Source organism: Lysobacter sp. Hz25, assembly GCF_046097045.1.
In the GTDB taxonomy this organism is placed as follows: domain Bacteria; phylum Pseudomonadota; class Gammaproteobacteria; order Xanthomonadales; family Xanthomonadaceae; genus Lysobacter; species Lysobacter antibioticus_B.
The window spans coordinates 1,099,414-1,192,385 of the sequence record NZ_CP175666.1; the positions used below are offsets into that span (position 1 = coordinate 1,099,414).

Annotated in this window: 74 protein-coding genes and 1 tRNA gene (1 of these 75 running past the window's edge); 46 read left to right on the top strand and 29 right to left on the bottom strand. The window is 67.2% G+C overall.

What is annotated here, in order from left to right:
• The 11 genes from ACKN61_RS04580 to ACKN61_RS04630 all read left to right on the top strand — a co-directional run.
• A protein-coding gene (locus tag ACKN61_RS04580) for an isopeptide-forming domain-containing fimbrial protein (protein WP_408952504.1) crosses the window boundary here: on the top strand, positions 1 to 2,592 show its final stretch. Its footprint begins 9,903 nt before the window's first position; 2,592 of the gene's 12,495 nt are visible here — the last part of the coding sequence; the start codon falls outside the window, past its left edge; it ends in the stop codon at positions 2,590 to 2,592.
• Between the two features lie 17 nt (positions 2,593 to 2,609).
• Complete coding sequence (locus ACKN61_RS04585; protein WP_408952505.1) at positions 2,610 to 6,299, top strand: hypothetical protein; 3,690 nt, start codon at positions 2,610 to 2,612, stop codon at positions 6,297 to 6,299.
• 249 nt (positions 6,300 to 6,548) lie between these two features.
• Positions 6,549 to 8,921 carry a hypothetical protein gene (locus tag ACKN61_RS04590; RefSeq protein WP_408952506.1) on the top strand — a complete coding sequence of 791 codons (2,373 nt, stop codon included), beginning with the start codon at positions 6,549 to 6,551 and terminating at the stop codon, positions 8,919 to 8,921.
• A gap of 191 nt (positions 8,922 to 9,112) precedes the next feature.
• The gene (locus ACKN61_RS04595; protein WP_408952507.1) at positions 9,113 to 12,739 is read left to right on the top strand and encodes a beta strand repeat-containing protein; all 3,627 of its coding nucleotides are present in this window, start codon (positions 9,113 to 9,115) and stop codon (positions 12,737 to 12,739) included.
• A 641-nt stretch (positions 12,740 to 13,380) separates the two neighbouring features.
• Positions 13,381 to 13,743 (top strand): hypothetical protein, encoded by a 363-nt coding sequence (locus ACKN61_RS04600; RefSeq protein WP_408952508.1) that lies wholly within the window; start codon positions 13,381 to 13,383, stop codon positions 13,741 to 13,743.
• Between the two features lie 307 nt (positions 13,744 to 14,050).
• On the top strand, positions 14,051 to 14,467 hold the full coding sequence (locus tag ACKN61_RS04605; protein ID WP_408952509.1) for a transposase: 417 nt from the start codon (positions 14,051 to 14,053) through the stop codon (positions 14,465 to 14,467).
• 442 nt (positions 14,468 to 14,909) lie between these two features.
• Entirely contained in the window at positions 14,910 to 15,620 is a 711-nt protein-coding gene (locus tag ACKN61_RS04610) for an HAD family hydrolase (RefSeq protein ID WP_408952510.1), read from the top strand.
• Positions 15,621 to 16,026: 406 nt separating this feature from the next.
• Positions 16,027 to 16,476 carry a hypothetical protein gene (locus ACKN61_RS04615; protein ID WP_057916784.1) on the top strand — a complete coding sequence of 150 codons (450 nt, stop codon included), beginning with the start codon at positions 16,027 to 16,029 and terminating at the stop codon, positions 16,474 to 16,476.
• Positions 16,477 to 16,640: 164 nt separating this feature from the next.
• Positions 16,641 to 17,144, top strand: coding sequence for a hypothetical protein (locus tag ACKN61_RS04620; RefSeq protein WP_408952511.1), 504 nt, complete (start codon positions 16,641 to 16,643; stop codon positions 17,142 to 17,144).
• A gap of 88 nt (positions 17,145 to 17,232) precedes the next feature.
• Positions 17,233 to 17,886, top strand: coding sequence for a hypothetical protein (locus ACKN61_RS04625; RefSeq protein WP_408952512.1), 654 nt, complete (start codon positions 17,233 to 17,235; stop codon positions 17,884 to 17,886).
• Between the two features lie 89 nt (positions 17,887 to 17,975).
• The gene (locus ACKN61_RS04630) at positions 17,976 to 18,506 is read left to right on the top strand and encodes a GNAT family N-acetyltransferase (RefSeq protein WP_408952513.1); all 531 of its coding nucleotides are present in this window, start codon (positions 17,976 to 17,978) and stop codon (positions 18,504 to 18,506) included.
• A gap of 31 nt (positions 18,507 to 18,537) precedes the next feature.
• On the opposite strand, the gene ACKN61_RS04635 is transcribed toward ACKN61_RS04630, so the two are convergent.
• Entirely contained in the window at positions 18,538 to 20,370 is a 1,833-nt protein-coding gene (locus ACKN61_RS04635) for an ABCB family ABC transporter ATP-binding protein/permease (RefSeq protein WP_408952514.1), read from the bottom strand.
• 224 nt (positions 20,371 to 20,594) lie between these two features.
• On the opposite strand from ACKN61_RS04635, the gene ACKN61_RS04640 reads away from it, so the two are divergent.
• From ACKN61_RS04640 to ACKN61_RS04650, 3 genes are all read left to right on the top strand, one after another.
• Positions 20,595 to 21,416: a penicillin-binding transpeptidase domain-containing protein gene (locus tag ACKN61_RS04640; RefSeq protein ID WP_408952515.1), complete on the top strand. Its 822-nt coding sequence runs from the start codon at positions 20,595 to 20,597 to the stop codon at positions 21,414 to 21,416.
• A 323-nt stretch (positions 21,417 to 21,739) separates the two neighbouring features.
• The gene (locus ACKN61_RS04645; protein ID WP_408952516.1) at positions 21,740 to 21,919 is read left to right on the top strand and encodes a hypothetical protein; all 180 of its coding nucleotides are present in this window, start codon (positions 21,740 to 21,742) and stop codon (positions 21,917 to 21,919) included.
• 84 nt (positions 21,920 to 22,003) lie between these two features.
• Entirely contained in the window at positions 22,004 to 23,305 is a 1,302-nt protein-coding gene (locus ACKN61_RS04650; RefSeq protein WP_408952517.1) for a YcaO-like family protein, read from the top strand.
• Positions 23,306 to 23,335: 30 nt separating this feature from the next.
• Here the strand turns inward: ACKN61_RS04650 and rtcR are convergent, their stop codons facing one another.
• Complete coding sequence (gene rtcR / locus ACKN61_RS04655) at positions 23,336 to 24,928, bottom strand: RNA repair transcriptional activator RtcR (RefSeq protein WP_408952518.1); 1,593 nt, start codon at positions 24,926 to 24,928, stop codon at positions 23,336 to 23,338.
• A gap of 709 nt (positions 24,929 to 25,637) precedes the next feature.
• Here rtcR and ACKN61_RS04660 point away from each other — a divergent pair.
• Positions 25,638 to 26,864 carry an RtcB family protein gene (locus ACKN61_RS04660; RefSeq protein ID WP_031372671.1) on the top strand — a complete coding sequence of 409 codons (1,227 nt, stop codon included), beginning with the start codon at positions 25,638 to 25,640 and terminating at the stop codon, positions 26,862 to 26,864.
• Positions 26,865 to 26,985: 121 nt separating this feature from the next.
• The gene (gene rtcA, locus ACKN61_RS04665) at positions 26,986 to 28,005 is read left to right on the top strand and encodes an RNA 3'-terminal phosphate cyclase (RefSeq protein WP_408952519.1); all 1,020 of its coding nucleotides are present in this window, start codon (positions 26,986 to 26,988) and stop codon (positions 28,003 to 28,005) included.
• A 151-nt stretch (positions 28,006 to 28,156) separates the two neighbouring features.
• Here rtcA and ACKN61_RS04670 read toward each other — a convergent pair whose 3' ends face one another.
• The 11 genes from ACKN61_RS04670 to ACKN61_RS04720 all read right to left on the bottom strand — a co-directional run bounded on the left by ACKN61_RS04670 (position 28,157) and on the right by ACKN61_RS04720 (position 40,646).
• Complete coding sequence (locus ACKN61_RS04670) at positions 28,157 to 28,612, bottom strand: hypothetical protein (protein ID WP_408952520.1); 456 nt, start codon at positions 28,610 to 28,612, stop codon at positions 28,157 to 28,159.
• 134 nt (positions 28,613 to 28,746) lie between these two features.
• Positions 28,747 to 29,952 carry a polymorphic toxin type 44 domain-containing protein gene (locus ACKN61_RS04675; RefSeq protein ID WP_408952521.1) on the bottom strand — a complete coding sequence of 402 codons (1,206 nt, stop codon included), beginning with the start codon at positions 29,950 to 29,952 and terminating at the stop codon, positions 28,747 to 28,749.
• Between the two features lie 302 nt (positions 29,953 to 30,254).
• Positions 30,255 to 31,139: a DUF6999 family protein gene (locus ACKN61_RS04680; protein ID WP_408952522.1), complete on the bottom strand. Its 885-nt coding sequence runs from the start codon at positions 31,137 to 31,139 to the stop codon at positions 30,255 to 30,257.
• On the bottom strand, positions 31,136 to 33,034 hold the full coding sequence (locus ACKN61_RS04685) for an iron-containing redox enzyme family protein (protein WP_408952523.1): 1,899 nt from the start codon (positions 33,032 to 33,034) through the stop codon (positions 31,136 to 31,138). Before ACKN61_RS04685 ends, ACKN61_RS04680 begins: the two co-directional genes overlap by 4 nt.
• The gene (locus tag ACKN61_RS04690) at positions 33,034 to 34,059 is read right to left on the bottom strand and encodes a fatty acid desaturase (protein WP_408952524.1); all 1,026 of its coding nucleotides are present in this window, start codon (positions 34,057 to 34,059) and stop codon (positions 33,034 to 33,036) included. Before ACKN61_RS04690 ends, ACKN61_RS04685 begins: the two co-directional genes overlap by 1 nt.
• Complete coding sequence (locus ACKN61_RS04695) at positions 34,056 to 34,823, bottom strand: sterol desaturase family protein (RefSeq protein WP_408952525.1); 768 nt, start codon at positions 34,821 to 34,823, stop codon at positions 34,056 to 34,058. Before ACKN61_RS04695 ends, ACKN61_RS04690 begins: the two co-directional genes overlap by 4 nt.
• Positions 34,824 to 35,039: 216 nt before the next feature.
• Positions 35,040 to 38,996: a zeta toxin family protein gene (locus ACKN61_RS04700; RefSeq protein WP_408952526.1), complete on the bottom strand. Its 3,957-nt coding sequence runs from the start codon at positions 38,994 to 38,996 to the stop codon at positions 35,040 to 35,042.
• On the bottom strand, positions 38,996 to 39,301 hold the full coding sequence (locus ACKN61_RS04705; protein ID WP_408952527.1) for a hypothetical protein: 306 nt from the start codon (positions 39,299 to 39,301) through the stop codon (positions 38,996 to 38,998). The genes ACKN61_RS04700 and ACKN61_RS04705 overlap by 1 nt, the downstream gene beginning before the upstream one ends.
• Before the next feature lie 90 nt (positions 39,302 to 39,391).
• Positions 39,392 to 39,760 carry a hypothetical protein gene (locus ACKN61_RS04710; protein WP_408952528.1) on the bottom strand — a complete coding sequence of 123 codons (369 nt, stop codon included), beginning with the start codon at positions 39,758 to 39,760 and terminating at the stop codon, positions 39,392 to 39,394.
• Between the two features lie 74 nt (positions 39,761 to 39,834).
• A complete protein-coding gene (locus ACKN61_RS04715; RefSeq protein ID WP_408952529.1) occupies positions 39,835 to 40,215 on the bottom strand; it encodes a hypothetical protein in 381 nt (126 codons plus the stop codon).
• Positions 40,216 to 40,295: 80 nt separating this feature from the next.
• On the bottom strand, positions 40,296 to 40,646 hold the full coding sequence (locus tag ACKN61_RS04720) for a hypothetical protein (protein ID WP_408952530.1): 351 nt from the start codon (positions 40,644 to 40,646) through the stop codon (positions 40,296 to 40,298).
• Positions 40,647 to 40,978: 332 nt separating this feature from the next.
• Here ACKN61_RS04720 and dusA point away from each other — a divergent pair, with 332 nt between their 5' ends.
• From dusA to ACKN61_RS04745, 5 genes are all read left to right on the top strand, one after another.
• Entirely contained in the window at positions 40,979 to 41,929 is a 951-nt protein-coding gene (gene dusA, locus ACKN61_RS04725; protein ID WP_408953758.1) for a tRNA dihydrouridine(20/20a) synthase DusA, read from the top strand.
• Positions 41,930 to 42,009: 80 nt separating this feature from the next.
• Entirely contained in the window at positions 42,010 to 42,951 is a 942-nt protein-coding gene (locus tag ACKN61_RS04730) for an arginine deiminase-related protein (RefSeq protein ID WP_408952531.1), read from the top strand.
• 179 nt (positions 42,952 to 43,130) lie between these two features.
• Complete coding sequence (locus tag ACKN61_RS04735; RefSeq protein ID WP_408952532.1) at positions 43,131 to 43,475, top strand: hypothetical protein; 345 nt, start codon at positions 43,131 to 43,133, stop codon at positions 43,473 to 43,475.
• Between the two features lie 59 nt (positions 43,476 to 43,534).
• Positions 43,535 to 44,218, top strand: coding sequence for a response regulator transcription factor (locus ACKN61_RS04740; RefSeq protein WP_031372686.1), 684 nt, complete (start codon positions 43,535 to 43,537; stop codon positions 44,216 to 44,218).
• 73 nt (positions 44,219 to 44,291) lie between these two features.
• A complete protein-coding gene (locus ACKN61_RS04745) occupies positions 44,292 to 45,704 on the top strand; it encodes an ATP-binding protein (RefSeq protein ID WP_408952533.1) in 1,413 nt (470 codons plus the stop codon).
• 1,059 nt (positions 45,705 to 46,763) lie between these two features.
• Here the strand turns inward: ACKN61_RS04745 and ACKN61_RS04750 are convergent.
• Complete coding sequence (locus ACKN61_RS04750) at positions 46,764 to 47,510, bottom strand: zinc-dependent peptidase (RefSeq protein WP_408952534.1); 747 nt, start codon at positions 47,508 to 47,510, stop codon at positions 46,764 to 46,766.
• Between the two features lie 19 nt (positions 47,511 to 47,529).
• On the bottom strand, positions 47,530 to 47,811 hold the full coding sequence (locus ACKN61_RS04755) for a hypothetical protein (protein ID WP_031372689.1): 282 nt from the start codon (positions 47,809 to 47,811) through the stop codon (positions 47,530 to 47,532).
• Positions 47,812 to 47,961: 150 nt separating this feature from the next.
• Here ACKN61_RS04755 and ACKN61_RS04760 point away from each other — a divergent pair, with 150 nt between their 5' ends.
• The 9 genes from ACKN61_RS04760 (at position 47,962) to ACKN61_RS04800 (ending at position 55,802) form a co-directional block, all read left to right on the top strand.
• The gene (locus tag ACKN61_RS04760; RefSeq protein WP_408952535.1) at positions 47,962 to 49,785 is read left to right on the top strand and encodes a DegV family protein; all 1,824 of its coding nucleotides are present in this window, start codon (positions 47,962 to 47,964) and stop codon (positions 49,783 to 49,785) included.
• A gap of 232 nt (positions 49,786 to 50,017) precedes the next feature.
• Positions 50,018 to 50,698, top strand: coding sequence for a glycerol-3-phosphate 1-O-acyltransferase PlsY (gene plsY, locus ACKN61_RS04765; RefSeq protein ID WP_408952536.1), 681 nt, complete (start codon positions 50,018 to 50,020; stop codon positions 50,696 to 50,698).
• Entirely contained in the window at positions 50,698 to 51,696 is a 999-nt protein-coding gene (gene birA, locus ACKN61_RS04770) for a bifunctional biotin--[acetyl-CoA-carboxylase] ligase/biotin operon repressor BirA (RefSeq protein WP_408952537.1), read from the top strand. Before plsY ends, birA begins: the two co-directional genes overlap by 1 nt.
• Positions 51,693 to 52,469, top strand: a complete 777-nt coding sequence (locus tag ACKN61_RS04775; protein ID WP_408952538.1) for a type III pantothenate kinase — start codon at positions 51,693 to 51,695, stop codon at positions 52,467 to 52,469. The genes birA and ACKN61_RS04775 overlap by 4 nt, the downstream gene beginning before the upstream one ends.
• Positions 52,470 to 52,491: 22 nt before the next feature.
• Positions 52,492 to 53,352 (top strand): SPOR domain-containing protein, encoded by an 861-nt coding sequence (locus ACKN61_RS04780; protein WP_408952539.1) that lies wholly within the window; start codon positions 52,492 to 52,494, stop codon positions 53,350 to 53,352.
• 98 nt (positions 53,353 to 53,450) lie between these two features.
• Positions 53,451 to 53,526: transfer RNA gene (locus tag ACKN61_RS04785), tRNA-Thr, on the top strand.
• Positions 53,527 to 53,997: 471 nt separating this feature from the next.
• Positions 53,998 to 54,921, top strand: a complete 924-nt coding sequence (rocF, locus tag ACKN61_RS04790) for an arginase (protein ID WP_031372695.1) — start codon at positions 53,998 to 54,000, stop codon at positions 54,919 to 54,921.
• Positions 54,922 to 55,110: 189 nt separating this feature from the next.
• Positions 55,111 to 55,260 carry an entericidin A/B family lipoprotein gene (locus ACKN61_RS04795; RefSeq protein WP_031372696.1) on the top strand — a complete coding sequence of 50 codons (150 nt, stop codon included), beginning with the start codon at positions 55,111 to 55,113 and terminating at the stop codon, positions 55,258 to 55,260.
• A gap of 341 nt (positions 55,261 to 55,601) precedes the next feature.
• Complete coding sequence (locus ACKN61_RS04800) at positions 55,602 to 55,802, top strand: CsbD family protein (RefSeq protein WP_408952540.1); 201 nt, start codon at positions 55,602 to 55,604, stop codon at positions 55,800 to 55,802.
• A gap of 132 nt (positions 55,803 to 55,934) precedes the next feature.
• Here the strand turns inward: ACKN61_RS04800 and ACKN61_RS04805 are convergent, their stop codons facing one another.
• Positions 55,935 to 56,795, bottom strand: a complete 861-nt coding sequence (locus tag ACKN61_RS04805; protein WP_408952541.1) for a hypothetical protein — start codon at positions 56,793 to 56,795, stop codon at positions 55,935 to 55,937.
• A 200-nt stretch (positions 56,796 to 56,995) separates the two neighbouring features.
• On the opposite strand from ACKN61_RS04805, the gene ACKN61_RS04810 reads away from it, so the two are divergent.
• The 3 genes from ACKN61_RS04810 (at position 56,996) to ACKN61_RS04820 (ending at position 59,750) form a co-directional block, all read left to right on the top strand.
• Complete coding sequence (locus ACKN61_RS04810) at positions 56,996 to 58,327, top strand: tryptophan--tRNA ligase (protein WP_408952542.1); 1,332 nt, start codon at positions 56,996 to 56,998, stop codon at positions 58,325 to 58,327.
• Entirely contained in the window at positions 58,324 to 58,647 is a 324-nt protein-coding gene (locus tag ACKN61_RS04815) for a hypothetical protein (RefSeq protein ID WP_031372700.1), read from the top strand. The genes ACKN61_RS04810 and ACKN61_RS04815 overlap by 4 nt, the downstream gene beginning before the upstream one ends.
• Positions 58,648 to 58,787: 140 nt before the next feature.
• Positions 58,788 to 59,750 carry an MBL fold metallo-hydrolase gene (locus ACKN61_RS04820; RefSeq protein WP_408952543.1) on the top strand — a complete coding sequence of 321 codons (963 nt, stop codon included), beginning with the start codon at positions 58,788 to 58,790 and terminating at the stop codon, positions 59,748 to 59,750.
• Between the two features lie 146 nt (positions 59,751 to 59,896).
• Here the strand turns inward: ACKN61_RS04820 and ACKN61_RS04825 are convergent, their stop codons facing one another.
• The 8 genes from ACKN61_RS04825 to ACKN61_RS04860 form a co-directional block, all read right to left on the bottom strand.
• On the bottom strand, positions 59,897 to 60,280 hold the full coding sequence (locus ACKN61_RS04825; protein ID WP_408952544.1) for a VOC family protein: 384 nt from the start codon (positions 60,278 to 60,280) through the stop codon (positions 59,897 to 59,899).
• A 108-nt stretch (positions 60,281 to 60,388) separates the two neighbouring features.
• The gene (locus ACKN61_RS04830) at positions 60,389 to 61,309 is read right to left on the bottom strand and encodes a hypothetical protein (protein ID WP_408952545.1); all 921 of its coding nucleotides are present in this window, start codon (positions 61,307 to 61,309) and stop codon (positions 60,389 to 60,391) included.
• A 124-nt stretch (positions 61,310 to 61,433) separates the two neighbouring features.
• Positions 61,434 to 62,240, bottom strand: a complete 807-nt coding sequence (locus tag ACKN61_RS04835) for a peptidoglycan DD-metalloendopeptidase family protein (RefSeq protein WP_408952546.1) — start codon at positions 62,238 to 62,240, stop codon at positions 61,434 to 61,436.
• A gap of 432 nt (positions 62,241 to 62,672) precedes the next feature.
• A complete protein-coding gene (locus tag ACKN61_RS04840; protein WP_408952547.1) occupies positions 62,673 to 64,031 on the bottom strand; it encodes a dihydrolipoamide acetyltransferase family protein in 1,359 nt (452 codons plus the stop codon).
• Positions 64,032 to 64,155: 124 nt separating this feature from the next.
• Entirely contained in the window at positions 64,156 to 65,187 is a 1,032-nt protein-coding gene (locus ACKN61_RS04845) for an alpha-ketoacid dehydrogenase subunit beta (protein ID WP_051885130.1), read from the bottom strand.
• Entirely contained in the window at positions 65,184 to 66,257 is a 1,074-nt protein-coding gene (gene pdhA / locus ACKN61_RS04850) for a pyruvate dehydrogenase (acetyl-transferring) E1 component subunit alpha (protein ID WP_031372707.1), read from the bottom strand. Before pdhA ends, ACKN61_RS04845 begins: the two co-directional genes overlap by 4 nt.
• A gap of 711 nt (positions 66,258 to 66,968) precedes the next feature.
• The gene (locus ACKN61_RS04855; RefSeq protein WP_408952548.1) at positions 66,969 to 70,532 is read right to left on the bottom strand and encodes a lamin tail domain-containing protein; all 3,564 of its coding nucleotides are present in this window, start codon (positions 70,530 to 70,532) and stop codon (positions 66,969 to 66,971) included.
• A 210-nt stretch (positions 70,533 to 70,742) separates the two neighbouring features.
• Positions 70,743 to 74,315, bottom strand: a complete 3,573-nt coding sequence (locus tag ACKN61_RS04860; protein WP_408952549.1) for a lamin tail domain-containing protein — start codon at positions 74,313 to 74,315, stop codon at positions 70,743 to 70,745.
• A 172-nt stretch (positions 74,316 to 74,487) separates the two neighbouring features.
• On the opposite strand from ACKN61_RS04860, the gene ACKN61_RS04865 reads away from it, so the two are divergent.
• Both ACKN61_RS04865 and ACKN61_RS04870 read left to right on the top strand, forming a co-directional pair.
• Positions 74,488 to 75,366 carry a tryptophan 2,3-dioxygenase gene (locus ACKN61_RS04865; protein ID WP_408952550.1) on the top strand — a complete coding sequence of 293 codons (879 nt, stop codon included), beginning with the start codon at positions 74,488 to 74,490 and terminating at the stop codon, positions 75,364 to 75,366.
• Between the two features lie 542 nt (positions 75,367 to 75,908).
• A complete protein-coding gene (locus ACKN61_RS04870; protein ID WP_031372712.1) occupies positions 75,909 to 77,411 on the top strand; it encodes a peptide MFS transporter in 1,503 nt (500 codons plus the stop codon).
• Between the two features lie 1,014 nt (positions 77,412 to 78,425).
• Here ACKN61_RS04870 and ACKN61_RS04875 read toward each other — a convergent pair.
• Positions 78,426 to 78,983, bottom strand: a complete 558-nt coding sequence (locus ACKN61_RS04875) for a MarR family winged helix-turn-helix transcriptional regulator (protein ID WP_408952551.1) — start codon at positions 78,981 to 78,983, stop codon at positions 78,426 to 78,428.
• A gap of 98 nt (positions 78,984 to 79,081) precedes the next feature.
• On the opposite strand from ACKN61_RS04875, the gene hppD reads away from it, so the two are divergent.
• From hppD to ACKN61_RS04910, 7 genes are all read left to right on the top strand, one after another.
• A complete protein-coding gene (gene hppD, locus ACKN61_RS04880; protein WP_408952552.1) occupies positions 79,082 to 80,173 on the top strand; it encodes a 4-hydroxyphenylpyruvate dioxygenase in 1,092 nt (363 codons plus the stop codon).
• 38 nt (positions 80,174 to 80,211) lie between these two features.
• Positions 80,212 to 80,712: a hypothetical protein gene (locus tag ACKN61_RS04885; protein WP_408952553.1), complete on the top strand. Its 501-nt coding sequence runs from the start codon at positions 80,212 to 80,214 to the stop codon at positions 80,710 to 80,712.
• A 143-nt stretch (positions 80,713 to 80,855) separates the two neighbouring features.
• Positions 80,856 to 82,181: a homogentisate 1,2-dioxygenase gene (hmgA, locus tag ACKN61_RS04890; protein ID WP_408953759.1), complete on the top strand. Its 1,326-nt coding sequence runs from the start codon at positions 80,856 to 80,858 to the stop codon at positions 82,179 to 82,181.
• A gap of 152 nt (positions 82,182 to 82,333) precedes the next feature.
• A complete protein-coding gene (locus ACKN61_RS04895; protein WP_408952554.1) occupies positions 82,334 to 82,966 on the top strand; it encodes a lectin in 633 nt (210 codons plus the stop codon).
• Between the two features lie 99 nt (positions 82,967 to 83,065).
• Positions 83,066 to 84,079 (top strand): sodium:calcium antiporter, encoded by a 1,014-nt coding sequence (locus ACKN61_RS04900; protein WP_408952555.1) that lies wholly within the window; start codon positions 83,066 to 83,068, stop codon positions 84,077 to 84,079.
• A gap of 47 nt (positions 84,080 to 84,126) precedes the next feature.
• Entirely contained in the window at positions 84,127 to 85,353 is a 1,227-nt protein-coding gene (gene nhaA, locus ACKN61_RS04905) for a Na+/H+ antiporter NhaA (protein WP_408952556.1), read from the top strand.
• A gap of 4 nt (positions 85,354 to 85,357) precedes the next feature.
• Positions 85,358 to 86,224 carry an SDR family oxidoreductase gene (locus ACKN61_RS04910; RefSeq protein ID WP_408952557.1) on the top strand — a complete coding sequence of 289 codons (867 nt, stop codon included), beginning with the start codon at positions 85,358 to 85,360 and terminating at the stop codon, positions 86,222 to 86,224.
• 1,131 nt (positions 86,225 to 87,355) lie between these two features.
• On the opposite strand, the gene ACKN61_RS04915 is transcribed toward ACKN61_RS04910, so the two are convergent.
• Positions 87,356 to 88,243: a DMT family transporter gene (locus ACKN61_RS04915; protein WP_408952558.1), complete on the bottom strand. Its 888-nt coding sequence runs from the start codon at positions 88,241 to 88,243 to the stop codon at positions 87,356 to 87,358.
• A 70-nt stretch (positions 88,244 to 88,313) separates the two neighbouring features.
• Between ACKN61_RS04915 and ACKN61_RS04920 the strand changes: the two genes are divergently transcribed.
• The gene (locus ACKN61_RS04920; protein ID WP_408952559.1) at positions 88,314 to 88,751 is read left to right on the top strand and encodes a hypothetical protein; all 438 of its coding nucleotides are present in this window, start codon (positions 88,314 to 88,316) and stop codon (positions 88,749 to 88,751) included.
• A gap of 152 nt (positions 88,752 to 88,903) precedes the next feature.
• On the opposite strand, the gene ACKN61_RS04925 is transcribed toward ACKN61_RS04920, so the two are convergent.
• From ACKN61_RS04925 to ACKN61_RS04935, 3 genes are all read right to left on the bottom strand, one after another.
• Positions 88,904 to 89,395, bottom strand: a complete 492-nt coding sequence (locus ACKN61_RS04925) for a DUF962 domain-containing protein (protein WP_408952560.1) — start codon at positions 89,393 to 89,395, stop codon at positions 88,904 to 88,906.
• Between the two features lie 55 nt (positions 89,396 to 89,450).
• Positions 89,451 to 89,786: a DMT family transporter gene (locus tag ACKN61_RS04930; protein ID WP_408952561.1), complete on the bottom strand. Its 336-nt coding sequence runs from the start codon at positions 89,784 to 89,786 to the stop codon at positions 89,451 to 89,453.
• Positions 89,787 to 89,996: 210 nt separating this feature from the next.
• Positions 89,997 to 90,926, bottom strand: a complete 930-nt coding sequence (locus ACKN61_RS04935) for a phosphoribosylaminoimidazolesuccinocarboxamide synthase (protein WP_057916832.1) — start codon at positions 90,924 to 90,926, stop codon at positions 89,997 to 89,999.
• A gap of 195 nt (positions 90,927 to 91,121) precedes the next feature.
• Here ACKN61_RS04935 and ACKN61_RS04940 point away from each other — a divergent pair, with 195 nt between their 5' ends.
• The 3 genes from ACKN61_RS04940 to rraA all read left to right on the top strand — a co-directional run bounded on the left by ACKN61_RS04940 (position 91,122) and on the right by rraA (position 92,676).
• Positions 91,122 to 91,457 (top strand): DnaJ family molecular chaperone, encoded by a 336-nt coding sequence (locus ACKN61_RS04940; protein WP_408952562.1) that lies wholly within the window; start codon positions 91,122 to 91,124, stop codon positions 91,455 to 91,457.
• 68 nt (positions 91,458 to 91,525) lie between these two features.
• Positions 91,526 to 92,206: a ribulose-phosphate 3-epimerase gene (gene rpe, locus ACKN61_RS04945; RefSeq protein ID WP_036149824.1), complete on the top strand. Its 681-nt coding sequence runs from the start codon at positions 91,526 to 91,528 to the stop codon at positions 92,204 to 92,206.
• A 44-nt stretch (positions 92,207 to 92,250) separates the two neighbouring features.
• A complete protein-coding gene (gene rraA, locus ACKN61_RS04950) occupies positions 92,251 to 92,676 on the top strand; it encodes a ribonuclease E activity regulator RraA (RefSeq protein WP_408952563.1) in 426 nt (141 codons plus the stop codon).
• Positions 92,677 to 92,972 lie beyond the last annotated feature (296 nt).

Consider the following 92,972-nt stretch of genomic DNA (forward strand, 5'->3'; position numbering starts at 1 on the left):
ACCGTGACCTACACGGCACGGGTCAACGCTCAGGCGACGGGTGGCGTGACCAACGCGGTGGTCGGCACGGGCACGGACAATCCGACCTGCACCGGCACCTGCACCACCAATACGCCGGTGACGGCGTCGGCGGTGAGCTACGAGAAGACGGCGAGCACCGCCGGTCCGGTCGTGGTCGGCGACGTGATCACCTACACCTTGACGGCGACGGTGACCAACGCGCAGACCACGGGCGTGACCACGCTGACCGACACGATGGGGTCCGGCCTGGACTTCGTCGCGGTGACCAGCGCCGGTGCCTTCACCTGTAATGCGGCCAATCCGCTGGTGTGCACGTTGCCGGCCGGTACGGTGCCGGGCAGCTACGCGGTGACCTACACCGCGCGGGTCAACGGCCAGGCCGGTGGCAGCGTCAACAATGCGGTGGTCGGCACGGGTACGGACGCTCCGAGCTGCAGCAATGCGGGCTGCTCGGTCACGACCGAAGTCGCGCCGCCGGTGGTCAGCTACGCGAAGTCGGCCAGTACGGCCGGCCCGGTGGCGCAAGGCGACACGATCACCTACACGCTGACGACGACGGTGGCCAACGCGCCGACGCGCAACGCCCTGACCCTGACCGATACCCTGGGCACGGGTCTGGACTTCACCGCGGTGACCAACGCCGCCGGCTACAGCTGCAACGCGGCCAACCCGCTGGTGTGCACGCTGCCGGCCGGTACGGTGCCGGGTATCTACACGGTGAGCTACACCGCGAAGGTCAACGCACAGGCGTCGGAGACGGTGAACAACACCGTGGTCGGCACCGGTACGGACAACCCGTCCTGCGTGGGCGTGTGCACCACCAGCACCACGGTGGCGCCGCCGCCGACCCTGCGGGTGATCAAGCAGGCGTCGCCGCGCGATGTGAAGATCGGCGACCTGGTCCGCTACACGGTTACGGTCGAGAACACCGGCACCGTCGACGCGATCGACGCGACCCTGGTCGACACGCCGCCTGCGGGCTTCACCTTCGTCGACGGTTCGCTGTCGGTCGCAGATCGCGACGGCGTCGGTCGCCTAGTCGGTACCTATCCGATCCAGGTCGACCAGGTCGACATCGCCGCCGGCGAGCGCGCGACGTTCACCTATCTGCTGCGGGTCGGCGCCGGCGTGCGCGCGGGCATCCACTCCAACAGTGCGTTGATGCGCGACAACGGCAAGATCGTCTCGAACGTGGCCACCGCCGAAGTGCAGCTGATCGCCGATCCGTTGCTCGACCATGCCCTGATCCTGGGCACGGTGTTCGACGACCGCGACGGCGACGGTTGGCAGGACAGCGCGGCGATTGACGACGCGCGCGTCCAGGGCGGTTTCGCTGCGGACGCCTACGTGCCGAACTCGACCACGGTCGATCGCGGCAACGGTCCGAAGGCGGAACCGGATGCGAGCTCGCCGATGCTGCATGGCATCGTCCTGGGCAGCATCTCGGCCCGTCAGTCCGACGCCGATCCGGCCGACGCGCACCGCGTGGTGATCAGCCAGCGCCTGAAGGAGTTGAGCTTCACCGACGACTTCGCGCTGACCACCAAGCAGGGCGTGACGGTGCGGATGGATGCGGCCGGTACGACCCGGATCGAGCGCAGCGGCGACGCGGCCAAGAACCTGAGCGGCGCAGCCCCGACGGTGGAACGTCGGGTCAGCCCGACCGAGGGCGGCTACCTGGTCGACTACATCGTTCGCAACACCGGTGTCGACGAACGCGGTATCCCGGGCGTGCGCATCGCCTCGATCGAGGGCTTGTTGATGGAGACCGACCAGTACGGCCGCTATCACCTCGAAGGCGTGGACGTGGGCACCCTGGAACGCGGCCGCAACTTCATCCTCAAGGTCGATCCGTCGACCCTGCCGCCGGGCAGCGTGTTCACCACCGACAACCCGCTGACGCGTCGCGTCACCCCGGGCCTGCCGGTCCGCTTCGACTGGGGCGTCAAGCTGCCGGCCGGGCTGATCGAAGGCGGTGAGGAGCAGGTCGAGATGGAGCTGGGCGAAGTCTTCTTCGCCCCGGGCAGCGCCGAGGTGCGTGCGCAGTATCTGCCGGCGATCGAGAAGATGGCCGAAAAGATCAAGCAACACCGCGGCGGCGAAGTGGTGATCAGCGCCAATGGCGATAGCGAGTCGCTGGCGTTCGATCGGGCTTCCGCGGTCAAGGCCGAGTTGGTCAAGCAATTGCCGGCCGACGTGCTGCAGGCGCTGAAGGTCAGCGTCCGCGGCAACGCCGACGACCCGGGTTCGCTGATCGTCGGCCTGGGCGAGGGCGGTGCGCTGCTGGGCACGGTGCTGTTCGATACCGACAAGGAGACCATCAAGCCTGAGTTCGAGCCGCTGCTCGACAAGGTCGCTGCTGCGCTGGAACGCATGCACGGCGGCGTCATCGCGATCGTCGGCCACACCGACGTGCGCGCTTCGTACCAATACAACACTGCGCTCGGCATGCGACGCGCCAAGGCCGTCTACGACGCGTTGGCCCAACGACTGAGCCCCGAAGTGCGCGCCAAGGTGCGAGTCGAGTCGAGTAACGATCCGACAGCCCCTGTCGACGTGAAGCGGAATTGAGGGGGCGGATCATGAAGATGAAGATGAAATTGCTGGACTACACCCTGATCAGCCTGCTGGCGGGCGCAACCCCGTTGGCGACTGCGCAGGAGTCCACCAAACCGACCCCCGCCCAGTCCGAGGCGCCTGCCGAAGCCGTGAAGTGCACGGAAGACGCATGCAGCGGCGAAGACGGCTTGCTGTTCAAGCTGCGTACGCGCAGCTACAGCAAGCCGGTCACCGAGGGCACGACGGCGAAATCCTCGTCGGAAGCCCTGCAGCCGGACCGCCGCGTGTCGGTGGCGCTGGAGCAGCCGGGCAAGGCCGTGGCGATCGGCAAGTGGTCGGTCAGCCTGCCCAACGGCGGCGTGATCTGGGCGACCGAGGATCCCACCCTCGGCCGTCCGGAGATGAACATCAGCAGCACCAGCCTGGTCTCGTTCGACGGCACCAAGGTGCTCAAGCCGGTGCGCTTCTACGCGTACAACAACTACTCCTCGTTCATCCAGCGAGCCGAAGTGCTGATCTACCGCGCCAGCGACACCGACCTGGTCGATCCGCTGGCCAAGGTCGAGCTGCCGGTGGGCGCGATCAGCGAGGCCGAATGGGACGGCACGATGCCGGCCGGTTACGAAGCGCGTGCCGGCGACGAACTGCTGTACCTGGTGCGGGCCTACGGCGCCGACGGCAGCGTCGACGAGACCTATCCGCAACGCATGCAACTGGTGCGGCCGGAAGAGGCCGAGCGCGGCCTGCAGACCATGCGCAACGCCATGGAGCGCAAGCAGGGCACCTCGCTCGGCGTGGAAGAAGCGCAGCGCGACAGCCTGACCGAAGCCGTGTTCGGCAGCAGCACCCTGCGCCAGCAGAACATCGGCATCTACGGCTCGCGCATCCGCATCCAGGGCCGCAACATTCCCGAGAATTACTCGGTCACCATCAACGGGCGCAATTTCCCGGTCGATCTGGAACGCAAGCTGGTCGCCGAATACCTCGAGCCGATCGGCCGTCACGAATACGACCTGCGCCTGAAGGGCGAGGGCGGCGAGATCAACCACAAGCTCGACATCGACGTCAGCGGCCGCTACATGTTCGCGGTCGCGATCGCCGATGTGACAGCCTCCAAGGGCAGCACTTCCGGTTCGATCGAGCCGTTGGCCGGCGACGAGCATTTCGACAAGAGCTTCCTGCTCGAAGGCCGCCTGGGCTTTTATCTGAAGGGCAAGATCAAGGGCAAGTACCTGGTCACCGCCCAGGCCGACACGCGCGAGCGCGAGGTCAGCCAGTTGTTCAACGGCTTCTGGAAGGCCGACCCGCAGGACATCTTCCGTCGCCTCGATCCGGACCTGTACTACCCGGTCTACGGCGACGACTCGACCACCTACCGCGACGTCGACACCATGGGCCGGTTGTACGTCCGCGTCGACTGGGACAAGAGCCAGGCGCTGTGGGGCAACTTCGAGACCGGCATCACCGGCACCGAATACGGTCAGTACAGCCGTTCGCTGTACGGCGGCGCGCTCAACTGGCGCAGCCGCCGCAGCACCGTGCTCGGCGAGCCGGGCAGCGAACTGCGGGTGTTCGGTTCCGAGGCGCAGACCGCGCCCGGTCATAACGAGTTCATCGGCACCGGCGGCAGCCTGTACTACCTCAAGCACACCGACGTGCTGCCGGGCTCGGACAAGATCGTGCTGGAAGTCCGCGACGCCACCACCGGCCGGGTCGAGAACCGGGTCGACTTGGTGCGCGGCGCCGACTACGAGATCGACGAGATGCAGGGCCGCATCCTGCTGACGCGTCCGCTGGCGCAGGTGACCCGGGAGAACATCCCGACCCTGACCCGCGACACGCCCCTGGACGGCTTCACCCAGGTGCTGCTGGTCGATTACGAGTTCATCCCGAACGGCTTCGATGCCGACTCGGTCACCGCCGGTTTCCGCGGCAAGCACTGGTTCGGCGATCACGTCGCGCTCGGCGCGACCTATGTCGACGAGAACCGCGCCGGCGACGACTACACCCTGAAGGGCGCGGATCTGACCCTGCAGGCCGGTCGCGGCACTTACCTCAAGCTGGAGCAGAGCCAGACCGAGTCGACCAGTTCGCCGATCTTCTTCTCCGACAACGGCGGCCTGAGCTTCAACGAAATCAACTCCGGCCTCGACAACCGCAAGGGCACGGCGCGCTCGGTCGAAGCACGCGCCAACTTCAAGGAACTGGGCTGGACCAAGCTGGACTGGTCGGCCGGCGCCTGGTGGCGCCGCGTCGATCCGGGCTTCTCGATCTCGCGTTACGACCTGGGCCAGGAGGTTCAGGAGCACGGGTTCGAGGTGCTGGGCCAGTTCAATCCGGCTTTCAACATCTACGGCCGCTACAGCCGCGCCGAACGCGGCAGCGAATCGCTGACCCAGGCGCAGTTGACCGGCGAATGGCGGATCAGCGACTCCACCACCTGGGCCGCGGAAATCCGTCGCGTCGAAGAAAACCGCGCCACCCTCGACGCCGCCGGCGTGTTGGGCGCCCTGCAGTACAAGCGCCGCTTCGGCAGTAGCTTCGATCTGTACGGCACCGCCCAGGTCACCCTGGACGACGACAACGGCCGTTACGCCGACAACGACGCCTTCACCCTGGGCGGCAAGTACGTGTTCGGCAATCTGTCGAGCGTCGGCGCCGAGCTGACCACCGGCGACCGCGGCGACGCGGCGCAGATCAACGCCGAGTACCGCATCCAGCCCGACCACACGGTCTACGGCAGCTACACCTACTCGACCGATCGCACCGACTTCGATCCGCTGTTCAACAACCGCCTCAACTCGGGTTGGACCCTCGGCCAGCGCTGGCGCTTGTCGAACCAGGTCAGCATGTACAACGAGAGCCAGTTCCTGAAGGCGCCGAACGAATCCGGCCTGGCCCATACCTACGGCATGGATTTCTATCCGAGCCAGGGCTGGAACCTCGGCTTCACCTTGCAGAGCGCCCGCCTGGACAAGGAGATCGGCGAAGTCGATCGCCGTGCGGTCAGCCTCAGCGGCGGCCACACCTCGGCGGCGACGCAATGGCAGAGCAAGCTGGAATGGCGCGAGGACACCGGTGCGGAGCGCCGCGAGCAGTGGGTCACCACCAACAACCTGACCCACAAGATCAACGAAAGCTTCCGCATCGCCGCTCGCTTCAACTACTCCAAGACCACCGACCAGATCAACGCCGAGGCCGGCGCCAAGTTCATCGAAGGCAACGTCGGTTTCGCCTGGCGGCCGTGGAACAGCACCAAGTACGCGCTGCTCGGCAAGTACACGTATCTGTACGACGTGTCGGCGCTGCCGCAGATCGGCGACAACGTGGCGTTCTACGATCAGCGTAGCCAGATCCTGTCGCTGGAAGGCATCTATAACCCGAACCACCACTGGGAGTTCGCCGGCAAGTTGGCGCGTCGCGAAGGCGAAGTGCGCTACGGCCGTCTCGAAGGACAGTGGGCCGATTCGGCGACGACCTTCGCCGCGGCGCAGGCACGTTACGAGTTCGCCGAAACCTGGCATGCCCTGGCCGAATATCGCTGGCTGGGCGTGAGGGACGGCGGCGATCGCCAAGGCTTCCTGATCGGCGTCGACCGCGACATCGGCCGCAACTTCCGCGTCGGCGTGGGCTACAACTTCACCGAGTTCAGCGACGACCTGACCAACTTCGATTACGACCACAAGGGTTGGTTCTTGAATCTGGTCGGCACGTACTGAGAACGAGGCGCGGCAGGCGAGGACTGCCCTGACGCACTATCGGCGAACCCTTCCTAAAGGGCAGGCGATTGAGGCGACGGTGGCACGAGCCGGGTTGGCGTAGCGCCTGACCTTGCAACGTCGTGCGCGCCGATGGCTTATCGATTCGGAGTGTCGCATGGACGACGACACGGGAGACGGCCGCCGCGCCGCCGCCCCGCATGTAGGGGCGCAGCTGCGCACGCCAAGCTTTGGATAACCGTTTACGGCATGCAGATCCAGCGGATCGCTCGCCGAATAGGAGTAGACAACTTGAGGGCCGTTTTTCGTTCCATGCGTACTGCGTTCTTTTTGATCGGCTTGAGCGCCGCGGCTATGCCGGCTTTCGCTCAGTTCGCCGATCAAAACTGCAACGTCATCTGGGCAGAGAACAACACTAATCCCGCCAGCGTGGGTTTGTTCCGCGTCGACCCGGTCACGCTGGTCGCTCAAGCCGTATCGGTCACCAACAGTTCGACCGGTTCGGCCGGTCTGGCGATCGACGCGCGTACCGGTTATCTCTATATCGTCGGCAACGACGACAACATCTACCGCACCAGCGGCGTGGCCGGGAACATGACCCAGGTCGCAACCGACATCGACGGGCCCGGCACCGGGCCCACGACCAATAAGTGGGCCCGGGCGACCATCCGCAATGGCGTGCTGTACGCCAATACCAGCAACGCGACCACGGGCGGCGGCACGACGACGCACACCTGGACGACCAAACGTTTCACCGTCAACGCAGACGGCAGTCTGACGCCGATCAGCGATTTCACCATTACCTTGAACAAGGCGAATACGCTGGACTACGGCGGCGGCGATCTGGCCCAGGACGACAACACCGGCCGGCTCTTCATGATGCTCAATCGTACGGGCAACGATTTCCTGTACTTCTATGAGGTCAACACCACGACGGGATTGTTGACGCCGCTGATCACTTCTTTGGCCAACGGTGGAATCAACAATCCCGTCGCTGGGATGCAATGGGGCTCGTTCGCCGCTTATGCCGGCAATTTCTACATCGGCAGCGGCTCGGGGAACTACGCCTTATTGCCGACCGACATCCAGAGCAACCCCGCGATCGTCACCATCACCGGCGCCCCGGTGCCCAACAACGGTCAACCTGGCGCTGCCGACATGGCTGCCTGCGGCGCGCCGAAGTTCCAGATCGCCAAGGCCGGCCAGGCGCGCGACGCGCAAGGCAATGCCGCCAACGTGGTCATCGTCGGCAGCACCATCGACTACACGGTGACGATCACCAACGTCGGCAGCACGCCGGCTACCGGGGCGAGCTGGTCGGATGCCTTGCCGGCTGGAACGAGTTACGTCGCGAACACCGCGACCTTGAACGGAACCAACCTCAATCAGGCGGCGTACCCGTTTGCGTCCAACTACCCGATCAATTCGGTCGGCCGCCCCGCGGGCACGATGGGCTTCCTGGCGCCGAACAACGTCGCCACGCTGACTTTTCGCGTGCTGGTGAATTCCGTGCCCGCCGCAACGGTGACGAATAGCGCGACGACAGCGTTCATCGGCCCGATCGCCAGCCCGACGCCGAATTGCGCGGTCGCACTGACGGGCTACTGTGCCGTGCACACGACCCCGGTCGGCACGACCTTCGCCCTGGCCAAGATCAGCAACGGCGGCGTGGGGGCGTTCTCCTTCACTGGCACAAACGGAGTGACGGCCCAAACCCTGACCACGACCGTGGCCGGCACCGTGGTCAACGGCGCCGTGCAATTGTTGACCGCGACCGGGGCCGCTACAACGGTGACAGAAACCGCGGTGACCGGTTATGCGGTGAGCGACATCGCCTGCACCGGCCTGGGGGCGGGCGGCACTGCCACCCCCAATCTCGCTGGCCGTACCGTGACCCTGGACGCCGCCGCGACCGCTCCGGGCGCAACCATCGTCTGCACCTTCACCAACGCGGGGCAGGCGGCCTTGAGATTGCAGAAGGCGCTGCCCCTAGGGCGTTTCGTCACCAGCGATCAGTTTGCGTTGACGATCGCGGGTCCGGGCGCACCCGTCAGCGTGACCACTACCGGTAGTACGAATCTTCCGGCGGAAATGGCTGTGTTGAACCCAGCCCCTACCGGCAATACCTACGCGCTAAGCGAGGCCGGTGCCGGAGGGGCCAATTTCGCCGATTACGTGGCGACCTACGCTTGCACCAACGCATTGCCGGGTGGGCAAGCTCCGAGCGGGGCCGGCACCAGTTTCAACGTCGTTGCGGTGCCGGGCGACGACCTGACCTGCACGCTGAGCAACACGCGTAACCCGCTTGCCGACTTGATCATCACCAAGACCAATACGCCTGGCATCGGTCCCAGCGACCAGGCCGGCGACACGGTGACGCGAGGCGCGACCACGAGCTACACCATCGCGGTGACCAACAACGGGCCGGATACGGTTACGGGCGCCGTGCTGAGCGATCCCGCAGCAGGTCGCAGCGGTCTGACCTGCACCGCGCCGCCGGGCTGCATGGGAGCAGCCTGCCCGGCAGGCCTGACCTTGGCTCAGCTGGAGAGCGGCGTCGCCTTGGGAGCGCTCGCCAACGGCGCGTCGGTCACGGTGACGCTGTCGTGCGTGGTGAACTGAATGTCGCGCCACAGGCAGCACGATGGGTTTCTGGCGTGCTTGCTATCGGCATGGGCAAGCGGCGATGAATTCCGTCCGGGATGGGTTTCCACGTAGACGAGAGATAACGCCGGGGGCATGTCGAGGAGCGCGTGGTTGTACTGCAGGGGGCGACAAAGATGAGTATCTCGATGATTGGCCGGTGTGCGGCAGTGCTAGCTCTGTTGTGCGCAACTTCCGCACATGCGCAGACCACCATCCTGCGCGAAGATTTCCAGAACCGCGCTGGAACTGCGCCGGTTCGACTCAACACCTACACCGGCACCACCCCGGCCGGCGTCACCTACACCGCCTCGCCCGTTTATCTGGCCAACTGCAACGGCTGGGTCGCCAAATGGAACGACCCCAATACCGCGCCAGCAGCCAATACTCAGATCGCCGACTGCTTCAACGTCCAAGTAGCCTGGTCCGGCGCGCTGCAGATACCGCAAGCGCTCGGCGTACTTAACGGCCAAGCCCTGACGGCGGCCAAAGAGAACCTTGCGCTGACCGCCTATAGCCAAGGCGGCACCTATGACGCGACCGACATCGAAATCCAAAGCTCGCAGGTGCCGCTGACGCCGATTCCTGTCGGCGGTAGCGGTCGTTTCGTAACCTTCGGCGTCGACGCCGCGGCGCAGAACTGTGCTTTTGCTCCCTCTCCCCTGTTCCAGTTCTATCTGTTGAGCCCGAGCAACGTCGAAACCGCCTTAGGGGCCGTGCTCAACGTCTGCACCGATCCGCGCGGCGTCGATCTGATCGTGAACAATCGCGATACCAATGTGCAAAGCGTCCCCGTACGCGCGGTACGCCTGCTCGCCACGGCCAGCACGCTCTACACCGGCGGCGCCACGATCGGCGTGCGCATGCGCAATACCGCCGCAACCGCAGCCGGCAACGACGGCGGCATCGATAACCTGCTCATCCTCGACGTCACCCCGACCCTGAGTAAATCCGCGCCGCTGCTGACCTACGTCGGCCAGCCCAAGCCGCTGACCTTCACCATTACCAATACCTCCGGCGACAACCTGGCCAAGATCGGCTGGGCCTTCACCGACACCCTGCCGGCCGGCGTCGTCGTCGCCAGTCCCAACGGTGTGACCAACACCTGCGGCGGCACCGTCACCGCGACCGCCGGCTCCGGCTCGATCCAGATCGCCAACGGCAATCTGCCCGCCGGTACCGCCGGCGGCACGCCCAGCACCTGCACCCTGACCGTCAACGTGGTCAGCAATACCGCCGGCAGCTTCAGCAACGGCGCGAGCAACATCGGCACCTCCACCGGCCTCAACCTGCCGCCGGCGCCGGCGGTCATGGAGTGGGTGCAGAACCGGCTCACCCTGACCAAAATCAGCAATGCTGGCACCGGCACCTTCCAGTTCACCGGCAACAACGGCATCGCCAACCACAGCATCACCACCATTGCGACCGGCGCGCCCGGCACCGTCGGTGCGCAACAGACTCTGACCGTCGGCAGCACCGCGGCCAATACCGTCATCACCGAAACCGTGCCGGCCGGCTGGTCGATGACCGGCGCAACCTGCACCGGCCTGGCCGCGGGTCAAAGCGCGAGTTTCACAGGCAACACCGTGACGCTGCCGTTCGCCGGTCTCGCCTTGCAAAGCGGCGGACGCAACGTGGCTTGCACGATCACCAATACCCAGCAGCCCAATTTCGGCACCTGCGACTCGCGCCTGTGGCTGGAGCAGTCGCCGGGGGCGCCGACGCCGACCACGTTGTACCAGATCGGCACCAACGCCAATCCGTTGACGTTCAATGCGGTCGGTACTTCGGCTTCGATCTATAACGCGGTCGGCTACAACCCCACGGACAACTACCAGTACGGCCTGATTACCAATCCGGCCGGCAACACGCTGGTACGCATCGGGGCCGACGGGTCCGCGCAAGCTGTTGGGGCCGTGGCGGGGTTGCCGTCGGCGGTCTACATCAGCGGGGCTTTCGGTACGACCGGCAACATCTTGTACGTCAAGGACAACACTGCCGCCGGCACGACCATATATGCGATCAACATGCCCACGTTGACCGCCACGCCGATCTCGCTGAGCACCGCAATCAACATCGCCGACTGGGCCTGGGTCGGCGGGCTGTTGTACGGAGTCACCAACGGCGGCCAGCTGGTGTCGGTCAATCCGAGCACCGGTGCGGTCACCAATATCGGTGCGCCCAACGGCCTGCCAGCCGGCTTCTTCGGCGCCATGTACGGTGCCCCGAACGGCTTGTACGGCTCGGGCAACAACCCGCCCAGCGGCTTTTACAAGTTCGACCTGTCCACCGGCGCCGCCACCCTGATCAGCGGCGCGCCCGGTTCGAGCTCCAACGACGGCTCCAACTGCCCGACTGCCAACATCACCTTCGGCGCCGATTTGCAGATCACCAAGACCAACACCCCGGCATCGGGCCCGAACGATCTGGCCAACGACAGCTATACCCCGGGCACGGCGCGCAGCTACACCGTCGTGGTTACTAACGCCGGTCCGTTCGGTGCCGCCAATGCGGTCTTCACCGATCCGGCGATCACTAATTTCACTTTGAGCTCGGTGACCTGCGGCAGCCCGATCGGCGGCGGCGTCTGCCCGAGCGTGGCCAATACCACCGTCGCGCTGATGCAGGGCAGCGGCATCGTGATTCCGTCGCTGCCGTACAGCAGCAACACTGCCAGCAGCGTCACCTTCACCGTGACCGGCACCATCGCTGCCGGCGCGACCGGCGCGCTGACCAATGTCGCCGCGGTCGCCGTCGGCGCCGGTACCGCCGATGCCACGCCTGGCAACAACAGCGCCACCGACACCGACGCACCAGCCGGCACGATCGTGATCGTCAAGGACGCGGTGCCGGACGATGCCCAGGATTTCGCCTTCACCACCACGGGCACCGGCTTGGCCGCCTTCAGTCTCGACGACGATGCCGACGGCACCCTGCCGAACACACGTACTTTTACCGGCGTGGAACCGGGCAGTTATACGGTGACCGAAAGCGTGACCGCTGCTTGGACCTTGACCGCACTGAGCTGCAGCGATCCGGACGCCGGCACCGTCATCAACCTGGCCAATCGCCTTGCGACCATCGACGTCGATTCGGGCGAGACCATCACCTGCACCTACACCAATGGGCGTCTGCCGATTCTGCGTTTGCACAAGGCGCTGCCGCTGGGGCGTTTCGGCGCAGCCGACCAGTTCGACTTGAGCATTTCCGGAACCGGTGGGCCGGCCAACGTCACCACTGCAGGCAGCGGTACCACTGCGACCGGCGTGGCGACCTTGAATCCCGGTGCGATCGGTGCGGCCTACACCTTCACCGAAACGGCAGCGGCGGGCGCCAACCTGGCCAACTACGCCAGCACCTATGCCTGTACCAATGCCCTGGTCGGTGGCCAGGCGCCAAGCGGCAGCGCAACGACGTTCAACCTGACCGCCGCAGCCGGCGACGACCTGACCTGCACCTTCACCAATACCCGCAACCCGATATCGGATCTGGTCATCACCAAGACCAATACCCCTGGCGTCGGTCCCAGCGACCAAGCCGGCGACACGGTGACGCGAGGCGCGACCACGATCTACACCATCGCGGTGACCAACAACGGGCCGGATACGGTTACGGGCGCCGTGCTGAGCGATCCCGCTGCAGGCCGCAGCGGTCTGACCTGCACCGCGCCGCCGAGCTGCAGCGGAGCAGCCTGTCCGGCAGGCCTGACCTTGGCTCAGTTGGAGGCCGGTGTCGCCTTGGGGGCGCTCGCCAACGGAGCGTCCGTGGTCGTGACGTTGACCTGCACGATCAACTGAGTCGGCGACTTGCCAGCGCCGCCGGATCGCCGGCGGCTTATCGATAGCGAGCGATCGCATTACCCCTGACTCGCATGCCGGCTATTGCCCGGTTATGGCCATCGGCGCGTATGGCCGCGCCATTCGGTATCCGGCGCTACGGGTACGGGTTCGTTGATCCCGCTACTAAAGCCGCGGCAGCCGATATAGGCACCGCCAATAACATCTTTCTCATTCCTTGAGGGTCGCGGCCTCGGGAATGGGCTGTGGTGTGCATTAAATCCGGCGAACCTGGGAAAACCCGGACCTGGATAGGCTCGGTCGGCCAGCCCAAAAGACAAGTTTTGTCAGGGGCTTCTTTCGAAACCCCGGTTCAGTGTCACGCGGCTGACATTTACCGTCAATTACCGCCCTAATCCGTGGGTCGGTGGGGGCAGGGATGGGGTAAGGCTTGCACGTAGCTGGCACGAAGAGCGCTTTCTCGGCCGATGTAAACCCTTTCATCGCGAAGTTGACGAAACTTTGCCAAACTTGGCCAAAAACGTGACCGTTGGCACAGAATTTGTATTGATATCCATACCAGCCCACCGACGCGACAGGACGTCCGGCGAGGGCGGGCTCATACGGCGAGGCGAAAGTCGGGTGCGTAGTGGATTCCTCTCATGGAGATTCCGGCTCGGCGCTTTTATCTTGATGCGCCAGCGCGTGTCGTATGGGGAGTCGGCGATCGAGATATTCGCGAGCGCTGGCTCTATTCGCCGTCCATGCCTTGGCTGGCCGGGTTCTACATAAAAAGCGAAGTAGGGCGTATCCGGTTTTATGTTTCAAGTGCAATTAATTTGTGCGGGTTATTGGCGGCGTGGCCGGGTCGAAATGCGTGCAGGCGATCGGCGCTGAAGATAATTGCGAGTAAAAGCGGCAAGGAATCGTTGCACATATCAAATTTTCATTTCGGTTCGGGCCATATTGAACGCACGCTTCGAGCATTCGTGTCGTGCACATGGTGTGCACCGAAGAACATTTAGTTTGCGTCGCGATACGGCGGCGCACTCCCAATAAAGAGGCCAAGGATGGCGGCAGTGAACGAAAACAAGCGTTGGGCCAGGAAGGACGAAAGCCCGGTGCCAGCAATCTGTCGTAGCCCGCGACAGGAATCGAAGCAGTCCGATTCCAAGGAGGTAATGCACTGCGTCCAGTCTTCCGATCCTGGTTTGTGTCGATGGAATCGCCTTGTCGGCAATGACCTCTTCGGAACCCCCCTAGACATACCCATAAGCAGATCACGCCGTGTGCAATATCCATCCGTTTAGCAACGAACAAATCGACGACCCCGTGGACGAGCTGGAAGCCGAATCCATGCCCCAGAACGACAGCGAGGAATTGAAATTCACCCGGCTCGATGAGAAGCAGTGGGCGGCCATCGAAGCCGTGTTGCCGCGGACGGTCTATACGCGCAACGCCAGCGCCGACGACGCACGACGATTCGTCGAGGCGGCGTTGTGGGTCATGGCGACCGGGCGTTTCTGGACCGAACTGCCTGAGGCGGTCTATGGGCCCTGGCGCAAGAATTACGTCCGCAGCAATCGCTGGATTTACCGGGGCATGTGGCTGACGGTGATCAACGCGCTCGGCCCGGACAGCGAACTGGCGGCGTTGATCTCCGGTTACATGAATTCGCAGCTCGAGCGCCACCGTAAATTCGGTCGGCGCAATAACTTCCTGGACGAGGGCGGCGAGCACGAAACTTGAGGCTTTGCGTTGGGGATGGTCATTGGTCCAGCCGAATCGCGGGCCCTGGCCATGGAAGAAGGCGCCGCTAGCCGCCGGGCTAGGGTCCGGGGCGGCGCCTTCTTCTACCTGCCGCGCGATGCTCGTTCCTGCCCGAGCTCCCGTTCTCCTCCGGTCGACCCGGGCGCCATCCGGGCGGTAAACCGTCCCATGCCAGCGTTCCTTGCGGCCCGTACCGGCACTTCTCTCCGTGCCGCCGGGCCGCCTCCTTGATGTCTTCTCAGTAAGGCCGCCAGCCATACCGGCCGTTGCCGCATAGGCGTTGCGATCCGGCTACGGGATAATGGCCCGTCACCGCGGCGGTTCCTGCTGCGGACGCGCCGACCGAGGCCGCATCGGCCTCCGGTCCTTCCCCCGGCAAGCGCGGCGTGCATCGCCAGCGCCCGATCTTCAAGGCAGACCCATGCTGGAACTAGTAGGTTTCGACGGCGACGACACGCTTTGGCATAGCGAGGGCTATTACCAGGAGGCCGCGGTCGAATTCGACAAGATCCTCAGCGCCTGGGTCGATGTCGACAACGCTTCGGTACGCCAGCGCCTGCTGGCCGTCGAGCGCAGCAACCTCGCTCTGTTCGGCTACGGCGTCAAAGGCATGGTCCTGTCGATGATCGAGGCGGCGATCGACATCACCGAATCGCGCATCTCGGCGGCCGGCATCCACAAGATCGTCCTGCTCGCCAAGGCCATGCTCGACCACCCGGTGGAACTGCTGCCCGGCATCCGCGAGGCCGTCGAAGCCGTCGCGGCCCGCCACCGCATCGTCCTGATCACCAAGGGCGACCTGTTCCACCAGGAAAAGAAGGTCGCCCGCAGCGGCCTGGCCGATCTGTTCCACCGCATCGAGATCGTCTCGGAGAAGGACGACGCCAGCTATTCGCGGGTGCTGGCGGAGTTCGGCGTGGCGCCGAGCGCTTTCGCCATGGTCGGAAACTCGCTGAGGTCGGACATCGAACCGGTGATCGCGCTCGGCGGCTGGGGCATCCATATGCCTTACCACGTGACCTGGGCGCACGAGATGGAGCATGGCGTGCAGGCCGACCACCCCCGCCTGATGACCGTGTCCTCGGCCGCGGCGGTCGCCGAGGCCGTGGCGCGCTGCGACGGCGCCGGCTGAGTCGCCCGGACGAGCGCAACGCGCCGGACTCGTCTTGTGGGTCCGCGACGGGTCCGCCGCACCCCATCCGCCAGTGGTGCGAGGGCGACGAGTCCTTGCCCGGTCGGGGGTTGCCAAAGCGCGGCTTGTGACGGTGGTCAAGATCCGGCATTGCGGCGAGCGGCCGGGGCTCCGACTTCTTATCGCTTGTCCCCTGGCGCATCGCCCGCGCTTGCGCGCGGCCGCTTCGTTCGCCCGCCTGCGTCGCCGTTATCTCTCGCCGCGCGCTCCTGAACCTTCCGCCTGCGTCGCCCCAACGGCGACTGAGCGGCGCGGGCGAGTGTGCGAACCATTAAAAACCGGTTCACCGTCGTGGGCTCACAGTCGCACCGTGCCTGCCGAGGAGCAGGCTTTACAGGAGACCGACATGACCGCCTTGTCCCGCTGGCTTGCACCGATCGTCATCGCCGCCGGCATCGGCGCGGTCGCGATTCCTGCTCCGGCCCGAGCCGACGATCTGGCCCGCGTGATCGTCGACATCGCCGACGTGATCGTGCGCAACAACACCCCGTACTACCGCTACGGCAACTACGGTTACAACGACCGGCTGATCGTCGTGCACGACCGCTACGGCCGTCCGACCTATTACCGCAACGCGCCGCGCTACGTCGAGCACCGTTACCGCCCGGCGCCGCCGCGCTACAGCTACGGCCCGCGCTACTACGACCGCGACTGCAACCATCGCGGCAAGTGCAAGACCAGCTACTACGATCCGCGCTACGACCATCGTTACGACAACCGTTATTACGACCGTCACGACCGCGGCCGCTACGGGCGCCACGACAACGGCCGCTGGCGCGACCGTTACGACGACTGATCGAGCGTCGGTTTGCAGCCACACGACGGCGCCTCGGGCGCCGTCGTCGTTTGACCGGTACGGCGGCAGGTCCGGGAGGGGCGCCGCCCGGCAGTGTTAGCCTCCCTCACCGGCACGACACGCCGTCGTCCATGACCGATTCCGCCATCGTTCGAGGCCCGCCCATGCGCACCGCTACCGAAAACACCGCGAAGACCCCCGTCGCCCCCGCCCATAGCCCGTCGTCCCGCCTGCGGCCGCGGCGCGCCCTGCTCAGCGCGCTCCTGCTGGCGGCGATCGCCGTGCCGGGTGCGGCCTCCGCCCGAGGCTCGGTCGACTGCAAGCTCAAGTTCAACATGTCCGGCTGGTCGGTGTTCTACAAGACCTCCTCGGGCAACGGCACCATCAGCTGCAGCAACGGCCAGAGTATGTCGGTGCGGATCAGCGCCAAGGGCGGCGGATTGAGCTTCGGCAAGTCGCGCATCGTCAACGGCACCGGCGAGTTCTCCGGCGTGCACAACATCGGCGAAACGCTCGGCAGCTACGCTACCGCCGAAGCCCATGCCGGCGCGGCCAAGTCGAGCAAGGCGCAGGTCATGACCAAGGGCGAGGTATCGCTGGCCCTGGCCGGTACCGGCGAAGGCTGGGACATCGGCGTGGCCTTCGGCAAGTTCACCATTTCGCGCTGACCGCGCGGCGTTTCGCTGCATCGCTGGCGATCGCCGCAATAGATTCCGGGCACGCAGCCACCGCATCCCCGGCCGCAAGGAGGTTCCCATGCCTAACAAGCTCAAGACCCATTTCTTCGCTCTGACCGCGTCCGTCGCGGCCTTGCTGGGCGCTGGAACGGTCCAGGCGCAGGATGTCGCGGCCGGCTGGAATCCACGCAGCGGCGACGTCTGGGTGGACACTTGGCTCGGCGACATCAACCGCTATGGCGCGCGTTATCGTGAGCCTTTCATCGACGAAATGGTCCGCTACTACGGCGCGCCGCGCGAACTGGTCGGCGATCTGTTGAACCAACGCGGCTGGACGCCGGGCGATGTTTATTACGCCTGCGCGATCGCGCAGGTGCTCGGCCGGCCGTGCCGCTATGTGGTCGACGAGTGGGATCGCGACCACGCCGAAGGCTGGGGCGCGATCGCGCTGCGCCTGGGCATCAAGCCCGGGTCGGCCGAGTTCCACCGCCTCAAGCGCGGCTTCGTGCCGACCTACGACCGCTGGGGCCGGCCGATCACCATCGATACGGAACTGCGCCGCGATTATCCGAACCGCCCTTATCGCGATTACGAGCGCGATCGCGGCGAAGCCAAGTCGGCCAAGGCCAAGCCCGGCAAGGGCAAGAGCGGCAAAGACAACGCCGGCAAGAGCAAGAGCGCCGCGCAGGGGCGCGGGCCGGGCAAGGGCGACAAGGGTAACGGCAAGCGCTGAGCGCGGGCCGGTTGTTTCCATGACGGCGGCCGTGGCCGCCGTCGTCTTCATGGCTGCGGACGCCGCTCTGGCCGGTCTATGATCGAGGCATGAGCGATAAGACATCCAACGATTCCGCATCGGCTTCCTTGCGAGTGGTCGGCACCGTCCGCGTGGTCGATTTCGAACCGCGTTGGCGCGGCGAGTTCGCCCGCCTCAACATCGAGTGGCTGGAGCGCTGGTTCACGGTCGAACCGGTCGACCGCGAGGTGCTCGGCGATCCGCAGACGCACCTGCTCGCCGATGGCGGCCGGGTCCTGTTCGCGGTCGACGAGGCCGACCAGGTGCTCGGCACGGTCGCCCTGAAGCGCTACGAAGACGGCCTGGTCGAGCTGACCAAGATGGCGGTGGAGCCGTCGCTGCGTGGCGGCGGGATCGGCCGCAAGCTCATGGCCGGGGCGATCGAGGCATTTCGACAGATGGACGGCCGCGAATTGTTCCTGGAATCCAGCACGCGTCTCGGGCCCGCGCTCAAACTCTACGAAAGCGTGGGCTTCCGCCATCATCCGGCGCCGCGGCCGGGCTCGCACTATCAGCGCGCCGACGTCTACATGGTCTGGGAATCCGACGCTTCGGCCTGAGGCCTTCGCCATCGGCTAGGCGCCGGGCGGTTCAGACCAGCGCTGCGTCCTCCTGACGCTGTTGCAGCTCCCACATCTGCGCATACACGCCATCGAGTGCCCGCAGTTGCGAGTGCGTGCCGCGCTCTATGATGCGGCCGGCGTCCATCACCAGGATCTGATCGGCGTCCATGACCGTCGACAGCCGATGCGCGATCACCAGGGTGGTGCGCCCGATCGCGAGCCGGTCGAGCTCGGCCTGGATCGTGCGTTCGGATTTCGAGTCGAGCGCCGAGGTGGCTTCGTCGAAGATCAGGATCGAAGGGTTCTTGAGCAGGGCGCGGGCGATCGCGACGCGTTGTTTTTCGCCGCCGGACAGTTTCAGTCCGCGCTCGCCGACCGGGGTGTCGTAGCCGTCGGGCAGGCCGACGATGAAGTCGTGGATATGCGCGGCGCGTGCGGCCGCCACGACTTCGTCCTCGCCGGCTTCGGGCCGGCCGTAGCGGATGTTGTAGCCGATGCTGTCGTTGAACAGCACTGTGTCCTGCGGGACGATCGCGATCGAGCCGCGCAGCGAGGCCTGGGTCAGGGCGCGCAGGTCGCGGCCGTCGATGGCGATGGAGCCGGCGTCGACGTCGTAGAAGCGATACAGCAATCGCGCCAGGGTCGATTTGCCCGAGCCGGAGTGGCCGACCACGGCCACGGTCGCGCCGGAGGCGATCTCGAAATCGATGCCTTGCAGGATCTCGCGGCGCGGGTCGTAGCCGAAGCGGACGTCGCGGAAGGCGACCGTCGGATGCGAGGACGCCAGTACCTCGGCGTCGGGCGAATCGCGCACGTCCTGGCGTTCGTCGAGCAAGTCGAACAAGCGCTCCATGTTGGTCAGGGCCTGCTTCACCTCGCGATACATCATGCCGAGCATGAACAACGGCGCCGACAGCTGCAGCAGGTAGGCGTTCACCAGGACCAGGTCGCCCACCGTCATCTCGCCGGCGACCACGCCGCTGGCGGCCAGCCACATCATCGCGGTGACGCCGATCGCGACCACCAGGCTCTGGCCGAGGTTGAGCACCGCCAGGGTCTTGATCGACATGACCTGGGCATTCTCCAGGTGGCGCAGGTTGTCGTCGTAACGGCGCGCTTCGTGTTCTTCGTTGTTGAAGTATTTGACGGTCTCGTAGTTCAACAGCGAATCCACCGCGCGTTCGTTGGCGCGCGTGTCGGCCTCGACCGAGGCGCGGTAGTAGCGCGTGCGCCACTCGGTGACCGAGAACGTCCACAGGCCGTAGGCGAACAAGGTGCCGAGCGTGATCGCGGCGTAACGCCAGTCGTAGATCCACACCAGCACGGTGGTGACCATCGCCACTTCGAGGATCACCGGGATGATGGTGTAGATAGTCCAGTCGAGCAGGTCGGCGATCGAGCTGCCGCCGCGTTCGACGTCGCGGGCGACGCCGCCGGTGCGGCGCGCGAGGTGGAACTTCAGGCTCAGGCCGTGCAGGTGGCGGAACACCTGCAGCGTGACCTGGCGCGAGGTGCGCGCCATGACCCGTGCGAACACGACCTGGCGCAATTCGGTGAACAAGGTCACGCCGATCCGTGCCGCGCCATACGACAGCAACAAGGCGACCGGCAGCATCAGCGGGGTGACTTCGATGTTGAGCCGGTCGATGAGCTGCTTGAGCGCCAAGGGCACGTACAGATTCAACAATTTGGCCGCGACCACCATCGCCAGCGCGATCGCGATCCGGCCCAGGTAAGGCCGCAGATACGGCAACAGCGAGCCGATCACCGACCATTCGCCGCGGCGGCCGGCGGTGCGGGCGACCGGGGCGGCGCCGTCGCTGTCGGCGGCGGATTCGCTGCTGGGGGGAATGGCGGCCATGCCGTCCTGTGCCTGGAGAGGGAAGCCGAGCATAGGACCTCGAGCGCGCTTCAGGTCAAGCGGCCGCCGATCCGGGCCGGCCGCCGTCGCGCGCCACGGTCGAAATACGCGTATAAGGCATGGCATCCTGGGGCGAGCAGGGCGGATGCGACGGCGATACCCTCGGGGTTCGCGTCCCGGCCGACCCGCCCCGTCGTTACGCCTTCGCAAGGAGCACCGCAGGCATGAAAGCTATCATCACCGCGACATTGTTCGCCGTTTCGCTCTGCGGCCCGGCCACCCAGGCCCAGGCCCAGTCGATGGGCCCCCCGGGCAGCGAGCCGAAGATCCAGTCCTGTTTCGTGTTGTACGACCTCAGCGGCGGCGAGATCAGCCGCACGCCCTCGGCTGCGTGCAGCCGCCGGGTCAGCCCGGGCGCGACCTTCGACATCCCGCATGCGCTGGCCGCGCTCGACGGCGGCATCGTCCAGGCGCAGGAGCGCATCGGCGCCGACAGCGGCGGCAACGCCGGCGGCAGCGACCAGACCCTGGATTCGGCGCTGCAGTTCTCCGCGCCCTGGTATTTCCAGCGCATCGCCCAGCGCCTCGGCGCCCAGCGCGAGCGCGAGTACATGGTCCGCTTCAATTACGGCAACGCCGACACCAGCAGCGGCGCCACCAACTTCTGGGACGGCGGTTCGCTGAAAGTGTCGCCGGACGAGCAACTGCTGTTCCTGCGTCGCTTCTTCCGCGACGAGTTTAGCGTCAACCGGCAGATGATCGCCGACGTGCGTTCGGGCCTGCGCCAGCCGCCGGGCGTGGTGGTCGGCAGCTTCGGGGTGGCGCCGTTCGGTGCTACGCCGCCGCGCGACGACACCTCGGTGGCGGCCAAGAGCGCCTCGACGGTGATGGACGGCCGGGAAGGCGTGCGCTGGCTGGTCGGCCAGGTCAAGCGCGGCACGCGCCAGTACGTGTTCGTCAGTTGTGTGACCGGCCCGAAGCACCTGCCGCAGAACGCGGCGGTGTCTCTGGCCGAACGCGAGCTGCGTCGCGCCAACGTGTTCTGACTGGAACGCGCGGCGTCGGCCGATCTGCCGGCCCGGCAAAATCGGCCAAGCAAGATCGGCCAAGCAAGATCGGTCCGCCAACAATCCAATGCCCGCCCTGTCGGAACCGACAGTCGCGGAAGCGTTCGCAGAGTCGTCGGTCTCAGTTTGGATCCGACGGCCTCCGTTTCGGTGACGGGAGTCAAGGACTCGAAGCCGCCCCACCCGGTAACCCTCGCATGCGGTTTCGACCGTATCGCGGGGACGTAGCCGTGCCGGTCCGCCGGGCCGGGGGGCTTCGCTTCGCTTCGCAGTTTCCTTTCGACCAAACAGGAGGTTTCGTCATGGGTACCACGCGCATCGATTTCGATAAGACTTCGCTCATCAAGCCCAAGTACATTCCGGTCACCGAATCCATCCGCGCCAATGGCACGGCATCGGGCGAAGAGCTGAAAAGCGCGATGTCCGAGCTCAACTCGCCGACGGCGCAGGAACAGGCCTTCCTCGACGAGTTCGCCAAGTAAGCGTCTCGACGCAGCGATCCCGCATGGCGCGTCGCGAGCGGCGCGCCATGCGGTCTTTACGACGAGGCAAGGCAGGAGCAGGGAATGATTCCGTACGAACGAGAGCGCAGTCTGGACGACGCCGACCGCATCATCCGCGACTGCATCGCCCGGCGCGGCTGGACCGTGGAAACCGAGGATTTCGGCGGCCAGCTGATGACGGTCAAATGCAGTTTGCGCGACGCTGGCGGCGAGTTGATCAGCCGCGGCTTCGGCAAGGGCGATGCGGCGACTTCGATGGCCGGCGCCTTGCACGAGGCGGTCGAGCACTATTACTGCAAGGCGAGCCGGGTCTCGACGCCGGTCGAATACGTCGCGGCCGAGCATTTCATCGACGATCCGCGCTACGCCGCATTGCCGTTCCTGTCGGCGTTCGCCGACAACCGCGGCCGCTACCTGGCCTGTCGCCGTTACCGCTCCTTCTTTGCCGGCCGCCAGGACATCCAGGTGCCGTTGTTCCTGAGCTTTCCGGACTATCCGGTCGGCGCGCAACTGGACGCGCAGTCGGGCCGGCGCGACGACTTCGACTGCCGCAGCGTGATCCGCTACAGCTCCAACAGCGGTACCGCGATCGGCGCCAGCCTCGAGGAAGCCGCCTTGCACGGCATCGGCGAGATCGTCGAGCGCGACGCCTGGTCGCTGTTCCTGCTCGCGCACTACCTCGGCGGCCCGGGCCGTTACGGCGCGCTGATCGACCCTGCCTCCTTGCCCGATGAGGTCGAGAAAGTGCTGCGCCTCACCGAGCACCGCATCGGCCGCAGCGTGTTGCTGATCGATGTGACCTCCGACCTCGGTTATCCGACCTTCATCGCCACCGTCGCCGAGCGCAGGCCCGACGAGATCGTCTACCCGCACGGCTGCGGCGCGTCGTCGTATGGGCAGTACGCGGCGATGCGCGCCTTGACCGAACTGGTGCAATGCGTGGACATCAAGCAGCGCTCCGACCATTTGGCCGAGCTCGACCGACTCGCGCTGGACATGCTTGCCGCATATCCGCGGCTGCAGGCCTGCGCTTATTTCGAGGTCGATCGCGACCGGCTCGAACGCGTCGACTGGCCGCATCCGGACCGGCCGAGGTTGGCGCCGAACCTGCTGTTGCCCGAGGTCGTGGCCGATCTGGAGGCGCGCGGTATCGAGCTGTACTACGCGGTCAATCACAGCGAAGGCGAGGACTTCTGCGTGGCCAGCTGCGTGTCGTTCGAACTGGAGCGCTTCTTCCTGGCGACCTCCGGCATCCTGATGGCGCCGGGCCGGCGCGGCCGCGAGTTTCTGTCGAGGCTCTCGCCCGCGAACGCGTCCATGCCGGTCGAGGCCGGAGGAGTCGGCCGGCTGAGCGTGGCCGGCTGAGCGCGGCCGGCCGCCGCATCGGCGGTCGGCCTAGCCGCGTCCGCGCACCTGGTCCCAGTCCAGTCCGAACCGGGCCAGGTATTTGCGCAGGCGGTCGGCGTCGTTGGTGCTGGCGCGCGCCGCGCGCGAGACCGCGAACAGCTCGCGTCCGGCCTGCGATAGCGACTTCGCCTGGCGGCAGGCGCGCAGCACGTCTTCCAGTTGCACGCGGTCGAAGCGGTCGAGTTCGGCCGCACGCTCGCCGAGGACTTCGTCGAGCAGGCCGGGGCGCAGGCCGGCGCCGTGCCATTGCCGGCGCAGGCGGCCGATTTCCTCTTCGACCAGATCGCTGCGGATGCGTCCGCCGTCGGCGAGGGTCGCCAGACGCATCACCGAGGCGCCGAGGTCGCGGAAGTTGCCGCCCCAGGTGGCCTCGGCGCTGCGCGAGAAGGCCAGATAGCGTTCGCGCGCTTCGCGGTTGAAGGTCACCCGTTGCCGGTTCTCGCGGGAGTGACGTTCGAGCTCGAAGTCCAGGTTCGGTTCGATGTCCTCGGCGCGCTCGGCCAGGCCGGGCAAGCGGTACGTCCACAGATTGAGCCGTGCAAGCAGGTCGTCGCGGAAGCGGCCTTCGAGCACGGCCTGCTGCAGGTCGCGATTGGTACCGGCGATCAACTGGAAGTCGCTCTCGACCTCCTTGTCGCCGCCGACCGGCAGGAAACGTTTCTCTTCCAGCGCCCGCAGCAGCATCGCCTGTTCGTCGAGGCCGAGCTCGCCTATTTCGTCGAGGAACAGCAGGCCTTGATGCGCCGAGCGCAACAGGCCGGCGCGGTCGGTCGAGGCGCCGGTGTAAGCGCCCTTGATGTGGCCGAACAAGGTGCTCATGGCGCCGTCGCCGCGCAGGGTCGCGCAGTTCACCTCGACGAAGCGGCCCGGCAATTGATGCTTCTGCTTCTTGAGTTCGAACACGCGGCGTGCGAGTTGGCTCTTGCCGGCGCCGGTCGGGCCCATCAGCAACATCGGCGATTTCGAACGCGTCGCCACCGTCTCGATCTGCTCGATCATGCGGTTGAAGGCCGGGTTGCGCGTGGCGATGCCGCTCTTGAGCAGATCGCGGTCGTGCAGGCGCTCCTCGGCGAAGCGCTGCGCGATGCGGTCGTAGCGCGACAGGTCCAGGTCGATCACCGCATAGCTGCCCGGCGCTTCGCCGTTCTGTTTGCGCGGCGGCGCGGTTTGCAGCAGGCGCCCCGGAAACAACCGGCTTTCGGTCAACAGGAACCAGCAGATCTGGCTGACGTGGGTGCCGGTGGTGATGTGGACGTAGTAGTCCTCTTCCTCGGGCTGGAAGTCGTAATTGCGCACGAAGTCGTGCAGCGCGCCGTACACGGCCTCGAAATCCCAGGGATCGGCGAGGTAGGTGTCGTGGCGACGGACCTGGGTTTCGGGCGAGACCTGGCCGAGGTCCTGGGCGACGACGGCGGCGAGCTTGCCGTAACGGCGTTCGTCGACCAGCAGCTCGATGCGGTCGAGCAGCAAGTCCTCGTGCATGCCCAGCGAAACCGTCGGCCGCCATTTCTCCCAGCGTCCCGGGCCCAGGCCGGCGTCGAGTTGGGTGCCGAGCATGCCGACCACGACCTGGCGTTTCATGTTTATACATCCGTATATAAAGCGATCAACAAGTATAGATAACCAATAGCCGATCGGGCGAGCAAAGTCGGTCGCCCTGAAGTAAATGTCTATTTATTCAATGAGATAGGTCGGTCCAGGATAGTTGGCACGGGGCTTGCGCTACTACCTGCGAGTCCGAACCGGAATGCCCCGATGGCCAACCTCGATGTACGCGGCAACCGGCTGCTCGAACCGCCGCTTCCCTGCGAGCGGAGAGCAGCAGTCGCAACACCTGCAGCAGCGCATCGCAGCCGCCAAGCATTCGGTCGCCCGGCATAGCGCATCGACGAATCCGGCATCGGCTTGCCGGTAGGAGATGCGCGATGCGGGGTGGAGATAAAGAGAGGAAGGAGCGGATCGCTGATCCGTTCCAAGGCGGACCAGGGATCGGTACCGCCGCGGCGCAAGGATGCGCCGCAACGCGAACGCAAGGAGTGTGTTCGCGTGGACGGATTGGAAACCCGTCGACCGCACGCGCAAGGGAAGTGCGATGCGGTTACAGGATGGCCGGCGGACATTGGGGTCCGCCGGCCGATAGGCGATCAGGAGTCGGCTGCGTTTGTCTTCGTCGTCGTGCAGCCGCTTTTCCCTCGTGCCGCACCCGCGGCCGTCGTAGAGGCCCAGCGCAACCGCGCTCGCCCTTCGAGCTTTTCCCCTTCACTGTGTGCGCAACCAAGAGAGCAAGACCATGAACACCAGCCAGTACGATGTCATCAACGAGCCGGGCGCGGTGCCGATCAAGCACTGGACCCGCGGCGTGCCGCTGGAGGACGAGGCGCGCCGCCAGTTGCAGAACATCGCCAAGTTGCCCTTCATCCATCGTTGGATCGCGGTGATGCCCGACGTGCATCTCGGCAAGGGCGCCACGGTGGGGTCGGTGGTGCCGACCGTCGGTGCGATCGTGCCGGCGGCGGTGGGCGTCGACATCGGTTGCGGCATGATCGCGGTGCGCACCAGCCTGACCGCGCAGGACTTGCCGGATCATCTGGGCGAGGTGCGTGCGGCCATCGAGAAGGCGGTGCCGCATGGCCGCACGGTCGGCCGCGGCCTGCGCGACAAGGGCGCCTGGGCGAATCCGCCGGAAGCGTCCTTGCAGAGCTGGTCGAGCCTGCACGAGGGCTTCGAGCGCATCGTCGCCAAGCACCCGAAGCTCGAGCGCAGCAACCACCTCAGCCACCTCGGTACGCTCGGCACCGGCAACCACTTCGTCGAAGTCTGCCTCGACGAGGAGCAGCGCGTGTGGTTCATGCTGCACTCGGGTTCGCGCGGCGTCGGCAATGCGATCGGCAGCCATTTCATCGAGCTGGCGAAGCAGGACATGCGCCGTTGGATGATCAACCTGCCGGACCAGGACTTGGCTTACCTGCCGGAAGGCAGCGATCATTACGCCGACTATGTGTTCGCGGTCGACTGGGCGCAGCGTTTCGCGCGCAGCAACCGCGAGATCATGATGAAGCACGTGGTCGACTCGGTGCGCAAGGTCATCGCCAAGCCGTTCGAGGCGCAGGCCGAGGCGGTCAATTGCCACCACAACTACGTCAACCGCGAGCATCACTTCGGTAAGGACGTGTTGGTGACCCGCAAGGGCGCGGTGAGCGCGCGCAAGGGCGAGCTGGGCATCATTCCCGGCAGCATGGGCGCGAAGAGCTTCATCGTGCGCGGGCTGGGCAATGCCGACAGCTTCCATAGCTGCAGCCACGGCGCAGGCCGCGTGATGAGCCGCACCGAGGCGAAGAAGCGCATCAGCCTGGAAGAGCATGCACGGGCGACCGCGCACGTGGAATGCCGCAAGGACGCCGATGTGGTCGACGAGTCGCCGGCCGCGTACAAGTCGATCGATGCGGTCATGGCCGCGCAGAGCGACCTGGTCGAGATCGTGCATACGCTGCGCCAGGTGGTTTGCGTCAAGGGCTGAGTGCCGGGGCCGCAACGCGGCGCGGCATCGCGCCAACCAGCGAGAGCAGCGACCGGCAACGGCGCCGCGAAACGGAAAGGAGAGCGGGCGGCCCAGGCCGCCCCGATGGATGGATCGCAAGATGGAACTGATCGAAATCAGCGGGCAGGACGGCGGCGGACAGCTGCTGCGTACCGCATTGACCCTGAGCCTGTGCACCGGCACCGCGTTCGAGATGCAGCACATCCGTGCCAAGCGCTCGCGCCCGGGGCTGATGCGCCAACATTTGACCGCGGTCGGCGCCGCGGCGCAGATCGGCTGCGCCCACGTCCACGGCGCGCAACTCGGCGCGACCACGCTGCGCTTCATGCCCGGCGCGATCAACGCCGGCCGCTATCGTTTCTCGATCGGCAGCGCCGGTTCGGCGACCTTGGTGTTGCAGACCGTGCTGCCGGCGTTGTGGCAGTGCGCCGAGCCGTCGGAGGTGTTCATCGAGGGCGGCACCCACAACCCGCTGGCGCCATGCGCGGACTTCATCGCCGAAGCCTATCTACCGGCTTTGCAGCGCATGGGCGTGGAGGCGAGCTTCGCCCTGCAGCGCCATGGGTTCTTCCCGGCCGGCGGCGGTGCGCTGCAGCTGCGCGTAGCGCCGTGCGCGCAACTGCGCCGCTGCGCATTCGACCAGCGCGATGCCGAGCCGCGTCTCGACGCAACCGTGTTGCTGTCGGCCTTGCAGGATCAGATCGGCCACCGCGAACTGGCGGTCGTCGCCGAGCGTCTGGGCCTGGCCGGGGACCAGCAGCATCTGCGCCGCGTCGTCGACGCGCAAAGCCCGGCCAACGTATTGCTGCTGCGCGTACACGGCGGGCAGCACACCGAGCTGTTCAGTGCCCTCGGCGAGCGTGGGCTCAGCGCCGAGCAGGTCGCGATCGGCCTGGTCAGGCAGGCCTCGGCCTATCTGTCGTCGCCGGCGGCGGTCGGCGAGCACTTGTCGGATCAGTTGTTGCTGCCGATGGCCTTGGCCGGCGGCGGTGAGTTCACCACCGCCGCGCTCAGCGAGCATCTACTCAGCAACGCCCGCCTGATCGAGAAGTTCCTGCCGGTCGAGATCGACTGGACTCAGCAGGCCAAGCACTGCTGGCGGGTGACGGTGCGTTCGTGAGGTCGCGGCGGCGATGGCCGCCGCGACTCGCGCAATGCGAAAAATTGGATGCGTCGTGTCGCCGCGACTTCTTGCGCCCGCCAGCCGCGACCGCGCAACGGCCTGCTGACTCGAAGGCCGGGTCCGGCCCGGCGGTGCCGCCTTGCCGTGTCTACCGTGCCTGCTTGGGTTCCGGCGCCATGCCGCCGGCCGGCGCGGCCGGGTTGCTGACGCCGCTGCGCAATTGCAGCGTCACCGCGCGCCCCGCGACCGAGACCGCAGCCGGGGCCGGTTTCATCACCCGGCCCTGCAGGTAATCGGCGCGCACGCTGTTGGTGGCCTGCCAGTGCAGATCGACGCCGTAGGCCTGGGCGTTGCGGGTCGCGCCGTACAGCTCGGCGGCGGAGGGCGCCGAGCGCCAGTCGGCACCGTGCGGCACGATCCGGATCCGATAGATGAAGGAGGCCGTGGCGCCGGGATTGGCTTCGGTCAGCACCGCGTCGGCCTGCAGATCGGGCGAGGCGACCCGGGCGACTTCGACGTCGGGCATGATCGCATCGTGGCTGCAGCCGACGGCGAGCAGCGCCGTCAACACCATCGTCAGTACCGTAGCTATGCGGGCTTTCATCGTCGGCGATTCGTCTCGGTCGGGGTTCTGCTCGATCCTACGGGCGCGCGGCGTTGCGGAGTAGTGCACACACGCCCAATACGACGAAGGCGCCGGCATGGCCGGCGCCTTCGCGATCGAATCCGGTCGAGCGGTCAATCCGCCCAGACCCGCCACATGCCGGAGTTGTAGTAGTCGTAACCGGCCTTGATCTGGGCCTGGTCGCGCGGGTCGTCGCCGTAGCTGCTGTCGCCCAGGTCGTAGGGCTTGCCCCAACCGTCCTGCGAGGTGTCGGACTGGATCTGTACGTAGCCGGCGCCGCGCAGGCCGATCTGCTCGGGGATGTCCATCGCCGCGGCGACCACGCCGAAGTGGAAGTTGCCGTAGTTCTCGTATTGCGCGCCCTGGGTCTTGTAGTCCCACGGCCCACCGCCCTGGACCTGGTCCTTGAACCAGACCATGTCGCCCGGATTCGGGAATTCGTGCTTGTGGGTGTCGGCGATGTTCGCGTCCATCGACACGCCGGCCGGCGCTTCCGGAATCTTGAGCAGGCCGGCTTCCACGGCCTCGTCGCGGCTGAGCACCTTGCCCATGGCCTGGGCGACGCCGTCGACGTAGGGTTCGGCGCCGAGCAGGCCGACGTTGTCGCCCTGCATGGTCTTCAACTGCGGCATGGCCGCTTCGAACACCGCGGTGCGGGTCGGCAGGTCGGCGCCCTGGGCGGCGTTGAGGATGCCGGTCAGCACGCTCGGCTCGTATTGGGTAGTACCGGCGGTGCGGCCGGTGAAGTCGACGATGTACTTGCGGCCCATCGCCACGTTCATCACGTCCTGCAGTTGCTCCTTGCTGAGCGAGCCGACGGCTTGCTGGAACGCCTGCGGGTCGTTGGCGAGGCTGGCCAGGACCTTGCCGGCCGCTTCGGTTTCGCTGTTGCCCCAGGTGCCCTGGGTGGCCTTGTACTCGCCGTCGATGTCGCCCTTGACCGCGCCGATGAAGGCGGTCTTGGCGTCGCTGCTGCCGTGGCTGGCGATCGCGTCGGCGAAAGCTTCGAGCCCGCCCGAGCTGCCGTCGAAGGCTTCGACGAAGCGGGTGGTCTGCGGCCCGTCCAGACCCTCTGCCAAGCGGTTGAACAACTCACCGCGCTCGCCGGCGCTGAGCGAGCCCATCGCGCCGTCGATTTCCTGGGTCCAGTTCTTGATGTCGTCGTTGCTGAGCTTGCCGATGAACTCGTTGCGTTCGGCCGGGGTGAGGTTGGCGACCTCGCGGTTGATCGCATCCAGGTCGCCCTTGCTGACGTCCCAATCGAGCCAGCCCTGGCTGAGTTTGTCCTGGGTGACGGAAACGGCGGAATCGACGCTCATGGAACGGCTCCTTGCCCGGTCGGGGCGGATCGGCGGTCGCGCCAGTACAAGCCGGAAGCCGGCCGCGGCGCGGGGGAGGACTGCAATGCCGAGCAGCCTAGACAGCCGCCGCACGCCGGTAAATCGGGGGAAACCCTAGTCAGCCGCGCCAATGCACGATCTGCGCACATCCGCAGCGCCGGCGTTGGTCGGCGCCGGGTGGGCTGGGTCGGTTGGGTCGTGATGCCCTTACGGGACGCGGCGGCCCGGCCACTCGTCGCGAGGGGCCGAGGCGCCGGATGCGGCTGCGGCTGGCCGCGGTTTCAGGCGGCGGCCGCCGCTGCCTGCTGGTCGCGCTTGCTCATCAGGAAGGCGTGCAGCATTTCCGTCGACAGGCCGTGCAGGGTCAGGCGGAAGCCGGCGCGCAAGGTCGACAACGGCACCAGCGGGTGGCGGTTGTTGAGCAGGACCAGGTGCGAGCGCGCATCGAGGATGGTCGCCACGTACAGGCCGATGGTCTCGTCGAGCTGCAGCGAATTGGTCGCGCGCCAGAAATCGCTGTCGGTGAGCAGCAGTTGGTAGATCGGCGTGAACAGTTCGATCGAACTCTGCAGGTCGAGGAAATTGCGCCAGCGCCGCGGCATGTCCTCCAGCCGCAGCTCGGGTTGCTTGACCATCGACAGGTCGGGGTCGGCGACGAACTGCAGTTCGCGCCCGGCCGCCTGCAGGTTCTGGTTGAGACGGATGACGAAGTTGAACAGGTTGAGGTCGTGCACCAGGAACATGTCCTCGCGCACGTCGGCCACCGCGGCCGGGCGCAGCGGATTGCCCTGCACTTCGACCCCGGAGTTCTTGCCGATGAACTCCAGCACCTGCGAGCCGAGATGGAAGTGGCGCAGGATCAGCCAGTTGGCTTCCGGGCGCAGGAAGTTCTCCATGCCCCAGGCGAGCAGGCGGTGCAGGGTGCGCGAGAATGCGAGCCGGCGCGGGGCGAATACCTTGGCGACCTGGATCAGCACGATCAAGGTGCGCGCCAGCGGCCGCATGAACGGCAACACGAACTGGCGCGAGCGCGAGCTGGAATCGGCCAGCCAGGCGCGCTTGACCTCGTCGTCGAGCGGCGTGCTGCGATCCAGGTACAGGGCCAGCCACGGACTGGGGTCGCGCGGGTCGTAGGCCTGCTCGAGGAACTCGGGTTGGTACTTCATGCCGGCATCACGTGATCGAACTGCATGAGATAGAGCTCCGCGGTGCGTCGAGCCGTGGCGATGATGGCACGGGCGCCTTCGCCGTCGGCGTCGTGTTCGAGCACGATCTCGATCGCCCGCAGCCAGCGGGCCAGATGGTGCTCGTCGTTGCTGCCATGGTATTCGAGGAAACGGAAGGCGTCGGCCGGCAGGGACAGGCTGGCCTTCATCAGCGGCAACAGCGCCGGGATGATGCGCTGGCCGGTGCCTTCGATGATGTAGATCGCGCCGAGCAGGCCGAGCGGATTCGGCGTCGCCGCCAAGGCGTGCAGGTAGCTGTTGAGCGCTTCGCCGCCCGGGTTGCGGCGCAGGGCGTCGATGTCGGCGACGGCGCCGCCGGCCTTGCGGTAGTCCTCGTACAGGATCATGTAGTCGTCCTGTTCGTCGCCGGCATGGGTTTCGATCAGGGCGCTGAGCTCGGTGTACGGCGCCTGCACCGCGGCCGCGCCTTCGCGCATCCACTTGCTGCCTTCGCGTACCTGCGGGATCCAGTGCTGCATCCACTGCACGTAATCGGCGGTGGCGAAGCGGCGCTCGCGCAGCTTGCGGATCACCGGCGTGCGCCAGGCGCGCGAGCGGTAGTCGTGCCAGATCGTCGCCAACTCGCCAAGCAGATGACGCAGGGCCGCGGGCGCGTCGGCCGGGTCGTGCGGCGGGGCGATCAGCTCGGGATCGTGCGCGGCGGCGACCGGGGCGTTCGTGGGCACGGACACCGAGGAGATCAGCGGCGCATCGGCGGCTTCGACTTCGATCAGCACGAAGGCGACGGTGAAACGGCCGGACTCCGGAATGAAGCACAGGATGCGTTCGCCCGGCTGCAAGGTGCGCGTGCGCAGGAACTCGTCGAGCATGATGAAGATCGACGCCGCGCCGGTGTTGCCGCGCGAGGTCAGGTTGCTGTACCAACGTTCGCGCGGAATCTCCAGTCCGGCCTTGCACATCAGCTCGTCGACCACCGGGGCGAAGCGCTCGGACGAGTAATGGCAGAGGAAGTGATCGATCTTGGCCGGGTCGAACCAACCGGCGTGGGCCAGCTTGGCGTACTCGTGCACGCCGACGTCGAACAGATGCGGCAGCAGGCGGATGTCCTGGCGCAGGAACAGCGCGCCGTCGGCTTCGGCGGCCTGCCAGGAGTCGTAATCGAGGTGGCTGCGGGTGCGGTCCGGCGTCAGCCCCAGTTGCATGCAGACCGGGTAATCGCCGGAGAACGAACGCTGATGGATAAAGCGCAACCGCAGGCGCAGGCCGTCGCGCGGCTTCGGTGCCGAACTCAGCTGCAGGGCGCCGGCGCCGTCGGACAGCATCCAGCGCAGGAAGTGCGCGTCGAAATCGGCGTTGTAGTCGCGCGCGGCATAGCGCGAACGCTTGAACAAGCGCGACGGCATTTCCGCCGCCGCGACCAGGGCGCGCTGATGCGAACCCAACTCGACCGCCGACGCCGCGCTTTCCCAGGCACCGACGCCGGAGGCGCAGATACCGTGCGCGGACAGGGTCTGCATCGGCGGCGCGGCCAGTTCGCCCTGCACCATGCAGGCGAAGCCCGGCATCAGCGCATCGCCGCCGGAGGTGCCGCAGGCGAGCAGGCCGATGCCGTCGAGCGCGGTGTCCGTGCTGGCCAGACACTGCCGGATCGCCGATGCGGCCATGTCGGCGCAGGAGTGCACGGTACGTCCGTCGGCATCGACCGCGTAATGACGCGTCAGGATGCCGTTCTCGGCCAGGATCCGGCGCTTGATCCGGTCGGACAGCTTGCTCAGCGGCGCGATATAGGCATCCATCGCGGCGTTGTCGACGGGCGCGCCGGGCAGGAAGCGGCCGCTGCCCTCGATGAAAGTGCGTTCGAAACGGGTGGGCATCAACAATCCTTGGCAGTGGTTACAGGCCCGTCGACGGCCGCGCAGGTATCGGCCGGGCGCAAGGAGCGCGAGCGATACTGCGGCAGGAACGGGCCCAGGACGAATACGCGCCAGGCGTAGCCGGCGAAGCTGGCTTCGAGCAGGCGTGGGTCGATCAAAGGGCGATAGCGGTGGTGTAGCCGCGGCAGTTCGGACCAGTGTGCGCGGCCGTGTTCGTGGTGGGCGGTGTGCAAGCCGATGTTGAACAGCAGCGGGTTGAGCCAGCCCTCGAAATTGCGCGCATAGCCGAACCGCGCTGCGTCGTCGGCGTGGGCATGCTGCAGGTAGTTGGCCGAGAGCAGCCAGTGCAGGCCCAGCAACTGCGGCAGGATCACCAGCGCCAGCGCCTTGCCCGGGTCGATCGCCAACAGCGCGGCCCACGAGCCCAGCCACGCTGCGTACTGCAGCAGATACCAGCGGTAGGCCCCGGGCGCGCGCCGGCGCACGCCGCGCAGCCAATCGAACAGGAAGGGATAGATCACCGCGATCGCCTGCAGCGGATGCAGCAGCCAGCCGAGCGCGTGATTGTGGTCGCCGAAGCGCCAGGTGCGGGCGACGTCGCCCGGGCCGTGGCGGTGGCGATGGTGGTTGCGGTTGTGCGCGGGATGGAAGACGAAGGTCGGGTGCCCCTGCAGCACGGTGATCAGCAGGTCGGTGCCGCGATTGCGCCAGCGCCCGCGCCACATCGGCAGGTGCGCATGGTTGTGGTGGATCACGCTGATCGCGATCGCCAGGTACAACATCAGCGCATACAGGGGCAGGCTGAAACCGTGCCGCCACTGCCATAGCGCCAACAGCGGCTGCGCGATCAGATAGGCCAGGCTTTGCAGGTCGCGGCGATGGCGCAGTGCGCCGATGCCGGGACCTGTCGCGTTGGAGCGTGCCTGGTCGGGGCGGGCCTCGTAGGAGCGCGCCTGCTCAGGGCCGGCCTCGTCGGGACGGGCCTGGTGGAGGCCTGCTTCGTTGCGGGCCGCGCCGTCGCTCATGCCGCGCCGTCCGTGCGGGTTCGCGCCGCAGAGCGGGCGTCTTCGGCGGCGGGGTCGATCACCGTGCCGGCCCAGCGGTCGAACACTTCCAGCAGGAAGCCGTAGTTGCCGTTGTAGCGCGCGTGGTGCAGATGATGGCGACGGCTGGCGCCGCGCCATCCGCGCGCCGGCGCGGTGCGGCTGGCTTCGTAGTTGCTGTGGCCGAGGTTGTTGAGGGCGATGCTGAGCACCGGCAGGCTGGCCACCGCGACGAAGCTGAAATCGTGCAGCAGCATCGGGATCAGCGGCACGCTGCCGAGCATCACCGCCTCGACCGGGTGGAAGGCGTAAGTCGAGAACGGCGTGGCGACGTGCGAGCGGTGGTGCATGCCGTGGAAACGGCGCAGCCAACTCGTGTGCAGGGCGCGGTGGTTGAGATAGAAGTGCAGCTCGTTCCACAGGAACAGCACGGCGATTTCGAGCAGCACGCGCCAGGCCGGCGGGTCGACCGCGAACCGCGCCCAGCCCAGCCGCAGCATGCCCCAGGGCACCACCAGGCCGAGGCCGAAGATCAGGATCGAGACGGCCGAGGCGCCGAACTCGCGGCGCAACTGGCCGGGCGGCAACGGGCGGGTGTCGAGGCGGCGGCCGTAGCCGAGCGCAGGCAGCAGGGTGTGGGTCAGCCACCAGTTCAGGCCGCCGCTCAGCAGATACAGCGCGGCGAAATACAACACGCCCACGACCATCACTTCGATGGCGCTCAGCGAGACGAACCAATGACCCACGTGCGGCTCCTGCCGATTACTCCTGCCGATAGCTTGCACTATCCGGCGGCGCCAACCCAGTGCGAGGCGACTGGGCAGGCCGTGTTTGGATGACTCGATCGGGTGGCTCGCGAAGCAGGGCGAGGCTCCCGGCGCGACCGTCCGGGCATCGCCCGAGCGCGCTGACGCGCCGCGACGGCCGCCGATCGCAGCCGCCGCCCGTGGCTGCGTGCCTCGTCACTGCATGCGCGCGGCCCGCCCGGGTTCGTCCTGAGCCTTCTGCGTCGACTCCTGCGCCAAGCGCTCGTCGCGCTGTTGGTTGAACGACTGCGTCTCGCGCAGGGTGTCCTGTATCGCCGGCGCCTGTTCGGCCACCGACACGCCGGCATGGAACCCGGGGATGGTGCCCGCGACCCACAGCTTGCCGTCGACCACGGCCGCCTTGTCGATGCGGTCCGCATCCGGAATGCCGTTGCGCTTGGCTTCCAGCATCGCCTTCGCCACGGTTTCGTCCGGCACGTCCGTCGGCACGCCGGCGCGGATCTTGGCGAACATCGCCTGGTCGTTGGGCGTCAGCCGCGACAGGCTGAAGAGCGGCTCGGGCTGGGCCGTCATCGGCGCCGGCTCTCGTGCGGATTCTGGTAGGAGCTCTCGCGTAGGCGCGGTGGCTGCGGTTTCGGCGGTGCGTGGCGATGCGGTCCGCTCCGCAGCCGGGGCGAACGCATCGGCCTGCTGCGCAGGCTCGTGCGAACGAGCCGGTGCTTGCGTTGGCGGCTGTTCGTCGCGAGCGACGTTGGCGGTCTCGCGCGCCGGAGGCTGTTGCGCTTCATCGGTCTGCGGCCGCGGCGCCGCCCGTTCGTCCTGTGCGATGAACTCGGTCGGCTGTGGGCGTTCGGCAGGCTGCGCGGTTCGAGCGCCTTCTTCATTCGCCGGCGCACGAGAAGCGAATTCGGGCGTTGCCTGCGAAGGCGCCTCGCCGTCCCGCCGGGCGACGGCGGCCGGGCGTTCCGGCGGGGCGTCCGATTCCGGCAGGGCCGGCGTGCGGGCCTGCGCCTGCGATGGGTTCTGCCCGGCGGTCTTGCTCGATTCGATCCGCGCATGTTGCGCCGCCGACATCGCCTGCTGCGTAGTCGGGTCGGCCATGCCGGTGTCGACGAGGCCCTGGTCGCGCTGGAACTGACGCACGGCCTGTTCGGTGGCCGCATCGTATTCGCCGTTCTGAGCCAGCGGCTCGCCATCGGCGCCGCGATAACCGACGCGATGCAGGCGGTATTGCAACAGCTCCACCTCTTGCCCGCGGTCGCCGGGGCGAAGCACGTCGTCCTGTTTGTTCGCTGCGGAGCTGGTTACCGCTGCAGGAGCGACGGTGGCCGGCTGCGCGGAATCGGGTTGAACGACTGCAGGTTGGATGGCGGCGGGCTGGGCAGGAGCGGCTTCGATGGAAGCGCCCGGCACGAAAGCAGTCGGCGCTGCCGCCGGCTCGGATGCGCGCAGCGGTACCTCGGCCTGGGGCGATTCGGGTTGGCGCGACTCGGCGGCAACCGTTTTGGCTTGGGCTGCGGCTTCCGCTTGAGGACGCTCGGGTTCCGGGACGGCTTCGGCGATCGGTGCGGGCGCCGCGCCCGTGGGCGCGGGCGCTGGTGTGGGCGCCGCTGTGGGCTCGGCTTCTCGGCGCAAATCCGACGGCGGAACCGGCGCGCCGGTCGTACGCACGGGTTGCGCATCATCGAGCGCCGGAACCGACGGCGCGAGCTCGGGCGAGGCGGTCGCCACGGCGGCCTGTTGCGCCGCCTGCTGCACCTCGTCGCGCGACAGCCCCTGCCGGTTGGCTTCGCGCTCGGCCTGTTGATGGGCCTCGCGTTGCTGCGGCGACAGCGTGGCGACGCGCAGTTCCGGGGTGTCGGGAATGGGGGCCGCGCGTTCGCGCCGGGCCGCCACTGCCTGCTGGATGTCCTCAGTGCTCGTGACCGCGACGATCTGGACCACGCCGTTGTCGCGACGCAAGTGGGCGAGCGGGCTGTCGATGTCGTAGCCGCCGTTCGGGCTGCGTTCCACGTGCAGGGAACTGGCATGCGGGTCGATGCCGTGCGCCTCCCGCGTGCGCTGCAAGGCATCCATCACCGCGTCCAGGCGCTCCGGATTCGGCTTGATGCCGAGCGCGGCATAAGTCGACATCACGTTGGCGCGATCCCTTTCGTCCAACGACGGCGCCTGCCACTGCGGAATCGTCAAAAGGTGCCGATCGTGCTGCACGAGTTGGGTCTGCAATTCGGCGCGCGTGGTGTCCAATTCCCGTTGCAGATTGCCCGACGCCTGGCGGCCGGCCATCAGGCCGTCTTGGCGCTGCCACTGGCCCTCGTCATCGCGGCGGTACTGGTGGCCATCCGAGGCCTGTAGGCTGTTCGGCTCGGCGAGCGCTGCCAGCACCGGCTCCGGCATCGGCCCGAACGCGTCCCAACCGTTGCGGCGATAGGCCTGTTCGTATCGGGCGGCGATCGGTGCCGGGCCGCTGGCGATGTTTTCGCGGACCACTTGCTCCGACATGCGGTCCAGTTCCGCGGCGCGTTCGGGCGAGGCCTTTTCCGGATTGACCAGCGGGTGGCCGCGGTCGGTGCGCGCGATCACCACCTGGCGGACCCAATCGCCGGTCTCCGCATTACGCTGCCAGTCGGCCTGGGCGAAGCTGTGTTTGTCGGTCTCGTTGGCCGGCAGGACGTAAGGGTCGCGCGGCGGCTCCAACTTGCCCATCGCCAAGGCGCTGGACGAATTGCTGGCCAGATAGGTGAGTTCCCGCGCCTTGTCCGGCAAGGCGGCGAACGACTGCTTCTCGGCAATAGTGACGCCGTCGTCGCGCAGGTCGCCGGGCTCCTGCCTCAGCCATTGCTTGCCGTTGTACTTCCAATCGACGCCTTCGCGGTCGGTCTGGTTGTAGACCTGACGATCGTCCCACCACTGGGCGACATTCTCGCCGACCTGACTGCCGGCGATCGCGCCGACCGCCACGAACGCGATCGCGCCCGGCCCGGTTTCCCAGCCCACCGCGAGACCGGCCGCCGCGCCGCCGAGCCAACCGCCGGTGCCGCGCGCCGCGTAATGGGCGAACTGCGATTGCGCGGCGAGGGGATTGTCCTGGGCGAGCAAGGTGCCGATGCGGTCGCCGGTCTGCTTTGCGTCGTAAACGCTGGCGGCCACGCCGAGCGCGGAAGCGCCGGCGAGCACCGTCGCCTTGCGTATGCCGGGCCCCGATACGTCCGCATTCGGCGCATGCGCCAGCGGTGCGCCGGGACGGACCAATTCGTCGATGGTGGCGGCGGCCTCGGCGCGTTGCGCACTGTGGGCCACCTTGCCGCGATCCGCCTGTTCGCGCAGCAGCGCTTCGGCGGTCGAGGCAGGAACCTTGTCGTTCTGGGCGATGGTGTTGGGCAGATCGCGGTGCCATTCGGCTTGCGCCTGCCAGGCGTTTCTCAAGCGTTCCGTCACCACAGGGTCTTGCAGGCGCGCATCGCGCGCTTCGCGCAATGCAACGCTGGGCGGTATCGCCGCAGTCCGGCTGTCGTAGAGCTCGGTACCGCTGCGGTCGAAAATGCGGACCGGCACATCCGTGGCGCCGCGCACCTTATCCAGATTGTCGGGCAGGTCCCGATACACGTCGTCGTGGAAAGCCAAAGGCACGTCACGGCCGACGCCATCTACATCGATCTTCTTGGTGAATCTTTCATCGATGCCGTGTTCGCTTTCCAGGCGATGCGTCGCCATCGCGCGAACTTCGACTTCGTAACCCGCAGCCTGCAGCTCCTTGATCATCTCGGTCGCAGGCTTTGCGTTCCCGAGTGTCGTATCAACGATGATGTTCTTGCGGCCTTCGATCGCCGCTTCGCGAAGTCCTCGCGCCCATTGACCTGCGTCTGAATTGGTCTGCTGCGACCAGCCGTAAGGGGAGGCTTCCTGCCACTTTTTAGCCTCAGGGTGATACCTGCGAAGCTCGTCAGGGTCGATAGCAGCGACATCGTCCGATAGCTCGAGTTCGACGGCAGTTTTCAGGCCGCCTTTGCCTGCGCCAGGTTGCCCGGCCAGGATGATGGCCTTGGGTCGCTCGTGAGAAGTCAGTCCTTCGAGGTTAGCCTCCGGGATCACTTTCTCCCGGAGAATCCGAGAATGCTCTTCTTTGCTAAGACGATCTTGGCTGCCACTCATTAGAACGCATCCTTGTTCTCTTTAAAGTATTCCCACAGGTCATGAAGTCCCTTCATGCCTCCATTGCTCGATCTCGCTCTGGACATCAGAGACTCCTTGGCCTCTGCGCTCGCGATCGCGCCGGCATCGCCGCTATTCTGCGCTGCTTCCAGCTCCGCCTGGGCCTCGCGAATGAAGGCTTCTAGGCGGCTTTCCAGTACCCAAATAGCTACTTCAAATGGAGGCGTCAGATGCGAAGGCTTTTCTATAACAGTGTTGAGAACCTCCTGTAAGCGATCGATATGTCCAGGGTAGTCCTTGAGCATCTCGCGAAGTTTGGTTGGGACGGGTGGAGGTGGAAGACTGATCACTGCAGCGTCCTATCTTGGGTTGAGGGGGGGGGGATCTCGCGGTCTCTACTTATGCTGGAAGTATCTCCAAAGCGCATCGTCGGTGATCCAGGTATATTTCGAGCTCGCGCGCGACATCAGTCTCACCTTTTCACTAGCTCGTGTAATTTTCCCTGGCTCTCCCTCTTCCTGTGCCGTCTTCAGTTCGGTCTGGGCTTCGCGGTAAAAAGTTTCCAGGCGCCCTTCGAGTGCCCAAATAGCTTGATCAAAGGGCATGAGAAGCACTCTGCCGTCTTGGACAACATTGTTCAGTACTTCCTGCAGTCGGTCGATATGCCCTGGATAGGCCTCAAGCATCTCCCGCAGTCGTTGTGGGACCGGAGGAGGTGGTAGGCTGCTGTTCGGGGTGGAAGTATTGCCGTCCATCATGATCATATGCTCCCTGGCCACAGAGCACGATGGCGGGTCGCTAGCCACATGCTTGGGGGCTTCTCCGGCTCTTTGATTTATTAGAAAGCGTCTTTGGTCGCTTCGAAGTACTCCCAAAGATCATGCAGACCCTTCATGCCTCCATTGCTCGATCTGGCCCTGGACATGAGTTCCTCCTTGGTCTTTGCAAGCTCTATGGCCTTGGCGTTTCCTTTGGCTTGTGCCGCTTCCAAGTCTGCCCTGGCTTCATGGATGAAGGTTTCCAAGCGACCTTCGAGTGCCCAAATCGCTTGATCGAACGGCATAAGCAGCACCCTCCCGTCATACACGACGCCATTTAAGACTTCGTGCAGCCGCTCGATATGGTTTGGATAGTCCTTGAGCATTTCCCGCAGTCGTTGTGGCACCGGAGGCGGTGGGAGGCTACGGCTATTCGGTGCAGAAGTGCTGTCGTCCTTCATGGCCCTGTACTCCTTGGGCAGCAAGTCAGCTCATCAATAGGGACGCAGCCTCCTTCAAGCAGCAAGCTAATCGTCCCTAACTAGATCGCGTCTTCGTTCTGTTTGAAGTAGTCCCATAGATCATGCAGGCCCTTCATGCCTCCATTGCTCGATCTGGCCCTGAACATCAGGGTCTCCTTCTCCTCTGCCATGGCGATCATGCCGTCATTCTTGCCTTCGCGTGCAGCGCTAAGCTCGGCCTGTGCCTCGTGGATGAACTCTTCGAGTTGTCCTTCCAACATCCAAATCGCAACTTCGAATTTCGGGCTGACCGATTTAGGTTCTTCGGCTACGCGACTCAGTTGCTCCTGAAGTCGTTCGATATGCCTCGGGTAATCCTTGAGCATCTCGCGCAGCTTCTTAGGAACGGGCGGTGGCGAGAGTTCAGCCATGGCAGCATGTCCACGATGCAATGCCGCATGGAGTATCGCTCAGGACGTGCTGCGTTGGCATCAGACTTTTCCTACACCGGCCTCGGGTAATTGCCCGGCGTTTCGATATTCCTGCAGGGCGCACCGCGCGTCGGTTGTGGCCGGGTGCAAATTAACGCAACCGGGAGTATCGCTTTCAGGTGCCCAACCCCCGCCATTGCTACACTTACGCCTTATCTCGGCCTGAGTTCAGCAGGTATCCGGGGACTTAACAGGGTAGACGGGTTTCAACAGTGATCGAAGCAAACGGGAAAATCTTGGAATCGCAGGCCATCCGTCTGTCCGTCGCCCCGATGATGGACTGGACCGATTCGCATTGCCGGGTGTTTCACCGCACCCTGGCGCCGCATGCGCGGTTGTATACCGAGATGGTGCATGCGAATGCGGTCATCCACGGCGACCGCGCGCGGCTGCTGGCGATGGACCCGGTCGAGCATCCGGTGGCCTTGCAACTCGGCGGCAGCGAGCCGGCCTTGTTGGCGCAGGCGGCGCGGATCGGCGCCGAGCGCGGGTTCGACGAGATCAATCTCAATTGCGGTTGCCCCTCCGACCGAGTGCAGGCGGGGCGTTTCGGCGCCTGTTTGATGCGCGAGCCGGCGCTGGTCGCCGAGTCGGTCGCGGCGATGATCGCGGCCTGCGATGTGCCGGTGACGGTGAAGTGCCGGCTCGGCGTCGACGACGATCATCGTTTCGAGGTGTTCCTGGCCTTCGTCGACGAGGTCGCGGCGGCCGGTTGCACGATGTTCGTGGTGCATGCGCGCAATGCCTGGCTCAAGGGGCTGTCGCCGAAAGAGAACCGCGAAGTGCCGCCGCTGCGCTACGACTGGGCGTATCAGCTCAAGCGCGAACGGCCGCAGCTCAAGATCCTGGTCAATGGCGGCATCGCCACGGCCGAAGAGGCGACCTCGCACCTGGAACACGCCGACGGGTCCATGCTCGGCCGCGCGGCCTATCACGAGCCTTACGTGCTGCACCGGATCGACACCGCCTGGTTCGGCGGCGAGCTGCGCAGCCGCGCCGAGTTGCTGCGTTCGCTACGGCCCTATGTCGAGGCGGAACTTGCGCGTGGGGTGTTCCTCAAGCACATCACCCGGCACATGCTCGGCCTGTTCCATGGCGAGCGCGGCGGCCGCGCCTTCCGCCAGGTGCTCAGCGAGGGCGCGCACAAGCCCGGCGCCGACTGGTCGCTGATCGAGCAGGCCCTGGCGGTGACCGAGTCCTTCGCCACCCGCGACGCCGCCTGAGCCCCTGGTACCAGCGTTTCCCGGTTCTGCCGCGTCCATAGCCCTCCGCCAACCCCACCGGCGCCTGCCTGCGAGTCCGCATGATCACCCGCGATCCCGATGCCTTCTTCGCCCAGGCCCGCACCCTCGCTGCCGATTTCGGCCCGGCCACGGCGCGCGCGGCGTTCCTGGTCGCGCCGGACGGGTTCGCCCGCGCCGAGCAGTCGGCCGGCGACAACCGCTACATGGCGCAGGCCGCGGATTTCGACCCCGGCCGCGCCAGCGCCCAGCATCGCGAGCTGCAACGGGCCTTGTCGGCGGTGCTGCCGACGATCTGCTTCGCCGGCGATCCGGATACCCCGGACGCCTTGTTCCCCAACAACGTGTTCGCGACCGGGCGGCCCGACGCGGCGCGGGAGCCGGGCGGGGCGCCGCGCTACCTGGTCGGGCGGATGCGCCACCCGGTCCGCCAGCGCGAGGCCGAGCGCGCCGACATCCGCGCCTTCTTCGGCCGGGTGCTGGGTTATCGGGAGGTCGATCTGTCGCTGCAGGCCCACCCCTGCGAGCTCACCGGCGCCCTGGTGGTCGACCGTGCCCGCGGCCTGGGCTATGCCGGCCTGTCCGAGCGCTGCGACGAGGCCGGCGCGCGGCTCATGCACGAGGCCCTGGGGCTGCGCGCGACCCTGCTGTTCGAGCTGGCGCCGGGCGAGTACCACACCAATGTCGTGCTGGCGGTGCTGGCCGGCCGCGCCGCGCTGGTCAGCCCGGCCGGTTTCGCCGCGCCGGCGCTGGCGTCGGCCATCGCCGGCTTCTATGCCCCGCACGGGATGATCCTGTCGGCGGCCGAGCACGCCGCCTTCGTGGCCAATTCGATCGCGCTGTCGGCCGACCGGGTCTGGATGAGCGCCGCGGCCGGGCGGGCGCTGGCCGAGCCCACCCGGGCCGGCCTGGCGGCAGCCGGTTTCGCGCTGGAGACGGTCGAACTGGACGCGATCGAGGCCGGCGGCGGCTCGCTGCGCTGCTGCGTCGGCGAGATTTATTAGGAATGACTCTCAGCTGCGCACGGACTTTGCTGGCGCTACGTGTGATGGCGGTCGAACCGGCCTGAATGGCAGCCGGATGCAAGCGAAAAGTTCAGATCGGATTCACTGCCCCGTTCCGAAAATGCCCCCACGTCGCAAGTTCGCACATTATTGTTCCGCTGGGGCATCCTAAGATCGTCATGAGCATCCGGTCCACCCGCGTCCTGTCGTTGCTGCTGCTCGTCGCCTCGTGCGCCGCGGCCGGCAATGCCTTGGCTCAGCACGACGACGGCCGTGGCGGCCGCCGGCACGACCGCCGCGACGACCATCGCTCCCTGTCCGACGCCATCCGTCGGGTCGAGCGGGAGAGCGGCGGCGGCCAGGTCCTGAGCGCCGAGCGCATTCCTTTCGACGGCCGTGACGTAAACCGGGTCAAGGTCGTCGATTCCAGCGGCCGGGTCCGGATATACATGGACGACCCGCAGCAGCGCGGGCGCGGCGACGACGACCGCCCTACACGCCGCGACGACAATAACAACGACTAACCTTCGCTTCGACGGCCCGGACGATCCTGTCGGGCCGATATTTATACAAGGGAGTGCCCATGCGAATTCTGCTGGTCGAAGACGAAGCGCCGCTGCGCGAGACCCTGGCCGCGCGCCTCAAGCGCGAGGGCTTCGCGGTCGATGCCGCGCAAGACGGCGAGGAAGGCCTGTACATGGGCCGCGAGGTGCCGTTCGACCTGGGCATCATCGACCTGGGCTTGCCGAAGATGTCGGGCATGGAGCTGATCAAGGCCCTGCGCGACGAAGGCAAGAAGTTCCCGGTGCTGATCCTGACCGCGCGGTCGAGCTGGCAGGACAAGGTCGAGGGCCTGAAGCAGGGCGCCGACGACTACCTGGTCAAGCCCTTCCACGTCGAGGAGCTGCTGGCGCGTCTCAACGCGCTGGTGCGCCGAGCCGCGGGCTGGAGCAAGCCGACCCTGGAATGCGGCCCGGTCATGCTCGACCTGGCGGCGCAGACGGTCAGCGTCAACGGCGGCAACGTCGACCTGACGAGCTACGAGTACAAGGTCCTGGAATACCTGATGATGCACGCCGGCGAGTTGGTCTCGAAGGCCGACCTGACCGAGCACATCTACCAGCAGGATTTCGACCGCGACTCGAACGTGCTGGAGGTCTTCATCGGCCGCCTGCGCAAGAAGCTCGACCCGGACGGCGCCCTGAAGCCGATCGAGACCGTACGCGGTCGCGGCTACCGGTTCGCCATTCCGCGCAGCGGCGACTGATCCAGGAACCTTTCCGGACCCCTATGCGGCCCGCGTCTCCTCCTGATGCGGGCCGTCCGGCCCGTCCGACGCCATGAGCTGGGGTCAGCCCCGCTCGCTGCGCGCGCGCCAGTTGCTGGCCGCCAGCCTCGGCCTGCTCGCTTTCCTCGCCCTGGCCGGCTACGCGCTCGACCGCGCGTTCCTGGAAACGGCCGAGAGCAACATGCGCCAGCGCCTGACCAGTTACGCGCTGGCCTATGCCGCCGACACCGATTTCGGCCGCGGCGGCGAAATCATTCCGCCCTACGACCCGCCGGACCCGCGTTTCGACCGGCCCGGCAGCGGCCTGTACGCGGAAGTGATCCTGCCCAACGGGCACTGGGACTCGATGTCGGCGCAAGGGCCGGTGCTGCCCGACGGCGGCATGCTCAAGGCCGCCGAGGAGACCTTCGAAGGCCCGTTGCCGATCACCGAGATCAACGGCCATGCCGGCGAGGCCTATCGCTATGGGCGCGGCCTGATCTGGAGCGTCGACGGCGACTCCAAGTCCGAGTTCCAGTACACGATCTACATCCTCGAAGACACCAGCGCGCTGCGCCAGCAGGTCGCGGTGTTCCGCTTGTCGCTGTGGCGAAACCTCGGCGGCGCCGGCGTGATCCTGCTGCTGCTGCAGGCGCTGATCATGCAATGGAGCCTGCGCCCGCTGAAGCGCGTGATCGAGGAACTCAAGCGCGTGCAGCGCGGCCTGGCCTCGCGCATGAGCGAGCGCCACCCGCGCGAGCTCGAACCGCTGACCGAAAGCATCAACGCCTTCATCGAGAGCGAGCGCGAAAACCTCGACCGCCAGCGCAACACCCTGGCCGACCTGGCGCATAGCCTGAAGACGCCGTTGGCGGTGCTGCGCGCGCGCCTGGACGACGACCAGAACGGCGGCGCGGCGATCGATGCCGGCCTCCGCGAAGACGTCGACGTGCAGTTGCGGCGCATGAACGACCTGGTTTCGTATCAGCTGTCACGCGCTGCATCCGGCGGCCATGCGTTGTTCGCCGCACCGGTCGCGATCGAACCGCATGCCGAAGAGATCGTGCGCGGCCTGGAAAAGGTCTACTCGTCCAAGGGCATCCTGTGCGAGTTCGATGTCGCCGAGGGCGTGCAATTCCATGGCGAACCCGGCGACCTGCAGGAACTGCTCGGCAATCTGCTCGAGAACGCGTTCAAGTGGGCGAACTCGCGCGTGCTGCTGACGGTGCAGTCGGGCGAAACCGCGGCCAACCGCCGGCCGGGTTTGTTGCTTGCCGTCGACGACGACGGCCCCGGCATTCCGCCGGAAAAGATCGCCTCCATCCTGCAGCGCGGCGTGCGCGGCGACGAGCGCGTGCATGGCCACGGCATCGGCCTGGCGATCGTGCAGGACCTGGTACGCGGGTATCGCGGCACGCTCGACGTGATTCCGTCGGAGGAACTGGGTGGTGCGCGGTTTGAGGTTAAGTTGCCGCCGGGGTTGTGAGGCGCTGGGCGCGCCGCGATTGCACGTGCGCTGGTTGTGCTTCGATCTCCGTGTCGTTTCGGATGGCCCTTGTAGGAGCGGCGTGAGCCGCGACCGCGGGACGTGCTGAGGCAACGAAGGCCATAGTTATTCGTCGAAGCGGCGTGCGCTTGCCAGGGTAGGAGCGGCGTCCTACTGGATTTCCTTCGGTCACAAGCCGCGACCGCGCCAAGCGGTTTGGCGACGTCCCCATCAAGCCAATGCTGTTGCTGAGACTTTGATCTGCTTTGCCGGTCAAGTGGAGACCCGGAGGGCGCCGCACAGGACGTGCGGCGTTTTCCGATAAGACAGGGACGTCTTATCGGAAAATCCCGGCGACAGCACCGCACTCGTGGCCTGTGCCCTTGCAAGGAGAGCCCTTTTCTTTGGTTACCTTTCTTTTGGGCTTAGCAAAAGAAAGTAACCCGGCCGCGTCAGCGGACGGAAGCTCTGCTCTTGCCTGTGGCTTCTGAAGAAACAAGATCAAACGCCAAAAGCTTCCGCCACTAAAGCGGCGGGTTACTTTCTTTTGTCATAAGCAACAAAAGAAAGATAACCAAAGAAAAATGCTTTGTTTTGAATCACAGGCCCGCACGAGCGGTGCAGACGCCGGGATTTTTCATACGGGACATCCCTGTCCCGATGAAAAACGGCGCGCATCCATGCGCGCCGCCCTCCGGGTCTTCAATTGCATCGTGTGCGCGGTGCGGCGCACAGCAACGGCAACAGCAACAGCAACAGCAACAGCAACGATAGCGGTAATCGTGTGGCTGCGATGGCTTAGGGTAGGAGCGACGCGAGTCGCGACCGCGCTGTTGCGGTCTCGCTTCGCTGACGGCCGAAGGCTCCGGCAACCTCCTGTAGGAGCGGCGCAAGCCGCGACCAACCAACGCGACGTACGCAAGCGCCATCCCCGGAACACGGACAATCGGTGCGGTTATCGCCGCATGCCAGGCACTTCGCTTCGGCCACGGAGTGGTATCTCACCGCTTCGGTTGGTCGCGGCTCACGCCGCTCCTACAGGAACGCTTGCCGGATCCCTCAAGCGAACGGCGAAACCCCATAGAACCGCTGCAGATGCGCGGCCACCGCGGGCATCTGCTCGCGCAGCAGGGCGGGATCGCTGAAGTGGTATTCGGTGGCGACGGCGAAGAACTCTTCGGGCGCTTCGGCGGCGTAAGGGTCGATGGCGGTGTCGCGGCCGGCGTCGACGTCGGCGACGAAGGCGTCGTAGGCCTGTTGGAAATCGCGCGCCCATTCGCGTTGCCACGGGCGCGGCAAGGGCGGGGTGCCGTCGAGCAGGTCGTCGAGCAGGTCGAGCTTGTGCGCCATCTCGTGCGCAGCGACGCAGAAGCCGGCGCGCGGTTCTTCGCAGTCGGCCAGCACGTCGGCCCAGGACAGGATCAAGGGGCCGGCTTCCCAGGACTCGCCGATCAATTCGTCCTGCCATTCGTGCAGCACGCCGGCCGCATCGGTGTGGCTGCGGTTCACCCGGAACGCATCGGGGTAGACGATCAACTGCGACCAGCCGCGCAGGCCCTCTTGGCCGAACTCGAGCAAGGGCAGGCAGCACAAGGCGGCGAGCAGGCAACGCTGGTGCGCGTCGAGTTCGAGCTCGCCGATCGGGCTGATGGTTTTTTCGTGCAGGAAACGCGCCGCCAGCTCGCGCAGGCGTTGCTGGCGCTGCGGGTCGAGCGCGCGCGCCCACGGCAAGGCGGCGACGGCGTCGCGCCACAAGGCGTCATCGATCAGGGGCGGGCGCCGCAGACGGCGCAACAGGTCGAACAAAGGCGGTGCCGTCAGCGGATCAGCGGAACATGCCCGGCAGGAAGTTGTGCCAACGCGGCGACTGCAGGCGGTTGTTGCCTTCGGCGTCGCTGTGCACGCTGGGCTTGGCCTTGGTGTCGCGAGCGGTCGGCGGCGCGGCGCTGCGGCTGCTCGGGCGGGCCGCCGTGTCCTTGCGCGATGCGCTGCTTTCGGGGCAGGCATCGTTCGGGCTGAGCTTGTTGACTTCGCGTGCACCGACGTCCGCGACGGCCAAGGTCGCACTGGCGAGGGCGAACAGCAGGCACAGACAGATCCGTAACATGGCGGAATCCTTGATCGGCCCGGCCGGAATCCGGCGTCGAGCGATTTCCCGACTATAGCGCGAAACCCGCGGCCTGGGCCGTCTCGGGGCGCGCAAGATCGATGCTGCGCCGCAACAGACGCCCGCGCCGGTTTGCCGCAGACTGCCGCCATGGCGATCGCCCATCCTCCGCTGACCGCGCCGGCCCTGCGCCGGGCCTTGATCGCGGGGGCGCGCCGGGTCATCGCCGGGCGCGACCTGCTCAACCGGATCAACGTGTTCCCGGTCGCCGACGGCGACACCGGCAACAACCTCGCGCACACCCTCGGCAGTCTGCTGAATGGGGCGCTGAGCCGGCGCAGCCGTCATATCGGCGAGCTGTTGTTGCGGATCGGCGACGATGCCATCGACGGCGCGCGCGGCAACTCCGGGGCGATCCTGGCCCAGTTCCTGCACGGCGTGGCCGAGTACGCCCGCAGCCGGCCCGAGCTCGACGCCGCGACCCTTGCCGCCGCGGTCCGCCACGGCGCGGTCAATGCCCGGGCCGCGCTGGCGCATCCGGTCGAGGGCACCATCCTCAGCGTCATCAACGCCTTCGCCGACGCCCTCGACGAGGCCGCGCTGGCCAGCCGCGACGGCGACCCGCGCCCGGGTTTCTCCGCCGCGCTGATCCAGGCCCGCAACGCGCTGGCGCGCACGCCGCAGCAGATGGCGCTGCTACAGAAGGCCGGCGTGGTCGACGCGGGCGCCAAGGGCTTCGTCGATCTGCTCGAAGGCATCGCCGAATTCGTCGACGGCGGCCCGCGTGCGCTGCGCGTGCACGCCGGCGTCAGCGCCGCCAACGAAGCCTGCGCCGGACACGGGGAAGCGCTGGCACCGGTGCACGAAGCGGTCGACCCGCAGCGGCGCTGGTGCAGCGAATGCCTGGTGATCGGCAGCGGCATCGAACGCAGCCGGCTGCTCGCCGCGCTCGAAGCGATCGGTGCCGATTCGCTGGTCCTGGCCGGCGGCGAGGCGCGCATGCGCGTGCATGCCCACGTCGGCGTGCCGCAGCGTTTGTTCGATGCCTGCGCGGCGTTCGGCGCGGTCGAGGCCATGAAGGCCGACGACATGCTGCAACAGCAACGCAGCGTCGAACGGGTGCAGCGGGTGGCGGTGGTGACCGACAGCGCCGCCGATCTGCCCGAGGCCCTGGCCGAACGCTACGGCCTGCACGTGGTGCCGGTGCGGGTGTCGATCGACGGCCGCGACTATCTCGACAAGATCGGCCTGGCCACCGCCGAGTTCTACCGGCGCATGGCCGGCAGCGCCGACTTGCCGCGCACCAGCCAGCCGCCGCCGGGCGATTTCCGCCGCGCCTTCGAGTTCCTGTTGGGGCACCGCGCCGAGATCCTCTATGTCGGCCTGTCGCGCGCGGTCTCCGGCACCCTGCAGTCGGGCGAACAGGCCGCGGCGCGTGCCGATGCGCGCCGGGTGCAGGTGTTCGACAGTTTCAATGCCGCCGGCGGCCAGGCCTTGCTGGCATGGCGTGCGGCCGAGTTGGCCGCCGACGGCGCCGAGCTGGCGGCGATCGTGGCCGAACTCGAACGCCTGCGTCCGCTGACCCGGACCTGGGCGATGGCGCGGGATATCTCGCACGCGGTGCGCGGCGGGCGGATTCCGCCCTGGGCCGGGCCGCTGGTGCGTTACACCGGCCTGACCCCGGTTGCGAAGATGAAGCCGGAGGGGCGGTTGAGCGTCAGCGGCGGCTTGTTCGCCAAGAAGGACGCGCCCGAGGCCTTTGCACGCCATCTGACGCGGCGCCTGCCGGACGGGCAGCGCTGGCGCGCGATCGTCGGCCATTGCGACGCCCTCGGCGACGGCGAGCGCCTGCTCGAGGCCCTGCGCCGCCGCCTAGACCTGGAACAGGCCTGGCTGGTCGAGACCGGGCCGGCGCTCGGTGCCCATGCCGGGCGCGGGGCGTTGCTGGTGTCGCTGCAGCCGGCGCCGGGCTGAGGCCGCGGCCCAACGGTTACGCGGCAAGCGTGAGAGGGCGCGGTCGCGGCTCGCGCCGCTCCTACCCGTAGCCGACGCCGTACAGGGGGCAAGCCGTGACCCGGCTGCGGCCCGATCGCCGGCAGTCCTGCGAAGGCTCATGTCCGCAAGCGGCCGCCGCGCAACGGCGCATCCCCCGGCACGGCGCTCGAATCCGTATCGGCTCTCGTAGCGGCTCGCGCATAATTCGCCCATGTCGCTCGCCGCCCTCCCGCCGCCCCTGTCCGCCGCCATCGCGGTGGCGCCGTTGTCGGTGGTGTTGTTGTTGGCGGCGTACGCGATCGGCTCCCTGTCGGGCAGCCTGCTGTTCGGGCGCCTGCGCGGCGTCGATATCCGCCAGCAGGGCAGCGGCAACGCCGGCGGCACCAATGCCTTCCGCACTCAGGGCCTGCGTTTCGCTGCGGTCGTGGTCGTGTTCGACATCGGCAAGGGCGCACTGGCGACCTGGCTGGCGCTGCGCTTCGCGCCGGTCGGCGACGACTTGTCGGTGACCGCGCACGGTTATCTCGCCGCGTTCGCCGCGGTGCTCGGCCATGTCTGGCCGATCTGGCACGGGTTCCGCGGCGGCAAAGGCGCGGCCACCCTGGTCGGCGCGCTGATGGTGTTGTGGCCGTTCGCGGTGCCGCTGCTGTTGCTGGTCTGGGCCGTGGTGCTGATCGCCAGCGGCTATGTCGGCCTGGCCACGGTGATCGCGGCGCTGTGCCTGCCCCTGCTCGCCTGGCTCGGCGATGCCGGCCTGCCGCGGCAATGCTTCGCGATCGCCGCCGCACTGTTGGTCGTGTTCACCCACCGCGGCAACCTGGCGCGTCTGCGCGCCGGCACCGAATCGCGCTTCGCCGGCGCGCGTCTGCTGCACCGTTGGCGCCGGAGCTGATGGACGACCGCGCGCTGTTGCAGCACCTGATCGCAGGCCCCGCCACCGGCGACGCGCTCGCCAGCGCCGCCGGGCAGACCCGCGCGGCGGTGTGGAAGCGCATCGAAGCCTTGCGCGAAGCGGGTATAGCGATCGAAGCCAAGCCCGGGCGCGGTTATGCGCTGTCGCAGCCGCTGGATCTGCTCGATGCCGAGGCGATCGTCGCCGCGTTGTCGGCGCCGACGCGGGCCCGGCTGGCCGCGCTCGAAGTGGCCTGGAGCATCGATTCGACCAACAGCGAGCTGCTGCGCCGGCCGACCCCGGCGCAAGGCGTCGCGGTGTTGCTGGCCGAACGCCAGACCGGCGGGCGCGGGCGCCGCGGCCGGGTCTGGGCCTCGCCGCTGGCCGCGCATCTGTATCTCTCCTTGTCGCGCTCGTTCGGCGGCGGCCTGGCGCGCCTCGGCGGGCTGAGCCTGGTCGCCGGCATCGCCGCGGTCGAGGCCCTGCAAGGCCTCGGCTATGCCCCGGTGCGGCTGAAATGGCCGAACGACCTGGTCGTGCTCGACGGCGATGGCCTGCGCAAGCTCGGCGGCCTGCTGATCGAAGGCGGCGGCGAATACGCCGGGCCGGCGCGCGCGGTGATCGGGCTCGGGCTCAACGTGCGCATGCCGGCCGCGGCTGCGGCCTCGATCGACCAGCCCTGGAGCGACCTGTCCGGCCTTGCCGGCGCGCGCGCGGTGGCGCGCGACACGGTCGCTGCGGCCCTGCTGGAGCGCTTGCTGCCGGCGCTGGACGAATTCGACGAGGCCGGGCTGGCGCCGTTCCTCGACCGTTACGCCGCGTTCGATGCATTGGCCGGGCAGGCGGTCAGTGTGCACGGCGCCGACGCGACGCATCAGGGCATCGCCCTCGGCCTGGCCGACGACGGCGCCCTGCGCGTGCGCCTGGACGATGGCGAGGAACGCCGTTTCCACGCCGGCGAAGTCAGCGTGCGGCGCGCGCAAGGAGCATCGCGTTGAGCGCCTGGCTGTTCGATCTCGGCAACACCCGCCTCAAGTGCGCGCCGCTCGGCGCCGACGGCCGTCCCGGCGATGCCGTGGCGCTGCCGCATCGCGAGGAAGACGTCGCCGCCGCACTCGCCGAGGCCTTGCCGGCGGAGCGGATCGAGGTCGCCTATCTGGCCAGCGTGGCGCATCCTGCGTTGCGCCTGGCGGTGCTCGAAGCACTGACCGTGCGTTGCCGGCGGATCTCGATCGCGCGCACCCAAGCGAGTTTCCGCTCGCCGCAGGGTTTCGCCGCGGCGCGCTCCGATACGGTGCGCATCGCCTATGCCGAACCGCGCAAGCTCGGCGCCGACCGTTTCCTGGCCTTGCTCGGCGCGCACGCGCAAGGCGAGGGCGCGGCCTTGATCTGCGGGGTCGGCACTGCGCTCACCATCGATCTGCTCGACGCCGACGGCCTGCACCACGGCGGCCTGATCGCGCCGTCGCCGACCCTGATGCGCGAGGCTCTGCATGCGCGCGCGCCGCAATTGCCCGAACACGGCGGCGAGACGCTCGATTTCGCCGCCGACACCGAAGATGCCCTGGCCTCGGGTTGCGACGGCGCGGCCTTGGCCCTGATCGAACGCAGCCTGGCCTCGGCGACCGCGAAACTCGGCCGGCGGCCGCGTCTGCTGTTGCACGGCGGCGGCGCCGATGCGCTGGCCGCCGCTCTGCCGTCGCCGACCCTGGCCCCGACGCTGGTCCTGCAAGGACTCGCGATCTGGGCCGGCATCGAAACTTCCCCCTGAACCCAGGCGATAGAATCCGCGCATGCTCGTCCGTGCCCTCATCGTTCTGCTGATCGCGCTCAACATCGGCGTCGCCGCCTGGTGGGTCGCGCGTCCCGTCCCGGCCGCCGCGGCCGAGGAGACACTGCCGCTCGGCGTGGCCCGCCTGCAACTGGCCGGCGAATCCAAGCTGGCCGAGTCCAAGGCGGTAGCGCAAGCCGGGGCGACTGCGCCGTCGGCGCCGGCCGCCGCCTTGGTGGACAGCGCCGGCAAGCTGCCGGCGACGAGCGCGCGCCAGCCCGATGTCGATCAGACCGAAGCGGCCAAGGCGGAGGCCGCGGCGGCGAAGCTCGATGCCGCGAGCGGCGCGCCGCCGGCCGCACTGCCGCCGCCCACCGCCGCCGCCACGCCGGTGCCGGCGCCGGCCGAAGTGGCGAAAGCGCAGTGCTTCAGCATCGGCCCCTTCGCCGATGCCGCGGCCGCCGACGCGGCGCGGGCGAAGTTGCAGCCGCTCGCGCAGAAGCTGGCGACGCGCGCTCAGGCCGGCACCTCGAATCCTTCGCGCGGTTGGCGGGTGTATCTGCCGCCGGCCGCGAGCGCGGAGGCCGCGCAAGCGACCGCGCAACGCATTCGCGCCGCAGGTTTCAGCGATCTGTTCGTGATGGGCGGCGGTGGCGCCGATGCCAACGGCATCGCCCTCGGCCGCTTCCGGAGCGAGGAGTCGGCGCGCAAGCGTGCGTCCTCGCTCAGCGAAGCCGGTTTCCCGGCGCGGGTCGAAGCGCTCGGCGAGACCGCCTCGGCGACCTGGATCGATGCTTCCACCACCACCTCGAACGGCGATGCCTTGCGCCGCGCCGCCGGCGCGCAGCGTTGGCGCACTGTGTCCTGCGGCACGCTCGGCTGAGCGCGCTGTCCGTGGGAGGCGGGGGCGCGTAGAATGCGCCTGCCGTCGCCGTATCGAACCCCGGGTCCCGATCCGCACGACGCGCCGTCACGTACCTTGCCGCTTTAGCTCAGTTGGTAGAGCACTCGCCTTGTAAGCGAGCGGTCGTCCGTTCGATTCGGACAAGCGGCACCACGTGACCCCCAATAAAGACAACCGCCCGGCCAAGTGAGCTCAAGAAAAGATAGCCGCCCGGCCAATCCATCCAACAGCGCGAATCGTTCCGGCTTCCGTCAGAACACTGCCCTGGCTGTCCAGTCTCCGCCACAGCGCAGGCGAGCAGGCGCCAACGCACTGCGTCCCACGGCTACCTTCCGAACGGCGTGATTGCGGTGTCGGCCCCAGAGCATCGTGAACTGCGGCAGGGACCGAGCGCGCTCGCCCCAACCCGCCGCACCACCCGTGCTGCAGCGCAACGCCCTAGCGCCGCTCAACAGCCCGCCCCCAGCCCCGCATCCGCCCTGAGCTAGAATGCCGGCATCGTCGGCGGCCGCAGCGCAACGCGCGGCCCTGTTGCGGCGATCGCGCGATGCCGCGGGCATCGTCTGCGTTCACTATCGATATCCCTCGTGCGTCGCAACGCCGGCGCAGGGAAGAGGAATTCACATGAGTCGTACTTATCCTCCGGTGTCCTTGCTCGGTGCGCCGACCGACGTCGGTGCCGGCCATCGCGGCGCGCGTCTGGGGCCGGAAGCGCTGCGCATCGCCGGCCTCGGCGAAGCCCTCGCCGCGCGCGGCGTCGATGTGGTCGATCGCGGCAACCTCGACGGCCCGCGCAATCCCTGGCAAAAGCCGGTCGAAGGCTATCGCCACTTGCCCGAGGTGGTGGCCTGGAATCGTCTGGTCATGGATGCGGTCGGCGCGGAACTGCGCGAAGGGCGCATGCCGATCCTGCTCGGCGGCGATCACTGCCTCGGCCTGGGTTCGATCACGGCGGTGGCGCAGCACTGCCGCGAGACCGGCAAGCAATTGCGCGTGCTCTGGCTCGATGCGCACGCCGACTTCAACACCAGCCAGGTCACGCCGTCGGGCAACATCCACGGCATGCCGGTGTCGTGCCTGTGCGGTCTCGGCCCGGAAGCGCTGACCCATCTCGGCGGTTCGGCGCCGGCGATGCGCCCCGACGAGATCCGCCAGATCGGCATCCGCTCGGTCGATCGCGGCGAGAAGCAGTTGATCCAGCAGCACGGGCTCGATGTCTACGACATGCGCTACATCGACGAGATCGGCATGAAGCGGGTGATGGAGGAAGCGCTCGAAGGCGTCGACGAAAACACCCATCTGCACGTCAGCTTCGACGTCGACTTCCTCGATCCGAGCATCGCCCCGGGCGTCGGCACCACGGTGCCGGGCGGTCCGAACTATCGTGAGGCGCAGTTGGTCATGGAGATGATCGCCGACAGCGGCCGCCTGGCTTCGCTGGACATCGTCGAACTCAATCCGATCCTCGACAAGCGCAACCGCACCGCCAAGCTCGCGGTCGACCTGGTCGAGAGCCTGTTCGGAAAATCGACCTTGATGCGCGAATGACGCGACCCTCTCCGCGGCGATGAATCGGGGCTGACGGCTTCGCGGCGGGACAGGCGCACGACGCCTTGTTTCATGGTCTTCCGGGCCGGCGCTGCACGCCGGCTTCACATTCGCTCGCGTCTCATGCCAGTCAGGACGCGACTGCGTGCGCGGCCCGATCTGGTATCCGTAACCGACCAAGGAGTTCTTATGAAGCGTTTGACTGCCCTGTTGCTGCTGGCCCTGTTCTCGATGGGCACCCTGACTGCTTGCAACACCGTGGCCGGTGCCGGCAAGGACGTGAAGAAGGCCGGTGAGAAGGTCGAGCAGAAGGCCGAAGAGGTCCGCGACGGCAAATAAGCCGTACGGCCCGACGAGATGCAAAGAAAAGGCCGGAGCGATCCGGCCTTTTCTGCGTCTGGGGTTTGGCATCCGCTGCGGCGCCGACGCATTCATCGTTGGCTCGCTTCCTCGATGTCCGCAAAGCGCGCAGCGCAACCGTGCAAACGCTACCGCGCGCACAGAAACGGAATGAAGGATTCATGCCGTTCACCGACATCAAGCCTCGGCTAACGCAATCGTGACCTCATCGGAACGTCTGCGCTGCGAATCTGTTCCGGCGATATCGGCAAGCCTGACGACGCGTTGCGAAATTCGCGCGTCGTGCCGAATCCGAATCCCCCAACGAAGGAGTGTTATCGATGAACAAAGACATCATTGCCGGCAAGTGGACCCAGATCAAAGGCAAGGCCCAGGCCAAGTGGGGCGATCTGACCGACGACGTATTCGATATCGCCGAAGGCAACTCCGAATACCTCGCAGGCAAGTTGCAGGAACGCTACGGCTGGGAACGCGAGCGGGCCGAGAAGGAAGTGAAGGAATTCGGCAAGACGCTGAACTGAGCGATGCGCCACGGCGTCTGATCATCGGCGCCCATCGATAGCGCAGCGCAGCGTCATCGACGAGGAACAACGGGCCGGAGCTTTCCGGCCCGTTTTTTGTGCGCGCTGCGGCGACGGGCCCGGTTGCCGCGATTACCAGCCGCGCGGCGGAGGATCGGCGACGAAACCGTTCGGGAAAGCGCGCGGTTCGTTATCGCGATACGGCGCGCGATAACGCGGCACGATGCCGCGCGCGACCAGATTGCGGTAATCGTCGTAGCGGAACTGGATGACCTGGGCCGGCGAACGCGACGCGCGCACGAAGTCGGTCTGCGAGACCGGCGACCATTCGCGCGCGCCGTGGCCGGTGCCGATGGATTGCGCGGCGGCGCTGTCGGCGGCGGCTTCGCGCGCCTTACCCGCTGCCGAGGCGGTGGCGGCCGGCGCGGCGGCGCCGTTTGAGGCCCGGCGTTCGGCCTCGGCCATGCCCTCGGCGCGGCCATACGGCGGCTGCGGGTAGGGATAGGGATACGGACGCGGCGGTTCGCGATGAATTTCGCGATAAATCGGGCGTTCCTCGAACACCGCCACGCCGATCACGCCGACGTTGTCGGGGCGCCCGGTGCGCGCGGCGTAACTGTCGGGCAGGTCGGTGAAGACGAACTGAGCGACATCGTCGAGCGATTTGCGCCAGCCGTTGATCTCGGTCGATTGCCAGGCATCGAGCACGTAGCCGGCCTGCGAGGGGTTGGCGGTCTGGCCGCTGACCGCATTGACGCCGTCGACCGAGAGTACGACCAGCACGCGCTGGCCGCTGGTGTTGGTCAGGCGCACCGAGTAGCGGTGGCCGGGCGTGCCGGCGATCCACTGCTGGCCGCGGTGCGGATAGGCCGGCAGCCAGTCGCCGCTGTCGCGGTCGATCACCGCGAGGTCGACCAGCGGACGGCCGTAGGCCGGAGTGCAGGCGGTGGCGGTCAACACGGCACCGGCGAGCAGGGCGAGGGTGCGGAACATGGCGGTGTCTCCTGGGTGGTCGTGCATGCAAACGCACCGGTTCCCGCAATGGGGTTGCGCCGCCCCGGCCGGGGCGACGCGCGGCGCTCAGCTGCCGCTCATGCGCGGCTCACGCGCGGCTCAGGCTGGGACCTCCGGACGAGGCGGGCCTCGCCGGGCAGCGGGTACACTGACCGGCCACGTTCCACCCACGATCGGCAATGACCCAGACCCGCATCCTGACCGGCATCACCACATCCGGTACCCCGCACCTCGGCAACTACGTCGGCGCTATCCGCCCGGCGATCGCCGCCAGCCTCGCCCCGGACGTGGAGAGCTTCTATTTCCTCGCCGACCTGCACGCGCTGATCAAGGTGCAGGAGCCCGAGCGCGTGCAGCGCTCGACCCTGGAGATCGCGGCGGCGTGGCTGGCCTGCGGGCTCGATCCGGCCAAGGTCTGGTTTTATCGCCAGAGCGAGATCGTCGAGATTCCGGAACTGTCCTGGTTCCTGACCTGCGTCGCCGGCAAGGGCATGCTCAATCGCGCCCACGCCTACAAGGCCGCGGTCGACAAGAACCGCGCCGAAGGCGAGGACGACGATGCCGCGATCACCGCCGGCCTCTTCATGTACCCGGTGCTGATGTCGGCCGACATCCTGGCGTTCAACGCCAACCAGGTGCCGGTCGGCCGCGACCAGATCCAGCACATCGAGATGGCGCGCGACGTCGGCCAGCGCTTCAATCATCTCTATGGCGAGCACTTCGTCCTGCCCGAGGCCTTGATCGAGGACAACGTGGCGACTTTGCCGGGCCTGGACGGCCGCAAGATGAGCAAGAGCTACGACAACACCATCCCCTTGTTCGCGCCGCGCGAGACTTTGAAGAAGCTGATCTATTCGATCGTCACCGATTCGCGCGCGCCGGGCGAAGCCAAGGACACCGAAGGTTCGGCCCTGTTCCAGATCTACCAGGCCTTCGCCAGCGTCGAGGAAACGCAAGCGATGCGCCGCGCTTTCGCCGAGGGCATCGGCTGGGGCGAGGCCAAGCAGGCGCTATTCGAACGCATCGACAGCGAAATCGCGCCGCTGCGCGCGAAGTACGAAACCTTGATGGCGCGTCCGCAGGACATCGAAGCGATCCTGGTCGACGGCGCCCGCCGCGTGCGCGCGCAGCACGTCAGCCCGCGCATGAAGGCGCTGCGCGAAGCGGTGGGTTTGCGCGATTTGTCGCAGACCACGACGAAGGCCTCGGTCAAGGCCGAGAGCAAGGCGAGCCTGCCGGTGTTCAAACAGTACCGCGAAGCCGACGGGCAGTTCTATTTCAAGCTCGCCGACGGCGATGAAGTGCTGCTGCAGAGCCGCGGTTTCGCCTCGCCGAAGGATGCCGGGCAGTTGATCGCCGCGCTCAAGGCCGGCAAGAGCGATGTCGCGGCTTTGTTGGCCGCCGCCGATGCCGTCGACGACGCGCGCCGCGATGCCGTGGCCGCGGCCCTGGCCGCGATCGTCCAGGCCGAAGCCGAGGCGCAGGCGGCGAAGGACAGCGCGACGTCGTGAGCCGGTTCGTCGAACTCAACCTGGCGCTGATCCTGTTCTTGCCCTGGTTCGCGATTCTCGGCGCGCTGTTCTGGTTGTACCCGCGGCAGCCGCGCAATGCCGCGCGGCGCTTGTTCGATGCGGTGTCGTTGGCCGCATCGGTATGCGCCTTCGTGTTGGCGATCCGCTGGGCGCATCGTTACGCCGGCGATGCCTATGGCGCGATGTGGCCGCAGATCTTCGCGACCTCGCTGGGCTACGGGGTGTTCCTGGCGACGCTGACCATCGCCGGTGTGGTGCGTTGGCGCTGGCTGAGGCGTTTGACCGACTTCCTCGATTGAAGGGGCGCGGTTGAAGGTCTTGGTGCACGGCCTGCGTCGAGCGGGCGGCAGGCGCCGACTCCTGCGACCAAAGCCGCATGTTGCCGCGGCCCACAGCGCATAGACTGGGCGCCGACTCCGCAGCGCAGTGCAGTGCCGTCATGAGCGAATCCCTGGGCATCGTCACCATCGACACCGGCTTTCAGCGGCCGATCTTCGACGCCGCGTATCTCGTCGTCGACAACGGCCGCGGCGCTTTCATCGACTGCGGCACCCAGCATTCGATTCCGGCGCTGCTCTCGGCCCTGCCGGCGCAGGGCCTGACGCCGGCCGACATCGATTGGCTGATCCTGACCCACGTCCATCTCGATCACGCCGGCGGCGCCGGCGCGCTGATGCAGCAACTGCCGAACGCGCGCTTGGTGGTGCATCCGCGCGGCGCGCCGCACATGATCGACCCGGCGCGCCTGGTCGCCGGCGCGACCGCGGTCTACGGCGCCGAGGAAATGGCGCGCAGCTACGGCGAGATCGTGCCGGTGCCGGCCGAGCGCGTCGTCATCGCCCGCGACGGCCATGTGGTCGAGCTGGCCGGACGGCCGCTGCTGTGCGTCGACACGCCGGGGCATGCGCGCCATCACCTGTGCGTGTGGGACGAACGCAGCCGCAGTTGGTTCACCGGCGACACCTTCGGCCTGTCCTATCGCGAATTCGATTCGGCGCGCGGGCCCTTCATCCTGCCGACTTCCTCGCCGGTGCAGTTCGAGCCGGAACCGCTCAAGGCTTCGATCCGCACCTTGCTCGCGAGCGATCCCGAAGCGGTGTACCTGACCCATTACGGCCGCGTCGGCGACGTGCAGCGGCTCGGCGCGGAGTTGATCGAACAGATCGACGCGATGGTGCGGATCGGAAAAGCGCAGGCCGCCGACGGCGAACGTCATGCGCGCCTGAGCGAGGCGCTGAGGGCGCTGTACACCGAGCGCGCCCTGGCCCACGGCAGCCCGCTCAGCGAGGCGCAGATCCAGGCCGGGCTCGCGGTCGACATCGAACTCAATGCGCAGGGCCTGGCTGTGTGGCTCGATCGCCAGGCCGAGCGCTCGGTCACGACGGTCGACGCGACGGGCTGAACCGCTTTCGGCGAGTCGGAACGCGACCGCCCCGAGCCAGTGTTCGATCGCGCCGATCAGGCTTTATGCCGAGCGAAATCCAGCGGCCGCGACCATCTTGTAGTCGATGCCAGCTGAGCTCGCCGCGGCGCGGCGCGATGCCGGCGTCAGTCCCAGACGTTCGGCGGCGCGCCCTGTTCGGGATGCTTCATGCGCACGATGCAGAAGCGGTGGCCGGTCGGCGCTTCCATCACCCACCAGCGTTTGACGAAGGCGATGCGCTTGGCGCCAAGCGCTTCCAGGCGCCCGGCTTCGGCGTCGAGATCGTCGCTTTCGATGTCCAGGTGCACGCGCGAGGGGTGCGCGACTTTCTGCACTTCGATGTGCAGCTCGGCGGGGCCGTTGGCGAGTTGGGCGTATTGCGCGCCGTCGTCGTCGTAGGTTTCGACCCGGGCCAAACCTAGCGCGCCGCTCCAGAAATTCGCGGCGGCGTCGAGGTCGCCGGTTTCGCAATCGATGATGAATCCGGCCAAGCGGCTGCGATGGGTCATGGCAGTGCTCTGTGGAAGGTAGACCGGCCTGCAGATTGCCGCGCCGACCGCGGGCGGGGAAGTGCCTGCGAGGCGATGCGGTACCGCGTCACGTCGCATCGCCGCGATTCAATGCAGCGGCAATCCCGGGCCCGCACCGTCGGCGCGGGCGAGCGCGGCGAGCGCATCGCGGTACAGCGCGTATTCGTCGCGATCGAGGGCGAAGTTCTGCAAGGCGAACGCGGCCGAGCGGCGCAGGTCCGATTCGGCCCGGGCATCGCCGGCGATATCGAGCAAGGCGATCTTGAGCCCATCGGAACGCGCGCCGGAAGCTTCGACGCCGGCGATGGCGGCGCGGCGCACGGCGATGTCCGGATCGAGCAGAGCGGGTTCGAGGATGGTTGCGTCGTCGCCGCGCTTGTTCCAGCGCACCGATTGCAGCACGGCGCTGGCGCGCACTTCAGCATCGGCATGGCCGCGCAGAGCGGCGAGGCGTTCGAGCAAGGGCGCGGCGTCTTCGCTGGCCACCACTGCGGGCGCCAGCATGTCGATGCTTTCCTTCAGCAGGGCCGGGTCGCGTTCGTCGCGCAACTGCCGCGCCAGCGTGTCGCGCACTTCGGCGACGTCGAGCGGAAATGCCTTGAGCAGGGCCAGTCCGCTGCGACGCGTATCCGGGTCGGGGTTGCCGGCGAGTTGCCGACCGAGTTGCAGCACCTCGTCGTTGGCCACGCCCTGCAGGATCGCGAGCAAGGCGCCGCGCCGGTCGAGATCGGTCTCGAAGCTATAGCGGCGCAGCAGTTCGCGCAGATAGCCCGGGTCCTGCCCGGCGCGGCGGATATTGCGGTCGAGGTCGTCGGCGCCGCGGCTGCGCGGGCCGTCGCTGGCCAGGGCGTCGGCCAGGGCCGAGTGCAGCGGCTGCTTGCCGCTGCGGCCGGGGGCGGGCGATGTCGTGGCGCCGTCGCGGCCCTGCGTCGTCGCAGGCGTCATCGAGCAGCGGGTGATCGCCGCGCCGACCAGGCCTCCGATCAGCGCGGACGTCAGCAGCGCCATGCCCAGCCGTGCGGTCCATGTCGGCCAAGAGTGGGCGTGCGTCATCGGCGTCCTCGATGCGAAGCGGAAAGGGGGGGCAGCGGGACGGCGATCTCGCCGCCGCCCCGTTGCGCTTGTCGCCCGATCAACAATCCGGTGCGACGCGGCCGTCGGAACCGGTGTAGGTGTAGGCATCCGGAATATAGCGGTTGCTACCGCTGGCGCCGATGTTGTTCCACAGATTGCTGGTGCCGTACGTGCCGCTGACCGATTCGCCGGTCTTCTGGCAGCGGATGGTGACGCTGGCGCCGTTGGCGAGCGAGCCGACGATGCTGTAGCCGGTGCCCGGGCCGGAGCGCACGTTGAGCGGCGAGCCGCTGGTCTTGACCGTGCCGGTGGCGCCGCCGGCGCTGCAGCTGTTGCGGCTCTTGTAGGCCACTTCGTACTGGTCGTAGACGATGGTCGCGCCGTTCCAGACGATCTTCTGGTCGTCGCCGTTGAGGCGCTGTTCGTAGTGCAGGTGCGCGGAGATGCTGTTGCCGGGGCGGGTGGTCTTGCCGAGCGTGCCGATCTTCTGCCCTTGCGACACGCTGGCGCCGTTGCCGACCGAGATGCTGTTGAGGTGGGCGTAGTAGGTCTGCCAGCCGCCGCCGTGGTCGATCACCACCAGGCGGCCGTAGCCGGTGCCGGGATGAGGGTTGTAGGTATGCGCGGTGCCGCCGGCCGAGGCGACCACGGTCGAGCCGAGATCGGCGTCGCTGAGCGGGCGCGGCTTGTGGTTGAGGTCGACCGCATAGCGCAGGCCGTGGCCGGGGTAGGTATCGCCGTACCAAGTCTGGCCGCAGGGGAAAGGCATCTGGAAGGCCGGCCGGGCGGCGTTGGCGGCCGGCGCGATCAGGCCGAACGCCACGACTGAAATGCACGACAGCATCGTGCGCAGGGAACGCTTCATTCTGGAACCTCTCGACTGTCGATGAGGACGGGAAGGATGGGCCGGAGTTCCGAAACGGGCGCCCGGCGCCGGGATTGCGGGCCGACGCTAGCGCGATTCCTGATTAATTGATTTAGGGAATTATTTATTCCTAAACGCAATCGAAGCCGCGAGCGTGATGGCTATCGCGGTTGCGGAATGAGGATTTCGGCCAGGGCCGGGAAGAACCGCGGCAGGCGGCAGCGATGGCCGCCCCGAGGCGCGGCGGGAGGGGCGGCAAGATAGAGCTCAGGCGACCCTGATCGGGTCAGGGGCGCCGTGGGGCGCTCGCGGCGGAGGCGAGGCCGATCGCCGGCACGGCGCGCATGGCCGGCGCCTTGATGGTCGATCGCGGGGCTTGCAGTGGCCCGAACCGCTCCCGCGCGATGCGGGAGCGGTGTCTTTCGCTCGGACTCAGTTCGGACGCGCGAGGTCGTCGATCATCGCCTTGAGGAAGCGCGCGGCTTCGCCGCCGGTGCAGGCGCGGTGATCGAAGGTCAGCGACAGCGGAATCACCTTGTGCGATTCGAAGCCGCCCATCACCGGGGTCATCTGGTGGCGGCCCTTGCCGGCGGCGACGATCGCCACCGTCGGCGGTACCACCACCGGCGTCGCGTAACGGCCGGCGAACATGCCGAAGTTCGACAGCGAGATGGTGTAGCCGCTGAGTTCCGAAGCCGGAATGCTGCGGTCCTCGACCTGCGCGCGCAGGCGGTTGATCGCCTCGCGCACGCCGCGCGAATCGAGCACGTCGGCATTGCGCAGCGCCGGCACGAACAGGCCGTCGTCGGTGTCGACGGCGATGCCGATGTCGACCTGCGGATGCAGGGTGCGGGTGAGCTTGTCGCCGTCGAACCAGGCGTTGAGCGCGGGCACGGTCTTGCACGCGACGACGATCGCGCGCACCAGGCGGCCGGTGATGTCGTTGCCGGGCTGCCAGGCGTTGATGTCGGCGTCGTCGGCGAGCGTGGTCGGCACGACCTTGCTGTGCGCATCGGCCATCACCCGCGCCATGTTGCGGCGCACGCCCTTGAGCTGCTCGGGCTGACCGGTGACGGCGACGCCCGGCGGCTGGGTGCGCATCGGCCGGCCGGAGGCCGACAGCGCACTGCGTGCCGGTGCGGCGACCGCAGTCGGTGCCGCGGCGGGCGCGGGTGCGCGATCGGCGGCGCGCTGCACCGGCGTGGCGCCGGCTTGCGCGCTGCCGTCGGCGGCGGCGCGCTTGACGTCGTCCATGGTCACTACGCCGTCGGCGCCGGTAGCGCGTACCCGGCTCAGATCGACGCCGAGCTTGCGCGCCAGCGCGCGCACCGCCGGCATCGCCTTGACGCCGCCGACCGCGACCGCCTGCTCGCTGCGCACCGCATCGGAGGACTGCATCGCCCCGACCACGGTGCCGCTGTCGGCGCGCTCGGCGGCTTCGGCGGGCTTGGCCGCCGCCGGAGCGGGTTCCGCTTGCGGCGCCGGCGCATGGCCGCCGCCGTGGTGATGGCCGGTGTCCTGACCGTCGGCGCGCTGCGGCAGGTTCGGGTCGATCTCGAACTCGGCCAGCATCGTGCCGGTGACGATCACATCGCCGGCGGCGCCGGCGAGCTTGAGCACCTTGCCCGACACGGGCGAGGGCACTTCGACCACGGCCTTGGCGGTTTCCATCGACACCAGGGTGTCGTCGAGACGGACGGTGTCGCCGACCTTGACCGACCATTCGACGATGGTCGCGTCGGGCAGGCCTTCGCCGAGGTCGGGGAGCAGGAAGGTCTTGGTATCGCTCATGACTCGTTCTCTGAGAGGGTGATGAACGAAGGCCCGCGTTCGGCCTTCGTCTTGCATGCTGCGCATCGCCGGTCGGCGACCGGACGATGCGATCGTGGGAGCCCGTCGTGTCGAAGCGCGCGCGTCAGCCGTTGGCCATCGCGCGCTTGGCCGCGGCGACGATCTTGTCGACGCTCGGCAGGTACTTCATCTCCAGACGGAACAGCGGGATGTGGGTGTCGTAGCCGGTGACGCGTTCGACCGGCGCGAGCAGGTCGTACATCGACTCCTCGGCCAGGCGCGCGGCGATCTCGGCGCCGAAGCCGGCGGTCTTGGGCGCCTCGTGCACGATCACGCAACGGCCGGTCTTGCTGACCGACTCGGCGATGGTGGCGAAGTCCAGCGGCTTGAGCGTGGCGACGTCGATGACTTCGGCGCTGATGCCTTCGCCGGCGAGCTTGTCGGCCGCTTCCAGCGCTTCCTTGACCTGCGCGCCCCAGGTGACCAGGGTGATGTCGGTGCCGTCGCGCAGCACGTAGCACACGTCCAGCGGCAAGGCTTCGCCGTCGTCGGCGACGACTTCCTTGTACTGGCGGTAGATGCGCTTGGGTTCGTAGAAGATCACCGGGTCCGGATCGCGGATCGCGGCGAGCAGCAGGCCGTAGGCGCGCGCCGGCGACGACGGCAGCACCACGCGCAGGCCCGGCACATTGGTGAACAGCGCTTCGTTGGCTTCGCTGTGGTGCTCCGGCGCGCGGATACCGCCGCCCCACGGCACGCGCAGCACCATCGGGCAGGTCAGGCGGCCGCGGGTGCGGTGACGGAAGCGCGCGGCGTGACAGATGATGTGGTCGAGCATCGGATAAACGAAGCCGTCGAACTGGGCTTCGGCGACCGGCTTCATACCTTGCGCGGCCAGGCCGACGGTGAGGCCGGCGATGGTGGTTTCGTCGAGCGGCGTATCCAGCACGCGTTCCGGGCCGAACACCTGCTGCAGGCCGGCGGTGGCGCGGAACACGCCGCCGTTGACGCCGACGTCTTCGCCGAGCACCAGCACGCTGTCGTCGTGGCGCATCTCATAGGCGAGCGCTTGGGTGATCGCTTCGATCAGGGTGATCGCGGCGGGCGTGGCGACCGGCTGGGCGGTATCGACGGTGGTCTTGGTGGCGACGTTCATCGACGGCCCTCCAGAGCGAGTACGGCGGCGCGTTGGGCGAGCAGGTCCGCCGGCATGTCGGCGTAGAGGTAATCGAACATGGCTTCGACCGGTTGCACCGGGGTTTCCAGATAGGCGTTGATCTCGACGTCGACCTTCTTGCCGCATTCCTCGGCCCAGGCTTTTTCGAGTTCTTCGTTCCACACGCCCTGCGCGGTCAGATAGGTGCGCAGGCGCGGCATCGGATCTCGCGTCCACGCGTCCTTGACCTCGGCTTCGTCGCGGTAACGGCGCGCGTCGTCGGCGGTGGTGTGGTCGTGCAGGCGGTAAGTCATGAATTCGATCACGCTGCCGCCTTGACCGCTGCGCGCCAGTTCGGCGGCGCGGCGCATGCCTTCGAGCACCGCGATCAGGTCGTTGCCGTCGACCTGCAGGCAGTGCAAGCCGCCGGCCAGGCCCTTCTGGGCCAGGGTCTTGGCGCCGGTCTGGGCCGAACGCGGCACCGAGATCGCCCAACCGTTGTTGATCACGCACAGGATCAACGGCAGTTGGTAGGCGCCGGCCGAATTCAGCGCGGCGTAGAAGTCGGTCTTGGACGAACCGCCGTCGCCGCAGCAGGCCACCGCGAGATTGGTTTCCTTGCGCAGCTTGAAGGCGAGCGCGGCGCCGGCGGCGTGCAGGCATTGGGTCGAGATCGGCACCGACCAGGCGAAGTCCTTGCGCGGACCGGCGAAGTCGTTGCCGCGTTCGTCGCCGCCCCAGTACATCAGCACTTCGCGCGGTTGCACGCCGCGCATGAACTGCGCGCCGTATTCGCGATAGCTCGGTGCGAACACGTCGTCGGGCAACATCGATGCGCCGATGCCGACATGGGTGGCTTCGTGGCCCAGGCAGGCGGCGTAGGTGCCGAGCTTGCCGGTGCGCTGCAGGGCGATGGCCTTGGTGTCGAAGGTGCGCACGAACAGCATTTGCTTGAACAACGGCAGCAGCGTGTTGGCGTCCTTGAACGCGGCCGGAATCTCGGCGACGGGTCGACCGTCTGCGCCGAGGTATTGGAGATACTCGATTTCGAACGTCGCGGCGACGGTCATCGGGGGAAGGTCCTCACAGAATAGGGATGAGGTCCGAATCATTCCGGTCCCGGATCCAGTGCCGGGCGCGCTGGTCAGCTTCAGACTGGCTGGGTCCGGATTCTCCGTGCGAACGAGAGGATTCCGGGCCGGGCTAAAGCCGCGGCGCCCGGCGGGCCGGGCACTGCGTCATGGCGCGGATGATACCGAAACGCTTGTTAAGCGCCGTTGCGCGCTGCGACATGCATTGCGAGGCGAAACCGGCTAGGCGTCGCACTCGCCGTGTGCGGCGCGCGGGGGTTTCGGCGTTCGGATCGGCATCGCCGCAGGCGCGGCCGGCGGCGTTTTTCCGTTGCCGGGTGCGTACTTGCGTGTCTGCCGCGCTCGCATCGGCGAGGCATCGCTCGCGCGCGCCGCAGTGAGTTGCGCAAACGCAACATCGACCATGCCGAGACACGCGCCGCGATGGCGTTCACGACTTTGCGTGCCGGTTGGCGCACGAAACGGCGCAGTACGGAGTGTGCCGCGCGCGCTTGCGGCGGTCGTTCGCGCAGACGCCCATTCCGGCAAAGCCGTCCGGCCTTGCACGCGCGTCGCTGGCCTGCGTGCTTCCGGCGACGCCGGCCGAGTTCATCGCGAGCGCAAACGCCGGGCAAAAAAAAAGCGCGGCCGAAGCCGCGCTTTTGTGTTGCCGATCGAATCACGCCGGGCGGCGTGGCGCCGCCCGCGGACTTACCACCACCACGGTCCGGCGAGCTGGACGTGGTGCAGGGCGAAGTCGTTGAACGGATTCGGATCTTCCACCGCCGATGCGGCGAAGCCGAGCAGGGTCAGGCTGCGATCCCACAGGCGCGGACGCGGTGCGACGATGACGAAGTCGAAACGCTGTTCGCTGCGTGCGGCGAGGCGAGTGCCGTTGCAGGTCGCTTCGAAGCCGTTGCCGTGCGCGGCGACGGTGCAGGTCCAGCCGCTTGGCGCAGCGATCGAGACATTGCCTGCCGGCGCATCGCCGTACAGGTTCAGGCTCGGCAGCACCGCGACGTCGCCGCCGCGGTTGCGCACGGTGACGGCGAACTGGCCGCTCTGGCCGCCACGCAGGGCGCGCGGGCCGTCGACGTCGATGGCCAGGTCGGCGCGTGCGGTGGTTTCGATGCTGACGCTGGCGCCGTCGTTGCCCGGCACCGGGTCCAGCGACTGCGATTGCGCCGCAACCGCCAGGGTGGTGGTCTTGCCGATCATCGCTTCGGTCGCGTTGGCCGAGAGCGCGAACGTCGCCGTTTCGCCGTTCGCCATGCTGGTGCGGTTACAAGCGACGCTGGTCGAACCGTCGGCCACGGCCGGGGCATCGCAGCTCCAGCCGGCCGGGGCGACCACGCTCAAGGCCGGCAGTTCGGCGTTGATGGCGAAGCCGATGCCTGGGTAGTCGGCCTGTTCCGGGCCGGCGTTGTTCAGCGCGACGCTGAAGTTCACCGGCTGGCCGACGCGCACCGAGGCGGTCGAGGTCGAAGCGGTCACCGCGAGATCCGCGCGGCGGCGGAAGTCGATGTAGGTGATGACCGGGTCGTGGTCGGACAGGCGCGACGGCGAATCGCCGAGGCTGCGGTTGATCTCCGGGAAGTCGGCGTTGATGCGCGCGTGATCCAGCTTGAGGCCGGTTGCCGCGGCGATCAGGGCCTGGTTGGCCAGGACCTGGTCGATGGTCTGCGCATTGCCGCCGAAGGTGTAGGAGTAACGCTGATCCGGCGTGGCCAGCTCGCCGAGGTTGCTCAGGTTCGGCTCGACCAGGTCGGCGCCGTCGCCGGGCACCGCGGTCTGATCGTCCGGCGTCGGCGTGCCGGCGACGGTGTTGATCACATCGACGAGGCCGTCGTTGAACTCGAACGCGTTGAAGTCGCCGAGGGTGACGATGCGTTCGGCCGGATTGGCCAACTGGCGCTGCTGGATGAAGTCGGCGAGGAACACCGCCTGGGCCTGGCGCTTCATGCGCACGCGATGGCCGGCGTCGGTGTCGAGTTCGCTATCGATCAGCGAGCGCTGGTGGACCAGGATCACGGTGATCGGGAAGCTGCGTCCGTCGCCGTTGTGGACCACCGCTTCGAGCACCAGCGGCGGACGATCGTTGAGCAGGGCGCTGTTGCCGTCCGGCTGGGTCCAGGTCGCGGTCTTGCCGGCCTGGGTCACCGACAGCACTTCCACGCGGGCGGTGCCGGCGGCGATTTCGGCGGTCTTGATCAGATAACCGACGTCGATGCCGCCGATGTCGTTGCCTTCCAGCAGGTAAGCGACGTACTTCGGATCGGGAAGCCCGGCGGCGACCGCATCGGCGTTGACGCGCGCGGCGATGTCCTGAGCGGCGCTGATGTTCTCCACTTCGACCAGGCCGAGGATATCCGGACGCTGCAGGTAACCGATGCCGAGCGAGATCTTGTTCAAACGGCGCGCATAGGCTTCCGGCGTCAGCACCGGTTCGCCGATCGCCGGGTCGTTGGCGGCGTCGAAGAAGCGCTCGACGTTGTAGGCCGCGACGGTGAACTCGCTCATGTCCGGCAGACGCGCCGCGGTGGGCTGGCGTTCCTGGGTGATCGTGGTCAGTGCGTTCGGATCGCGCAGGATCGTGTAGCGGCGGAAGCCGTAGTCGAGCGGGCCGGTCAGGTTGGTCAGCACGGTGCCGCTGGACAGGTTGAACGCAGTGCCGCCGATCGCGTCGCTGTCGACGGTGATCAGCTCGGGGTTGAAGTCCCAACGCGGGATCGGCGGAATGCTGCCGCCGCCCGGGGCGCTGTCGGGCGCCTGGATGCCGGGTTCGCGGAACGGACGCGCCACGCCGGTGACCACGACGTTGAAGATGCCGTTACCGCTGCCGGTGGCATTGGTTTCGTTCTTCGAGCCCTGGGTCGGCGAGACCACGGTCGCGCTCGGGATGGTCACGCGCATGCCTTCGAGGCGTTCGAGCTGGTCGAGACCGCCGGCCGGATCCGGGAAGTTCGCGTTGAGCGCGATCGCGGCGGGCAAGGTGCTCGGACCGATCACCGGCGGCACCGAGATCAACACCACCTGCGGTGCATTGCCGAGCTCGGTGAGCGGCGCCTGGCCGGGGTCCGCGCCGGGCACGAACTCGATCACGCTGGCGTTGACGCGCACGACGTTGCCGACGGCGGCGATGGCCGGCGGCGCGCTGCCGACGAACACGAACACGCCTTCGGAGGTGGCCGGATCGGCATCGATCTGGTTGTCCGGCGTCTGCAGGAAGAAGCCGTTGCTCTTGCGGCCGGTGACGATGCCGGTGGTGTAGACGCGCTGGCCGAGCAGGGGCGATTGCGCGCCATTGCCCTGGATCGCATGGATCGGGGTCAGCTCGACTTCATCGGTGACGATGGTGCCGATCGCTTCGGCATCGCCGAGGTTGGCGCCAACCGGAGCGCTGAGGCGGACGAAGAAGGTCTCGTCGTTCTCGTTCTGGTCGTCGACGGTGACGTGGATGACGATGGTCGCCGAGCTGGCGCCTTCCGGAATCGTCAGCGTGCCGGCGATCGAGGAGTAGTCGTCGCCGCCGGTCGCGGTGCCGTCGGCGGTGGCGTAGGACACGCTGACGCCGCCCGGGCCGGCCGCTTCCGACAGGCTCACGGTGAAACGGAAGTCCGGGGAGGACTCGATCTGGGTGACGTCGGCGATGCTGAGCACCGGCAGGTTGGTGCCGGCGCAGGAGAACGCGACGCTGGCGCGGTTGCGCGGCGTCGGTGCGGCGGTGTCGAAATCGGCACCGTTGACGTTGCTGTCGGTGCAGCCCTTGCCAGCGCGCACGGCGGCGAGCACGGCGCTGATCGTCGCGGTCGGCTGGCTGCCTTCGGCGCAATTGGCGGCGGTGCCGTAGCCGACGAAGTCGACGTTGCCGAGCGGGCAGCTGCCGCTCAGCGTGGTGTTGTTGTTGACCAGCGCGACCTTGCCGGCGCCGGCCGCCATCGGGATGGTGCCGACCGTATCGGGCGTCGGCAGATCGACCGAGCCACCGGTGCCGTCGGCCTGCTTGACCAGGTAATAAGCGCCTGGCGCGAGGCTGCCGCTGAGTGCGGTGCGCTGCCAGGTGGTGCCGGCGCTGGAGGCGTACTGCACGCTCCAGCCGCTGAGATCGACGGCGGTGCTGCCGTTGTTGTGCAACTCGATGAAATCGCTTTTCAGCGTGGCGCCGGAATTGCCGCCGCCGCCGTAAACCTGACTGATGACCACTTGCGCCTGCGCCGAACCGGCCGCCGCAAAGGCCAATACCGCCGCCAACAGGCGGCCCCCTAACTTATCCATGTTTTTCCCCATGTGGACGCCTGGATCCCCCCGGAAGCAGACAGAGGGGATTGTGCATCAATGCTCACTTTTTGGCGTTGCAAGGGCATGACGGCCCGGAAAATCGCGACCTGGATCACTCTCGGCGGGCTCCGGCGGGTCTCGGCGCCGCCCGGGACGGCCCGGGCGGCGTCGAAGCCCCCGGCTTGCGCCGGGGGCGGGCGATGCGACTCAGGGCTGAGGCGCGCCGCCGGGGGCGAGGATCCGCAGCGTGGTCCGGGCGGCGTTGTCGGCCGGGTCCGGATCGGCCGACGGGGAGGTCACCGAGGCGGCGAGCTCGACCGTGCGCCCGGCCATCGAGGCATCGGTAGCGGCGCGCAGATGGAACCACTGCGAGACATGGCCGCTGCTGTCGACCTGTTCGCCGGTGCAGGCGAGGCTGGTGTGATCGCCCTCGACCAGCGGCGCTCCGCAGTGCCAGCCCGGCGCGACCGCGCTGACCTCCAGGTTCGGCCAGGCCCCGGACAAGGCCAGGCCGAGGCCGACCTGGCGCGCCCAGTCAGGACCGGCGTTGTCGACCGACACCGACAGCTCCAGGGGGTGACCGGCCTCCAGCGTCTCGCCGCCGTTCATGGGCCCGGCCCAGACCGACAGATCGGCCCGGGTGCGCGGCACCAGCCGCAGGTGCAGCGGGTCGACGTCGCCGGCGCGCATCGGCACGCCTTCGGCATCGCGCAGCACCGCCGGATAGCCGGCATTACTGCGCAGGCGCTGGACCTCGATCCGGTCGGTGGCGCCGACCAGGCGCTCGTCGGCGAAGGCGTGCTGCAGCTCCTGGCGGCTGCCTTCGTCGATCGAGGAATAGCGCTCCGATCCCGGCTCGGTCGCGGTGAGGTTGAGCAGATCCGGATCGAAACGGTCGATGCCGTCGCCCAGCACCATCGTGCTTACGCCTTCGGTCGGACGGCCGGTCAAGGTGCCGACCGGATCGACCAGGCCGTCGTTGAACGCATGCGCATCGAAGCGACCCAGCAGCAACAGCGGTGGCGCATCGGGTTCGTCCTGCTGCTGCCGCACCCAGCCGGCGATGAACTCGGCTTGCAGGTGGCGGCGATCGCGCTGGCGTTCGGCCTGTGGCGTGTCGACGTCGCTGTCGGCCATCGGCGCCAGTTGCACCAGCAGCAAACGCTGGCGGAAACGGTGGCCGTCGATGGACTGGGTGGTGGCATCGACGCTCAGCGGCGCTTGATCGAACAACCACGGCGAAGGGCCGGCGCTATTCGGCAGCAGTGCATCGCGGCCGATCTGGACGACACGTTCGACGATCACCCGCGAGCCCCAACTGCCTACCTGTTCGCTGCGCGCGAGCAGACCGATATGCGGCTTGAACGGATCGACGTTGGGCAGGGCGATGGCGCGGTACTGCGGGTTGCCGTTGCCCGACGCGGTCGCATCGCGGTTGATGCGTTCGGCCAGGCGCTGCAGCAGGGCTTCGTTCTCGATGCCGGTGATCGCGACCAGGTCCGGCATCAGCAGGTTCTCGCGCAGGCTGCGCGAGATTTTGCCGAGGCGGCGTTCCAACGCCGGCATCGGCGTGGTCGGCTGACCCGAGTTGGGCGGGCTGTACTCGTCGTAGAGATCGCCGAGGTCGTAGCTGACCACCGCGGTTTGACGCTGCTGCGGGTCGCCCGGCTCGATCCGCGGCGGCGCCGGCAGCGATTCGCGCACGATCAATTGCGCATCGTGCTGCAGGGCCACGGTGTAGCGCCCGCTGCGCTGATCGAGCGGACCGATGATCCCATCGATGCGGGTGTCGATCGCGACATCGAGCGGTGCATGGCCGTCGGCATCGCTGTCGACGCCGATCGCCTCGGGATTGCCGTCCCAACGCGGCAGCCAATCCTGCGGCTGGCCGCGGAAGATCGGCGGGTAGCGCGTGCCCGGCTCGCGCATCGGCGCCGGCTGATCGTGGGGACCGAGCGCGACATGGAAGCGGCCGTCGCTGCGGGTGCGTTCCTGCATCGCATCGAAGCTGCCGCCGGTCGGGCCGATCACGCGCACCTCCGGCAAGCCCACGCGCATGCCTTCGAAGGCTTCATAGTCGGGCGCGCCGTAGAACGGCTGCCAGGGCAGCAACGGCGCCGGCGGCAGCGGTTGCGGCGAAGTCGTCAGCAGGGCGATCGCCGGCGAGCCCGCGATCGCGGTCATCGTGCCGCGCAGCGGATGACTGCCGCTGTCGGACAACTCCGTCACCGTGCCGGTCGCACGCACGCGCAAACCGCGCCACTTCGAATCGGGGCGATGGCCGGTCTGCACGAACAGGCCCTGCGAGGTCTGCGGATCGCCGTCGCTTTCGAACTCCTCGCTCTGCAGATAGAAACCGTCGTCGCTCAGCGCCGTGACGATGCCTTCGACCGAGACGAATTCGCCGCGCAACGGCGAGACCGCCTCGCGGCCCTGCACGGCCGGGATCGGCACCAGCCGCAGATCGTCGTCGACGATGGTGACCAGGCCTTCGAGGTCGACGCCGCCGTTGTCGGCGATCGCGCCGGACAGGATCTGTCCCTTGATCCTGACCGTCTCGTCGCCTTCGTAACGCGTGTCGCCGCGCACGCCGAAGCTGACGTGGGCGCGGTCCTGGCCGGGGCCGATCACCGCTTCGTACTCGAACGGCAGATAGTCCTCGTGGATCGTCGCCGAGCCGCCGTCGACCGAACTCAGCCGGACCCGCACGCCGCCGCTGCCGGCGGGACCGTCCAGGCGCAGTTCGATCGGGAACGGCGCGATGTCGGCGTCCCCTTCCTTGAGCGCGTTGGTGTGCAGGGATACACGCGGCGGCAGTTGTTGCGGATCGTCGTTGACGATGGTCGCCTGGACGTTGAGGTAGTCGCCGTTGGCGGTGATCGCGCCGGAATGGACTTTGATCTGAAGGGCGACGGTTTCGTCGCTCTCGGTCAACCGGTCGCCCCTGACCGGCAAGGCGAAGCTGGTCTCGGTCTGGCCGGCGGCAATGGTGCCGCGCAGATCGATGGGCAGGTAGTCCTGGTCCGGTGTTGCGCTGCCCTGGCCGTTGCTGAAGACGCTCCAGCTGACCCCACCGAGGCCGGCGGGACGATCGAGCTTGAGCCGGAACACGAACGGCGCGATGCCGTCCTGTCCCTCGCCCTGGGTCACGTCGATCGTCGACAGGCGCGGCGGCGGGCCGGCCGGACAAATTCGCCTCGCCGAGTTGCGGTTGCGCGGGGTTGGCGCGCCGAGACTGAAGTCGACCGAGTTGGCCTGGGTGTCGACGCAACCGCCGTCCCTGCGCAGTTGCGCGGTGACGAGGCCGCCGGCCGGCGCCGGCGCCGAACCTTCGGCGCAGTCGATGCTGCCGTAACCGACGAAGTCCATCGAACCGGTCGGGCAGGAGACGACGATCGGACTGGAGTGATCGACCAGTGCCAGCTTGCCGTTGAGGTGGTTGAGCGAGACGTTGCCGCTCAGATCGTAGCTAGTCAGCGCGGTCGAGCCGATCGAAACGCGCTGGCGGATCAGGAAGTAACCGCCGGGCGCGATGACGCCGCTCAACGGCGTGCGTTGCCAGCCATAGGCGCCGTTGGCCGGCGCGTAATGCAGGTTCCAACCGTTGAGGTCGACCGCGACGCTGCCGTTGTTGTGCAGTTCGACGAAGTCGGCGCTATAGCGTGCGCCGCTCTGGCCGGCACCGCCGTAGACCTGAGAAATGACCACCTGTGCCTCGGCTGCGCCGGCCAAAGCCAAAGCGATGCCGGCCGCGAGAGCGCGGCTTGCGAGTTTGTGCATGGATTCCCCTCGAGAATGCGCCTGCGGGACGTGCTTGGCAGGCCCGGTTATTGTGCGTTTTAGGCGTCGCACAGGCCGCGACCGGGAGACGTAACTGCCTGCTGCAATTACCAAAGCCGACCCCGGCGCAGGCGATGCGTTACGCTTTGCGCCCCTGCCGTGAGTACCGCCGATGTCCGTCGAGAAAAACCAGCGCGAACTGGAAGCCGGTATCCATACCGACCTGTCCGGACGCATCAGCTACGGCGGCTATCTGCAACTCGACCGGTTGTTGTCGGCGCAGCGCGCGCTGTCGGACCCGGCCCACCACGACGAGATGCTGTTCATCATCCAACACCAGGTCTCGGAGCTGTGGATGAAGCTGATCATCCACGAGCTGAGCGCCGCACTCGAACATCTGCGCCATGACCAGGTCTGGCAATGCCAGAAAGTCCTCGCGCGCTGCAAGCAGGTGCTGCGCCAACTCACCGAGCAATGGTCGGTGCTGGAGACGCTGACGCCGTCGGAATATATGGGTTTCCGCGAAACCCTGGGCCCGTCGTCGGGTTTCCAGTCGCTGCAGTACCGCACCATCGAGTTCATGCTCGGCAACAAGAACGAAGCCATGCTGCGGGTGTTCGCGCACGACCCGCAGGGCCAGGTTTCGCTGGAGAAGGCGCTGTCGGCGCCGAGCCTGTACGACGAGTTCCTGATGTATCTGTCGCGCTTCGGCCACCCGATCCCGGCGATCCATCTCGACCGCGACTGGCGCCAGCCGCACGTCAGCGACCCGGCGCTGCAGCCGGTGTTCGAGCGCATCTACGAGAACACCGACCTGTACTGGCGCGAGTACGCCCTGTGCGAGGACCTGGTCGATCTGGAAACCCAGTTCCAACTGTGGCGCTTCCGCCACATGCGCACGGTCATGCGCATCATCGGCTTCAAGCGCGGTACCGGCGGCTCCAGCGGCGTGGGCTTCCTCAAGCAGGCGCTGGAACTGACCTTCTTCCCGGAACTGTTCGAGGTGCGCACCACCATCGGCCCCACCGACGGCTACGGCGCCGGGACCTGAGGCGGTGCTTCGATACCGCTCCGTATCGAGTGGGCGCTGTTAAAGGTTAGGAGCAGCGTCCTGCCGGATGTTCCGTGGTCGCAGGCCGCGACCGCCTCGCTGGATGCGTCGACGGCGAAGTCACTGGAACGACCAGGCGACTGCCGGTGAATCCGGCTGACGGCTGAAGGTTTCTCGTGGCGATTGGAGTTCGGCCGGGCTCGCCGCCCTGCAGCTTTCGGGTTGGAGCAGCGTCCCGTTGGAGCTCCTGCGGTCGCGAGCCGTGACCGCGAACTCACAGTAACTGCGCTGGCGACGCCGCCTCCGGAGCGTCCAGCCTGGGGCTCCAAGGAGCCCGGATCGCCGTAAACCGGCACCTCCAACCGCCGTATCGCGCAAAATTCTCCCCCGTTCAGGGGGTTGTAAGCGTGATTGTTGCGTCGCAACAAAGCGCAATGCGTGGAATAAAGGTTTGACGGGACCGGTCCAGGCCGGTAAATCTCCCCGACCCGTGCCGTGGGCGTGGGATTTTCATTCAGTTTCGACACGACAGGGGACACCGCATGAGCGGAGCCGCGATACCGACCCAGGGCCAGGCGCCCATACCCGAGTTCAAGCAAATGCTGGGGCATCCCAAGCCCTTGTGGATGCTGTTCATGACCGAGTTCTGGGAGCGCTTCGCGTTCTACGGCATCCGCTGGGCGCTGGTGCTGTACATCGTGGCCCAGTTCCACGGCGGCGACGCCGCCGGCGAAGCGCCTGCCAACCGCATCTACGGCGCCTACCTGGCCCTGGTGTATGCCGCGGCGATCTTCGGCGGCTACATCGCCGACCGGGTGCTCGGCTACCAACGCTCGATCCTGCTCGGCGCGGTGATCATGGCCACCGGCCTGTTCCTGATCGCGATCCCGAACGACCAGGTGTTCAAGCTCGGCCTGGCCACGATCGTGGTCGGCAACGGTCTGTTCAAGCCGAACATCTCGACCATGGTCGGCAAGCTCTACAGCGTCAGCGACGGCCGCCGCGACTCGGGCTTCACCATCTTCTACATGGGCATCAACGCCGGCGCCTTCATCTCGCCGATCCTGACCGGCCTGCTCGCCGAAAAGGTGTTCGGCACCGCGGCCATGCCGGTCTACAAGATGGTGTTCATCGCCTCGGGCCTGGGCATGATCGCCAGCCTGGTGTGGTTCTGGTTCGGTCGCCGCCAGCTCGAAGGCATCGGCCGCCCGCCGTCCGACAGCGCCGGCAAACAGAAGGTGCTGTACGTGTTCCTCGGCGCCTTGGCGGCGATCCCGGTGGTGTACTTCCTGCTCGCCGTCGGCGCGACCACCCTGCAGTGGGTGCTGCTGGCGATGTTCATCGCCCTGTGCGCCCTGCTGCTGGTCGAAGGCTTCCGCGAGGGCAAGGTGCAACGCGACAAAGTGATCGCGATGCTGATCATCTTCACCTTCAACATCCTGTTCTGGATGTTCTTCGAGCAGGCCGGCAGTTCCTTCACCTTCCTCGCCGACAAGATCGTCGACCGCCAGCTCGGCGACTTCCTGTTCCCGAACGCCTGGTTCCAGTCGGTCAACTCGCTGGCGATCATCACCCTGGCACCGATCATCGCCCTGATCTGGGTCAAGATGGGTTCGGCCAATCCGTCGATTCCGCGCAAATTCGGCCTCGGCCTGATCTTCAACGGCCTGGCGTTCGCGCTGCTGATGTTCGCCTTGTCGGGCCTGGTCAACGACGCCGGCAAGATTCCGTTCTGGACCTTGTTCATGGTCTACGTGATCCAGTCGGTCGGCGAGCTGTGCCTGTCGCCGATCGGTTTGTCGATGGTGACCAAGCTGGCACCGATGCGCCTGGTCGGTTTCGGCATGGGCGGTTGGTTCCTCTCGACCGGCATCGGCAACAACCTGTCGGGCATCTTCGCCGGCGTGGTCAGCGGCGAAGGCGGCATGACCACGACCTCGGCCTTGAGCGGCTACACCTTCGGCTTCTACGCCCTGGTGGGCGCGGGCGTGCTGTTGTTCCTGATCGCGCCGTTGGTGCAGAAGTTGATGCACGGCGTGAAGTGATCGCTCTGCCGCGCTTCGCGCGGCCAGGTGGCGAACGAAAGACGACGGCTACGGCCGTCGTCTTTTTTTGTGGGTCGGGTGGCGGCGATGTTTGGGGCGTGATGGCGGTGCTGACGGGCGATCGCGGGTAGACCGCTTTGATTCCCTGGCAGCGACGAAGGCCGCAAACCATATTGGCCGTGGCGTGGCGTGGCGTGGCCGTTGCCGTTGCCGTGGCCATTGCTGTTGCTGTGCGCCGCTCCGCACTCGCGAAGGCCATAGAAGACCCAGAGGGCGGCCCGCATGGATGCGGGCCGTTTTTCATCGGGACAGGGATGTCCCGTATGAAAAATCCCTGCGTCGGCATCGCTCGTGCGGGCCTGTGATTCAAAGCAAAAGCACTTTTCTTTGGTGACTTTCTTTTGTTGCTTTAGACAAAAGAAAGTTACCCGCCGCTTTAGTGGCGGAAGCTTTTATCGTTTGGTCTTGCTTCCATTAAAGCCACAGGCAAGTGCGAAGTACCCCTGTAGGAGCGACGTAAGTTGCGACCACGCTCTGCCGGCCTCCGGCACAACCCTTCAAGAAAGAGCAGAGCTTCCGTCCGCTACGCGGTCGGGTTACTTTCTTTTGCTAAGCCCAAAAGAAATGTAACCAAAGAAAAGGGCTCTCCTTGCAAGGGCACAGGCCACGAGTGCGATGCCCGCGCCGGGATTTTCCGATAAGACGTCCCTGTCTTATCGGAAAACGCCGCACGTCCTGTGCGGCGCCCTCCGGGTCTCCACTTGACCGGCAAAGCGGCAAATCAAAATCACGGCAACGGCAACGGCAACGGCAACGGCAACGGCAACGGCAACGGCTCGCCCGGTACCAGGGTAGGAGCGGCGCAAGCCGCGACCACGGGGTTGCCAGATCGCCACGCAACGGCCGCCTGGCGCAGCAGAACGTCGGCAACGACTCCGCGTCCCGCGCACGGATACGCACAACCGGGACTCGGGAACGCGGCTTGCCGCAGCCGCGACTACGACATCGACCCGCCTAGCGCGTCGTCGCCGCCATCTCCGCCTCGGCCTGCATCTCCAACTCGTCGAGACGATCCAGCAATCGGAACAACGCCTCGCGCTCGGGCGCCTCGATGCCGTTCAGCAGGCGCTGCTCGAAGGCCAGCGCCATCGGCGCGACTTCGTCGTAGATCTTGTAGCCGTCCAGCGACAGCTGCAGCACCGAGCGGCGGCGGTCGTCGTCGTGGGTGTCGCGCTCCAGGCGGCCGGCTTCGATCAGGCGGGCGACCGCGCGGCTGACCGCGACCTTGTCCATCGCGGTGCGCTGGGCGACCTCGTTGGCCGACAGGCCGGGGTAGCGGCCCAGGACCGCCATGACCCGCCACTCGGTCACGCTGAGGGCGAAGCGCTCGGAATAGACCCGGGCGATCGCGCTGCTGACCCGGTTGGACAGGACCGACAGGCGGTAGGGCAGGAAGTGTTCCAGGTCCAGTTCGGCATGGCGCGCCCCGCCGGCCTTGCCGATCGGCGCGGTCTGGGGGCCGGACGGGGCCGATTCGGGGGCGGCATCGGGGTCGGATTGAGATCGATTCATGTTGCACTGTGCCTTGCTTATGGTTTCATGTGAAACTATAACGACCCTTTCGACAAGGCCGTCCGCAGCGGACCCGGCCGCCACCTGAGAACAATGCCATGAATGCGCAGCCCAACCTCGGCATGCAGGTCACCACGTTTGAGAATCCGCTCGGCATCGACGGGTTCGAGTTCGTCGAGTTCGCCGCCCCGAAGGGCCGCAGCGACCTGCTCCACGACTATTTCCGCAAGCTCGGCTTCAGCGCCGTGCTGCGCCACAAGACGCGCCCGATCACCGTCTATCGCCAGGGCGGGGTGAACTTCCTGGTCAACGAATCGCCCGACAGCTTCGCCGCGGCCTTCGCCGAGGCGCACGGCCCTTGCGCCTCGGGCTTCGCGATCCGCTTCAAGAAGCCGGCGAACGAGGTTTACCAGGCCGTGCTCGGCAACGGCGGCGAAGCGGTCAGCGAGCGCGCCGACACCCGCGCGATCGATGCGCCGGTGGTCAAGGGCATCGGCGACTGCATGCTCTACCTGGTCGACCGTTACGGCGACCAGGGCACGGCCTATGAAGACTACGAGCCGATTCCGGGCGCCGAGCAGAACCCGAGCGGGTTCGGCCTGACCTTCATCGACCACCTGACCCATAACCTGTACTTCGGCAACATGCAGAAGTGGTCGGACTATTACGAGCGTCTGTTCAATTTCCGCGAGATCCGCTATTTCGACATCAAGGGCGCCAAGACCGGCCTGGTGTCGAAGGCGATGACCGCGCCGGACGGCGTGGTGCGCATCCCGCTCAACGAATCCAGCGACCCGAAGAGCCAGATCAACGAATACCTGGACGCCTACAAGGGCGAGGGCATCCAGCACATCGCCTGTTTCACCGACAACATCTACGAGACCGTCGAAGCGATGCGCGCGCAGGGCGTGGAGTTCCTCGACACCCCGGATACCTATTTCGATGTGATCGACCAGCGCGTGCCCAATCACGGCGAGGACGTCGCTCGCCTGGCCAAGAACAAGATCCTGATCGACGCCGACCGCGAGACCCATCAGCGCAAGTTGCTGCAGATCTTCACCCAGAACGCGATCGGGCCGATCTTCTTCGAGATCATCCAGCGCAAGGGCAACGAAGGTTTCGGCGAAGGCAACTTCCAGGCCCTGTTCGAGAGCATCGAACGCGACCAGATGAAGCGCGGCGTACTATAACGGCCGACCAAAACCGCCGGCCAAGCCAGGGAATGCGCATGCTCAGGGAACTCGTCGATCTGTTGACCTGCCGGGAACTCGAGCCCGAGGAACTGCAATCGCTGGTCGCCGCGATCGACGGCGCGGCGGAGGATCCCGATCTGGACTGGATCGTGGATCCCTCGTCGGAAGAGCTGATGCAGAACGCGCTCGTGTTCAAGCTCATGGATCACATCGCCGTCGGCGACAAGATCGACGAGGTGCACGAGCAGATCAGCGACTTCTTCGCCGAGCCCCTGGCGGACTTCCCGCGTCACACCGACGGGCGTTGGTTCCTGCCGGACGAGTATTTCGCCTGGCTGGACCCGCTGCTGGCCGAGCGCGGCGCCGACGGCGGCGGTTACGAACTGCTGCTGCTCGAAGACACGTTCAGCGAGAACCTGCACGCGCTGCTGGTCTGGCGCAAGGACAGCGCACGGGTGTTGCAGATCGCCACCGAGCTGGCGCTGAGGATCGAACGCTCGACCCAGCGCTCGCTGGGGCTGCGCGCGATCATGTGACGCCGCGCCGCCCGCGCCGTACCGTTGCAGACACTGCTCCGCCGCCGCACCGATTCGATCCGCGCCCTGACCAATGGCGGCGCCCCACCGCATAGCGAGCCCGTATGAGCACCGCAGCCAACGACATCGACAACGTGATTCCGATGCCCAGCACCGACGCCCAACGCCAGCGTCCGCGCGGCTACATGAGCGGCTTCGGCAACGAATTCGCCAGCGAGGCCGTCGCCGGCGCCCTGCCGCAGGGGCAGAACTCGCCGCAGCGCGCGGCGTTCGGGCTGTATGCCGAGCAGCTCAGCGGTACGGCGTTCACCGCGCCGCGCAAGGAAAACCGGCGCAGCTGGCTGTACCGCATTCGCCCGGCGGCGATGCACGGCACCTTCGCGCCCTACGGCCAGCCGCGTTTCCATAACGACTTCGGCAACGGCCCGGTCTCGCCCGATCAACTGCGCTGGGACCCGTTGCCGCTGCCCGAAGCGGCGACCGATTTCGTCGACGGCCTGTACACGATGGCCGGCAACGGTTCGTCGGCCGGCCAGCACGGCTGCGGCATCCACCTGTACGCGGCCAACCGTTCGATGGAAGGGCGCTATTTCTACAGCGCCGACGGCGAGTTGCTGATCGTGCCGCAGCAGGGCCGTTTGTTGGTCGCCACCGAGTTCGGCGCGCTCGAAGTCGAGCCGCTGGAAGTCGCGGTGATCCCGCGCGGCGTGCGCTTCCGTGTCGAACTGCTCGACGGCCCCTCGCGCGGTTATGTCTGCGAGAACTTCGGTGCCCTGTTGCGTTTGCCCGACCTCGGCCCGATCGGCGCCAACGGCCTGGCCAATCCGCGCGACTTCCTGACCCCGCATGCGTCCTACGAGGACCTCGAGGGCGAGTTCGAGCTGGTCGCGAAGTTCCAGGGCCACCTGTGGCGCGCCGACATCGGCCATTCGCCGCTCGATGTGGTCGCCTGGCATGGCAACTACGCGCCGTACAAATACGATCTGCGCCACTTCAACACCATCGGCTCGATCAGCTTCGATCATCCCGACCCGTCGATCTTCACCGTGCTGACCTCGCCGAGCGACACGCCCGGCACGGCCAACATCGACTTCGTGATCTTCCCGCCGCGTTGGCTGGTGGCCCAGCACACCTTCCGGCCGCCGTGGTTCCACCGCAACATCGCCAGCGAGTTCATGGGCCTGATCCACGGCGCCTACGACGCCAAGGCCGACGGCTTCGCGCCCGGCGGCTCGTCGTTGCACAACTGCATGACCGGCCACGGCCCGGATGCGCAGACCTTCGAAAAGGCCTCGGCCGCGGACCTCTCGCAACCGCACGTGATCGTCGACACCATGGCCTTCATGTTCGAGACGCGCGCGGTGATCCGTCCGGCCGCGCAAGCCTTCGACGCCGCGCATCGCCAGCGCGATTACCAAGCCTGCTGGGCCGGCTTGCGCAAGCATTTCGACCCGTCCAAGCGCGACTGAGCGTCTGCTTCATCGCTGCATCCTCGCGCGGCTTCGGCCGCGCGAGTCGTTTGCGCGGTCCTGCCGGCCGCGGCGTTTCGCGCCGCATTCACGCAAAACGGCTAGGCTGCAGCGGCCACCCGAACCGCGCCCCGCGCGCCGGAGTCCTGCCGATGAAGCATTTGCCCCTCTCCGCCTTGCTGCCCCCGCTGCTGTTGGCCCTGGCCTTGAGCGCCTGCCAGCGCGAGGCCGCCGGCCCGCTCGACACCGCGACGGCGCAGACCCCGCCGGCCAACGATCAACCCGCTGAAGACGTGCCGCCGGCGACCGCACCGGCGGTAGCGCCGCCCGTGAGCGACACCCTGGCGCGCTTCGACGGCTACGGCGACCTGCGTTTCGGCATGAGCGCCGAGGAAGCCAAGAGGGCCTGGGGCGGCGAGCTCAAGGGCGAGGCCGCGGCCGACGGCGGTTGCTATTACCTGAGGCCGATCTGGGCGCAGAACGCGGCCGAGTTCGGTTTCATGATCGAGAACGGCAAGTTCGCCCGCGTCGACGTCGGCAACGACAAGGAGACCGCGCCCGGCGGCGGCAAGCGCGGCATGAGCGCGGACGAGATCCGCAAGCTCTACGCCGGCCGGGTCGAGGAGCAGCCGCACAAGTACGTCGACGGCGGCAAGAACCTGCGCATCGGCGACGCCGGCGGCGGTGCCGGCGCCCTGGTGTTCGAGACCGATGCCGCCGGCAAGGTCACGGCCTGGCGCATCGGCGTGCCGCCGCAGGTCGACTATGTCGAAGGCTGCTCCTGAGATCGGCAACGAACGAGGCGGCCGCCGCGAGGCGGCGAAAGCGCAACCTGGCCCGGCCTGAGCATAGAATCGGCCATTGACCGCAAGGGGATGATCGTCATGTTCGAAGCCGTCGGCTTATTCGTACTCGGCCTGGTACTGCTGGCCCTGGGCGGCGATTCGATCGTCAAGGGCGCCTCGGGCCTGGCCCAGCGCTTCGGCGCCTCGCCGTTCGCGGCCGGCCTGGTGTTGGTCGCGTTCGGCACCTCGCTGCCGGAACTCGCGGTCAACCTGCAGGCGGTGGTGCGCGGCCAACAGGCGCTCGCGCTCGGCAATGCGGTCGGCAGCAACGCGGTCAATTTCGGCCTGACCCTCGGCCTGGCCGCGCTCGCCGCGCCGCTGCTGGTGCGTTGGCGCGCCTTGGCGCCGTTGCTGCTGGTGCTGTTGCTCGGCACCCTGGCGGTGATCGGCCTGGGCCTGGACGGCGTGCTCAGCCGCGGCGAAGGCATCGTCATGCTGTTGGCGTTCGTCGCGGTGGTCGCCTATGCGATCGCGCGCACCCGTCGCGAGGCGCCGGAGCTGCAGGACGCCATCGCCGCCTTCGCCCAGACCCAGACCCACCTCGGCCTGAATCTGGTGCGGGTGTTGATCGCGCTGGTGCTGATGCACCTGGGCGCCTATCTGATCATCGGCGGCGACGGCCTGTGGAGCCTCGGCGCCTCGCCGGCGCTGGCGGCCGGTTTCGGTTCGCCGAATGCGGCCATCATCGGTGCCGCGATGGGTCTTTCGCCGCTGCTGACCGGTCTGTTGCCGGTGGCGATCGGCACCGCGCTGCCCGAGGCCATGGCTGCGGTCGCCGCGGCGCGGCGGGGGCAGGGCGACATCGTCGTCGGCCACGTGGTCGGCTCGAGTCTGTTCAATCTGCTGATCGTGATCGGCGGCATGGCGGCCTGGCACAGCGTGCCGCTGCCGGCCTCGTTCGTGCGTTTCGAGCTGCCGGCCGCGGCGGTGTTCGCGCTGATGCTGTACCCGATGCTGCGGGGCGACCTGCGCGTGAGCAAGCGCGAGGGCGCGATCCTGCTCGTGGGCCTGCTCGGCTGGATCGGCTTCGAATTGCTGATGCTGCTGCGCTGAGCGGCCATTGACATGGGGCGGACCGTTGCCGTCGATATAATGGCCGGATGAGCGAACTCACCCCCACGCGGTTGCCGCGACGCGCATTGCGCGCGCTGAGCGAATTCTTCCGCCTCGAAGCCGCCGGCGGCATCGTCCTCATCGTGGCCGCGGTGCTGGCCCTGATCGCCGCCAACTCGCCGCTGCAGGCGGCCTACGAGGCCTTCCGCGATATCCCGGTGCAGGTGCGCATCGGCGCGCTCGACATCGCCAAGCCCTTGTTGCTGTGGATCAACGACGGCCTGATGGCGATCTTTTTCCTGGTCGTCGCCCTGGAGATCAAGCGCGAGGCCCTCAGCGGCCAATTGGCCGAGCGCTCGCAACTGGTGCTGCCGATGGTCTGCGCCGCCGCCGGCGTGATCGTGCCGGCCCTGCTGTTCGCCGCGCTTAACCGCGGCGATGCCGCCGCGATGCGCGGCTGGGCGGTGCCGACCGCGACCGACATCGCCTTCGCCCTCGGCGTGCTGGCCCTGCTCGGTTCGCGCGTGCCGGTGGCGATGAAGCTGCTGCTGTCGACGATCGCGGTGGTCGACGACCTGATCGCGATCCTGATCATCGCCTTCTTCTATTCGCACGGCCTGTCGGTCACCGCGCTGATGTGGGCGGCGGTGGCGCTGGCCGGCATGTGGGTGCTCAACCGCCGCGGCGTGACCTCGCTGGGGCCCTACCTCGCGCTCGGCGTGGTGCTATGGGTGTGCGTGCTGAAGTCCGGCGTGCATGCGACCCTGGCCGGCGTCGCCACCGGCCTGATGATTCCGCACGTCGACAAGCGCAATGCGATCGACGACGAGCACGAGCATTCGCCGCTGGAAACCCTGGAGCACGCGCTGCACCCGTGGGTGGCCTACGCGATCCTGCCGTTGTTCGCCTTCGTCAATGCCGGCCTGTCGCTGAGCGGGGTCAAGCTCGAAGACGCGACCGCGGCGCTGCCGATGGGCATCGTGCTGGGCCTGGTGGTCGGCAAGCCGGTGGGCATCGTCGGCGCGGCGCTGCTGATGCGCATGCTCGGCTGGGCCCGTTTCCCCGCCGGCATGGACTTGCGCGCGATGATCGGCCTGGGTTTGATGTGCGGCATCGGTTTTACGATGAGCCTGTTCATCGCTTCGTTGGCTTACCAAGACCCGTTGCGCTACGAAGAGGCCGTGCTCGGCATTCTCGGCGCGTCGCTGTTGTCGGCGGTGGTCGGTTATTTCTGGTTGCGCGCGGTACTGCCGGCGCGGAGTGCGCAGGGCTGAACGCATGAAACACGCTTTGGTTTTGGGGGGCAGCGGCCAGATCGGCGTGCCGCTGCTGCAACGGCTGTATCACGCCGGATGGCGGGTCACCGGGATCTCGCGCCACGAACAGCACGACCGTCCCGGCTTGCATTGGCTGCAGGGCGATCTGTCGTCGATGCCGGCGTTGCCGGCGCGCGTCGATGCGATCTTCAGCTGCGGTCCGCTGCTGAAGTTCGCCAAGTGGTACGAACAATCGGGCATCGAGGCCTCGCGCGTGGTCGCGTTCGGCTCGACCAGCGCCGAGACCAAGCGCGGTTCGGCCGATGCCGACGAGCGCCGGGTCGCCCAGGAACTGCGCGAGGGCGAGGCCGCCTTGTTCGCCGCGGCGGTGCCGCGCAACGATGCGGTGACCGTGTTGCGCCCGACCCTGATCTACGGCGCCGGCCGCGACGCCACCCTGACCCGGATCGCGCAACTGGCGCGCCGCCTGCGTTACTTCCCCTTGCCGCGCGGCGCCAACGGCCTGCGCCAGCCGGTGCATGTCGACGACCTCGCCGATGCCGCCTTCGGTGTGCTCGACGTGCCGGCGACCTTCGGCCAGGTCTATGCCGTGCCCGGCGGCGAAGTGCTGAGCTATCGCGACATGGTCGCGCGCACCCTGGCCTGTCTGCGCCCGCCGGTGCGTCTGATCGAATTGCCGTCGCCGCTGTTCAACCTCGCGCTGCTTGCCGCGCAGGCCACCGGCCGCGCCTCCGGGCTCGGCGAAGCCGCGGTGCGGCGCATGCGCGGCGACATGACCTTCGACGCGGGTCCGGCGCAGCGCGATTTCGGCTATGAGCCGCGGGCGTTCCGGCCGAGTGCGGAGATGTTCGAACCGCCGCGGGAATAGTCGCGACGGTTCGACCTCGCGTCGTTCCCCTTGTAGGAGCGGCGTAAGCCGCGACCACGGGACGCGCAGAGACTGCATCGCCGTCGTCAATGATTGGAGCCTGGGACTGTCGCAGGGTAGGAGCGACGTCCTACTGGATTTCCTTCGGTCACAAGTCGCGACCGCGTCCCGGCGGCTGTCGGCGTATCTTTGGAGCAGAGCTTCCGCCCGCTGACGCGGCCGGGTTACTTTCTTTTGCTAAGCCCAAAAGAAAAGTAACCAAAGAAAAGGGCTCTCCTTGCAAGGGCACAGGCCACGAGTGCGATGCTGTCGCCGGGATTTTTCGATAAGACGTCCCTGTCTTATCGAAAAACGGCGCACGTCCTGTGCGCCGCCCTCCGGGTCTACGGTTGCATCGCAAGTTCGACACTGCGCCAGGCTCTTTACAGCAACGGCAACGGCTCGGCTCGGCTTCTAAGGGTAGGAGCGGCGCGAGCCGCGACCGCGACCTTACGGCTGCCGGCGCGGGCGATCGTTGCTGCGTGGTCGCGGCTCGCGCCGCTCCTACCCTTTGAGCCGTCGTAGCTGCAGGATTGCTGCTGCTGCTGCTGCTGTTGCTGTGCGCAGCTTCGCATTAGCGAAGGCAATGGAAGACCCGGAGGGCGGCGCGCAGGGATGCGCGCCGTTTTTCATCGGGACAGGGATGTCCCGTATGAAAAAGCCCCGCGTATGCACCGCTCGCGCGGGCTTGTGATTCAAAGCAAAAGCATTTTTCTTTGGTGACTTTCTTTTGTTGCTTTAGACAAAAGAAAGTTACCCGCCGCTTTAGTGGCGGAAGCTTTTGGCGTTTGATCTTGTTTCTTCAGAAGCCACAGGCAAGAGCAGAGCTTCCGTCCGCTGACGCGGCCGGGTTACTTTCTTTTGCTGGCCCAAAAGAAAGGTAACCAAAGAAAAGGGCTTTCCTTGACGAGGCTCCCCTGCGAGTACACAGCGCGCGCCGGGATTTTTCGATAAGACGTCCCTGTCTTATCGAAAAACGGCGCACGTCCTGTGCGCCGCCCTCCGGGTCTACGGTTGCATCGCAAGCTCGGAACTGCGCCAAGCTTTCACAGCAACAGCAACAGCAACAGCAAAGCCTTCGTTACCCTTTGCTCACGCATCCGTAGCCGGCACCGGCGTACGCGATTTCGCCAGCGACCGCAAAGCGATGATCAGCACGCCGCCGAGCACCATGGCGCCGCCGATCCACAGGCGCGGACCCGGGCGGTCGCCCCAGAAAACGACGCCTAGGGCGATGGCGAACACCGGCACCAGCAGCAGCCAGGGGGTGACCTTGGCGACCGGGTGGCGCTGCACGAGCACGTAGTACAGGCCGTGGCCGAGCAGCGACGAGACGAACGCGGCATAGACCACGCCAAGCCAGGCGACCCAGCTGACCGAGCCGAGTGCGGCAAGGCCGCCGGGCTCGACGGCCATGCTGAGGCCGATCAGCGGCAGCACCGCGATCAGCGCGGTCCAGCCTTGCTGGCTGTAAGCGTCGAGCCCGCGCAGGCCTTTCATCAGCACCGTGCCCAGGGCCAGGAACGCGGCCGAGATCAGCATCAGCACCACCGCCATCGGCTTGTCGAGCACCAGCGGGTCGAAGCCGAGCACCAGCACGCCGGCGAAACTCAGGCCGATCGCCACGCCCGTGCGCCAGGCGAAGCGTTCGCCGAGCAGCCACCAGGCCAGCACCGCGGTCATCGGGACATAGCTCTGCAACACGATGGCCGGCGAGGACAGGTCGCCGGCGGCTTTGAGCGCGCTGAAGCTCAGGCCGAAATGCAGCACGCCGATGCACAGGCAAACCGCGATCAGGCGCGGCCACTGGCCCGGCGCCGGGCGTTTGACGAAGAAGGCCAGCGGCAGGGCGAGCAGGGCGAAACGCAGGCCGGTGAACAGCAACGGCGGGATCTCGCGCAGCGCATAGGCCGAGGTCAGGAAGTTCAGCGCCCAGGACAGGACGACGAGCAGCAACAGGACGATGTCGCGAACAGGCATGGGGGAGGTCGATTGGGCTATCGTGACGGCCGCTCGAGCGGGTCGCGAATGGCGTGACGGGAGAAGCATTGTGAAGCAAGCGTTGCAGGCCGCGGGCCCGTTCGTCTGGGGGATGTTGGCGATCGCGGCCCTGGTGTTCTGGCTGATGCCGAGTGCGTGGCTGCTGCGCGGCTGGGTATCGCACCTGGTCAAGGCGCGGCCGGCCTATGGCGCGGCGCTGTGGTCGGTGGTGTTCGCGCTGGTGCTGTGGGCGATGCTGGCGGTGACGGCGATGATCGTCCTGCACGGCCAGGCCGCCAGCTCCGGCTGGCCGTTCGCGGCGATCGCGTTCGTGCTGTCCTGCCTGGCCTTGGCTTTCAGCGTGCGCATCCATCTGCCTGGCCCCGACGGGGTGCGCCTGAGCTGGTCGCGGGCCTTGCCGGTGTCGGCGGCGACCTGCGTGGTGCTGTGGGCGCAGGCGGGGTTATGCGTTTATTTGCTGGGGCGGTATTACCTGAAGTCGTTGTGATGCGCTTGGACCCGCCAATCAGCCCAGAGGGCGGAAGCGGCGACCCATCGCGGCTGCTTATCGCCAGGAGCGGACCGGCGACGTCATTGGATTGACGTGGTCGCGGCTTGCGCCGCTCCTACCCAGAAGCAACGGTCGCCCTTCTTGATCGCTCAGTACGACCAGCCGAATTTGCGGTACAGCTTCGACAGCACCCAGGCCGGGCCGATCAGCAGATAAGTCAGGTCGGTGAAGAAGCTCGGCTTCTTGCCTTCGATCTTGTGGCCGACGAACTGGGCGATCCAGGCCACCACGAACACGGCGATGGCGGTGTACAGCAGCACGGTGATGCCGAAGCTCTGCGCGATCCAGTGCGCGATCAGCGACAACACCACGAACTGCACCAACATGCCGAAGCCGAGTTTGCGCGAGGCGCGGTAATAGAACAGCAGCGCGGCGAACATCGCCAGCGCGGCCCAGGCGCCCGGGCGGAAGTACGTGCCCGGGGCGGGGATGCACCACAGCAAGGCGATCACGCTCCACAGGATCGCCGGCACCGCGACGACGTGGATGCTCTGGTTGGTGGCGTTGCGATGGTCGCCGGAATAACTGGCGAACCAGCGATCGATGGGGCGTTGCGACGACGACTCGGCGACGGTGCTCATGGTCGACTCCCGTTGCGGCGGGGCGGACGCGCTGTCCGCGGGTGGGTGCCTGCGGCTAGTGGGCCGCGGACTTCGAGAATAGCTGGATCACCGCCACCCCCGCCACGATCAGGCCGATGCCGGCCAGCGCGCCGGCATCCAGGGTCTGTTTCATGAACAGCCAGCCGATCGCGGCGATCAGGACGATGCCGACGCCCGACCAGATCGCATAGGCGACCCCGACCGGCACCGTGCGCAGCACCAGCGAGAGGAAATAGAACGCGGTGGCGTAGCCGATGCCGACGATCAGCGAGGGGACGGTGCGGGTGAAGCCTTCGGAGGCCTTGAGCGCGCTGGTCGCCACCACTTCGGCGGCGATCGCGATGCTCAGGTACAGGTAGCCGATATTCATGCGGTTCTCGCGAGAGAGACGATCGGGCCAGGGTAACGCGCATGGCGGCAGGGCTGAATCCGTGGTCGGGCCCCGAGTGTGGCGCGGATCGCGCGGCGCATGAGGCGCGTGCGTGCAGGTTGGCCGCGCCTGCGCACGCGATTGGCCGGGCAGGCCCCGGTGCGGCGCGCTTAAAACCGAACCGGCCCGCGTGTGCGGGCCGGTGAGGTGTCAGTCGATCGAGATGCCGGCGAGTTTCTGCAGCGCCTCGGCGTACTTCGCGCGGGTGCGCTCGATCACTTCGGCCGGCAGGTTCGGACCCGGCGGGGTCTTGTCCCAACCCAGCGTCTCCAGGTAATCGCGCACGAATTGCTTGTCGTAGCTCGGCGGGCTGGTGCCGACCTGGTACTGGTCGGCGGGCCAATAGCGCGAAGAGTCCGGCGTCAGCATTTCGTCCATGACGTAGAGACGGCCGTCGGCGTCGGTGCCGAACTCGAACTTGGTGTCGGCCAGCAGGATGCCGCGTTCGGCCGCGTAGTCGGCGGCGTAGCGATACAGGCGCAGGGTCGCATCGCGCACCGCTTCGGCGAGCCCGGCGCCGACCGTGCGCACGGCGGTGTCGAAATCGATGTTCTCGTCGTGGTCGCCGACGGCGGCCTTGGTCGAGGGGGTGAAGATCGGCTCGGGCAATTGCTCGGCCTGGCGCAGGCCGCTCGGCAGGGCGATGCCGCTGACCCGGCCGGTGCGCTGGTAATCTTTCCAGCCGCTGCCGATCAGATAACCGCGCGCGATGCACTCGATCGGCACCGGCTTGAGCCGTTTGGTCACGACCGTGCGCTTGGCGTAGAGGCGGGCGTCGACGCCCTCGGGCAGCACGGCGGCGACGTCGATCCCGGTCAGGTGGTTGGGAATGATGTGCGCGGTCTTGCCGAACCAGAAGTTGCTGATCTGGCAGAGCATCTCGCCCTTGCCCGGGATCGGGTCGGGCAGCACGACGTCGAACGCGCTGAGGCGGTCGGTGGCGACCATCAACAGACAGTCGCCGCCCGGAGCGGCGCCCGCGGGCAGGCGATCGGCCGGAAGGTCGAAGACATCGCGGACCTTGCCGCGGTGGCGCAAGGGCAGGCCGGGCAGTTCGGATTGCAGCAGTGTGGTCGTCAACGTGGGGACCCCTGATGGCGGCGGCATAGATGATTCCCCCATCGCTTCGCGCCGCCGGAGCCGGACGGCTCGCGCGCGCAGGCGCGACGGGGCCGGGCAGTGTACGCCGGCTGGCGCCCGCGTGCAGGTAGACTGGGGTCCGGCGGCCCGCAGGGGCCTGGACGGGCCGCGAACGGCCCGGGACGATGGGCGCGGATGAAGCGCTGGTACGGCAAATTGCTGGGTTTCTTCGCCGGCGCGGCGCTGCTGCGCGGCAACCCCTTCCTGGGGGCCATCATCGGCCTGTTGATCGGCCACGCCTTCGATACCGACTGGTTCAAGCTGCGCGGCGACAACCCCTATGCGGTGCTGGGCCTGACCACCGACGCCAGCGACAGCGAGGTCGACCAGGCCTACCGCCGGCTGATGGCGCAGTACCACCCGGACCGGGTCACCCAGGCCGCCCCCGAACTGCGTAACCAAGCCGAGCAGCGGGCCCGCGAGATCAACCGCGCTTACGACCGCATCAAGACCTTGCGCCAGCGCCGCTGATCCGTCCGCGCTTGGCCCCCCGGCTGGGGGAGGCGACAATGGCCGCCTGTCCGTACCGGCCCTGTCGCATGTCCCTGCAATCCACCGTCATCGCCCCTTCGATCCTCTCGGCCAACTTCGCCAAGCTCGGCGAGGAGGTCGACAACGTCCTCAAGGCCGGCGCCGACTGGGTCCATTTCGACGTCATGGACAACCATTACGTACCGAACCTGACCATCGGCCCGATGATCTGCGAGGCGCTGCGCAAGCACGGCGTGACCGCGCCGATCGACGTGCACCTGATGGTCGAGCCGGTCGACCGCATCGTTCCCGACTTCGCCAAGGCCGGTGCCAGCATCATCAGCTTCCACCCCGAAGCCAGCGGCCACGTGCATCGCACGATCCAGTTGATCAAGTCGCACGGCTGCCAGGCCGGCCTGGTCTTGAATCCGGCCACGCCGATCGAAGTGCTCGACTGGGTGCTTGAGGACCTGGACCTGGTGTTGTTGATGTCGGTGAATCCCGGCTTCGGCGGCCAGAGCTTCATTCCTTCGGCGTTGGATAAGCTGCGCCGCGTGCGCGAACGCATCGACAACAGCGGTCGCGCGATCCGGCTGGAGATCGACGGCGGCGTCAAGACCGATAACATCGCCGAGATCGCCGCGGCGGGCGCCGACACTTTCGTCGCCGGTTCGGCGGTGTTCAACGCGCCCGACTATGCCGAAGTGATCGGCAAGATGAAGGCGGCGGTCGCGGCGGTGCGCGGATGAACACCTGCGACCTGTGCGATCTGCATGAGGCACGGGTTCGCATATTGGACCTGCCGTTGCGCGACTACGGCGGGCGCCTGGCCTTCGACGGTGTGGTCAGCACGATCAAGGCCTACGAAGACAACTCGCTGGTGCGCGAGGCGGTGGCCGAAGCCGGCAACGGCCGCGTGCTGGTGATCGACGGCGGCGGCTCGACGCGCCGCGCGATGCTCGGCGATCTGTTGGCGGCCAAGGCGGTCGAGAACGGTTGGGCCGGTGTGGTCGTCTACGGCGCGATCCGCGACAGCGGCGCGATCGGTGCGATGGAGCTCGGCGTCAAGGCGCTGGGCACCTGCCCGCGCAAGACCGACAAACTCGGCCAGGGCGCGCGCGACGTCGTGGTCGAGATCGGCGGCCTGGTGATCCGGCCGGGGGATTGGCTGTGTGCGGATGAGGATGGGGTGGTGTTGGCGGACGAAGTTTTGCGCTGAGGCGCTTTGCGCTGGCCCCTGTCGGCTGTCGCCGCGAATGCACGGTGCTCTGATTCGCCAGGGGAGGAGCGGCGCGAGCCGCGACCGCAAGATTTCAATCTTGCGTCGTCATTCTCATGGCGGCGGTATACGTCATGCCTGCAGGCGCTCGTGGCGTCTTGATGGCGATCGTTATCCCGAATGGTTGCCTTGCTATGGCTTTGATCTGCTTTGCTGCTTTACCGGTCAACTGTAGACCCGTAGGGCGGCGCACAGGACGTGCGCCGTTTTTCGATAAGACAGGGACGTCTTATCGA

Bases quoted from the DNA above. Each gene is read 5' to 3' on its own strand.
- ACKN61_RS04585 (WP_408952505.1), top strand. From the start codon at position 2,610: ATGAAGATGAAATTGCTGGACTACACCCTGATCAGCCTGCTGGCGGGC.
- ACKN61_RS04590 (WP_408952506.1), top strand. From the start codon at position 6,549: ATGCAGATCCAGCGGATCGCTCGCCGAATAGGAGTAGACAACTTGAGG.
- ACKN61_RS04600 (WP_408952508.1), top strand. From the start codon at position 13,381: ATGGAGATTCCGGCTCGGCGCTTTTATCTTGATGCGCCAGCGCGTGTC.
- ACKN61_RS04610 (WP_408952510.1), top strand. From the start codon at position 14,910: ATGCTGGAACTAGTAGGTTTCGACGGCGACGACACGCTTTGGCATAGC.
- ACKN61_RS04615 (WP_057916784.1), top strand. From the start codon at position 16,027: ATGACCGCCTTGTCCCGCTGGCTTGCACCGATCGTCATCGCCGCCGGC.
- ACKN61_RS04620 (WP_408952511.1), top strand. From the start codon at position 16,641: ATGCGCACCGCTACCGAAAACACCGCGAAGACCCCCGTCGCCCCCGCC.
- ACKN61_RS04625 (WP_408952512.1), top strand. From the start codon at position 17,233: ATGCCTAACAAGCTCAAGACCCATTTCTTCGCTCTGACCGCGTCCGTC.
- ACKN61_RS04630 (WP_408952513.1), top strand. From the start codon at position 17,976: ATGAGCGATAAGACATCCAACGATTCCGCATCGGCTTCCTTGCGAGTG.
- ACKN61_RS04635 (WP_408952514.1), bottom strand. From the start codon at position 20,370: ATGGCCGCCATTCCCCCCAGCAGCGAATCCGCCGCCGACAGCGACGGC.
- ACKN61_RS04640 (WP_408952515.1), top strand. From the start codon at position 20,595: ATGAAAGCTATCATCACCGCGACATTGTTCGCCGTTTCGCTCTGCGGC.
- ACKN61_RS04645 (WP_408952516.1), top strand. From the start codon at position 21,740: ATGGGTACCACGCGCATCGATTTCGATAAGACTTCGCTCATCAAGCCC.
- ACKN61_RS04650 (WP_408952517.1), top strand. From the start codon at position 22,004: ATGATTCCGTACGAACGAGAGCGCAGTCTGGACGACGCCGACCGCATC.
- rtcR (WP_408952518.1), bottom strand. From the start codon at position 24,928: ATGAAACGCCAGGTCGTGGTCGGCATGCTCGGCACCCAACTCGACGCC.
- ACKN61_RS04660 (WP_031372671.1), top strand. From the start codon at position 25,638: ATGAACACCAGCCAGTACGATGTCATCAACGAGCCGGGCGCGGTGCCG.
- rtcA (WP_408952519.1), top strand. From the start codon at position 26,986: ATGGAACTGATCGAAATCAGCGGGCAGGACGGCGGCGGACAGCTGCTG.
- ACKN61_RS04670 (WP_408952520.1), bottom strand. From the start codon at position 28,612: ATGAAAGCCCGCATAGCTACGGTACTGACGATGGTGTTGACGGCGCTG.
- ACKN61_RS04675 (WP_408952521.1), bottom strand. From the start codon at position 29,952: ATGAGCGTCGATTCCGCCGTTTCCGTCACCCAGGACAAACTCAGCCAG.
- ACKN61_RS04680 (WP_408952522.1), bottom strand. From the start codon at position 31,139: ATGAAGTACCAACCCGAGTTCCTCGAGCAGGCCTACGACCCGCGCGAC.
- ACKN61_RS04685 (WP_408952523.1), bottom strand. From the start codon at position 33,034: ATGCCCACCCGTTTCGAACGCACTTTCATCGAGGGCAGCGGCCGCTTC.
- ACKN61_RS04690 (WP_408952524.1), bottom strand. From the start codon at position 34,059: ATGAGCGACGGCGCGGCCCGCAACGAAGCAGGCCTCCACCAGGCCCGT.
- ACKN61_RS04700 (WP_408952526.1), bottom strand. From the start codon at position 38,996: ATGAGTGGCAGCCAAGATCGTCTTAGCAAAGAAGAGCATTCTCGGATT.
- ACKN61_RS04705 (WP_408952527.1), bottom strand. From the start codon at position 39,301: ATGCTCAAGGACTACCCTGGACATATCGATCGCTTACAGGAGGTTCTC.
- ACKN61_RS04710 (WP_408952528.1), bottom strand. From the start codon at position 39,760: ATGATCATGATGGACGGCAATACTTCCACCCCGAACAGCAGCCTACCA.
- ACKN61_RS04715 (WP_408952529.1), bottom strand. From the start codon at position 40,215: ATGAAGGACGACAGCACTTCTGCACCGAATAGCCGTAGCCTCCCACCG.
- ACKN61_RS04720 (WP_408952530.1), bottom strand. From the start codon at position 40,646: ATGGCTGAACTCTCGCCACCGCCCGTTCCTAAGAAGCTGCGCGAGATG.
- dusA (WP_408953758.1), top strand. From the start codon at position 40,979: ATGATGGACTGGACCGATTCGCATTGCCGGGTGTTTCACCGCACCCTG.
- ACKN61_RS04730 (WP_408952531.1), top strand. From the start codon at position 42,010: ATGATCACCCGCGATCCCGATGCCTTCTTCGCCCAGGCCCGCACCCTC.
- ACKN61_RS04735 (WP_408952532.1), top strand. From the start codon at position 43,131: ATGAGCATCCGGTCCACCCGCGTCCTGTCGTTGCTGCTGCTCGTCGCC.
- ACKN61_RS04740 (WP_031372686.1), top strand. From the start codon at position 43,535: ATGCGAATTCTGCTGGTCGAAGACGAAGCGCCGCTGCGCGAGACCCTG.
- ACKN61_RS04745 (WP_408952533.1), top strand. From the start codon at position 44,292: ATGAGCTGGGGTCAGCCCCGCTCGCTGCGCGCGCGCCAGTTGCTGGCC.
- ACKN61_RS04755 (WP_031372689.1), bottom strand. From the start codon at position 47,811: ATGTTACGGATCTGTCTGTGCCTGCTGTTCGCCCTCGCCAGTGCGACC.
- ACKN61_RS04760 (WP_408952535.1), top strand. From the start codon at position 47,962: ATGGCGATCGCCCATCCTCCGCTGACCGCGCCGGCCCTGCGCCGGGCC.
- plsY (WP_408952536.1), top strand. From the start codon at position 50,018: ATGTCGCTCGCCGCCCTCCCGCCGCCCCTGTCCGCCGCCATCGCGGTG.
- birA (WP_408952537.1), top strand. From the start codon at position 50,698: ATGGACGACCGCGCGCTGTTGCAGCACCTGATCGCAGGCCCCGCCACC.
- ACKN61_RS04780 (WP_408952539.1), top strand. From the start codon at position 52,492: ATGCTCGTCCGTGCCCTCATCGTTCTGCTGATCGCGCTCAACATCGGC.
- rocF (WP_031372695.1), top strand. From the start codon at position 53,998: ATGAGTCGTACTTATCCTCCGGTGTCCTTGCTCGGTGCGCCGACCGAC.
- ACKN61_RS04795 (WP_031372696.1), top strand. From the start codon at position 55,111: ATGAAGCGTTTGACTGCCCTGTTGCTGCTGGCCCTGTTCTCGATGGGC.
- ACKN61_RS04800 (WP_408952540.1), top strand. From the start codon at position 55,602: ATGAACAAAGACATCATTGCCGGCAAGTGGACCCAGATCAAAGGCAAG.
- ACKN61_RS04805 (WP_408952541.1), bottom strand. From the start codon at position 56,795: ATGTTCCGCACCCTCGCCCTGCTCGCCGGTGCCGTGTTGACCGCCACC.
- ACKN61_RS04810 (WP_408952542.1), top strand. From the start codon at position 56,996: ATGACCCAGACCCGCATCCTGACCGGCATCACCACATCCGGTACCCCG.
- ACKN61_RS04820 (WP_408952543.1), top strand. From the start codon at position 58,788: ATGAGCGAATCCCTGGGCATCGTCACCATCGACACCGGCTTTCAGCGG.
- ACKN61_RS04825 (WP_408952544.1), bottom strand. From the start codon at position 60,280: ATGACCCATCGCAGCCGCTTGGCCGGATTCATCATCGATTGCGAAACC.
- ACKN61_RS04830 (WP_408952545.1), bottom strand. From the start codon at position 61,309: ATGGCGCTGCTGACGTCCGCGCTGATCGGAGGCCTGGTCGGCGCGGCG.
- ACKN61_RS04835 (WP_408952546.1), bottom strand. From the start codon at position 62,240: ATGAAGCGTTCCCTGCGCACGATGCTGTCGTGCATTTCAGTCGTGGCG.
- ACKN61_RS04840 (WP_408952547.1), bottom strand. From the start codon at position 64,031: ATGAGCGATACCAAGACCTTCCTGCTCCCCGACCTCGGCGAAGGCCTG.
- ACKN61_RS04845 (WP_051885130.1), bottom strand. From the start codon at position 65,187: ATGAACGTCGCCACCAAGACCACCGTCGATACCGCCCAGCCGGTCGCC.
- pdhA (WP_031372707.1), bottom strand. From the start codon at position 66,257: ATGACCGTCGCCGCGACGTTCGAAATCGAGTATCTCCAATACCTCGGC.
- ACKN61_RS04855 (WP_408952548.1), bottom strand. From the start codon at position 70,532: ATGGATAAGTTAGGGGGCCGCCTGTTGGCGGCGGTATTGGCCTTTGCG.
- ACKN61_RS04860 (WP_408952549.1), bottom strand. From the start codon at position 74,315: ATGCACAAACTCGCAAGCCGCGCTCTCGCGGCCGGCATCGCTTTGGCT.
- ACKN61_RS04865 (WP_408952550.1), top strand. From the start codon at position 74,488: ATGTCCGTCGAGAAAAACCAGCGCGAACTGGAAGCCGGTATCCATACC.
- ACKN61_RS04870 (WP_031372712.1), top strand. From the start codon at position 75,909: ATGAGCGGAGCCGCGATACCGACCCAGGGCCAGGCGCCCATACCCGAG.
- ACKN61_RS04875 (WP_408952551.1), bottom strand. From the start codon at position 78,983: ATGAATCGATCTCAATCCGACCCCGATGCCGCCCCCGAATCGGCCCCG.
- hppD (WP_408952552.1), top strand. From the start codon at position 79,082: ATGAATGCGCAGCCCAACCTCGGCATGCAGGTCACCACGTTTGAGAAT.
- ACKN61_RS04885 (WP_408952553.1), top strand. From the start codon at position 80,212: ATGCTCAGGGAACTCGTCGATCTGTTGACCTGCCGGGAACTCGAGCCC.
- hmgA (WP_408953759.1), top strand. From the start codon at position 80,856: ATGCCCAGCACCGACGCCCAACGCCAGCGTCCGCGCGGCTACATGAGC.
- ACKN61_RS04895 (WP_408952554.1), top strand. From the start codon at position 82,334: ATGAAGCATTTGCCCCTCTCCGCCTTGCTGCCCCCGCTGCTGTTGGCC.
- ACKN61_RS04900 (WP_408952555.1), top strand. From the start codon at position 83,066: ATGTTCGAAGCCGTCGGCTTATTCGTACTCGGCCTGGTACTGCTGGCC.
- nhaA (WP_408952556.1), top strand. From the start codon at position 84,127: ATGAGCGAACTCACCCCCACGCGGTTGCCGCGACGCGCATTGCGCGCG.
- ACKN61_RS04910 (WP_408952557.1), top strand. From the start codon at position 85,358: ATGAAACACGCTTTGGTTTTGGGGGGCAGCGGCCAGATCGGCGTGCCG.
- ACKN61_RS04915 (WP_408952558.1), bottom strand. From the start codon at position 88,243: ATGCCTGTTCGCGACATCGTCCTGTTGCTGCTCGTCGTCCTGTCCTGG.
- ACKN61_RS04925 (WP_408952560.1), bottom strand. From the start codon at position 89,395: ATGAGCACCGTCGCCGAGTCGTCGTCGCAACGCCCCATCGATCGCTGG.
- ACKN61_RS04930 (WP_408952561.1), bottom strand. From the start codon at position 89,786: ATGAATATCGGCTACCTGTACCTGAGCATCGCGATCGCCGCCGAAGTG.
- ACKN61_RS04940 (WP_408952562.1), top strand. From the start codon at position 91,122: ATGAAGCGCTGGTACGGCAAATTGCTGGGTTTCTTCGCCGGCGCGGCG.
- rpe (WP_036149824.1), top strand. From the start codon at position 91,526: ATGTCCCTGCAATCCACCGTCATCGCCCCTTCGATCCTCTCGGCCAAC.